Origin of the sequence: Rudaea sp. 3F27F6, from assembly GCF_005503555.1 — a bacterium.
Lineage (GTDB): Bacteria > Pseudomonadota > Gammaproteobacteria > Xanthomonadales > Rhodanobacteraceae > Rudaea.
In genome coordinates, this window is record NZ_SCNG01000008.1 from 1 (window position 1) to 115,343 (window position 115,343).

The 115,343-nt window shown below is 60.7% G+C and carries 63 protein-coding genes and 3 pseudogenes (1 of these 66 running past the window's edge); 18 read left to right on the plus strand and 48 right to left on the minus strand.

The window, feature by feature from the left end; translation table 11 throughout:
- On the minus strand, window positions 1-548 hold a 548-nt coding region (locus tag FFS30_RS22405; RefSeq protein ID WP_212742555.1), incomplete at its 3' end, for a hypothetical protein.
- Window positions 549-1,327: 779 nt separating this feature from the next.
- Between FFS30_RS22405 and FFS30_RS22410 the strand changes: the two genes are divergently transcribed.
- From FFS30_RS22410 to FFS30_RS22420, 3 genes are all read left to right on the plus strand, one after another.
- On the plus strand, window positions 1,328-3,127 hold the full coding sequence (locus FFS30_RS22410; protein ID WP_137915436.1) for a GGDEF domain-containing phosphodiesterase: 1,800 nt from the start codon (window positions 1,328-1,330) through the stop codon (window positions 3,125-3,127).
- A gap of 535 nt (window positions 3,128-3,662) precedes the next feature.
- A complete protein-coding gene (locus tag FFS30_RS22415) occupies window positions 3,663-6,389 on the plus strand; it encodes a serine/threonine-protein kinase (protein ID WP_249352597.1) in 2,727 nt (908 codons plus the stop codon).
- 686 nt (window positions 6,390-7,075) lie between these two features.
- Window positions 7,076-8,368: a lipase family protein gene (locus tag FFS30_RS22420; protein ID WP_212742556.1), complete on the plus strand. Its 1,293-nt coding sequence runs from the start codon at window positions 7,076-7,078 to the stop codon at window positions 8,366-8,368.
- A gap of 200 nt (window positions 8,369-8,568) precedes the next feature.
- Here FFS30_RS22420 and FFS30_RS23990 read toward each other — a convergent pair whose 3' ends face one another.
- Complete coding sequence (locus FFS30_RS23990; RefSeq protein ID WP_171014800.1) at window positions 8,569-8,802, minus strand: hypothetical protein; 234 nt, start codon at window positions 8,800-8,802, stop codon at window positions 8,569-8,571.
- An 89-nt stretch (window positions 8,803-8,891) separates the two neighbouring features.
- On the minus strand, window positions 8,892-10,961 hold the full coding sequence (locus FFS30_RS22425) for a hypothetical protein (protein WP_137915439.1): 2,070 nt from the start codon (window positions 10,959-10,961) through the stop codon (window positions 8,892-8,894).
- An 885-nt stretch (window positions 10,962-11,846) separates the two neighbouring features.
- Here FFS30_RS22425 and FFS30_RS22430 point away from each other — a divergent pair.
- The 5 genes and pseudogenes from FFS30_RS22430 to FFS30_RS22450 form a co-directional block, all read left to right on the plus strand.
- Window positions 11,847-12,620 (plus strand): annotated as a pseudogene (locus FFS30_RS22430) (tyrosine-type recombinase/integrase); the annotation flags it as partial.
- A gap of 437 nt (window positions 12,621-13,057) precedes the next feature.
- The gene (locus FFS30_RS22435; protein WP_137915440.1) at window positions 13,058-14,590 is read left to right on the plus strand and encodes a PPC domain-containing protein; all 1,533 of its coding nucleotides are present in this window, start codon (window positions 13,058-13,060) and stop codon (window positions 14,588-14,590) included.
- Window positions 14,591-15,915: 1,325 nt separating this feature from the next.
- The gene (locus tag FFS30_RS22440) at window positions 15,916-16,671 is read left to right on the plus strand and encodes a class I SAM-dependent methyltransferase (protein ID WP_137915441.1); all 756 of its coding nucleotides are present in this window, start codon (window positions 15,916-15,918) and stop codon (window positions 16,669-16,671) included.
- A 98-nt stretch (window positions 16,672-16,769) separates the two neighbouring features.
- Window positions 16,770-17,876 carry a GNAT family N-acetyltransferase gene (locus tag FFS30_RS22445; RefSeq protein WP_137915442.1) on the plus strand — a complete coding sequence of 369 codons (1,107 nt, stop codon included), beginning with the start codon at window positions 16,770-16,772 and terminating at the stop codon, window positions 17,874-17,876.
- 13 nt (window positions 17,877-17,889) lie between these two features.
- The gene (locus tag FFS30_RS22450) at window positions 17,890-19,257 is read left to right on the plus strand and encodes an FAD-binding oxidoreductase (RefSeq protein WP_171014801.1); all 1,368 of its coding nucleotides are present in this window, start codon (window positions 17,890-17,892) and stop codon (window positions 19,255-19,257) included.
- A 186-nt stretch (window positions 19,258-19,443) separates the two neighbouring features.
- On the opposite strand, the gene FFS30_RS22455 is transcribed toward FFS30_RS22450, so the two are convergent.
- A complete protein-coding gene (locus tag FFS30_RS22455; protein WP_137915444.1) occupies window positions 19,444-20,646 on the minus strand; it encodes a hypothetical protein in 1,203 nt (400 codons plus the stop codon).
- Window positions 20,647-21,641: 995 nt separating this feature from the next.
- Here FFS30_RS22455 and FFS30_RS23995 point away from each other — a divergent pair.
- Together FFS30_RS23995 and FFS30_RS22465 are read left to right on the plus strand one after the other, a co-directional pair.
- Window positions 21,642-22,175 carry an ECF-type sigma factor gene (locus tag FFS30_RS23995; protein WP_171014802.1) on the plus strand — a complete coding sequence of 178 codons (534 nt, stop codon included), beginning with the start codon at window positions 21,642-21,644 and terminating at the stop codon, window positions 22,173-22,175.
- 6 nt (window positions 22,176-22,181) lie between these two features.
- On the plus strand, window positions 22,182-25,190 hold the full coding sequence (locus FFS30_RS22465) for a serine/threonine-protein kinase (protein ID WP_137915446.1): 3,009 nt from the start codon (window positions 22,182-22,184) through the stop codon (window positions 25,188-25,190).
- Between the two features lie 401 nt (window positions 25,191-25,591).
- Here the strand turns inward: FFS30_RS22465 and FFS30_RS22470 are convergent, their stop codons facing one another.
- A complete protein-coding gene (locus tag FFS30_RS22470; protein WP_137915447.1) occupies window positions 25,592-25,837 on the minus strand; it encodes a hypothetical protein in 246 nt (81 codons plus the stop codon).
- Between the two features lie 74 nt (window positions 25,838-25,911).
- Here FFS30_RS22470 and FFS30_RS22475 point away from each other — a divergent pair, with 74 nt between their 5' ends.
- The 6 genes from FFS30_RS22475 to FFS30_RS22500 all read left to right on the plus strand — a co-directional run bounded on the left by FFS30_RS22475 (window position 25,912) and on the right by FFS30_RS22500 (window position 33,454).
- A complete protein-coding gene (locus tag FFS30_RS22475; protein WP_137915448.1) occupies window positions 25,912-28,314 on the plus strand; it encodes a membrane-bound PQQ-dependent dehydrogenase, glucose/quinate/shikimate family in 2,403 nt (800 codons plus the stop codon).
- A 44-nt stretch (window positions 28,315-28,358) separates the two neighbouring features.
- On the plus strand, window positions 28,359-29,570 hold the full coding sequence (locus tag FFS30_RS22480) for a DUF3089 domain-containing protein (RefSeq protein WP_137915449.1): 1,212 nt from the start codon (window positions 28,359-28,361) through the stop codon (window positions 29,568-29,570).
- A gap of 125 nt (window positions 29,571-29,695) precedes the next feature.
- Complete coding sequence (locus FFS30_RS22485) at window positions 29,696-30,319, plus strand: paraquat-inducible protein A (RefSeq protein ID WP_137915450.1); 624 nt, start codon at window positions 29,696-29,698, stop codon at window positions 30,317-30,319.
- The gene (locus FFS30_RS22490) at window positions 30,316-30,942 is read left to right on the plus strand and encodes a paraquat-inducible protein A (RefSeq protein ID WP_137915451.1); all 627 of its coding nucleotides are present in this window, start codon (window positions 30,316-30,318) and stop codon (window positions 30,940-30,942) included. The genes FFS30_RS22485 and FFS30_RS22490 overlap by 4 nt, the downstream gene beginning before the upstream one ends.
- A 152-nt stretch (window positions 30,943-31,094) precedes the next feature.
- Window positions 31,095-32,756, plus strand: coding sequence for an MlaD family protein (locus FFS30_RS22495; protein WP_137915452.1), 1,662 nt, complete (start codon window positions 31,095-31,097; stop codon window positions 32,754-32,756).
- A 62-nt stretch (window positions 32,757-32,818) separates the two neighbouring features.
- Window positions 32,819-33,454, plus strand: coding sequence for a PqiC family protein (locus FFS30_RS22500; RefSeq protein WP_137915453.1), 636 nt, complete (start codon window positions 32,819-32,821; stop codon window positions 33,452-33,454).
- 129 nt (window positions 33,455-33,583) lie between these two features.
- Here FFS30_RS22500 and FFS30_RS22505 read toward each other — a convergent pair whose 3' ends face one another.
- The 40 genes and pseudogenes from FFS30_RS22505 to FFS30_RS22700 all read right to left on the minus strand — a co-directional run bounded on the left by FFS30_RS22505 (window position 33,584) and on the right by FFS30_RS22700 (window position 108,017).
- A complete protein-coding gene (locus tag FFS30_RS22505; RefSeq protein WP_212742557.1) occupies window positions 33,584-35,104 on the minus strand; it encodes an efflux transporter outer membrane subunit in 1,521 nt (506 codons plus the stop codon).
- Window positions 35,101-37,191, minus strand: coding sequence for an FUSC family protein (locus FFS30_RS22510; protein WP_171014803.1), 2,091 nt, complete (start codon window positions 37,189-37,191; stop codon window positions 35,101-35,103). The genes FFS30_RS22505 and FFS30_RS22510 overlap by 4 nt, the downstream gene beginning before the upstream one ends.
- 1 nt (window position 37,192) lies before the next feature.
- Complete coding sequence (mdtN, locus tag FFS30_RS22515; RefSeq protein ID WP_137915455.1) at window positions 37,193-38,260, minus strand: multidrug transporter subunit MdtN; 1,068 nt, start codon at window positions 38,258-38,260, stop codon at window positions 37,193-37,195.
- A gap of 15 nt (window positions 38,261-38,275) precedes the next feature.
- On the minus strand, window positions 38,276-38,578 hold the full coding sequence (locus FFS30_RS22520) for a YtcA family lipoprotein (RefSeq protein ID WP_212742558.1): 303 nt from the start codon (window positions 38,576-38,578) through the stop codon (window positions 38,276-38,278).
- Between the two features lie 112 nt (window positions 38,579-38,690).
- Window positions 38,691-40,217, minus strand: coding sequence for a CoA transferase (locus FFS30_RS22525; protein WP_137915456.1), 1,527 nt, complete (start codon window positions 40,215-40,217; stop codon window positions 38,691-38,693).
- Between the two features lie 76 nt (window positions 40,218-40,293).
- Complete coding sequence (locus FFS30_RS22530) at window positions 40,294-41,226, minus strand: 3-hydroxyacyl-CoA dehydrogenase (RefSeq protein ID WP_137915457.1); 933 nt, start codon at window positions 41,224-41,226, stop codon at window positions 40,294-40,296.
- Between the two features lie 22 nt (window positions 41,227-41,248).
- Window positions 41,249-42,193 (minus strand): 3-hydroxyacyl-CoA dehydrogenase NAD-binding domain-containing protein, encoded by a 945-nt coding sequence (locus tag FFS30_RS22535; protein ID WP_137915458.1) that lies wholly within the window; start codon window positions 42,191-42,193, stop codon window positions 41,249-41,251.
- A 257-nt stretch (window positions 42,194-42,450) separates the two neighbouring features.
- Window positions 42,451-42,852: a cytochrome o ubiquinol oxidase subunit IV gene (cyoD, locus tag FFS30_RS22540; protein WP_137915459.1), complete on the minus strand. Its 402-nt coding sequence runs from the start codon at window positions 42,850-42,852 to the stop codon at window positions 42,451-42,453.
- On the minus strand, window positions 42,849-43,478 hold the full coding sequence (locus FFS30_RS22545) for a cytochrome c oxidase subunit 3 (protein ID WP_137915460.1): 630 nt from the start codon (window positions 43,476-43,478) through the stop codon (window positions 42,849-42,851). The genes cyoD and FFS30_RS22545 overlap by 4 nt, the downstream gene beginning before the upstream one ends.
- On the minus strand, window positions 43,475-45,481 hold the full coding sequence (gene cyoB, locus FFS30_RS22550; protein ID WP_137915461.1) for a cytochrome o ubiquinol oxidase subunit I: 2,007 nt from the start codon (window positions 45,479-45,481) through the stop codon (window positions 43,475-43,477). Before cyoB ends, FFS30_RS22545 begins: the two co-directional genes overlap by 4 nt.
- A gap of 17 nt (window positions 45,482-45,498) precedes the next feature.
- Window positions 45,499-46,473, minus strand: a complete 975-nt coding sequence (gene cyoA, locus FFS30_RS22555; RefSeq protein WP_212742559.1) for a ubiquinol oxidase subunit II — start codon at window positions 46,471-46,473, stop codon at window positions 45,499-45,501.
- A 45-nt stretch (window positions 46,474-46,518) separates the two neighbouring features.
- A complete protein-coding gene (locus tag FFS30_RS22560) occupies window positions 46,519-46,746 on the minus strand; it encodes a hypothetical protein (RefSeq protein ID WP_137915462.1) in 228 nt (75 codons plus the stop codon).
- A 316-nt stretch (window positions 46,747-47,062) separates the two neighbouring features.
- Window positions 47,063-47,848, minus strand: coding sequence for an MgtC/SapB family protein (locus FFS30_RS22565; RefSeq protein WP_137915463.1), 786 nt, complete (start codon window positions 47,846-47,848; stop codon window positions 47,063-47,065).
- A 95-nt stretch (window positions 47,849-47,943) separates the two neighbouring features.
- The gene (locus tag FFS30_RS22570; protein WP_137915464.1) at window positions 47,944-49,044 is read right to left on the minus strand and encodes a hypothetical protein; all 1,101 of its coding nucleotides are present in this window, start codon (window positions 49,042-49,044) and stop codon (window positions 47,944-47,946) included.
- Window positions 49,045-49,611: 567 nt separating this feature from the next.
- Window positions 49,612-49,845, minus strand: a complete 234-nt coding sequence (locus FFS30_RS22575; protein WP_137915465.1) for a hypothetical protein — start codon at window positions 49,843-49,845, stop codon at window positions 49,612-49,614.
- Window positions 49,846-50,140: 295 nt separating this feature from the next.
- The gene (locus tag FFS30_RS22580; RefSeq protein WP_137915466.1) at window positions 50,141-50,569 is read right to left on the minus strand and encodes a hypothetical protein; all 429 of its coding nucleotides are present in this window, start codon (window positions 50,567-50,569) and stop codon (window positions 50,141-50,143) included.
- Between the two features lie 116 nt (window positions 50,570-50,685).
- A complete protein-coding gene (locus FFS30_RS22585; RefSeq protein WP_137915467.1) occupies window positions 50,686-51,291 on the minus strand; it encodes a hypothetical protein in 606 nt (201 codons plus the stop codon).
- A gap of 53 nt (window positions 51,292-51,344) precedes the next feature.
- Window positions 51,345-51,572 (minus strand): annotated as a pseudogene (locus tag FFS30_RS22590) (transposase); the annotation flags it as partial.
- A gap of 58 nt (window positions 51,573-51,630) precedes the next feature.
- Window positions 51,631-52,659 (minus strand): 2-ketoarginine methyltransferase, encoded by a 1,029-nt coding sequence (locus FFS30_RS22595; protein WP_137915469.1) that lies wholly within the window; start codon window positions 52,657-52,659, stop codon window positions 51,631-51,633.
- 105 nt (window positions 52,660-52,764) lie between these two features.
- Window positions 52,765-52,923: pseudogene (locus FFS30_RS22600) on the minus strand (transposase); the annotation flags it as partial.
- Window positions 52,924-53,002: 79 nt separating this feature from the next.
- Complete coding sequence (locus FFS30_RS22605) at window positions 53,003-54,013, minus strand: aminotransferase class I/II-fold pyridoxal phosphate-dependent enzyme (protein WP_171014805.1); 1,011 nt, start codon at window positions 54,011-54,013, stop codon at window positions 53,003-53,005.
- A 43-nt stretch (window positions 54,014-54,056) separates the two neighbouring features.
- Entirely contained in the window at window positions 54,057-55,301 is a 1,245-nt protein-coding gene (locus FFS30_RS22610; protein ID WP_137915472.1) for an ABC transporter permease, read from the minus strand.
- Between the two features lie 18 nt (window positions 55,302-55,319).
- Window positions 55,320-56,558, minus strand: a complete 1,239-nt coding sequence (locus tag FFS30_RS22615) for an ABC transporter permease (RefSeq protein ID WP_137915473.1) — start codon at window positions 56,556-56,558, stop codon at window positions 55,320-55,322.
- A complete protein-coding gene (locus FFS30_RS22620) occupies window positions 56,555-57,277 on the minus strand; it encodes an ABC transporter ATP-binding protein (protein WP_283235245.1) in 723 nt (240 codons plus the stop codon). Before FFS30_RS22620 ends, FFS30_RS22615 begins: the two co-directional genes overlap by 4 nt.
- Window positions 57,278-57,287: 10 nt before the next feature.
- Window positions 57,288-58,523, minus strand: coding sequence for an efflux RND transporter periplasmic adaptor subunit (locus FFS30_RS22625; protein ID WP_171014807.1), 1,236 nt, complete (start codon window positions 58,521-58,523; stop codon window positions 57,288-57,290).
- 127 nt (window positions 58,524-58,650) lie between these two features.
- Complete coding sequence (locus FFS30_RS22630; RefSeq protein ID WP_137915475.1) at window positions 58,651-59,655, minus strand: TauD/TfdA family dioxygenase; 1,005 nt, start codon at window positions 59,653-59,655, stop codon at window positions 58,651-58,653.
- Entirely contained in the window at window positions 59,648-71,323 is an 11,676-nt protein-coding gene (locus FFS30_RS22635; protein WP_137915476.1) for a non-ribosomal peptide synthetase, read from the minus strand. The genes FFS30_RS22630 and FFS30_RS22635 overlap by 8 nt, the downstream gene beginning before the upstream one ends.
- 84 nt (window positions 71,324-71,407) lie before the next feature.
- The gene (locus tag FFS30_RS22640) at window positions 71,408-72,028 is read right to left on the minus strand and encodes a DUF6817 domain-containing protein (RefSeq protein WP_137915477.1); all 621 of its coding nucleotides are present in this window, start codon (window positions 72,026-72,028) and stop codon (window positions 71,408-71,410) included.
- Between the two features lie 55 nt (window positions 72,029-72,083).
- Window positions 72,084-73,259 (minus strand): cation:proton antiporter, encoded by a 1,176-nt coding sequence (locus FFS30_RS22645; RefSeq protein WP_137915478.1) that lies wholly within the window; start codon window positions 73,257-73,259, stop codon window positions 72,084-72,086.
- 69 nt (window positions 73,260-73,328) lie between these two features.
- On the minus strand, window positions 73,329-74,111 hold the full coding sequence (locus tag FFS30_RS22650; RefSeq protein ID WP_137915479.1) for an alpha/beta fold hydrolase: 783 nt from the start codon (window positions 74,109-74,111) through the stop codon (window positions 73,329-73,331).
- Complete coding sequence (locus FFS30_RS22655; RefSeq protein ID WP_137915480.1) at window positions 74,111-91,690, minus strand: non-ribosomal peptide synthase/polyketide synthase; 17,580 nt, start codon at window positions 91,688-91,690, stop codon at window positions 74,111-74,113. The genes FFS30_RS22650 and FFS30_RS22655 overlap by 1 nt, the downstream gene beginning before the upstream one ends.
- A 4-nt stretch (window positions 91,691-91,694) precedes the next feature.
- Complete coding sequence (locus FFS30_RS22660; RefSeq protein ID WP_137915481.1) at window positions 91,695-98,180, minus strand: non-ribosomal peptide synthetase; 6,486 nt, start codon at window positions 98,178-98,180, stop codon at window positions 91,695-91,697.
- Between the two features lie 10 nt (window positions 98,181-98,190).
- Window positions 98,191-99,063 carry a 2OG-Fe dioxygenase family protein gene (locus FFS30_RS22665; protein WP_137915482.1) on the minus strand — a complete coding sequence of 291 codons (873 nt, stop codon included), beginning with the start codon at window positions 99,061-99,063 and terminating at the stop codon, window positions 98,191-98,193.
- Window positions 99,064-99,065: 2 nt separating this feature from the next.
- Window positions 99,066-100,838 carry a cyclic peptide export ABC transporter gene (locus FFS30_RS22670; RefSeq protein ID WP_137915483.1) on the minus strand — a complete coding sequence of 591 codons (1,773 nt, stop codon included), beginning with the start codon at window positions 100,836-100,838 and terminating at the stop codon, window positions 99,066-99,068.
- 7 nt (window positions 100,839-100,845) lie between these two features.
- Entirely contained in the window at window positions 100,846-103,323 is a 2,478-nt protein-coding gene (locus FFS30_RS22675) for a penicillin acylase family protein (RefSeq protein ID WP_137915484.1), read from the minus strand.
- Between the two features lie 236 nt (window positions 103,324-103,559).
- Window positions 103,560-104,477, minus strand: coding sequence for a chlorinating enzyme (locus FFS30_RS22680; RefSeq protein ID WP_137915485.1), 918 nt, complete (start codon window positions 104,475-104,477; stop codon window positions 103,560-103,562).
- Window positions 104,478-104,531: 54 nt separating this feature from the next.
- Complete coding sequence (locus tag FFS30_RS22685; RefSeq protein WP_137915486.1) at window positions 104,532-104,789, minus strand: acyl carrier protein; 258 nt, start codon at window positions 104,787-104,789, stop codon at window positions 104,532-104,534.
- Window positions 104,790-104,821: 32 nt separating this feature from the next.
- The gene (locus FFS30_RS22690; protein WP_212742560.1) at window positions 104,822-106,351 is read right to left on the minus strand and encodes an amino acid adenylation domain-containing protein; all 1,530 of its coding nucleotides are present in this window, start codon (window positions 106,349-106,351) and stop codon (window positions 104,822-104,824) included.
- Window positions 106,341-107,180: an alpha/beta hydrolase gene (locus FFS30_RS22695; RefSeq protein WP_171014808.1), complete on the minus strand. Its 840-nt coding sequence runs from the start codon at window positions 107,178-107,180 to the stop codon at window positions 106,341-106,343. Before FFS30_RS22695 ends, FFS30_RS22690 begins: the two co-directional genes overlap by 11 nt.
- 141 nt (window positions 107,181-107,321) lie before the next feature.
- The gene (locus FFS30_RS22700) at window positions 107,322-108,017 is read right to left on the minus strand and encodes a 4'-phosphopantetheinyl transferase superfamily protein (protein WP_137915488.1); all 696 of its coding nucleotides are present in this window, start codon (window positions 108,015-108,017) and stop codon (window positions 107,322-107,324) included.
- A gap of 759 nt (window positions 108,018-108,776) precedes the next feature.
- On the opposite strand from FFS30_RS22700, the gene FFS30_RS22705 reads away from it, so the two are divergent.
- Complete coding sequence (locus FFS30_RS22705; protein WP_137915489.1) at window positions 108,777-110,051, plus strand: metallophosphoesterase; 1,275 nt, start codon at window positions 108,777-108,779, stop codon at window positions 110,049-110,051.
- A gap of 305 nt (window positions 110,052-110,356) precedes the next feature.
- Window positions 110,357-111,223, plus strand: a complete 867-nt coding sequence (locus tag FFS30_RS22710) for a patatin-like phospholipase family protein (protein ID WP_137915490.1) — start codon at window positions 110,357-110,359, stop codon at window positions 111,221-111,223.
- Window positions 111,224-111,626: 403 nt separating this feature from the next.
- Here FFS30_RS22710 and FFS30_RS22720 read toward each other — a convergent pair whose 3' ends face one another.
- The 3 genes from FFS30_RS22720 to FFS30_RS22730 all read right to left on the minus strand — a co-directional run.
- Window positions 111,627-112,019, minus strand: a complete 393-nt coding sequence (locus FFS30_RS22720; protein WP_137915491.1) for a hypothetical protein — start codon at window positions 112,017-112,019, stop codon at window positions 111,627-111,629.
- A gap of 219 nt (window positions 112,020-112,238) precedes the next feature.
- Window positions 112,239-113,030, minus strand: a complete 792-nt coding sequence (locus tag FFS30_RS22725) for a helix-turn-helix transcriptional regulator (protein WP_137915492.1) — start codon at window positions 113,028-113,030, stop codon at window positions 112,239-112,241.
- A gap of 12 nt (window positions 113,031-113,042) precedes the next feature.
- Window positions 113,043-115,343, minus strand: the 3' portion of a protein-coding gene (locus FFS30_RS22730; protein WP_137915493.1) for a tetratricopeptide repeat protein. Its footprint extends 696 nt past the window's final position; only the last 2,301 of its 2,997 coding nucleotides appear in the window; the start codon falls outside the window, past its right edge — the gene reads right to left on this strand; its stop codon occupies window positions 113,043-113,045.

The window sequence follows — 115,343 nt, forward strand, 5'->3', positions numbered from 1 at the left end:
GCCCAACCGCTCGTCAACGTCGGCGTCGCGCTGCTGTCGGTCACCGTGGTCGTGGTCGGCGCATTGCAGGTCGCGCCGGTGACGAGGCCGTTGCCGCAGGTGCCGGCCACCACCGTGCCCGCGCCGTTCGTCCCGGTCGAGCCCTGCATGATCTGGTTCGCCGACGAGTCGACATTGAACGACATCACGTCGGTGCCGTTGCGCCCGCGGTGACTGAGCTGCCAGCCGACCTGCTCGCCTTGAACGACACAGACGTTCTGGTAGAGCCGTCCGGCGAATACCGCATTGAGTTCGGCAAACTGCCTGCCTTCGCGGGCGACCACATTCAAAAACCGCGTCGTCCACATTTCTACCAGGTTGCCGGTCGTGCCCAACGGCGGCGGTGGAGTGCAACTACCGCCGGCGAGCCCCGTGCTTGATGGCGTGGTCGCCGCTGACGACCAACCCGGAAGCAGGGAGTCATCCACTTGCATATAGCAACCACTCGCAGGCGCCGGCGCAGTCAGCACCGGCTGCTCGAAACCCAAGTCGAGGAAGCTACGCTGCACTTGAGCAAACGTCGCGGGCGTTGCCAACAGCAACGCGACGCCAAAGACTGCGGTGACATGCGACTTTAATGCCTTTGCAATCGATGGACGCTGTGTCGGCCGAGACGAATAGCCCGACGCCGCGTCGCAGCACTTTCTCACCATGGCGATCTGGGCCATTTACCGTGCCTTTCTTCGTGCATGTAAGCCAAATACGAAAAAGAGCCGGTCAAACCTTCTTTCTCCCGCACCTTAGGGGCTTAACTTGCCGGAAAACTCGCTATCAATTGGGTCCGGTTTGGGCGATTCAGCTCATGGGCTTATTTCCCCCAAAACAATTGCATGTCTCAATGAAGGTTTGAGCAACGAATTGTCGTACTTGAACAAAAGAGTGCGTACCACCGTCATGAAGGCTCGATTTCATGTATGGCAAAGGAGTGATGGCTATAGTTCCACACACGGACCGCTTCCGCGTATGGCAGGGGCGAATGGAGCCAAACCAGAGAACTGAGCGCCCGGCGATTACAGAAAACCGAAGTGATGTAACCCAATTCGCCCTGATCATTCTCGCTCCGCTGCATCAAATATCACAGCACGAATCTCCGCCTGGCCGCGGCCTTCCCGATTTTTGCTGAATTTGCCTTCGACATCTCAGCGACACCGTTCCGTTGTCGTAGGCCACGAGCGATCCACCGCACCGGCCGCTGGCTCCGACTGCAAATTTTTGCGTGGCTATGCCGTCGATGTGAAGCAGATAAAAAAATCTCGAAGAGATTCGCGTACATGACTTTTTGAGGCGGATGATGAAAGTCAGCTCGCAAACATTCTCCGATTGGTTGGACAGCAAAGGATTTACCGGCGAAAAACGAATTCGCGAAATAGCCGCGTCGGCATTGCTATTCATCGGCGGTGGCGGTGGATTGGCGTCGACCTACATGCCGGGGCTGCCAGCAAGCTACGACGTCTCAATGGTTCGAGCCCTGGCAGTGATCACGCTTTTTCTGTCAGCCGTTCAATTCTGGATAGGTCGTCGATGGCCGAGCTGGCGACACCACATCTTCGAAGGTTTCGCGATTCTTCTTATCGGTGCGGCGATCTATGCCACCGGTGGCGGTGACGTGTCTGTTGCAACCGCGATGGCGTCCTTTCTCGTCATTCTCGACGCGACAATGTTTCTGTCTACGAGAGCCATGTTAGTACACGTTGCTGCGCTTATCTGCGTGAACGTATTAGCGCTGAACCTTGTATCGAATGTGACGCCGGCTTCCATATTCTTCGTCGGCACGGTTTTGGCTGGCTCCGCACTGATTTCCTTTCGGCTGATCAGAACACGTGAATCTGTCGAGGTGGATTTTCTCACTGGTCTCGTCAACCAGCGTGGTTTCGAGCGCATGCTGGGCGAATTGCTCGAGAAGAAGCTAAACAGCCGTGCCACCTCGCTGGTGGTCTTGCTGCGGCTTAATGTGATCAATAGCGGCAGCTATGGCGCTCATGTGCTTTCCGATCATGCCTTGCAGATGGCCGCTCAGCACTACCAGGCGCGGCTTCCCCCTCGTTCAGTATTCGCGCATTTCGGCGCAGGCCGTTTCGCGATCTACTGGATGAGCGAGTCGTTCAGCGAATGTGAACGCATTGCTGCTCGGTTTGTTCAGAACAATGATACCGAGCCGAACGCGTTTGCAGGGCTTGCCCTTGCCGAGTCGGGTGATGATGTGTCGATACTTTCAAGCCGTGCCGTTACTGCTTTAACGCTTGCCAAACGACGGGGTCTAGGGTATCTCGCACGCCATCCTGGCAGCTACAAGGGTCAAGTACAGATTCGCGAGGCCATAGCAGCGAATCAGTTCTTTCTCCAATTTCAACCGATCGTCAGTCTCAAAGACGATCACCTTCCTCTTGGCGCAGAGGCGCTTGTGCGCTGGAGACATCCGAACCAGGGTGTGATCGGCCCCGATCGTTTTATCTCGGACACCGAGCTAACTGGGGCGATAGTCGAGCTGGGCCAGTGGGTGTTGGCAGAAGCATGCTGCGAGGCGGCGAAATGGCCCCGCACCGGGGAGCAGCTTCCTTATGTGAGCGTCAATGCATCAGGTAGAGAATTGCGCGAAACCGCCTATGTGGATGGAGTGGTACGTGCGCTGGCTTCTTCTGGTTTGGAGGGGCACCGGCTTATCCTCGAATTCATCGAGACCGACTACGACGACAACGCGCCTGTCGTCGCCAGGAATCTTATGCAATTGCGTCGGCTCGGCGTCCGAGTGGCAATCGACGATTTCGGCAGCGGCTACTCAAATTTCTCTCGCCTAGGCCACCTGGACGCGGAGATCCTCAAAATTGACAAATCTTTCGTTGCACAAGTCGCAGACGATGGCACCGCCACGCCTATAGCGACCGCTGTCGTCACGATGTCGCGCATACTAGGCTTGATGACAATCGCGGAGGGGGTGGAAACAGTCGAACAGGCAACTTGGTTGCGCACGCATGGGTGTGAAGCCGCACAAGGTTATTTCTTCAGCCCTCCCGTCGGCGCCGCACAAATAGCAAGCGTCCTCGCCCGGTCCCGTATCACGCTCAGCGACACCTCGACAGTTTCTTTTTGACATCGGCTGCGGGGACGTGCGAGGCGAAAGATTATGCTGAGTAGCAAACCCATGTGGCGATAAGGGGCTACTTTGGACATAAGCTGCTTGCCGGAGCCTTGAACTACTAATCGGCAGCTTACTTAGCAATCAACACCAATATTTTCAACAGATATCTCTCATCAGTGCACTGCATAATGGAATTCCAGCTCAGACGGTTTGGGGATACCCCGAATCGGATCCCACCAGAAAGCGTAATCGCAACATGGCGGAATAGGCATTGAACCAACGCATTACCATGCTGCTGCGCGAGGCGCTCGAGCAGCCCGAAACAACGCGCGAGGACTGGATCGACGCTGCCTGCGCCGATGCCCCGCAGACTGCGGCAGAACTTCGCGAACTCCTGCGCCGCGATGCGCAACTCGGCGGCATTCTCGACCGTCCGCTCGGAACACTTGCCAGAAATCTGCAGCTTGAGGTCGATGATCCGATCCAGGAACTGGTTGGCCGGCGCATCGGCCCCTACCGCCTCACTGCCCTGCTCGGCTCGGGCGGCATGGGCGTGGTCTACCTCGCCCAGCGTGCCGACGCACCGTTCGAGCAGACCGTCGCCCTCAAGCTCGTGCGCAGCGAGAAACTCCACGGCGAAGCGCAGGCGCGTTTCGCGCGCGAACGCCGCATCCTCGCGCGTCTTTCCCATCCGCACATCGCCCGCCTGATCGACGGTGGCTTCGACGACCAAGGCCATCCCTGGCTCGCCATGGAGTATGTCGACGGCGAGCCGCTCATCCAATGGTGCAATGCGCGCAAACTCGGCATCGAAGAGCGCCTGCGCCTGCTGCTCGATCTCTGCGCAGCAGTCGAATACGCGCACAGTCATTCCGTCGTCCACCGCGACATCAAACCGAGCAACGTCCTCGTCGACCGCAGCGGCACCGTCAAGCTGTTCGACTTCGGCATCGCCAAGCAGCTCGACGAGGAACACTCGGAGACCTTCGCCACCGAAACGCGCGCGCGCCTGCTCACACCCGCCTATGCTGCCCCCGAGCAGATCCGTAGCGACAAGGCGACCACGGCGACCGACGTGCATGCACTCGGCCTGCTGCTCTACGAACTGCTCTGCGGACGCCGCGCCTACGGCAGTCATGGTGGCGCTCAATTCGACCTGTTAAGCGAGATTCTCGAACGTGACGCGCCGGCAATGGGCGCTCGGCTGCATTCCGCCGAGCCTCCTGCCGCGGCCGACATCGCCGCCGAGCGCGGCCTCAACGAGCGCGCCTTGCAGCGCCTGCTGCGCGGCGATCTGCAGGCCATCGTCGCCAAGGCGCTGCGCAAGGAGCCGCAGTCACGCTACCGCACCGTCGCCGAGTTCGGCGACGATTTGCGCCGCTACCTCGACGGTGAACCGGTGCTCGCAGTGGAAGGCGCGCGCACTTACCGCCTGCGCAAATTCGTCGCCCAGCACCGCCTCCCCGTCGGCCTCGCCGCGGTCGCGTTCCTGTGTCTGCTCACGGCGCTGATCGGGATGACCTGGCTTGGCTACAAGCTGCGCCTGCAGGCCGAGCGTGCGGACCAGCAGTCACGCACCGCCGTCGCAACGCGCGATTTCCTTCTCGACCTGTTCAAGGCTGCGTCTCCCGAACGCACGCTCGGTAAGGTTCCCGATGCGGTCGAACTCGTCGACATCGGTACGCGACGCGCGGAAAGTCAGCTCGATACGCAGCCCGAACTGCAAGCACAACTGCTCAGCACGCTCGGCAACGTCTACATCAATCTCGGCAAATACGATACGGCCCTGGCGACGTTGCAGAAAGCCCGCGGCATCTCGGCAATCGCATCGGGAGATACCTCCGAGGCAACGATGCAGTTGGATGTCGATATCGCAAGAGCGAGCAATTTCAAAGGAGACAATTTCGACCAGGCCCTGGCTTTGCTCGATCGCGTCATTACCTTGCAGCGCCAGCTACCGCCGGAACAACGTTCTCTACTCGTACTCGCCTTGACCAATCGTGGCGGAATCGAAGGGCAGATGAATCATTACGACCAAGCGGAGGTCTCCCTTCGCGAAGCGGTCGATCTCGCGCGCAAGGAGGCCGACCAACCTCAACTCGTCGACACCTTGCAAGCCTTGGCGCTGACGTTGGCGTTTCACGGGCAAATCAATAAAGCAATACCGTTACTGCGCGAGGCTCTGTCGATCGTCGCAAAAACTTTGCCAGCGGAAAGTCCTGAAAAAGCCAACCTACAGGGACAACTCGCGGAATATCTGGCCGCCAATGGCGAGCTTGCCGAGGCCGAAACGCAACTACGCCAAATCGTTGAGTCCCACAAACGCACCTTGGGCGAAAATCATCCGGACTACATCAACATTCTCAACGTATTGGTCAGCGTGCTGATGGACGAGCAAAAATACGACGAAGCGGAATCGCTGTCTCAAAAAGTTCTCGTGCTCGGCGAGCGCTTCGACAAAAACGGCGATTTCGTCGCCGGAAGCCTGCAATCCCTCGGAATCATCAAGAATCGGCAAGGCGATCCAGCCGCTGCGCTCCCCTATGCCGAACGCGCGCGCAAAATTTATGCTGCGAAGTACGGTGAGGACAATACATTTACGCTGTCTGCAGCGACCACTCTTTCCGATATTCAATTGAAAATTGGCGAGTACGCGAAAGCGGAAGCCGCCGCACGTGATGTGCTTGCACGTGCCGAACGTCTGAATGTACCGCAAACGGCTTCATTCGCATCCCTCATGCTCGCGCAGAGTTTGCGTTTCCAAGGACGGCCCTTGGAAGCGATTCCTTATCTGGAGCATGCAATCGCCGGCGTGAAGGCCGCTGCCGGCGACAAGGCCCCGGCCTTGCTTCCCGTGCATATCGAACTAGCGAAGATTGAACGAGACAGCGGCCAACTCGATCAGGCGCGCGAACAAGCTGCTGCTGCTTTGGCGTTCGCTCCCGCCTCCGTGCCGGCCAGCGACAGCCGCATTCTTCAGGCTCGTGCCGTAATCGCGCAGTTAGAGTATTTACAGGGGGGCTGCAACGACACTGCACTGGCCGATCTGGAAGCGCTGCGGAAACAACTCGAACAAGATACTCCGAAAGCTGGAGGCGCCATCGCCGGCGCCGCGCTGATGACGAACTTGTGCAAACGACAAGCGAAGGGTCCGTCGACGACTGATCCGCAAAATGACGCCGACATTCATAGCCACGCCAAAGAAATTCTGCAGAATGCCACAGCCGACCCGTTCTATCGGAAATTGGCAACACAAGAACTCGGCGCGAAGTGAGGCGAGACCGATATGCATTTCGCTCGCAGGTCCCTACCCCGGTCACAGCGCACAAAGCGACATCCATCAGCCGGTTAGCGTCGAGGACGACAAGGCGCCGATACTTGTGAAGAAATCGCCGTCCAGTTGGCGACCGCCCCGACGTTCTCGACGTTATGAAGGTTTTTGGCGCCGTCCTTCGTACTCTCTCCTATGCGGCAACGGGAAGGAAGCCCGGCTCGACCCGCAGACTCCCCTGAGCTGCGGGTCGATTTTTTTAAGCTACGTTGGAGGGTAGCAATCTGCACGGTTGTGCGCCGAATCAGATGGAGAAGGTTTGAGATGCTTGCTTACAAGCACATTCGGCGCGCTGTTCCCCAACCAAAAGTAAGCAACTGCAATGTATGCGAATGCCGCACTTGCTTCCGCGTGTTTCGTCGCCCAATCGAAATGCCTAACCTAGCGCCAGCGGCCTGGCGCTATTTACCGTCTGCTGCGTACGCAAATGCGTTAACTATTTCACGGCCCTATAGTCGCGCATCGATGTAGGCCCGTCGCCGACGAGTACGAGTCGAGTTCACGCACGAGATTTGAACAAATCAACTGAGATGCACAAGCGATTTCCTTGCATGGACTGCGCTCCTGGTGCGCCCACAGGTAGCGCAGTTGGGGAGTGGGCGCTCTTACCAATCATGAAGGCAGTTCAAGTGAACTCGAAGATAAGAGTATCCGCGGCCGTCCTAGCCGTTGCAGTAGCAAGCGCTTTTGCCGGTTCTCCCACAACCGCCGTCGCGGGACCCGTAAGCGATCCGTTCTATACCTACACCGGAACAGCGCCGCTAGAATCCATTCCATTGGGCACCGTACTGAACAGCCGCACCGTGCTTTACCACGCGGAGGGTATTGCCACTCCGGTTACCGCTCAGCAGTATTTGTATCGAACGAACAATGCCCGTATGGATGCCGTTGCCAATGCGACTACGGTCATTCAAAGCCCAGCCGGCAACGGCAACGCGATCTCCTATCAGTCCGCATACGACTCGTTGAACCCGCTCGACGCGCCGTCGCATGTCATCGCCGGAAATGTGTCGTTGGGCGGCATCATCTATTCTGGCGAGACTCTTTTGCTCGCACCGATATTGCTGGCCGGTTACGACATCATCGTGCCGGATACCGAGGGGCCAACGGCCGACCTGGCTGCCGGTCCCGAGTACGGGATGACGACGCTCGATTCCCTGCGTGCCGTGCTCAACTCACCGTCGAGTGGGTTGAACTCGGCCACCAAGGTCGCACTGATGGGGTGTTCGGGCGGCGCCTTCGGTACGGACTGGGCCGCACAGTTGGCACCAACTTATGCGCCGGATGTAAACGCGCATCTCGTCGGCGCGGCGATGTGCGATGTCTTCGCCAATCCTGCACATAGCCTGGAGTATGCGAACGGTAGCCTCTTCTGGAGTGGTGCCACCTTTTCGGCGTTGATCGGAGCCTCGCGCGCGTATGGCTACGACATCACGCCTTATCTCAATGTCGTGGGATTGGCCGCCTATGCAGCGGTCAAGGATCAATCCATTGCCGTCAGCATCCCTCTTCTTGCCGGGACGCGGCATCAAACCTTGTTCAAGTGGCAGTACGCCGACCTCAAGAACGTTCCTTTTTATGCGGACTTGGCCAACAAGATCAATGCGGGGCTCGCCGGGGCACCGACGATTCCAGTGTTTATCTCGCAAGGCACGATAGGAGCCACCATGGGCACCTTCAGCAGCGAACCCGGCGACGGTGTAACGATCGCCGGTGACACGCGCACGCTTGCACGGCAGTTCTGTGCAAGCGGAACAGCAGTCCAATATTCCGAATTCCCCCTCGACCACGTAGGAACTGCCGCGCCATGGTTGCTCGGAGGACTCCCGTGGATTTACGACCGTTTCGCAGAGAACCCGGCTCCGAACAATTGTGCGCAGATCGCACCGGGCGATCCTCTCGTGCCGGTGACGGCGAACTGATACCGATGAGGACGAAGACGTGCCCCGAAGTTTCTTCGAGGCGCGTTCTCGACTCCCCGCCCGTTCACAACCTGATTTGATCGAACAGGTTTCTTGAGAAAGAGCAGTTCCATGTGTGGTCGACGCACAACCCCATCAATTCCTCCCCAAAAAAACGAGTCAAGTCCGAGCGGAACGACCGCGTGATCGTGCAAGTGGCGTCATCGAGCCACCTTGCTCAGATCAAGTTTGGCGCTCCCGGCATCGAATCCGTCACAGACGCGTGACAAGTGAGTGATCTGCAGCGGCTTGCCCTGCTTCTTCATCGTAGCGGGCATAGTTTTGATCCCTTTGAACACCTTGCACAGCCTATCCCAAGGCAGCAGAACAGACGAAATCCATCCAGAGCTCGCCATCTTGCGCACGGAAGCGGTGAAACTGATCAGACTGCACATTGCTCGAGTGGATTCAAAAGCCACTTTTTAAGAGTGATCGGACCATCGGCTCCGGTGTGCGCTGGGGCGGATGGTCACGATCGCGTCGCTCAGGGCGCTGTCACCGCAACCTGGATTTGGCACGTCGCGCCAGCAGCCAGACTGCCGCCGCTCAATGACACCGAACCTGGATTCCCATTCGTTGCGGCCACCGAACCACTACATTGGGCGCTGGCTGGCGTGGAAGCAACCGTCATCCCGGTAGGAAAAGTATCAGTAAAGGCGATTCCGGTGAGTGCAATCGCACCTGCCTGCGTGTTTGCGATCGTGATCGTCAGCGTCGAGGTTCCGCCACTCGCGATCGGGTTCGGATTGAATGCCTTGCTCATGGTGACATTGGGCGGAGTGCTCACCGCTGTGGTCGTTGTGCTTGCATCACATGCCTCGCCAGTGGCGCTTGTACAGCTCGTATCGCCACCACCCGACAGATTCACCGTGTTGGTGCCACCCGACGCGCCCACCGCGTTCAATGCAACGTTGATCGGTACCGTGATCGTGTAAGTCCCGTTCCCCAGATTCGTCGACAGAGTACACCCCGTCAGGTTCCCGCCCGAGCTCGGGCAATTGCTCAGTGTTGCTCCGGCACCCGTGACCGTCGGCGTACCAGAGAGTGTGATGCCCGTCGGTAGCACATCGCTGATCGTGATCGGCGCCGTCGTCGGGCCCTGTGCGATCGTCACCACAATCGAGTATGTCTGGCCTGTCGCACCAACCACCAACGGATTCGCGGATGCGTTCTTCGTTGTCGTCACGATCGGCTTATTGGCATTGGTCAGCACGCAATCGATCGCGTCACCTGCGTTGGGCGTTACTGTCCAGGCGTTTGGGGAGCCGCCGGGTGTGAAGGCAATCCCGTTGCGCGTGCATGAAATGGATTGCACGTAATTGCCAAGAGTCGTTGTGCCGGAAGCAGTTTCCGTGATGGTATAAAGTGTTCCGGCTGCAGTCGATATAAAACCCGTGGTTCCCGTATTGGCCGTAACCGTGCTTCCGGTTCCACTGGTCGTTGTCACACTGCCAGTTGCCGGAGCGAGCACGGTGGCGCCGTTTTTTATTTGTACCGTGAATTGATCTGAGTTAGCCACGCGATTAACAATGGCTTTCGTCAGCCGCATGACCGGCGGAGCGACCCACAGGCCACCGCCTGATACAACATCAAGCCCTCCGTTAGCGCCTCCATCGGTGGTACGGGGAAACGTCGTAGGGTCGGTCAATACTTGCGTGCCTGAGCCGGTCACGTCATTGGCGAATAACGAGAAGCCGCACACAGTTTGACCTGCCGCAATACCAAGGTTGGCGAACGTGAACAAAGTGCCAGCGATGCCTTGGGATTGCGGGGTGACGGGGCGCAAATTAGCATCGGTTGTATCCATCTGGAACAAGTAGTACGCGCCGGGGATCGTGGCCGAAAGAGTGCCCCAGTTCGACAAAGACTGTAGCGGCCCATAGGTGGTTACGCTACACGATCCGCCAGAGCCCAGCAGTGCGGCGATTTTCGATGAGTCCCCTGTACCACGGTCTATGACTGGGAAACCATCGATGGTCAATCGAGCGGATTGCGCTGTATACGGCGCAATAAAGAAGTCAATACGTTCGATGTTGTTGTTGTTCGGCGTAGTACTGTTGTTGAACGTGTTATCCGAGCCGACATTGATCAAACCCGCCAACAATACGGCCTCAAATGATGTGTACTGCGATGGACCGACATTGATAGTATTGGAAGTAACGCTCGTTGTTTGCTCCCATAGTTCCAATCGCGTCGAAAACGTTTGATTAGTGGGAGGGTTGGTGGGATCGGCGCGACTAATGACGACGTTGCTGTATGGGGCGGAGAGTGTCCAGGCCGAACCCGCTGCTGTGAATCCAGTCAGCTTGATGTCATTTCCCTGGCCAAAGTTGACCGTGTAAGGGATTCCTGCGGGAGTTACGTTACCCTGGGCGCTGGTCGTCGTTATGCTCGTTTGCACACCTGGCGTTGAGCTGGTGATAGCTCCAGTCATCGCATTTTGCGCATACGCTTGAGACACACAGCCCAACAGAGTCGCTGCAGCAAAGCTCCACTTCGTGAAGGGCTTTCCTGCTTTATGAGCGGGATGCCAGGTTGGCGTTTTCATGTTCATTGTCGTCTAGAGAAAGTCTGTCTGATTGCGGAGCAGTGAACCCACAAACCTTCTGGAGATTGAGCGCATCGCGCTCGGGCCGGTTCGACCATCACTAGAAAGTCCCCTTGTTACGGAGACCTATTACGAAAAATAGGCTTAAGAACCTTCTCTGCCGTTCGTTCCTTGACGGTGCTTTCCGGCGGGAATGACGGCAGCGGCGACGCCGTTAGCAAGCACGACATGCGTCCATGGAAGGGTGACGGCCAAGGCACGCGGCGGGAGCGTATCGTCGGGCAACGGCAGCGGGGTGCGAATAGCACCCATGATGGTGACCATACAGTGATCGTGCTGTCCTGAAGTGGAGGTATGCAACTGATCTACAGGAGGAGAATCTCCTCATACCGAGCGTTGCTTTCATCATCAAGGGCCCCCGCTTCGCACGGAATTAGTGTATTCGCGTATTGCTCGTCGTCGGTTTCCAGAACTCGAATTTGCGCTAGCGACTGTAAGTAATCTGTCACTCTTCAAGGGCAGCAAAGTCACTGCTGAGTCTCCGCTATTTGCCGCGCAGCCAAGCCGGCAAGGATCGGGATCGACAAAGCAGAGATGAAGGGTTTGGGTACGTCTCTACGTACTTCCGGGGGAACTGCAAGCCCCGCGAGCAAAGTGTGACGCCGGTCTCACGAGATCTGCGCTCCCACAAGTGAGGCATCGCTGTGAAGCGCGGCCAGTTCACGTGCAGGAGGTATACGAAACAGAATTCGGATGAGCGGGATCTTCCGTGGATCCCGCTCTACTTTGGCGAGTCCGATTAGCGGAACGAAATTTCTTCCGACTGCACTCCGTCTCTGCAACACCCCCGCACAAAACCATTGTGTTTTCTGATGAGCAAAAACGTGGTCGTACTGGGCCGGCTGGCATCGAGCGCGCTTTGGGATTGAATTGACGTTGCCGACCAGCGAAGCGGTCGTCATGCAGTTCGTCGTCGACCATGTCGCCCGTCGCGGCAAGGTGGGTTTGAAATGGGAGTTGCCACCGGCGGTCGACCAAGCGCTCGTGGCCGCCAAGCTAAAATCCAAGCTCGGTCCGTGGAAGCTGGCTAGCGTCGTGCATCGGGTCGCCGTGCTGTCGACCGCACATCGGTTAAAACGGCTGACGAATCCGTGCGAAGAACCGGCCGTGCGGACCGTGCTCGGGCGTGCGCGTCGGGCCTCCGTCAAACGGGGTGAGCGACCGGCGAAGACAACGGCGATCACGAAAGCCGAACTCGAGGCGATGCTCGCGACGTGTGATAGTTCGTTAAAGGGGATCCGGGATCGTGCCCTGCTCTGCTTTGGCTTCGCCAGCGGCGGCCGCCGGCGCAGCGAGATTGCGGCTGCCGATATGCGCGATCTGCGGCGGACGGGGCCTCAGGCCTTCATTTATCGGCTTGAGCACAGCAAGACGCAGCAGGCTGGCCCCACGGCGAACTCCACACCAGACAAGCCGGTTTTGGACCGAGCAGCCGATGCGCTTGTGGAGTGGCTGGAGGCTTCAGGTATCAATGACGGGGCGATTTTTCGGCGGCTGTGGAAACAACGTGTTGGCCCTGCCCTGTCCCCCGCCGCCGTGGGTGCGATCGTGCAGCGGCGCGCGAAGCTCGCGGGGTTGGAGGGGGAGTTTGGGGGGCATACCCTAGGCTGAAGTGACTGTCGATCGACGCAAGCGAATGACGCATCTCAACAAGACGCGATCAAATTCAATGAAGGTTTGATTGGCGGTTTTTCGTACTGTCTATTCCGACGTACAAAGTAATTTCTTTGTCTGTCGCGCACTCCCTCTGAACAGATAAATTTTGTTGCGGGGAATGCGGACGAAGCAGGCAGTTGGGTACTGCGGTCTGGTGCGCTTCGTCGGGGAAATTGCATGGGCATTCTGGATCGAACGCGCCGGATGCGGCGGCGGTGTGGATGGCCGGGGTAATGCGAATCTGTAAAGCCAGATGGCAGATCGCAAGGTCTGCCGGATGGTCGATCGTTCATTCCCGTTCCACACTCAAGGAGATTTCGATGAAGCGTTCGGAACTTACCCATGGCATTTGGGGGCGTTTGAAGCAGAGCCTTAGTTTGACCGCAATGATTGCAGCCACCTTCGCTGTCGGCAGCCTCGGCGCCGGCAATGCCAGTGCGCAAACCGAAGCCGGCGGCACGCAAAGTACGGCAAGCCCGAACCTGGGAGCCGTCGGCAGCGGCAATGCATACGGAAACTGGACCGACAATCCCTATCATCCTGCCTACAATCACCCTTGGCGCCATGGTGCGACACCGACCATCGACACGCTGCAAAAAATGAAGGATTGGCGCGCGAATCAGCACACGATGTCCGCCGACAGCGACGACGATGGCGGCGGCAATGAACTGAATCCCGGTAAAGCCGGCAATACCCAACCTTCCGCTTCGGTCGGACGGCTTTCGTTCGGTGGCGGCGTTAACGGGGTCGGCGTACTTAGCGGCCAGTCCAAGGTCTATCTCGTTTTCTTTGGCAGCCAGTGGGGCACGCAGACCACGGATGCAAACGGTAATCTGAACTTCTCCGGCGACTCGGCTGGCGCTGCGGTGGCGGTGCAGAAGATGTTCAAGGGCATCGGCACCAACAACGAATTATGGTCCGCGGATTTGACTCAATGGTGCGATGGCCCGAACGTCGCGAGCGGTGCGACGAGCTGCCCGTCGAACGCGAATTTCATTCCGTACCAGCAGAACGTGTTTGCCGGTGTGTGGTACGACAACGCGAGCGCCTCGCCGTCGAGTGCAACCGCCGCCCAGCTCGGCAACGAGGCGGTCGCAGCGGCGGCGCATTTCGGCAACACGACCGCGGCATCGAATCGCTACACGTACTACATTATCCTCTCGCCGCACGGCACCAATCCGGATAACTATCAAAGTCCGACGAACGGCTATTGCGCCTGGCACGATTACACCGCCGATGCAGGTGTGTCATCGCCTTACGGGGAACTTGCCTTCAGCAACCAGCCCTACAATGTAGATCTAGGTGCCAATTGCGGCACTAACTTCATCAACACCGGTTCTGCGGGCACCCTGGACGGCTATACGATGACCTTGGGCCATGAGTGGCACGAGATGATGTCCGACCAGTACCCCGCGGGCGGTTGGACGAATCACTCCACGAATAGAACATACCAAGGGCAGGAAAATTCGGACGAGTGCGCATGGATCGCGCCGGGTAGCGCAGGTGGCGCGGCCAACATCACGTTCGCCACCGGCACGTTCGCCGAACAGGCAAGCTGGTCGAACGATACGGGCAATTGCGCGATCTCCCACGTGGTCGTCAATCACAGTGGCGGCGGCACGGGCGGCAGCACGACGATTGCGAGCAACTTGTCGGCCTCCAAAGGCAACTGGACCTCGACCTACACCTATGTGATCCCCTCGGGCCAAACCGGCACGATCAGCATTGCCGGCGGAACAGGCGACGCGGATCTCTACGTGAAGCTGGGCTCCGCGCCGACGACGACGAGTTATACCTGCCGTCCCTACCTGTCCGGCAACAACGAGAGCTGTGCAAACCTCGCGGCTGGCACCTACTACATCAAGGTGAACGCGTACGCGACGTTCTCGGGTGTCACTCTGACCGGATCGACTCCATAAGTGGTACCTTCTATGGCAAGGGCCGCGCAATGCGGCCCTTGTCTCTTATCCCACCCTGCCCGCCTCCTCCCAAAGCCAGACCTGCAGCAAATCGTTGTATGAGTGCAGAGCTGATAGCTCAGTAGCGCTCTGTGACCTATACAAGGGTCTGCTTGATAGTCCTGCTTGCCCTGGATGGTGCACCGGGTGTTCTCCAGTGGCGTCTCCGCCCCGCAGATGTAAATCTTTCGACCATAAAGCTTGAGCCCCTGGTGGCGGAACGTCGATCCCACCTGACAGATGAGATAACACTCTCAATGCGGCGCTCGTATCGCTAACGCCTTCATCTGGATTAGGGGTTGTCAAACCCCACGAGTCGCATATTGCGCTCCACGCAAGAGCGGCTCAACAAGCAGCTGCGAGCCGGCGCCTCTCCGCTTCGAGGCCAGAGCGCTAACCAGCCCAAAAACTACTCAAGTACGGCCCAAAGTAGACCTATCCCGTAGGGCGCTGAAGCAGATCGCGAACATGCACTGGCGCTTTCCACCGACGAGCTGAACTCAGAAGTCGCTCCGGCCCATCTGACAAAGATTGGGTTGTCGGTGATGGCGCCGAACAAGCTACGGCGAAGCTGCGAATTTCCCCATCGAATCAATGCGGAGCGCACAAGGCAGTTAGCTTGCCAAGCGGCCCACAACGCTAGGTACGAATTGAGCGCCAAAGCAATTTGCCAACTCAACCACGTAATTGGAAAATTTTAACGAAAACAAAATTTGATAATCGAATATGTGATTAACTTGTTACGCACAAATTTCTTATTTCGTTTTTCAAAAAATCGTCATTGCCAGAAGTTATTCTTCTGCCCCACCGAACCACAAATATTTTGCGAACGATAAATTGATATATTTTTCATTGCAATTTACCTATGTCCAATCCGAATAAAGTTAACGTGATTAGCTTGACGTTTACAGAATTAATATCTTTACATTCTGATTAGTCACTCACGGTAGCGCGGAAAAAATTTAAGTAGGTTCCGCTTCTGTCCGGAATGTATCCCCAATCGCACCAGACCAAAGCGCCCCGTGCGCAGCGCATGGGGCCTCGAAGAGGAATGCTTCGTGGAGCCTTCAACTTATCCCGTCCTTGATCACTTTCATGGCCGAGCCGATCAACACCCACGCCCCTGCCATCATCGCTCGACATGCCGATCGATGAGCTTCGAAGGTTAGCGACAAATCGGCGACGTCCTCCCTATCCGGATTTCCCAATGCATCGCCCCCGGTCGGCGCGTCATTTGCACGGCGACCGGAGTCGAATCCCCATCAACGCGATTTGAGACCTGCGCCATGACAAATGAATCCGCCGCCCAGTTCGAGGAACTAGCGGACTTGTACGAAGACATGTCCATCTGGCCATTCCGTCGTTGCATCGAGACGCCAAGTGTTCTCGAAACGATCGGCGATGTAGCCGGGCTCGACGTAGTGGATTTCGGCTGCGGCGCGGGAACGTATGCGCGCCTGTTGAAGCGTGCCGGCGCGCGTCGCGTGGTCGGCTTCGATCTGGCCGAGGGAATGCTGCACAGCGCGCGCCGCCGCGCAGCCGAGGAAGGGCTGGATGTCGAATTCGTTTCAAACTTGGACGCGCAGCTGAAGGGTAGCTTCGATCTGACCCTCGGTGTGTACGTATTGCCCTATGCGCAATCGCAAGCGGATTTGGACAGCATGTGCTCGCAGATGCTCGCTCCATTGCGGCCAGGCGGGCGCCTGGTCACTCTGCCCATTCACCCCGCCTACGAACCGGAACCTACGTACTATGAGCCGTACGGGTTCCGCATGACTGCCGATCGGTTCGAGGGTGCACACGAAGACGGCGCCCGCATCAAACTCGATCTTTTCTTTCAGCAACGCTACGACGCCAGTGTCTATGCGCAGTACTGGGGCCGTGATGCCATCGAATCAGCGCTGCGTGCGGGCGGCGCCGATTCGATTGAATGGCGCCAACCTCGTGCTCATCGGGTCAATGGCGATCCGCCGCCGTTGGCTGAACTCGACGCCTATGTTCGCAAGCCCCATGCCGCCATCGTGGTGTGCCGGCGTGCATAACGTCACATCCGATTCGAGCCGCTTCAACCACCATTGCCGAATGCGCCGATGATCCGGCGGCACCTGCAATTGGGCAACCGGGACCTGTGGAGAACGACATGGCCCTCACTATCGAGACGGTCGACACACTAGATCGCATAGACCGGCGTACCTATGAAGCATTCCACGCCGTAAACGGCGCGCCGGTGTTTTACGATTGGCGAATGTTGCTCGCTGCCGAGCGCTCTCCGCTGTTGCCCGCCGAAAGAACCTTCTATTTGTGCGCACGAGATGGCGGCAATCTCGTCGGATTCCTGCCCGCCTACCTCCAACGTCTCTCTGTAGTGGACCCGCTCGGACTGTTGGCGAGGACGGCCGGCGTACACGATACGGGTGGCGAGTTCGGATTGTTCAGCCACATGATGCATTGCTGGGAAACCACAATTCCCTGTCTCGGTCGGAGCGATGTACGCGAACAGTTGATCGCTCAATTGCGAAATCTGGGCAATCGCGTAGGGGCATCGTATGCCGGCCTGCTGAATGTCGGCGACGTCGCGCTGTTGTCAGGATTGACCGAGTCAGGTCTCACCGTTCGGCCGATGGTGGACCGCTATGTGCTCGACCTGAGCCGGTTCGACGATTTCGATCATCTCGTGCGCGAACTTCCCAGCGACGGCCGACACGAGATGAACCGGCAACTGCGCAAGTTTGCGGCCAGCGGCGCAACCGGCCGGGTGCTTGCGCCGCCTTACGGAGATGTATTGGAGCGTCAATGCCAGCTGTGTTTCGAAACTACCGCACGCAAGGGCACGCCGCATTACTTTCCCGCCGAGCCGCTGGTGAGGTTCGTTCGCCACTGCGGCGACGTAGTGCGCCTGGTCGTCATCGAATTGGAAGGTCACCTGGTCGGTGGAGGTATCTGTTATGAGCAAGGCGACACCTTCCATGTGTGGTCAGCCGGAGTGACCTATGACCAATCCGAATTCAGTCCCTACACGATCTTCTTCGCAACGGCCTATCGCTATGCCTTCGAGCGAGGTCTGCGCCATGTCGAGGGCGGACGCCTGAACGAGCGGATCAAGCTGCGCCTGGGACTCGCGCCCGTGACGCTGTATTCCGCGCTCGTGCGAATCCCGTCATCTCGTCGCGGTGAGGTCAATTCAAGAACGGAAAGGCGCAGCGATGAATGCGCCGAGATGGGGTGGGACAAAGCACTCGTCGACTGACAGGAGCCGCTTCATGTCTTCTCAGACAGCAACCATCAATGCGGATGATTTTCGTACCTTCCCGCGGCGTTTAGAGGGCAAGGCGCGCTCGCGCCACCACGCCGAATATGCCGGCTGGCACGCCAGCGCCTGTTGGAACGGACGCCACTTCGATCGATTTCCCGAGTACATCGTACGCGCTCAGTCTTTGACCGATGTTGCCAGCACGATTGACTTTGCGCGAAGCCACCGCCTTTCCATCAGCGTGCGCGGCAACGGCCACAGCTATGCGGGCTGTTTCATGCGCGACTCGGGCATCTTGCTCGATCTGTCGGCGTTGAAGCAGATCGAGATCGATGTGGCCGGACGTAGCGCCAGCGTGCAACCGGGGGTGACCAGCCGGCTACTCAGTGCCGCGCTTGCGCCCCACGGACTCGCGTTTCCGACCGGGCACGGCGGCGACGTCGGGATCAGCGGATTTCTGCTCGGCGGCGGACTTGGAATCAATTTCCACGCCTGGGGCAACATGAGCACGTTCAGCGTGTACGCGGTCGATGTGATGCTGGCCGACGGTCGGCTGGTGCATGCCGACGCAGAAGAAAATCCGGATCTGTTCTGGGCCGCGCGAGGTGCCGGCCCGCTTTCCTTCTTCGTGGTGGTCAAGTTCCATCTCCGCTGCTATTCGCTGCCGGTCTTCATCACCTCAAATACGTACAGCACGTCGCTCGACCGGCTGCCGGAATTGCTTTCCGAAACAGAAAGGATTGGCCCCGAGGCGTCATTGCAGGTCATGGTAGCCGTGGTCTCGGGAAGCAATGGGCACGGAGTGGTGCTCAATACCCTCGCCTTCGCCGAGGACTCGGGGAAGGCGGAGCAGTTGCACGCATCCCTGATTTATCGTCTGCCGCAAGGCCTGGTTGACGTTGTCTCCGAGAACGCAGCGGCGAGCTTCGAATCCCTCTACAACAGCACTGAGGCGATGCTGGTATCGCGGCGCTATCGTACCGACAATGTGTTGACTGACCGCGGCGCAGATTCAGCCAAGATACTTGCTTCTCATCTTCCGCGGCAGCCGTCGGCTGCTACGGTCTCGCTTTTTATCTGGCGCGGTGATCCCGTGCTGCCTGAGGCGGCATTCTCAGCGCATGGCCGATTTTTCCTGTCCACCTATGCGCAGTGGAACGAGGAGCAGGACGACGAACTCAATCGTCGATGGCTTAACGCCCTGTATGACGATCTGGCCGGCGTATCAACGGCAAGCTACATTAACGAGTTCGATCTGGAAAAACGCTCGGAGTCTGTCAGCCGTTGTTTCGCGCCAAGCAACTGGTCGAAGCTCATGGAGCTTCGACACCGCTTCGATCCCGATGGAGTGTTCCACGATACGCGCATGCATCGCTGATTCGGCTATGACGAATTGAGCTTGTGAGGATCGCAACGACGAAAGAAAATACGGCCCGAAGCTCCAGAGGAGACTACGGGCCGCAAACAATAACCCAACCAGCTACTTCATTCTGCGAAAGTCAGACCGGATGACGGCCCGAACCTTCAGAAAGATGGATCAGCCACTGAAAGCTCCTGCGCTTCGTCAGTTCGATTCAGTGAATTGGATGTATCCCGCCGTCGTCGCAGTGGGCGCAGCCGCAGTACAAGGGCCCAGGGTCAGGTTGTTGTATTCCCCGGTCTCGCCCTTGCTCAAACATGTCGGCGTGTTGAGGGTCCCGTCGCTGACCTTGACCTGCACGGTGAGAGACGATCCCGAATTGAACGTTGCTTGAGGAGAACCGGCGTCCAATCCGAATATATTGAACTCCGTCTGGTTCCACGTCGCGCCAATGTCGGCAGTGTTGCCATTCTGAGTTACCGCCTTTGCGGTTGTACCATAGGTAAAGGTCACTGCGTCATTGCCGCTGATCGAGGCGGAGCCTGACAACACCACCTTGCCGAGATCGGCATATGCAACATTGCTGGCGGCTACACCAGCACTGTTCTTGGCGCATCCGATGTACTGGTTGCCGCCGAAGGTGTAGGCGCCGACGCTTGCTGCATTGGCCCATCCATTTGGGCAATTGTATACATAGGTTTGAGTACCGAAACAGAAACCAAAGAAGTTGAAGCCACTACACTGCGTTGTGGCAGGAATATAAATCCAGTTTTGAATATACGCCTGAGCTCCCACAACACCTGTATCGAGGCCGGAAACTCCAGACGCATCGTAGTTGGAGCCATAAATAAACTGTTCCCAGGTATAGCAGCTGGGATAACCCAAGCTTGAACAAAAAGTCGATGTGCCAGGACTCAGATTCGTATTGATCTGCAGGGAATAGTCGCCGGTACTCGCCGAAGTCACGCCCGTAACTGTCGGAAAACTGCCGGTCGCAGATTGGGTCAGGCCCGACGTCTGCGCCATATAGTCAGTTCCGTTACCTGTCGTTCCCGCAACGCTGCCCACCCCTGTCGATGTTCCTGCAGTGCTTTCGTCGGATTGCACAGCGCTACCAGCCGCCCCTTGCCTAGGCAATTGTGAAGGCCTAATCGCCGGCACGGGTACGCAGGGCTCCGCTTCCCAAGTCATCTCTGGATAAGTCGCATGAAAGCAGCCCTCCTCCAGCGGCGGGAATGCTTTGAGGTTTTCATGCCATGCGTGCAGCGCTTCGGACGTTGGACTCACGGCGACACCATGATAAGCCTCCGTCGCACCAGCCGGCGTCAGTGCAAACAGACTCATTGAACTGATGGCACATGCAACGGTGAGCACGCAGCGTTTCCTGGACTTCGCATTCGACTTCATGCATCTCTCTCCTAGAGTAAGTGTGATAAGACACGCCACTTCCTCGCGCGGCGCGCAGCAACCACGACATCGGCAGACCCCGAACACGCACGATCCCGCGTCGAAAAAATTCGACGCGCGACCGATAACCCGAAACACGAGGGTTATGTACGCTAAACGGCTGACGAAACCTTCAGGGAAATCGGACGACTCGATTTCTTATCATTTCACCTCGGCAAGTGCATGCACGGCGCCTCGGCTCAGATCGAAAGTGCTTAGACTGAGAATGAGGAGATTTGGATCATGCCCAAGGAACGCTTTAGCCAGATTTTGCTCAAGGTAAGCAGGGGGGAACTTCTGAACTCGGTCTGTCGACGGCAGGCTGTGGCTCATATTCGTGACCACATGCGGCACTTCGAGTGACGTATTTGCCGGGCGCTACATTAGAACCGTTCTTCGGTCCACTACACCCCGCAACCGCGGAGCGCTGAGTTGCCACTGACCGTAGCGGTCATTGAACTGGCGGGGCAGTACAGCAGGTAGGCAAATGGAAAAACGGCGTCGGACGCCACGCGTCCGCTTGGTTCAAGCCAGGCGAAATCCCGCCTGCCATCTCAAGCGATTGAAATCAAAAACAAATTTCTCACAACTCGCGAAATTCGTCGCAAAACCGCTTGTGCCCTGTCTTCAGGGATGTATATCGCGATATGCGGGGAGGTGTGGACGCAGAGAGCTTTCGCCCCTGCGGCTACAGTCGAACGGCTGCAGACCTGGGTTTCCAGGCAGCCACAACAGCTCTGTGGAAGTACAGACGCGCCTCTGCGGCAACATTTTTCAAGTTGCACAAGCAAAATTGCGTTGCGCCTGCATTGCCAATTTCATCACAATTGCATACAGTCAATTCGGCCGGTCAAACGGCCGTTACAGATGAAATCCGCGCGAATCGCGACGAAGCAGGCGGACATCGTCCGGTACGCCAAGGCAGTGGGGATCTCGCAGAACTTCCATCTGGGCTTATGACTCAACTCCAAACCGATGCTGCACTACCCGGCCCGGCCGCGCAGATGCTGTTCAACCAGGTCTACGCGGACCTGCGCAAACGCGCGCGCACGCTGCTCGCGAGTCATCAGACCAGCTCGCTCAATACCACCGCACTCGTTCACGAGGCCTATCTGAAGTTCGGCCGCTCGCCGCAGTCTCCGAGCAGCGCCCTGCACTTCTTCAACGCCGCATCGGTCGCAATGCGCCAGGTCATCATCGATCATGCACGCTATCTGAGCGCTCACAAGCGCAGCGCAGATGCAGTCGTCACCTTGGACGGCCATTTGAACGAAGAAGGCGCGATGAACGTCTCCGAGACGATGCGCCTGAGCGACGCGCTCGAAGCGCTGCGCGCCGGCGATGCGCGCCTCGCGCAAATCGTCGATCTGCATTTCTTTGCCGGCTTAGGCTTTGCCGAAATCGCCAAACTCCTCGACGTATCGCTGAGCACGGTCGAACGCGACTGGCGCACCGCGCGCGCGCTGCTCTATCGCGACATGGCGGAGTAGCTTTTCTTGAACCGCGAGATCGCAGCCCTGCTGCACGAGGTGCTCAGCCAGCCTGAGACCTCGCGGGAGGACTGGATCGCCGCGGCCTGTGCCGACACGCCGCAAACCGCCGCCGAACTGCGCGAACTTCTGCGCCGCGACGCGCAGGGCGGAGGCATCCTCGATCGGCCTCTGGGCGTGCTCGCCAAAGGCCTGCAACTCAATGTCGACGATCCCGCGCAGGAACTGATCGGGCGGCGTATCGGCCCGTATCGGCTTACCGCCCTGCTCGGCTCGGGCGGCATGGGCGTGGTCTATCTCGCCGAGCGAGCCGACGCGCCGTTCGAACAGACCGTCGCCCTCAAGCTCGTGCGCAGCGAGAAGCTGCATGGCGAAGCACAGGCGCGTTTCGCACGCGAACGCCGCATCCTCGCGTGCCTTTCTCATCCGCATATCGCCCGCCTGATCGACGGCGGATTCGACGAGCAAGGCCATCCCTGGCTGGCGATGGAATACGTTGACGGCGAACCGCTCATCAACTGGTGCAACGCGCGCAAGCTCGGCATCGAGGAGCGCCTGCATCTTCTGCTCGATCTCTGCGATGCAGTCGAGTACGCGCATCAGCACGCCGTAGTCCATCGCGACATCAAGCCGAGCAACGTCCTCATCGACCGCAGCGGCACGGCCAAATTGTTCGACTTCGGTATCGCCAAACAACTCGACGAAGAACATTCCGATACCTTCGCCACCGAGACGCGCGCACGCCTGCTCACGCCCGCTTATGCCGCGCCCGAGCAGATCCATGGCGACAAGGTTACGACCGCGACCGACGTACATGCGCTCGGCCTGTTCCTATATGAACTGCTCTGTGGACGACGCGCCTACGGCAGCCAGAGCAGTGCGCAGTTCGACCTGCTGCGCGAAATTCTCGAACGCGACGCCCCGGCGATGAGCATGCGGCTGCTTGCCGCCGAACCCCCCGTGGCCGCCGATATCGCCGCCGAGCGCGGCCTCAACGAACGCATGCTGCAGCGCGTGCTGCGCGGCGATCTGCAGGCCATCGTCGCCAAAGCACTGCGCAAGGAGCCGCGCGCACGCTACCGCACCGTCGCCGAGTTCGGCGACGACCTACGCCGCTATCTCGATGGCGAACCGGTGCTCGCCGTTGAAGGTGCACGCACCTATCGTCTGCACAAATTCGTTGCCCAGCACCGCGTTGCCGTGAGCCTCGCCGCGATCGCTTTTTTGTGCCTACTGACGGCGCTCATCGGCATGACCTGGCTCGGCCACGAGCTTCGCCTGAAGGCGGAGCGCGCAGACCAGCAGTCGCGCACGGCCGTCGCCACGCGCGACTTCCTACTCGACCTGTTCAAGGCTGCGTCTCCCGAACGCACACTCGGCAAGATTCCCGATGCGGTCGAACTCGTCGATATCGGCGCGCGGCGCGCGGCAAGCCAGCTCGACGCGCAGCCGGAACTGCAGGCGCAATTGCTCGGCACGCTCGGCAACGTCTACGTCAACCTCGGCAAATACGACACGGCGCTGGCTACGCTCGAGAAAGCGCGCGGCATATCCGCGATCGCATCCGGCGATGATTCCGCGGCGACGATGCAACTGGACATCGACATCGCCTATGCGACCTACATGGCGCACAAGAACTCCGATCAGATACGCCCGCTGCTCGATCACGTTATCGCCGTGCAGCGGCAATTGCCCGTCGGGCAACGCACCCTGCTCGTGCCGGCATTGACGAAACTCGGCCTAGTTGAACTCGACCGCGCCCAATATGCGTCGGCCGAGAAAGCGCTGCGCGAAGCGATCGATCTCGCACGCTCGCAAGGCAACGCCGGGGAACGTCGGCTCATGGATGCGCTACTGGCCCTGTCCAATGCTTTCGGCCTGACTCAGCAGTCGTCAAAGACCGTGCCGCTGCTGCGTGAAGCGACAGCGATCGCCGACAGAACGCTGCCTGCGGGCGACCCCGATAGGAACAATTTGCAGGTCAATCTTGCCGCCATGCTTGCGCTCAACGGTCAGCCCGCCGAAGCTGAGAAGTTGCTGCGCGACGCCGTCGAGACACAGAAGCGCATCCTCGGCGAACAGCATCCGCAATATCTCGTCAGTCTGGTCACGCTCGCAGACATACTGATGCGTGAGCGTAAACTCGACGAGTCGGAAACCTTGTTCAAAAAAACGCTTGCACTCGCAGAGAACCTCGACAAAACCGGTGACGTCACCATCCTGAGTCTGCGCCGGTTGGCGCTCGTAAAACAGCAACTAGGCGATCCGGCCGCCGCTTTGCCGTATGCCGAACGCGCGCTCGAAGCGGCGAAAGGAAAATACGGCGAGGACAATGCGAACACGCTTGATGCCGGCTCGACGCTCGTCGATATTCGCTTCCGCCTTGGTGAGTACGCGCAAGCGGAAGCCATGGCGCACGGCATTCTCGCTCGTACCGAGCGTTTGAATATGGCGATCATGACGTCGACCACGTCGATTCGGCTCGGGCAGACGCTGCGCATGGATGGACGGCCCGCGGAGGGGATGCCTTATTTGCGCCGTGCCCTCGACACACTCAACGCGAGCCGCGGCGAACGCAATCTCGACTCGCTCACCGCCCTTCTCGAACTGGCGAAGGCGCAACGCGATGCGAGCAATTTCGATGCGGCGCGCGAGCAGGCGCAAAAAGCGCTGAGATTCGCGCCTGATCCTCTGCCGGCCGACGACAGCCGCATTCTCCAGGCACGCGCCGTGATTGCACAGTTGGACTATCTGCAGGGACGCTGCAGCGAGACTTCGTTGTCCGACCTGGAAACCTTGCGCAAACGCATTGAACGCGACACGCCGAAAGCGACGGCAGCGATCGCCGGCGTGGCGTTGACGGCGAGCTTGTGCAAGCGGCAAATGCAGGGGCATGCGGCGGCCGATGCAGAGAACGAGGCAGCGATCCGCGCCTACGCCAAAGACATTCTGCAAACCGCCATTGTCGATCCGTTCTCGCGCAAATTGGCGAAGCAGGAACTTGGCACGAAATAAAGCGCAGTGGCGCGGATCGCGTGACGGCGAGTGCTCCGTGTACAGCGCTGCCATTCGATTTGCCGGCTCACCCCGGGTCGGATAAATGAAGGGATTGCCGGCCCTTTTACGTACTCACTACTTGATCCGGTTTTCCGAACAGCGAACTCGGATCAGCAAATTGCAGGCGCGGCGGCAATCCACATCTTTTCGGAGGAAAGAAATCGACCGATCGATCCGATACCGGCGCGACTCGAAGGCAGTACGAGAACGCCACCTTCTGGCAATGGACGCGTCGAAGCGAAGACATGCAACCCGAGGGACTCGTCGACGTAAGTAAGCGCGCTTGGGCAATCGGATTTCTCGTCCACGTCGCCATGACTCGCAAAGCGTGGGAAGAACTCGTTGAGATACGGTACGACCTACCCCTCATGGAAAGGAATCCACGCATGCGCGAGCGTCGTCTCATCGACATTCTTCTGCAGGCTTACCGGCTCGCGCGCACGCAAGGCAAAAAAAAGACGGCCCAATTCAATACATACCGACTCACCAGCCCCGAAGAACGCAGAGCGACCGGAAAAGTCGCGATCAAGAATGAAGTTCTCGTGAGTTGCGGCCCGAACCATTTCGGCAATCCGATGATCACGATCTCGTTGACGGATGAGCATTAACGGTCCATCGAAGTTCGCGCAGTACCCGCAAGACACCGGCAATAGCCGTACTCACTATGGAGAGGAATCCGATGACATCCGTCGCAAGAATCAAATTGCCGCCTTGGAGCAGGCTCATCGCGCTCCTGATTGCCGCTTCGGGTCTCGTCCTGTTTCTCGGCGGCGGCTATCTCATTGCACTCGGCGGCAGTTGGGCGCCGGCCGTCATCGCTGCGCTCATGCTCGCCAGCGGTGTGCTGCTTTTGCGCGGCAAACGCAGCGGCGTGCTGGTTTATCTCGCCGTCTTCATCGTTTCCCTGATCGTCACCCTGATCGAATCGGGCGACCGCTTCTGGGGCTGGGTGCCGCGCATGGGCTACGTCACCGGCCTCGGCTTTTTCGTCGCGCTGATGCTGCCCTTCCTCTACGGCGAAGGCAAACGCAATCTCGGCCGCGGGCTCGCATTCGCCTGCATCGCCTTCGCGGGCGCCGCTTTCGTCGGCGCCTTCTTTCCGCACTATAGTGAAATCTTGGCCGACGCACCCTCGTCCCCACTCGTCGCCGGCGGTTCCGCGGTCGAGCGCGCGGCGCAAAAGGACAGCGAGTGGAAGGCCTACGGCCGCGACGACGACGCCACGCGCTACTCGCCACTCAAACAGATCACCACGCAGAACGTCGGCCAGCTCAAAGTCGCCTGGACCTATCGGACCGGCGATACGCCTGCCGGCAAATTCGCCGCGGAAACCACGCCGATCATGGTCGGCGACGGGCTCTATCTGTGCACGGCGATGAACAACATGGTCAAGCTCGATCCGAAAACCGGCAAGGAGCTGTGGCGGTTCAATGTGGGCCTCAAGCACGAGAGCCTTCCCTACACCGCGGCGTGCCGCGGCGTCACCCACTACGTCTCCAAGATATCCAATGAAACCGATGCCTGCCACGAGCGCATCGTCGAAGCCACGCTCGATATGCGCCTCATCGCCGTGGACGCGAAGAGCGGTCAGCCGTGCCAGGGCTTCGGCACGAACGGCCAGGTCGATCTCGGCCTCGGTATGGGTAAATGGGTGCCAGGCCAGCTCGCGGTGACCTCGGCGCCGCCGATCGTCAACGGCACCATCGTCGTCAATCATCAGGTGCTCGACAATCAGCGCCGCTGGGCTCCATCGGGCGTGATCCGCGGTTATGACGCGGAGACCGGCGCGTTCAAATGGGCCTGGGACGTCAATCATCCCGGCAACCTCTGGCACGAAATCCCCGGCCCCGGGCAGGAATACAGCCGCGGCACGCCGAACTCGTGGGCGACGATGACCGGCGACGACTCGCTCAACATGGTCTACGTGCCCACCGGCAATTCCGCCGCAGACTACTATTCGAAGACACGCACCGACTCGGAGAACCGCGTCGCGTCCGCCATCGTCGCGCTCGACGCAGGCACCGGTGAAGAGAAGTGGGTGTTCCAGAACGCGCACATCGACGCATGGGACTACGACATGGGTTCGCAGCCGACCCTGTTCGAGTATCCCGGTGCGGGCGGCGAAAAAATTCCTGCGATGATCATCTCGACCAAGCGCGGCCAGAATTTCATCGTCGACCGCCGCGACGGCAAGCCGCTGTTGCCGGTCGAAGAGCGCCCGGCCCCGGCCGGCAATGTGCCGGAAAATCCGCGTGCGCCGACGCAACCGTGGTCGCCCGGCATGCCGCGCTTCGGCTTTCCCGATCTCAAAGAATCGACGATGTGGGGCATGACGCCGTTTGACCAGTTGTATTGCCGAATCAAATTCCGCCAGGCGCACTACGTCGGCGAATTCACCCCGCCAATGGCACCGCCGCAACCGTGGATCGTCTTCCCCGGCTACAACGGCGGCACCGATTGGGGCAGCGTCGCTTACGACCCGGCGCGCGGCATTCTTGTCGGCAACTGGAACGCAACGCCGATGTACGAGCGCCTACTCACGCGCGCCGAAGCTGAGGCGATTCCGCTGTACTCGATCGACAATCCCAAATACAAACCCGGCGCCGGCGGCGCCGAAGGTCCCGGCGCGATGGAAGACACGCCCTATGCCGTCGATGTCGCGCCGTTCATGGTTCCCGGATTGAACACACTATGCACCGAACCGCCGTACGGCATGATCACCGCGGTCGACATGCACACGAAAAAGGTGATTTGGCAGCACCCGCTCGGCACTGCGCGCGCGAACGGCCCGTTCGGCATTCCGACCTATATGCCGATAAACGTCGGCACGCCGAACAACGGCGGCCCTGCCCTCACCGCCGGCAACCTCGTCTTCGTCGCCGCAGCGACCGACAACCTGATCCGCGCACTCGACATCGCCACGGGCAAAGAACTCTGGAGCGACGTGCTTCCGGCCGGCGGCCAGGCCTCGCCGATGACCTATTCGGTCGACGGCAAGCAGTTCGTCGTGCAGATGGCCGGCGGCCATCACTTCATGATGACGCCCGCGGGCGACTACGTCGTCGCCTACAGCCTGCCGTAGCCGAAGTCGATGACAACCACCCGAACGACGACCGAGAATCGAGCATGAACCGCGTCTGCGCCACGTCTCTGCTTCTGGCCCTGCTTCTGTGCGACCGCGCCTTTGCCGGCGTGGCGGCGGACGCGCCCGACTATGCGCTGCAGAACCACTGGCTATGCAAGCCCGGGCGAATCGACGCCTGCGCGATCGACGTCAACGCAACGACGATCTCGCCGCGCGGCGCGAGTACGGTGGACGCCTTCGTGCGTCCGTCCGCGGAGAAACCGATCGACTGCTTCTACGTCTACCCGACTGTATCGATGCAGGACGCCGATCTGAGCGATCTCGTCCAGGAAAGCGCGCAGTTCAGCCGCGTGCGCACGCAGTTCGCGCGCTACGCCAATGTCTGCCGCTTGTTCGCGCCGATGTATCGGCAAGTCACGCTGAAAACGATGGCGCAGCATGCCGTCGATCTGAAGACATTCGACCCGAATGCCGAACTCGCCGCGGCGCCGCAATACAAGACTGCCTACGCCGATATCCTCGCGGCGTGGAAGTACTACCTCGCCCACGACAACCACGGGCGCGGCGTCATCCTCATCGGCCACAGCCAGGGCGCGTTCCTTCTGCGCGATCTCATCAAGGCGGAAATCGAAGGGCGCGACGCACAGAAGAACCTGGTGTCGGCGCATCTCGCCGGTGTCGTCATCGCCGTGTCCAAGACCGATGCGGCGAGGAACGAATTCAAGACGCTCAAGTCCTGCACGGACGGCGCGCAGACCAACTGCTTCATCTCGTTCTCCACGTTCGCCGAGAGCGATCCACCGCCGACATGGAGCAAAGCATTCGGTGTCAGCAAGGTGAGCGGTGCGGTCAACAATTGCAGCAATCCCGCCGCGTTGTCGGGCGATAGCGGCCGGCTGCTGCCGTACGTCGACGCAAGTCGGAACATCGAAGCCAGCGAGGCCGCGATCAAATGGACGAAAACCGGTGCCACCGTAGCCACGCCGCTCGTCGCACTGCCCGACTTTCTCAAAGCCGAGTGCGTCAGCCGCGACGACGGCGCCGGCTATCTCGCGATCCGCTTCGCCAATGCAAGCGCGCAGGCCGATGTGCGCGAACGCTACCTGCCCGGCCACGTCTACGTCGGCCCGGTCCTGCTTTCCAACTGGGGACTGCACGATGCGGACATGGAGCTGACCATGGGCAATCTCGTCAAGCTCGCCGCGCTGCAGGCGGTGAGCTGGCAGAAGTCGCACACAACGTCGGCGCAGTAGCGGCCACGAAGCACGACGGGCGTATCCCGCGCAGTGCGCAACGCCGATGAAGGGATGTGCGACGATTTTGCGTATTCGAATACACCGAGACAAAAACCGGACCATCTTTCACCACGTGCCGATGCATGACCCACCCAGCAGCCTTCGTCTTCTGCGAACACTGCGATTCGATCTACCGGCGGCACGAACTGCAGCGTGACGAAGTCGCGCGCTGCGGACGCTGCTGCGCCGTGCTCTATCGCGGCAGTCGGGTCGACATCGACTACCTGCTCGCGCTGACTCTGACCGCGGCGATCGTCTTCGTCATCGCCAACGCCTCGCCGGTCATCCGCATCGCGGTCAGCGGCTTGCACAATCAAGCGAATCTGCTGCAGTCGATCGTCGCGCTGTCGCATGGGTCGGCATTGGCCGTCGGCGTGGTCGCTGCAGTGACCTTGTTCGTCGTGCCGCTGCTGCAAATCATCCTGCTCGGCTGGGTGCTGCTGTTCGCACGCGCGCACCGGCGTGCGCCGGGCTTCGTCTTTGCGATGCGCGTGCTGCACCGAATCCGACCGTGGAGCATGACCGAGGTCTTCCTGCTCGGCGTCCTCGTCGCGATCGTCAAACTCTCGGGCTTGCTCCACGTCATCGCCGGGCCTGGCGCCTGGGCGACCGTCGTGCTGACCGTGCTGATCGCGGTGATCGCCCGGCACGATATCCGCAGTCTCTGGGACCGGCTGCCCGGCGATCCGACGGGTCTGCACTCATGAACCTCGCGCCGCGCGCACGCGATCTCGGCCTAACCTGCTGCCATACCTGCGGACAGGCGAGTTCCTCGACCACGGCACACTGCCCGCGCTGCCGTTCGCGCCTGCATGCGCGCAAGCCCGATTCACTCGCCCGCACCTGGGCGTTTCTGCTCGCCGCGCTGATTCTCTATATCCCTGCGAACACTCTGCCGGTGATGTACACGAGCATGCTCGGCCGCGGTGAATCGAGCACGATCCTGCACGGCGTGGTCGAGTTCTGGAAAGCCGGCTCGTGGGATATCGCCTTGCTGATTTTTATCGCGAGCGTCGCGGTGCCGTCGACCAAGTTTCTCGCGCTCGGCACGCTGCTCGTGACCGCCCAGCGGCGCAGCACCTGGGCGCAGCCGCAGCGCGCGCGCCTATACCGTTTCGTCGAGTTGATCGGCTACTGGTCGATGCTCGACGTGGTCGTCGTCGCTCTGGTCTCGGCACTCGTGCAGTTCCAACTGCTCGGCACCGCGGAGCCGCGGCTCGGCATTGTCTTTTTCGGCCTCGTCGTCGTGCTGACCATGTTCGCCGCGATGAGCTTCGATCCACGCCTGATCTGGGACAGTGATGACGACAAGAACCTACCTCGAAATTGATGCCGTTCGTGTTGAGCGTAGCGGAGCGCAGCTCCGCGAAGTCGAAACACCAAGATCGATGTGTCCTCCAAGCTCTTCGACTTCGGCGCTTCGCGCCTTCGCTTGCCTCGAACGAAGCCGAGGAGTTTTGCCATAAGTTTAAGTAGACCCTCATGAGCGAACCCAAGCATCTGGAAAACACCGAGACCATGCCGCCCGTAATCGGGCGCCGACGCTGGAGCGCTGGCCTGATCTGGCTCGTGCCGATCGTCGCCGCGCTGATCGGCATCGGTATGGTGATTCACAACCGCCAATCCGAAGGGCCGGCGATCGAAATCTCGTTCCTCACCGCGGAGGGCCTCGAAGCGGGCAAGACCCAGGTCAAGTACAAGGACGTCGTCATCGGCCTGGTCGATTCGATCCGCCTCGCCGACGACCGCAGCCAGATCGTCGCGCGCGTGCAGCTCGACAAGACCGCGGCCACGTTCGCCACGGCCGATTCGCGCTACTGGGTGGTGCGCCCACGCTTCGGCACGAGCGGCGTGTCGGGCATCGGCACCCTGCTTTCGGGCGCCTATATCGGCGCCGACACCGGCGTGTCGAAAGACGCGCAGAAACGCTTCGTCGGGCTCGAACGGCCGCCTGCGGTCATTCACGGTTCGCCGGGCAAGCGCTTCACCCTGCACGCCGCCGACATGGGCTCGCTCGACGTCGGCTCGCCCGTGTATTACCGGCGCATCCAGGTCGGGCGCGTGATTTCTTACGATCTCGACAAAGACGGCAAACAAATGCGCATCGAGCTGTTCGTCGATGCACCGTACGACCAATACGTCAGCGTGTCCGCGCGCTTCTGGAATGCGAGCGGCGTCGATCTGAATCTCGACGCTAACGGACTCAAGCTGAGTACGCAGTCGCTCGCCACCGTGGTCGCCGGCGGCATTGCGTTCCAGACTCCGCCGGGCCCGCGCGACGCGACGCCGGCCGCCGAGGGCGCGGAGTTCAGCCTGTTTGACGATCTGCAGGCGGCGATGGCGCCGCCCGACGGCGAACCGGACTATCTGCAGATGCGCTTCGAGCAGTCGCTGCGCGGGCTCAGCGTCGGGGCGCAGGTCGATTTCCGCGGCATCGTCGTCGGCCGCGTCGTCTCGATCGATCTCGACTATGAAGCGGACAAACAACGCTTCCCGATGATGGTCGGCGCGGTGATCTATCCACAGCGCTTCGGCCGCGCCGGCGAAAAGATTGCGCAGATCGGACATGCGCAGAGCGACAAGAACCTGCGCCTCGCGACGTTCGTCAAACCGCTCGTCGCGCGCGGCCTGCGCGCGCAAGCGCGCGTCGGCAATCTGCTGACCGGACAGCTCTATGTCGCGCTCGACTTCGTCGCCAATGCGCCCGAAGTCGCGTTCGATGCCGCCGCACGCCCGGTCGAGCTGCCGACCGCGCCGGGCAGCATCGACCAGTTGCAAGAACAACTGACCGGACTCGTCGCAAAGATCGACAAGATTCCATTCGAGTCGATCGGCAAGCATCTCGACAGCACAGTCGCCCAGCTCGATCAGACTCTGCGCCAGGTCAACGAAACCACCCTGCCGCAGTTCAGCGCGACACTGGCCGGCGCGCAGGGCACCCTCGGCAGCGCAAAGCAGGCGATCGCTGCCGACGCGCCGTTGCAGCAGAACCTTGCGCAGACGCTCGCCGAGATCCAGCGCGCGGCACGTTCGCTGCGCGTGCTCGGCGACTATCTCGGCGTGCATCCGGAAACCCTGTTGCGCGGCAAGCCCACCGATCCGCCACCGTCGGCGACGAAGCCACCGAGCGAGGACAAGCCATGATCGGCCTTATGCAATCTCGCAAAGTCGGAATGTTGAATCACGAAGAACACGGAGGGGAAGTAATGAAGCCGTTGCGCCCTGCTTTTTCGTTTTCGCCGTGTTCTCCACGCCTCGCGCTGTGCGCTTTGATCTTGCTGCTCAGCGCATGCGGCGCTTCGGCACCGACGCGCTATCACACCCTGCTCGATACTCCGTCCGGTGCACAGGCATCGATCTCGGCGAAATTCTTTATCGACGTGCTGCCGGTCAGTATTCCCGCGCAAGTGGACCGGCCGCAGCTCGTCGTGCGTGACGGCGGCGGCGTGCTGCCGCTCGAACAGGAGCGCTGGATCGCGCCGCTTGCCGACGAGGCGCGTGCGGCCTTGTCCGCCGACCTGTCACGAGAACTCGGTGCGACTGATATCGCCGGCCAGCCGCGTCCGGTCGGTGCGCGTGTATTGACGATTCGCGTCGACCTGCGCCGTTTCGAATCGGTGCCCGGTGCCTATGCCGCGGTCGACGCCGTGTGGAGCCTCAATACCGACGGCGCCACCTCTTCGCCGCTGGTCTGCACCGCGAGTGCGCACGAAAGCACCGGACAGGGCTACGACGAACTCGTGCGCGCGCACCGGCGCGCACTCGCGAACCTCGCGGGCCGCACTGCGTCTGCTGCACAGGCATATATGTCGGGTCGGAAGGACGGCTGCACGTCCGGCTGATTTTCGCCAGTTCTGCGCCGTTCCCGAGTATGCCTCGCTACATGTCCGTGCGAGCCGGCGCAACGCGCAAGCGAGCTCACCGCCGACCGATATCGCCGCTAGGCTCCCTTCGCACCGAGCGCGGATTCCTTACGGCTTACCGCTTTCCGCAGTCTCTTTGCGCGGCACTTCGGGCAAGTCGTAGCCGCCGCCGAGCGCCTTGATCAGCGAGATCTCCGCGGCAAGGCGCTTGCCCTGCGTATCGGCAAGCTGGGCCTGTTCGCTCAACAGCGGCACTTGCGCTTCAAGCGCGGCGACGCGCGAGACCAGGCCACGCTCTCTGTGCGCGTCCGCATCGGCGGCACCGATGCGCACTTGCTCGTACTTCGCCTGTTCGAGCCGCGCCTGCTCTTCCATGCCCTGCATATTCGTCGCGGCGACGGCGACATCGCGCACCGCATTGAGCACGGCCTGGTTGTACTGCTCGATCAGGGTATTGCTCGTCGTGCGCGCCTTGCGCAGATTGGCGTTGAGCTGGCCGCCGTCGAACAGCGGCAGGGTCAGGCCGGGCACGAGGCGGAACTGGCGGCTGTCGATATGCAGCACGTCGTCGATGCGGATCGAGTTGAAGCCGAGCAGAGCCTTGATGTCGAAGCTCGGATAGAACGCCGCGCGCGCGGCATCGATCTGATTGAACGACGACTCCACGTACCAGCGCAGCACGACAAGGTCGGGCCGGTGCGAGAGCAGCGCATACGACAGTGTCGCAGGCAATTGCGGCTGCGGTTGCGGCAATGGTTTCGCTTCGATCGTTGGCAGGTCATCGGCACCGGCGCCGACGAGCGCACGCAGCACTTCGCGGAAATTGGTCACCTGTGTTTGTGCGAGCGACAACAACTGTTCGATCTGCAGAAGCTGCTCGCTCGCCTTGGCGACCACGGTCTCGGTGATCAGTCCGCGCTGCTTTCTCGCCTTCATCGCGGCGACGGATTCCGTTGCGATATCGCGCGTGCGTTCGAGCAGGGCGATCTTGCGCAGCGTGGTCTGCATATTGAAATAGGTCTGCGCGATCGCGGTGGCGAGTTCGAGTTCCACCGCGGCCGCTTCGGCCAGCTGCGCGTTCTGTGCGCCGACGGTGGCGTCGACGGCTGAGCGCTGCAGACCCCAGAGATCGAATACGTAGCTGCCGGCGATGCCTGCCGAGGAAACCCTGCCGCTGCGAGCGCCCGAGTTGTAGCCACCGTCGTCGAGCCCCGGCACCGGATCGGTGATCGAGAACGGGCCGACGTTGCCGTCGGCCTTCGACCATTGCTGATACACGCGCCCGAATGCCGCGGCCTTGAACTGCGTCGCCGCGTGCGCGCGTTGCACATCAGCGCGCGCCTGCTCGACGCGATCGCGCGCGACGCGCACACTCGGCGAGTCGGCGAGGCCGCGTTCGATCAGCGCGTTCAACTGGGCGTCGCCGTAGCGTGTCCACCAGCGCGCCGCCGGCCAGCCGTCTCGGGCGAGGCGGATGTCCTTGGCGAGGTTGATGCGTTCCGGTGCGATCAGCGGTTTCGGCGCGCTGTCCTCGCGAATCCAGGCGCATGCGGTGAGACTCGCAAGCAGCGCGAGCAGCACACAGGAACGCAGGCGCAGCGGCATGGCCTTGAAGGAGAAGCCGTTCATGTGAATGCGACATTCCTCTGAGTTTCGCCTGCTTCCGTTTGTGCTGACGTCAGCACATAGTCGACGCGCTCGACCAAGCGGCGCAGACTCCGGCGCGCCGCCGCGTACGCGTCGTCCGTCGTCGCGATCGGCAGCGTCCGCCAAGCGGTGTCGAGTTCATCGGGCGGCGGCGCATAGAACACGTCGCCCGACGCGGCCAGGCCGTCGGCGTAGCGCTGCAGACGGTCGGCGATCTGTATCTGCGCCGCGGCCACTGCGCCCTGCTGCGCCGGCTGCATGCGCCCGGCATGGGCATCGAGCGTGCCGCGCAGCGCGCCGGCTTCGATAAGGATTTCACGCGAGTCGGCGAGCAGATTCTGCAGACGCAGCGTCGCTCCCTCGTTCTCGCCGTCGTTCTGTTGCCAGTTCGGTTCGAGCGCGACGCGCGACAGCGTTTCCTCGCAGTTGCCGAGCGCAGCCCAGGCCTGCGATGACACGGCCGAGGCCGCCAGCGGCGCGGATTCGGACGACTCGCGGATCAGGCGCGCGATGCTCTTGAGTAGGCCCGCGATCTGCTGCGCAAGCGGCTTGCCCTCCGACTCGGGCCAGAGCACGGTGTGAATCGTGTAGGACACGGCGATGCCGATGCCGATACCGACCAGGCGGTCGCGGATGCCGGTAAGGTCGCTGCTCGCGGAGAAGTCACCAAGGATCGCGAGCGAAAACGTGAACATGATCTGCATGCCGGCATAGCTGATGCGTTCGGAACCGGCCGACAAATAAGCCGAGATCGCGAGCACCGGCAGCGAGATCAGCAACAGGCCGACGATGCTGTCGAGCTCCGGGATCACGAACACGGTGAGGAACAAGGCCAGACCGCCGCCGATCAGCGCGCCGATCACGCGCAGTTGAATCTTGCGGCTCGACGCGCCGAGCGAAGGTTGCGCGACGATCAGACAGGTCATCATCACCGTGTGGATGCCGTTCCAGTCCACACCGACGTAGAAGAGATAGCACAGCATCATCGCGAGCAGGGTTTTCAGCGCGAATTGTGTGTAGACCGGATTCGTGCCCGCGTCGGCCGCAAGCAGGCCGCCCTTCGCTTCGGCCGCGGCCGGCGCGGCTTCCGCGCTGCCGTCGGCAAGCGCGCGCAGTGTATGCCACGTCACCGCGATCGGAGAATGGATGGTGTCGGCGCCCTCTTCCGGCGCGGCCAGGCCGTCGAGGTCGAAGCGCGTTTCCGTGCGGATGCCCTCGTCGAGCCGACCGACGGCGGCGCGCAGCGCGTCGATCGAGGCGGCCGCGGGTTGCCTGTCAGCGGCTTGCAGATGCAGGGCCTGTTCGCGCAGCGAGGACAGCGCCGCGGCAAGCGCAAGATGCCGCCCACGGTCGCCTTGAAAGGCTTTGTCGCGCATCCAGGCAAAGCGCAGCAGCTTCTGCACTGCGAGCACGCCGCGCGGCAGGTCGTCGCGGTCGAGCGCGGGCGCGTCGCTGTGTTCGCCCGCCGCGCGCGCAAGTGCGCCGTCGACCTGCATCAATTGACGATGCGCTTCGGCCTTCAACTGCAATAGCGGTTCGGCCGGCAGAAACAGCGAATTGATCAGCAGGCAGACCATCAACGGATAGATCGCCGCGACCCACGCCCAAAGGATCGCGCGCACCACGAGTTCGGCGATCGGAATCAGATCGAAGTAGCCCTGCACCGCGGTGATGACGAGGGCGACGATGTAGAACATCGGCCCGAGCTTGGACGCTCGCATCAGGAACAGGCAGCCGAACAGCAGCATCGCCACGGTCACGATGCGCCAGGCCGGATAGCCGAAGGTGAATTTCGCCAGCAGCAGCGTGGCGCCGACCGCTAAGGTGATGCCGAGAAACATCAGCAGGCCGACCAGCCGGGTCATGACGATATTGGCCTGGGTGGCGAAGAACACGATGAACAGCGACACCGCGAGGAACGGCACCTGCAGCGCCTGCGACACCACAATCACGATCGCGCACGAGAGCAGGCAGCGCAGCGCGATGTTCCAGCGTCCCGGATAGGCGCGCAGCTCGGTCGCGAGAAATCGCGCCGGTGCCGCCGAGCCGCTCGCTGCTGCCGCGCTCATGTCAGTGCTTGGCCTGCGCGGCCGAATCATTCGCCTGCGTCTCGCCGCGATGCAGGATCGCCACGGCCGAGGCGCCGAGGCGGAACAGCGACTCGTCGGGTTTCTCCACGCGGATCTTCACCGGGAAGCGCTGTGAGACGTGCACCCAGTTGATCGACTTGGCCACGCGCGGCAGACCGTCGAGCCAGGTACCGCCGTCGCTCGGAGTGACGCCGTAGCCGACCGAGTCGACCGTGCCTTCGAAGCGTTTGCTGCTGTCGCTCAGCAAGTACACGGTGCAGCGCGTGCCGGGCAGAATGTCCTTCAGATCGGTCTCGCGGAAATTGGCGACGACGAACCATTCGTCGGTCGCGATCAAGGTGAACACCGCTTTCGCCGGCGATGCGTACTGTCCCACCTGGGTATCGAGCGAAACGATGCGTCCGTCGAACGGTGCGCGCACGGTCGCGTATTCGAGGCGCAGTTCGGCCTCGACCACCTGCGCTTCGGCCGCGGCCTTCTGCGCGACCAGGGCATCGACGCCGCTGACCGCGGCCGCGGCCTGCTGCGACTGCAACAGCAGCGCATCGAGCTGGGCCTGGGTGGCGCGCTGCGCCGTGCGTGCCTTGTCCACGTCCTCGGGCGAAGCGTAGCCCTGACCGAGCAGCGGCTCGACGCGACGCAGAGTGTCGGCGGCCTGCTTGGCATTGGCGCGCGCCGCCGCGACCGAGGCGGTCACCGACTGCGCGTTGAACTGCTGCGCGTTGACCGTGCGCTGAGTCAATTCAATCTGCTTTTCCAGCGCGTCGAGCTGCGCCTTGGCCTGCGCGAGCGTGGCCTGGAACGGACGCTGGTCGAGGCGGAACAGCAGATCGCCCTTCTTCACTTTCTGATTGTCGTGCACCGGCATCTCGACGATGCGCCCCGGCACCTCGGGCACGACGTTGATCTTGTCGGCGAAGGCATAGGCGTCGTCGGTCTTCGGCGAACTGTCCATCATGCGCAAGGCGACGACGAGCAGGACGATCGCGATCAGCGCGATCGCCAGCGCGGGCAGCTTGCTTTTCTTGGGAGCGGCGGGCGTGGTCATGGGGTCCGTTCCGGGTCAATGATGGAAAACGAGCAGCCAGATCAGCACGGCGAAGATCGCCGTCAGGCCCGGGTAGCTGAGCGGCAGCGGCTCGAGCAGAGCCACGCGTTTCTTCGCGCTGAGAACGAGATGCACGACGACCGTGGCGATCACGCCGCCGGCCATGCAGAACAGCCAGTCGGGAAAGGCAGCGCCGAACAGCACAATCGATGGCGCCATGCGACAGCCGGACAGCGCCAGCGCAGCCAGCATGGCCAGAAGGCCGCGCCGCAGCGGCCGCGTGCCGCGCGCGCGCCGCGGCTGCTCAGAACGCATCATGGTTCCCCGCCGACTTGCATCGTAGCGCTCCCTATGCCTGGCGGACCTGTGCAGCCCGCTGCGTGCCGCCTCAATGATCATCCTGTTTGACCGCCCTGCGCAATCCCGGCGGTCATCGCGGCAGCCATTCGGCCTTCGACGAACCTCGCGGCACCAGCACGGTCTTTCCGAAACCCCACGGCGTCTTCGACATCTGCACTTGGTCGGTGATGCCTTGATAAGTGCCGAGCGGCGTCTCCGCGACGAAGGTATCGGGTGCGACATAGGTGTGTTCTTCGCTCGAACCGGCGGTCTCGGCGGCGTACTGCTTGTCGAAGATGCCGAGGGCAAGCTGCCAGAGCACGGTGCGCGTCAGTGAGACGACGACGCGGTAGCTGCCGCCTTCGACCGCGCGGCGGCGCAGCGCCGCGAGCACGCCGAGCGTGCCGAGCCAGCCGACCACGTAGTCGCAGATCGGCACGATCGGCGGCTGCCTCGGCCGGCTCGGCGTGCCTTCGATCGCGAACAATCCGGCGACCGCGGCGCCGATCTCGTCGAAGCCCGGGCGGTTCGACCATGGCCCATGCTCGCCGTGCAGGACCACGCTGACGTGCACAAGACCGGGGTGCTTCGCCGCGAGCGTTTCCGCATCGAGACCGTGGTGGTTGAGAAAACCGGGTCGCTTGTTGGCGAAGAACACGTCGGCAGTCTTGAGCAGCGCGTCGAACTGCTTGCGGTCCTCGGCCGCATCCCCGAGCACGGTCGAGCGCATGCCGACCTGGGTGGTCCAGTAGAAGCCTTCGATCTCGGTGTCGTTCGGACGCCAGATGTTGAGCACGTCGGCGCCGTAGAGGGCGAGATCGCGGCCGATCGCCGCGCCGGCGATGACATGGCCGTGCCCCAGCGCGCGGATGCCGTCGAGCGGGGCTTTCGCGCCTTTGGCGAACGGCATCGGATCGGATTCGCCGATTTTCTCGAGGCGGATCAGCGGCAGCTTCGACAGCACTTCGCTGTACTGCGCTTCTTTGCGGAACTCCGCGTTCGTGCGCACCATGCCGAGCACGAGGCCCTGCTCGGCCGCGGCATTCTCCAGGTCGAGCGCGTTCCATTGCAGGATCGCGTTGCGCACCGATTCGGTGCTGTCGCTGCAACGCAGGAAATTGAGCGCACGATGGCGCAGCGCCGGATAGAAATTCAGCGGCAGCACATGGCGGCCGTCGCGCGTTTCGTGGAACAGCGGCATTTTCATAAATGGGTTGTATTCGTCCGCGCCCATGGCGGGCGGACGGCCGTTGATCAGCTCCCACTTGCCCTCGAAGAAACAGCAGAAGCGGCGCAGCGCCTTGCGCACGTCGACGTGCACGTCTTGTGCGATGCCGGTGCGCTCCTTGAACAGTGCGGCCGCGGCGACGGTCTTGGCGGCGAGGCCGATCGCCGACATGGTGCCGAAGCGGATCGGGCTCGACAGGATCGGATCAGCGCCGAAGAAGCTCAGCTTGCCGCCGAGATCGGCGAGGCTCATGCCGACGTCGCCGAGCACGTCGTCGACGCCGCGATGCAGATCGAACTTCGCGCTCGTTTCCGGATTGGCGAGTTTCTTCTGCAGCGTTTCCGACAGCAGGTCCTTCGATACTTCTTTTTGCGCAGGGGTCTTGCTCATTGCGAATTCCTTGGTCGATCCGGCGGGCGGATGAAAACGGCCATGCCGCGTACGCGTCGCGCGCAGCGATGCGCGGCTACGCGCCCGACGGCATTTCCACGTAGACGATGCCGGTCAAATTTCCCTGCGCCGCGAGCAGGGTCTTGAACTCGGAGCCGTCGAGCTTCGCGCTGTAGAGCGAACCGGCAAGATCGGTAATGAACATGCGCCTGTTGCGCAGATCGAGCGACAGCCCGATCGCTTCCATCAGATGAGTGACGAGAATCTCCGGCTGCGCCCTGCTCCCCGCGGCCGCATCCATCGGCGCACGGTTGACCGTATTGCCGCGCGGCGGGTCGCCGCGATCGGTCCAGTACAGCATGCGCTGGGTCAGATCGAGATCGAGGTCGATCGGTTCGGGCAACTGGTCGAACAGCAGTTCGATGTCGGTACGCGAGGACGGCGACTCGCCGTGCGGCATCGCGATGTTTGCGCGGAAGATTCGGCCCTGGCCGGCGTCGTCGTCGCCCTTCTGCGTCCAGTAGAACTGGCCGCGTTCCTGATCGACGGCGATGCCGACGCACCAGTTGCGCGCGTCGAGCCGATCGCGGTCGCCGGAACCCGTCTGCACGAGCGTCTCGATCTCCGTTCCGTCGGGATTGCAACGCATCACGCGCATGCCTTCACGATCCGACCAATAAAGTTTCCGGCTCGCAGATTCGAAGATCAGCTGCTTCGGCGTAAAGGTGCCGCCTGGCGGTACGATGACGGTGATATCGCGGCCGTCGAAATCGGATCGATAGATGGAGCCGTCGTTGGCCTTGGGATTCGCTCCCATGTTTGTCCAGTAGAGATGGCCGTGCAGCGGATCGACAGTCAGGCCGTCGGGCAGCTTGCGCCCTTCTTCGACAATCGTCTTCAGGTCAGAGCCGTCCGGATTCGCCGAAAGAATCCGCCCGCCGCCGAGATCGAGGAAGAACAGGCGCCCCGTCGTGTGCGCCGTTTGCTTGTCGACAAAGTCCCAGGTCATATGCCAGCCTCCTTCGTCGCGATCAGCACAGTCCGTTCTTTTCACGCAGAGCGAGCAGGCCAATCAGCACCTGATTCTCATCGGCGGTCAGTTCGGCCACGGAGCGGCCCTTCGCTTGGGTCAACACTCCGTCGACGACGGTCTGTCTGAGCGTATCGTCGACCTGCGGATCGCCGAGCGCCTTCATGAGGCCGGCAAGCGGTCCCATCAGATGCTCCATGAAATGACGGATGCCACCGGGGCCGCCGCCGAGATGCCATTGCAGGCTCTGGCCCATGCAGCCCCAGCGCAGGCCGGGGCCGTAGCTGACCGCGGCATCGCAGTCTTCGACGCTGAGCACGCCCTGCTGCACGAGGTACAGCATCTCTTTGTACAGCGCGGCCTGCAGACGATTGGCAACGTGACCCGCCAATGCCTTGTGCAGCCGGATCGCTTTCTTGCCGACGGCGTCGTAGAACTGCATCGCCTGTTCGATCGTCTGCTCCGATGTCTTCGCGCCGCCGACGACTTCGACGAGTGGAATGATGTGCGGCGGATTGAATGGATGGCCGATCACGCAACGTTCCGGGTTGGCGCACTCGGCCTGGATCACGTCCATCGTCAAGCCCGACGAACTCGATGCGAGGATCGCCTTCTTCGGCGTGTACGCGTCGATCTGGGCGAAGAATTTGGCCTTGAAGTCGGGGCGCTCGGGGCCGTTCTCCTGCACGAAGTCGGCGTCTTTGAGCCCTGCCTGCAAGTCGGAGGAAAATTTCAGCCGGTCGCGGCTGGCACCGGCCGACAGCCCGATCTGTTCGAGGATCGGCCACTCCTTTTCGACGTATTGGCGCAACGCGTTTTCCGCGTTCGGTGCGGGATCGATCGCAGTGACGTCGAAGCCACGGGCCAGATAGAAAGCCGCCCAGCTCGAACCGATCACTCCCGTACCGACGACGGCGATGCGCTGCACCGATTCAGAAAAAGACATGGTTATTCTCCTCGCTTACTTGTTGCTTGATATTCTTCGCGTGTACGCCATGCCGCGCGGGCATTCGCCCGAACAGGCCGGACACAGCACGACGCGGCTCGTGATGAGCCGCAAACGACCTTCCACATAGGTACGTAAAACGATCGCGCGAACCTTCGGCGTTTCCGCGCGGCGGGCATTCGCGCACAGATACCGTTCAGATGATCGCCCTCGCGCGGGGTCGACTCGCGCGCGGCATGCGTTCGCACGCCGCCAAATCAGCGCTGCTGATGCAGATCCATCACGCGCTCTATTGGCATCATGTTGTTATTGAGATGCGACATGATCCAAAGCGAGCCGCTGACGACGATCGCGACGATAAGAACGCCGAACGCCAGCGCGAGGATATTGTTCGTGTTGTCCGGTCCGGTGTTGAGATGCAGGAAGAAAACCAGATGGATGCCCATCTGCGCGACCGCGAGCACGCCGAGCGCAACCGGAATGCCGGGCTTCCACAGAAACGTGTCGTGGATGATCAGGAACGATGCCGCGGTCAGCAGCAGGGAAACGACAAGGCCGATCAGATAGCCGCGCACGCCGGCGGAAACGCCGCTGTCCTCGGCCAGTTCGTCGCCCGGCGCAAGGTCGCCCTGCCATTCGGTGTTTTTATCCGCGCTCATCCGGCGACTCCCATGAGATAGACGATGGTGAAAATGGCGACCCAGACGATATCGAGCGCGTGCCAGAAAAGGCTGAAACACATGAAGCGCCGGATCAGCATTTCGTTGAAGCCTTTGAACCAGAACTGCGCCATCATCGTGCCGAGCCAGAGCCCGCCGGCGACGATGTGCGCGCCGTGACAGCCGACCAGAGTGAAGAACGCCGAGAGGAAAGCGCTGCGCTGCGGTCCGTTGCCGGCCTCGATCAGTTCGTGGAACTCGCGCACTTCGAGCGCGAAGAACGCAAGCCCGAGCAGGCCGGTGGCGAGCAACCAGAACTGCGTCCAGATGCGGTTGCGCACCGACACGGCGAGCGCGGCCATGCCGCAGGTGAAGCTCGACAGCAGCAGGCAGACCGTCTCCACGGCGACATTGCCGAGATCGAATAGCTCGCGCGCGCCTAGGCCGCCGGCCGTCGCGTTCTTGAGCGCGGCGTACGCGGCGAAGAAGCCCGAGAACATAATGAAGTCGGACAGCAGGAAAACCCAGAAGCCGTAGCCGACAACGATGCGCTTGGGCGCCGGCCCATTGCCGCCGTGATGCGCGGCAAGACGCTGCGGATCGTCCGCGATGGCGACGGCGCTCATGCGCGGGCCTCCGTATCGACGAGGCTCTGGCGTATCGCGCGGCGCTGTTCGTCATAGGCGGCGACTTCGGCCGCAGGCACTTCGTATTCGTCCTCGTCGCGCCAGGCGAACACGACGAAGCCGGCGAACGCACCGACCAGACCGAGAATCGCCAGCCACCAGATATGCCAGATCATGGCGAAGCCGAGCACGACGGCGAAGAACGCGGTGAAGAATCCGGTCGGGCTGTTGTGCGGCAGGTGAATCGGCTCATAGACCGGCTTGTCGGCAAGCCGCCGCGCACGCAGCGCCGCCTGCTTGATACCCCAATAGGCTTCTTCGCCGCGCACGTCGGGCAGCACGCTGAAGTTAAACGAGGGCGGCGGCGAGGTCGTGATCCATTCGAGCGAGCGGCCGTCCCAGGGATCGCCGGTGGTGTCGGCCAGCGCTTCGCGCCGGCGGATGCTGACGGCCAACTGGATGACGAGGCAGACGATGCCGAAGAAGATCAGCACCGTGCCGAACATCGCCACGACGAGCCACGGCTGCCACGCGGGATTGTCGTAGTGCTGCATGCGCCGCGTCATGCCCATAAGCCCGAGGCCGTAGAGCGGCATGAAGGCGATGTAGAAACCAATACACCAGAACCAGAACGAGGCCTTGCCCCAACCTTCGTGCAGCCTGAAACCGAACGCTTTCGGAAACCAGTACATATAGCCCGCAAGCGCGCCGAAGACGACGCCGCCGATGACGACGTTATGGAAATGCGCGATCAGGAACAGGCTGTTGTGCAGAAGGAAATCGTTCGGCGGAATCGCCAGCATCACGCCGGTCATGCCGCCGATCACAAAGGTGATCATAAAGCCGATCGTCCACAGCACCGGCGCGGTGAAGCGCACGCGCCCGCCGTACATGGTGAACATCCAGTTGAACACCTTCACTCCGGTCGGCACTGAGATGATCATGGTCATGATGCCGAAGAACGCATTGACGTCGGCGCCGCCGCCCATAGTGAAGAAGTGGTGCAACCAGACCATAAACGACAGCACGCAGATCACCATGGTCGCCGCGATCATCGAGCGGTAGCCGAACAAGGGCTTGCCCGAGAACGTCGAGATCACCTCGGAGAACACACCGAACGCGGGCAGAATGAGGATATATACCTCGGGATGCCCCCATGCCCAGATCAAGTTGACGTACATCATCGCGTTGCCGCCGGCATCGTTGGTAAAAAAATGAAAGCCGAGGTAACGGTCGAGCAGGAGCATCGCGAACGTCGCGGTGAGAATCGGGAACGCGGCGACGATCAGCAGGTTCGACGCGAGTGCGGTCCAGCAGAAGATCGGCATGCGCGTCAGGGTCATGCCCGGTGCGCGCATCTTGAAGATCGTCGCGACCAGGTTGATGCCGCTCATCAACGTGCCGACGCCCGAGATCTGCAATGCCCACAGGTGGTAGTCGACGCCGACATCGGGCGAGAACTGCAGCTCCGACAGCGGCGGATAAGCCAGCCAGCCGGCGCGCGAATAGACGCCGACGCCGAGCGAAATATTGATCAGCGCCATACCGGCTGCGGTGATCCAGAAACTCACCGAGTTCAAAGTCGGATAGGCCACGTCGCGCGCGCCGATCTGCAGCGGCACGACGTAGTTCATCAGCCCGACCATGAACGGCATGGCAGTGAAGAAGATCATGATCGTGCCGTGTGCCGAAAAGATCTGGTTGAAGTGATCCGGCGCGAGGTAGCCCGCATCGGCGCCACCGACCGCGAGCGCCTGATGAGTACGCATCATGATCGCGTCGGCGAAACCGCGCAGTAACATGACCAGGCCGAGCAGAAAATACATGACGCCCACGCGCTTGTGATCGACGCTGGTGATCCACTCTTTCCAAAGATAGGTCCAGTGGCCCTTCACGGTGATCCACGCGAGCACCGCGCCGATCCCGAGCAAGACGACGAGCACTGTGATCAGCGCGATCGGTTCGTCGGTCGGAATCGCCGCCCAGGTCAGCTTGCCCAGCATCTCGGTCTCCTTGTCTTTCAATGCATATGCGCGGACGCGGCGGTTTCGCCGTTGCCCGCTTGCGCCTTCATGGCCGGCAGCGTGTGCGACTGCATGAGGATGTGCTGGAACAGATTCGACTCCACCGCACCGAAATATCGAGGCTGCTTTTCCACGCCCGGCTGCAACAGCGTCCGATAGGCGGCCGCATCGAGCCTGTCGCCTGCGCCGCGCCGGCCATCGATCCAGGCGGCGTAGTCGGCGTCGGCGAGCGCGCGCAGTTTGAAGCGCATCTCCGGAAAGCCCTCGCCGCTGAACTGCGCGGAGAGACCGTCGAACACGCCCGGCGCATGAGCGAGCAGATTCAATTGCGATTCCATGCCGGCCATCGTGTAGATCTGGCTGCCGAGCTGCGGCACGAAGAAGCTGTTCATCACCGTCGCCGAGGTCAGGTGGAAATGCAGCGGCGTCTGCGCCGGCACGACGAGTTCGTTGACCGTCGCGATGCCCTGGTCGGGATAGATGAACAACCACTTCCAGTCGAGCGACACGACCTGGATTTCGACCGGCGGCTTCTTCGATTCGATCCGCGCCCACGGATCGAGGTCGTGCGAGCCGACCCAGGCGATGCCGCCGAGAAACATGACGACAAGCGCGGGAATCGACCAGACGATGAACTCAATGCGGCCCGAGTAGACCCAATCCGGCATGTACTTCGCGCGCGGATTCGAGGCGCGGAACCACCAGGCGAATGCGAGCGTCAGCACGATCACCGGCACGACAACGAACAGCATGATGACGAACGAGTTGAGCAGGATACTGCGCTCGGCGTCGCCGATCGGACCTTTCGGATCGAGCACGCCGCCGCTGCACGCGGTGAGCAACAGCGGCGCAACGCCGAAAGCGCGGCTGCGCAGCAAAGGATGGCGCGGGCGCTGCGGTGAAGCGGTTGCGTTCGCCGCGGCGGCTGGGCTGCCCGCAGGAGCGACGGCCTGCAAAATGCTCTCAGACACCGAAGACCTCCTTGTCCGCATTTCTGTCGTTGCCGCCAAGACGGTTCACGTTGGCTGGCCACCACTCTCGGAACGTGTGCGCTGCGCCGAATCTGCGCGTGCCGAATCGACCCAATTGAGCAGTACGGCCATGCGATCGGCATCGGTCTTGGTCATGCTCTCCAGCCAAAGGCCGTTGAGCCTCGCGATGAAATGGGATTCCGTGTCGAGGATCAGCCACGAGCGCTGCATATCCCGCACGGATTCGTACTGAAAGACCTGGTAGCGACTCATTCCGGCACCCCATCGCGAAGACGCGTTCCTTGTTCCTGGTCTCGGGAATTCGTGAGGACTCCCAATGCTTATCGCTTGCTACAAAACCGGCCCGGTTTTGACGGACCGCAAGCGAAGTCAATGCAAGACGGCACACCTCGGCAATTCCGGACAAACTGCCCGTGACGTCGAACTCGTCCGACTTTTCTATACGTACGTAAAAATGCCGCCGAACCCTTCAAGCGCGATCCTCGCGACGGAATCGGCGTGTGTCGCCATGCTCGGGCAGGCTCGGCCGTGATCGCTCACGGCGGTCCGTATGCAGATGCCACGCGGCTTATGCGCGGTGGGTCTGATTGATCGAGAAGCTCTCGACGTGCGGTAGGTTCGGCAGTTCGCCGGTGGTGCGCGAAATGAGCTGCGCGCGCGTCATCGAATCGGCCATGACCAGAAAACGGAATTGGTATGCATCGTCCTGGTAGCTCACGGAGAGACTGTCACCGAGCATCGTCAGCCCGTGCTGCTGTAGGAAACTGCGCACGACCTCTTCGTTTGGCCGATGCCCCTGGCGGTAGTGCAGAGACACCTCCAGAGCAATCTGCACCGGAAACAGCCGCTCGATGCGCGGCACGTACACCATGCAGACGATGAAGATCGCCACCACACAGACAGCCGCGAGAAGGTGGCCGAGCCCGACGAGAATGCCAATCGCGGCCGAGGACCAGACCGAAGCGGCGGTCGTGAGCCCGCGGATATTCGTACCGCTCTTGACGATGATGCCCGCGCCTAGAAAGCCGATGCCAGTGAGAATGCTGCCGGTGAAACTCGTCGGCGGCCCGGACACTGCAGTAAGTGCGCAGGAAGCCGTACAGACCAGGCAATAGACTTGCGTGCCCGCGGCGCGGCCGTGGGAATAACGTTCGTATCCGAGCAGCCAACCTAGGCCGAGCGCAACTAGCACGCGCAGCAGGACGTCTATATCCGGAAGAAAAGGAATCGTCATTTCTTCGGTCATTAAACCGTATTCCTCGGCGAAAACACGTGCATGCCGGCCGGAGCAGGACGCACTGCAAGCAGTAGGCACGGAACCGTTAGATAACGAAAACGGAACCGGCATTTGCATCTATGCCAAGGAGTTGCTGCAAATCGCCGCTTTCTGGACCGGACCGAGAATCCGTCGATTCTCAGTCCGGCCCAAGATCTGAACTCACACTTTCATCAGTTCGACTGAGTGAACTGAATGTAAGGCGACGAACCACCCGCAGCAGTGCAGGCGCCCAAGGTCAAGTTGTTTTGTTCGTAAGTTTCGCCAGCTCCGGTCGGACCCGTGCAGGTCGGAGCGCGGGTGGTGCCGTCATTGACCTCCACTTTCACCGTAAGCGACGAACCCTTGTTAAACGAGACCACGGGGGACGTGCTGCCGTTGCCGAACACGTTGAATTCGGATTTATTCCAGGTAGATCCTATATCGAGCGTACTACCTTTCTGGCTGACGGACTTTACGGTCGTGCCATAAGTGAACGTGACCACGTCGTTGCCGCTCGTCGATGCCGAACCCGACAGCTTCGCTTTTGCCAAATCAGATAAAGCGACGGTACTCACGGTTACCGCGGCACTGTTCTTGACGCAGCCGCCGCCGGCAACGGAACGCGTCCAACCGCTCGGGCATCTTTTCGGCAGTGGGAATATCCAATTCTGTATGAATATCGCAGCCGGGCCTGGTGTAACGTTGGGACCTGCCGAAGCGTAGATAAATTGCTGCCACGTCGTGCAATTGGAGATGCTGTAGCCCTTGCACAAAGCCGCCGGGCCGGCGCTATTGTTGGTATTGATCTGCAGCGTATATGCGTCCGTGCTCGCAGATGTTACGCCCGTCACCGTGGGGAAGCTGCCGGTTGTCGACCCGAATGTACCGGAAGTCTTCGCAGCGTAGTCGTAACCGTTGCCGACGGTCTGGAACACTGCGCCGTCTGCGGCACTCACCACGTCGCTTGTCTCCGAGTTCGTACCGGCCGCTACCGTGGCGCTACCTTTTCCAATCTGTGCGGGCGGTATCGACTCATACGTTGGTGGGGGCAGACATTCTTCTTGTTCCCAGACTAGGCTCGGATAATTTGCGTGAAAGCAGCCTTCTTCCATCGGCGGGAATGCTTTGAGGTTTTCATGCCATGCGTGCAGTGCCTCAGACGTTGGACCCACGGCGACACCGTGATAGGCCTCCGCCGCGCCGGCCGGCGTCAGTGCAAACAGACTCATTGAACCGATGGCGCATGCAACGGTGAGCACACAACGTTTCGCGAACTTCGCATTCGACTTCATGCATCTCTCTCCTAGAGTAAGTGCGATAAGACACGCCACTTCCCCGCGCGGCGCGCAGCAACCACGACATCGACAGACCCCGAACACGCACGATCCCGCGTCGAAAAAAAATCGGCGCACGACCGATAACCCAAAATATGTGGGTTATGTACGCTAAACGGCCGACAAAGCCTTCACGGAAATCGGACGGCACGATTTCTTGTTACTTTCGCGAAATAAGCAGGCACCGCATACGGCTACGCGCTGCGCATAGCTTCTCGTCAGCCGGAGATCGAATCTCATGCGGCCGTCAGCTCGAAAACTCAGCCGTGGCGAAAAGCTCGTAAGACGTGACGGGTTCACGCACGTTTCTACGTAATTGATACTTGCTGCAGAGGATGCGGCGAATCGCAACGCGATGCCCTCCCGGATCTGCGTTACGAAAGTATCGCTGTGAAGCGACGCGATAAAGAGGTGCACGAAAGGGATATCGTACGAAACGGACTTCGGATGGGCGGGACCTTCCCCTAGGGTCCCGCCCGATTTCAATGCACGTGAGCGAAAGAGCCGGGCAGCCACGATCAATTGTTACGACGCGCGCGAGGAAAAATCCGGATCGCGAACGCGATCCGGATTGGATTGCAGCAATCCGTTCGAGCGCGCTGCGCGCATCCCGGCTACGCTTAGGCCGGCGTGGCAATCAATGAGCCGCTCCCTCGGGCAGCGCAAACGCAGGATGTAATCACCGCGGTCGGGCGATTGACGTGCGCCGCCCGCGGCGATGAGCACGAAATGGCATCCCATTATTTCGTCGACCTTCAACTGATCAATGAGGTCACTGAACCGGCCTCAGATGATCGGTTCAACCGATTTTTTCAATGGAATCGGTCGATAACTGCCCCTCTCTATCCACGATAACGCACCCTAATCAGCGCTCTCACGACCGTTCGGACGGGCATCTGACAACGCCAGCCAGATCCTGATCACACCAGGGAATTCTCAACCCTACAAACGATAAACAGCGCCCGTTATAGCTCTACGGCCAGTCATCAAGGTTTAGGTTTGTTCCCGCCAATCAGTCGCATCCCGTCGAAGCAATCGTTTGGGCCCAGATAGGCTAGAGCAATGGGAACAAACCGACACTATTGCGCTTTGGAAATGGCATGTTTCTCTTGTCTAGCCAAGTGAGGACAAAGTGCTCGCGAGTACGCGGCCAGCCGAGAGCATAGGCGTTTAAGTGAGTAAAGCAGATGGTCATGTCGTACAACGGCAGACACTGCCCTGTCGGGTTGACCGGTCGAAGATGCACCGGGCGCCCGCAGTCCGGCAAATCACACTTATGAGGGGTCGGATCAATCGGCACCTGGGCCAAAAGTTGGCTGAGGCTGGTATCGAGATGCTCAGCACATACGCCAAATTCCTGCTCTAGCTTTCCCGATTTTTCAGAAGATTTTACAACAACTTCATACTTTGTAAACGCGCCGCAGATTGTTCCATCGTTGCGTTTCGCGCAGCAGGTCGAAATGAAATTGGTTGTCGTCGTCATCCTGTCGTTCCTATTCTTCTTCAACTGGTGGATGAAGATTGAGCGCTTCCGCATGAGTGTCAGCTTCGGTCGCCGTCCCTAGTTGCCTGGGCGAGCTCCGCCAGCACGAGAGCGACTCAGCGCATGCAAATCCCGTTTTTGCAACGCGTGTTAGGCGAGGCTTTGACGAATGCCGCCCACGCCATCTCGGCTTGCGGCGCAAGCCGAAAACCGTGCGCGAACGCCAGCGGCCAAAAGAAATGCGAGTAAGAGCAGCCGCTACCTACCGGAAATTCAGAGCTCTCATCACACGCCGCGAACGTCACGGATAGATCCTTCGCATCGCGGATATTTTCGAATTCGTACAGCTCACTCGTGTAGCGCACATCCAGATCCGAACGCGCATTCGTAATTAGCGTATCGCGCAAAATGAGAAGCTCCTGCTGGCCGAACATCACCACCGTGACACGGCAATCGCGGCGCACCAGCCAGTTAATAATCGCCTTGAGCCAACACAACTCCAGCTCGTTGATTTCCTGGGCCTCGTCAATGATGAAGAACAAATGCCCGCGCGGGGCGGCGTACGCATAGAGCGCTCGTAAAGTCTGGTCACGCTTATGGCAATACGGCTCGAGCGCCCGCCACCCGAAAGGTTTGCCATCGCCCGCCAGTGCCACACATCGGTTTAGTGCCCGCAGAAGCTGCTCATAAGTGACCTTGTACCTCGCCAACGCCTCCTTCATTGGCTCCCAGCCCAGGTACTTCTGAATCAATTCCCTCAAGCGGGTGTAGAGGGCGAGATCGCGGCCAATCGCAGCCGTGCGTTCTCCTGTTCCAGGTCCTTCAATCGCTTGGCTTGATCGACCTTCAAGCCGCCGTATTCCTTGCACCAACGAAAGTAGCTTTGCTCGGTCACGCCGAGCTGGCGAGCAATATCGGCAACGGTGCGTCCCTGCGCCGAGAGCACTTCGGCCTCGCGCAGCTTGTGGATGATCTCTTCGGCGTTAAAGCGTTTCTTGGGCATGGTCCAAATCTCCTCGTTCTCAGTTTAAGAACTTTCGATCTGGACTAGGTGTTCCAAGTCAGGTCAAGGCCGTCAACAAATACCCCACCTCCAGGCCTGTCGAGTCGACGTTCAGGCTCGTGGTGTCCTTTGCGGTGACCGCGTATCCCGCATCGTGAAAGATGCTTTCCCATTCACTCGGGGTCAGCAATTTCTGGTTCGTGAAGTAGTGCAGGAGGTAGTACGGGTTGTAGTAAGCCTTGGCGAGGCCGTGCTGCATGATCCCGGGTGTCGCGATCTGATCGTCGACCTCGATCACCGCGATGGCCGATTTCGGGCAGCTCTTGCGAATGGTCGAGAGAAAACGGACCACCTCTTCCCTGCCGCGCTGACCCATGATTTCGTGCAAGACGAAACCGAGGATGAACAGGTCGGGCTTGTTCTCAGAAGGCCTGGTGACCCACTCCGCCGCGTCCGCACAAATGATCTCCACTCGATCACTCATGTTGCGGGATGCAATGTATTCCCGAGCGACCAAGCAGCTGCTTTCATTGGGCTCGATGCCGATGGTCTTGATCCCGGCGAAGTATTCACAGAACTCGATGAGGTACATGCCGTTACCGCAGCCCATGTCGCAGATGGTCGCGGGGGGAGAACTCATTTTTTGAATCAACTTCTTGGTGAGTGGAAAAGCGTCGTAGTGGCTGATTCCACAACTTCCCACTCCAACACTGACGATCTCTCTTCGAGCCACTCCGGAGCCGGACTTCAATTTGTCTCCGATCTCGAGAAAGGTGCCACCGTAGCCGCCGACGAGCATCGTGTACCAGGCTCGAAACTGCTCCAGATCCTTGCCCCTTTCGCTCAGCTCGAAAAGCTCATCTTCCTGAGCCAAGATGTTCTCGTTGACGAGATACATCAGGAATCCGTAGACCCGCGCCTTGTCGAGCCCGATCTCGTCAGAAATTCCATTAACGCAGGATTTCCTGGAGCGCAATACATCGTAGATTCCACTCGAGAAGAGATGGTGGATGCTGCTTGCCAGGACGAACTGTCGGATGGGCTGGATTCCCTCGACCAGCTTCGATTCGAAATCGCTCGTGATCATATTTTGTGTACCTCAGAATTGTTGCGGCATTGATTGGTAGGCCGACTCCACTCGGGGTCTGTCGAATGAACTGTGTAACTGCATTTCATTAGAGCGCACCTAACGGGACAGGCGAACCTGGCGCTTGGGCACCAACTGCGGTTTGAACGTGCCGTCGCGATCGCGTGGCGTATCAGTCTGCAGATCGCCAATCGAACTCTGCACGATCTTTCGGCTCTTGCCGTTGCGCGGATTGACACCAGACTTCTGATGGCGCTCATGGCCGAATCGCCTTCGATAAAGCCATCTGTGTGCTCCTCGCGGCTTCGCCGTAGTTTCTCGGGGAGCAAATACGCAGTTCAAATTACAGACTCTCCACTCGGGGCCCACGCAAGTGGTTCCCGGCTTCAAACGCGTTGTGAATCTTTGCGATCGCGGAGATCAGCCGATCGTTCTGGCTCTCGAGGCCGATGGAAACTCGTAGATAGTCCGGCAACCCGAGCGGCCCGGCATCCTTGACCAGGATGTTTTCCTCCTGAAGTCGTTCTTGATAGGAACGACCATTTGTCTTGATCAGGAGGAAATTCGTTTCGGTGTTTCTGATACCGATGCCGATGGCTTCGAGCTCTCGAAACACCCGGTTCCTTTCCTTCACGTCGGCACAGGCGCGTTCCATGAAGAAAGCCTCGTTCTTGAGGGCGCTTTCGATGAGCGCCAACGATACGGTGCCCAATGCACAGTAGCCTCCCAACTTTCGCAGCCCGCCGATCTCGTGCTTGGGCCCCACCACGACTCCCAGCCTGAATCCGGCCAGTCCATAAGCCTTCGACAGGGAATGATAGGTGAGCTGATTCTTCTCCAACGGCGACAGGTTCTTCCGTTGTGAGTAGTGCCGGTAAGTGCGGTCAAGAAACAGGATTCCACATGCGTTGCGAATTTCTTCGAGATCGCGCTGAGACGCCGAAATGCCCGTCGGGTTGGATGGATTGGCGATCAGCACCACATCCGACTTGCAGAACTTCTTGATGTCGTTCCGATCGATGGTGAAATCGTCGGGACGCAATGTAATGGCCAAAGTGTTGTCCGCGAACAGCTTGAGCCGCTGCCAATACCCATCGAAGCCGGGCTTCATGTAAATGAAGCGCATGTGCCTGAAATGGCGCGCCATCCGATCGACGCAATCATCGACTCCGTTCGTGAAGAGAACGCACTCGGGTTCTACGCCGTAGAAGTTCGCCGCGAACGCCGTGACTTGTTGCTCGTACCCGATCGGATATCGGGAACTCGCGGCCAACGCGTCTTGAATGTCGTCGAGCAGAAATCGCGGCATCTCGTGCGGAGATTCATTCAGGTGATGCCGGGAAGCTGAATTCATGAACGTCATCATTTTTCTTCTCCAACACTTTGATCTTCGCGAGTCATTCGTAGCGCAACGATTCGATCGGATTCAGGCGCGCTGCTTTTCGCGCCGGTATCACGCCGAACGTCAGGCCGACGAGACTGCAGAAAATCATTCCGTAAAAAGCCCAGGCCAACGGTACGGTGGCCTTGAGCGAGGTGATCAACGCCAAAACATTTCCGAGACCGAAGCCGATCGCGATGCCAATCACGCCACCGATATTGCAGAGCACCGCCGCTTCGAGCAGAAACTGTCGCAGCACGTCTTTGCGCTTGGCGCCGAGCGCCATGCGGATGCCGATTTCCCGGGTCCGCTCGGTCACGGACACCAACATGATGTTCATGATCCCGACACCGGCGACCAGCAACGAGACGGTGCCGATGACGAACGCGCCGAGCTTGAGCCCGACGGTGATCTTCTTGAAATTCTCGATGGCGCTCTGATTGGTGAAGTAATAGAAATTGTCGTCGTCGTGCGGCTTCAAATGACGCAGGCGTCGCAGGGTCATTCGCGCTTCTTCGATTGCATCCAGCAGCACTTCCGGACTCCTGGCGTGCAACGTGACATTGACCGAGCGCGGCACACCTTGGGAGTCGTCGTTGCCGTAGACGCTGGTGAACGCCGATATCGGAATTAGCGCCATGGCCTCGAAGCGGCTGCTGAACGCCGACACCTTTTTCGTGAAGACGCCGATGACTTCGTACTTCTGCCCATCCAACAGAATTTTCTTTCCGATCGGATCGAGGTACGGGAAGAGTTCATTCGCGAGCGCGTGGCCCAGCACCACGACTTTTCGTCCCGCCATCAGGTCGACGCGGGAAAGATTGCGACCCGACTCGATCGCATGCGCGTTGACTTCGGGATATTCCGGCGTCCCGCCGCAGATGAACACGCTGGCCTCCGCGGAGCTTCCATTGTAGGAAGCGCTCCTGCCGTCCTCCCAGAGTTCGATGCCGACGGCGTCGATCAGCTTGGCGTTCTCACGAATGGCGCGGGCTTCGGATTGCGTGACGGCGGGCCAGTATTTGGAGGCAGCCAACTGCTCTTCGCTCGCGAAACCCTTTGGCAATCTTTGCAGCCGGAACGTTTGCGCTCCGAAAACCGTTATCTCCGACTCGATGGATCTCTGAATCGCGGCAACGGCAGTCATTACCGCGATAATCGAGGCAACGCCCAGGATGACGCCAACCAACGTCAGCGATGAGCGCAGCTTGTTGTCACGGATCGCATTCAGCGCCATGAACAAGGTCTCACTAATTTGCATTAGTCAGCTCCGCGAAGTTCATTCGTAACGCAACGCCTCGATTGGATTCAAATATGCGCCCTGTATAGCAGGCAGCAACCCAGAGCAGACGCCGACCAGAGTGGCGATGAACAAGGAACTGAGAAAAATTCCCGGCGACAAACTGACGGGCATGGTGGGTTCGTCGGCCAGTTGGGCAATTCCCCAGGAAAACCCTACGCCGATCAATCCACCGAACAAACAGATCAATGCCGACTCGAACAGGAACTGCAGCAATATGCTGCGCCGCTTCGCGCCGATGGATTTGCGGATGCCGATTTCCCTGGTGCGTTCCTTCACCGAGACGAACATGATGTTCATCACGCCGACTCCGCCAACGAACAGCGCGATGCCCGTGATGAGCGATCCCACCAGTACGACGACGCCGATCGTGTTGTTGTACGACGTGAGGAGCGAGTCCAACGTGCTGATGGAAAAGTCATCCGGCTGACCGGGACGCAGGCCTCGAATCCTGCGCATCGCATCGGTCACTTCGTACTGAAAATCGTCAATCGATTCGAGTGAGGGCGCCTTGACGGCGATGTCGACGTTCGCGCGACCGGACGGATTGCCGAACACTTTCTCGAACGTGGTGATCGGGATGTATATCTGACGGTCGAAGTCCGGACCGTCGAAGAAGCCGTTGGTCCGCTTGCCCATGACGCCGATGACACGGAAATTCCTTTCGCCAATCTGAAAGGTTTTGCCGAGGGGCTCGAGGTTTCCGAACAACCCTTCAGCCACGGTGGCGCCCAGCACCGTGACGTCGAACTTGTTCTGCTCGTCGAACGGCAGGAGAAAACGTCCGCGCTCCGGTATCAGATCGGAGAGCTGGCTCTCTTTGTCCGTCGTGCCGATGACCGTGATTCCGGTCATCTTGCTGGCGAAAAAACGGGCGGATTGATCGATGCTGATACTCGGCACCACGATGGCCCTGCCCTCGAGACGAGTCGCCAGAGCGCGGCTCTGATGCAGGTCAAGATTTCGCCGGGTCCGATATTGCGCGCCGGAACTCAGATCGACCCAGGGAGTTCTGGACACGTAAAGAACATCGGCGCCGCCAGAAGCGAACGACTGCCGGAATACGTTCTGCATGGTGTTGGCCGCGATCATCGTCGTGGTGACGGCCACGATGCCGATGATGACGCCCAACGCGGTCAACGCACCGCGCGACTTGTTGGCGATGACCGCGCTCCATGCAATCCTGGCGGCCTCGGCGATGTCGATTTGTACCTTCACGATAGTGTTCGCCTGCGGTCGCTTTCGATCAATCCGTCCTTCAGGCGCACCACGCGCTGAGCGTGCGCTGCGATGTCCTCTTCGTGGGTAACGACGACGATGGTGTTTCCCTGGCGGTGCAGGGTATCGAACAGCGCCATGATTTCTTCGCTGGTCGTGCTGTCCAGATTTCCGGTCGGCTCATCCGCCAAAATCAGTGACGGCTTGCACACGAGAGCGCGTGCAATCGCCACGCGTTGCCGCTGACCGCCGGATAGTTCGTTCGGCTTGTGCTTCATCCGGTCGCGAAGACCGACTGACTCGATCGCGCCTTCCGCGAGAACCCGTCGCTCCGCTTTGGACACTCCCTTGTAGATCAGCGGCAGTTCGACATTCTTGAAGACGGAAATTCGCGGCACGAGATTGAAGGTCTGGAATACGAAGCCGATCTTCCTGTTGCGGATTTCAGCCAGCGCATCGTCGTTCAACTTGCCCACCATCTGCCCGTCTAGCTGGTAGGTACCCGACGTCGGCACATCCAGGCAGCCGATCATGTTCATGAGCGTGGATTTTCCCGAGCCCGACGAACCCATGATGGCGACGTACTCGTTGTTGCTGACGCGCAGCGAAACACCGCGCAGCGCCTGAACGGTCTCATCGCCCAGTTGATATGACTTGGTCACGTTGTCGATCTGCAGCAGCGCCTGCTGCGCATCTACCATGTTGGCGTCCGTAGTCATCTGCGTGGTTTCAGGAGCCGGCCACTGGGCCTTTCTTGGCGACCTCGACGGTATCGCCGTCATTCAAGTCACGAGTGATCGCGCGGTAACTTCCCGAAACCACGTTCTCACCTTCTTTCAACCCGTCGAGAATCTCGATTCGATCCTCGTTCTGGATGCCGACCTTCACCTGACGAGCGACGGCCTTGCCGTTTTCCACGACATACACGAGCTGCACATAGCCATCCGTATCGACGATGGGCTTGCTACTCGAGGATTCGCTGTCGATCCGCCGCCATTTCGCCACCGGCCGCAAGGTCACCGATTGAATCGGCACGCTCAACGCGGACTGCCGCGTATCCGTCAGAATGTTGGCGTTGACCGTCATTCCCGGTCGCACCTGACCACCGCCCTCGGTAATCGCCACCTTCACGCGGAATTCCGTCTTCTGCAGTACTTCGCCTGGATCCGCCGTGCGCGCGCTGGACGCGACTTCCGCCACGCGACCCACGATCGCGGCTCCTGGAAGCGCGTCGACCGAGAGCGTGGCGGGCTGGCCAATCTTCACCTTCATGATGCTGTTCTCGTCGACGTTCACCGTGGCTTCCATCTGGCCCAGGTCGGCGACGATCATGATGACGTCTTCCTGGAACTGGGAACCGATCACGATCTCCCCCGCCTCTCGCTTCAACACACTGACGGTGCCGGACATAGGCGAAAAGATGCGCGTCAGGGCCTGGTCGTACCTGGCTTGCTCGAGCTCACCCTCCGCCTTTTTGATTTGCTCCACGGCAGACGAATAGCGGGCCGCTGCCACTTCGTAAGCGCTCGTAGCGGTATCCACTCTATCGCGGGATTCCAACTGCCGCGCGAACACAAGCTTGACGCGTTCGAGTTGACTCTCGGCGAGCTTCTTGTTAGCCAGAGCGAGCCTGGCTTCATCCTGGGCGGATTTCACTAACGCTTCCTGGCTCGCCAGACTGGCCGCTTGTCGCGTGCCGTCCAGTTCGACCAGCAGTTGCCCCTTCTTCACCTGATCGCCTTCCTTGACGTGCAAACGCGTGATCTTCGCGCTGATGTCGGCGCTGATCTTCACTTGAATGGATGACTGGATCTTTCCCGTCGCACGAACCCTCTGCTCGATGGTTGCCCGTTGAGCCAGCTCCACCTGAACCGGAAGTGCATCCTCTTTGTTGATGCTTTTCCTCAACACAAGCAGGCTCAGGCCGACGATCAGGACAACCGCAGCGATGACTAGCTTCTTCACGGTGAGCACATCGGTAATTGGGAGAAATTGTTCATGGCGAAGACTCTGATTTCGGTTGACATGGGATCAGTCGAGGATGTTGAGAGCGGGCGAGAGCCCAAGGGGTTGCGCGGCGCGTCCTATGAGTTCATGGCCGGGTCTCCACGCTATCGGCATCGATGGAACGCGCCATGCCCACCAGCACTTGCCGATCGCCGACGAACGAATCGCGGCCATGCGAATAGAGCATGTTGTCCAGCAGCAATAGATCGTTTCGCTGCCAGTCGAAGCGTATGGCGTGACGCTGGTAGATGTTCCGGATGAGCACCAGGTCCGAAGTCGCGATGGGCGCGCCGTCTCCGTAGTAGGTGTTGCGCGGCAAATCCGCTTCGTCCACCGTGGCGAGCAGATTCCTCTGCAGTTCTTCATCCAGGTTGGACACGTGGAACAAATCCGCCTGGTTGAACCAGACCTGCGCGCCGGTGACCGGATGGCGGATGCTGGCCTGATTGATTTGCCGGGTACGCAGCCGATTGCCGTCCAGCCACTCATGGCTGATCTGGTTGGCCTGACAGAACCGCTCGACCTCATGGCGCTCCTCGGTCTGAAAGACGTCGTTCCAGTGAACGTCGATATCGGAATAGTTGCGGACGTACATCACGCCATCCCGTTCGAAGCGATCGCGAATCGCATCCGGAATCTGCTGGTACACGAGTTCACTGTTGCAGATCGGCGTTGCGCCACCCTGCTCCGACGGTACGGTGCACAGGAAACCGAGGCGCATCGCCCAACGATTGCCGTAGGCATTTTCGTTGTGCTGGGGAATCTGCAGCGAAGGATGGTATTCCGTGGCCGTGTAGACGTTTCCTCGCAATTGCGTTCTGGGCGTCGACCGGTACACGTATTCCAGGAGCTCCGCGCCGAACAACGTTGCGAGCGCGACTCCGAATTGCTGGCTGCCGGCGAATTTCAGTCCGCGGATCAAGAGCGCGCCGTTGGCTTGCAGCAATCGCTCCACATGCTCGTGGTTTTCCGTCGCCCACTCGGCCACCCGGGCGGAACCCTGATCGACGTGGAGCAGCAAGCGTGTGCCCTGAATCGAATCCAGATCGTCAACGGACACGTCGGATAAGTCGGTGATCGTTTTAGTCATGGACTTCTTCCGCATGAACTTTTTCGGCAAATACCTTTATATGTGTCTTCTCAACCGGGTTGCCGAGCTGTCGCAATCGAGCCAGGAAGTCGGTGCGGAGCTCGCTCATCCGCTCCGCGCTGAAATGTCGGCGATCGAATTCGATGCTGCCGTCGATGCCGTCGCCATCGTCGCCGGAAATCGCCAATTTGACGGCGTAGGCGAATCGATCGGATGCGTAACGAACCTTGAGCTCGCCTATCTCGTGCTCGCCCGACTTGCCGGATCCGGTCTTCGCGTTGTGGAAATTCACGTAGTTGAATGCCGCGTAGGTCATCGACTCGACATCGATGAGCTTGCGCACGCGGTCGGCGGGAAACAGGGAATGCGCGTCCATGGTTAGCAGTTTTCGCGCGGTCGCGGCGATTGCTTCGGCGTCGCTCTGATGCGCCGACAACCGAGTGCAGATGGGCAGCAGACTCCAGAACAAGCCGATCGCTCCCAGCGGATCGCTGAGGCGTGGAGAACGACCGCTGCACACGACGTCCACGGTAACCGTGTCGACCGTCAACAGATTCCCGAGCGCCCGTTGGTAGGCCAGCAGCAACAGAGTTTTCAACGTCACGCCCTGCTGTTCTGCGTGGTGCTTGAGCCCGCTGACCAGTGCGGCGTCGACGTGCAGACCCAGCGTGTTGCTCGCGCTCGCATCCGTCGCGATCGAATCCAGCGCGGGCATTGGCTGGTAGTCCGTTATGAGTTCACGCCAGGCCTGTTGGTGATCCGCGAAGGTTTGCGCTTCCCGTTCCAACGCGACGTGTTCCTTGAACACGTTCCCAGACGCGGGTGTGCGCAGCGTCGCTCGTTCCTGATCCGACTCCTGGTACAGCGCCATCAGCTCGTTGCGCAGTTCCACCAGCGCCCAACCGTCGATGATCGCGTGGTGCGTGGAGATGAACAGGCCATGGTTCCGCTTGCCATAGACGAGCAACGTGAACCGGATGCCCGTCTCGCCCAGCACGAACGGCCGGTCCTGCGCGATCAGGTTCGCGACCGCCTTCTCTTGCGCCGCGGAGTTCAGCTCCGACAGATCGACCACCGCAAGGTGGAAGTCGACGCCCTTCAGCACCACCTGAATATGCTCGCCGCTTTCCATGCGATGGAATCGGGTGCGCAGTACGGGATGCTTGTAGAGCAGATGGCGCAATGCGGCTTCCAGGTGCGCTGGTTCCAGCACGATGCCGTCGATGTCGTAGATGACACGCGGCTGATAGACCGCCTGTTCCAGACCGTGCGTACCGTGTTGTTCCAACATGCGCTGCTGCATGGCCGTAACGGGGTAGCAATCTTCCACGGTCTCATCCATGAAAGGCGATGCATCGAATGCACCCGTCAACAAGTGCAGAGGCACCGGCTCGACGAGCACACGCGATCCGCGTTGAATTGCGGCCAGCTCGGCAATGGTCTGATGGAAAAAGATATCTTTCACATCGAGCACGATACCCACGGCTTGCGCCCGCTTCACGATCTGCACGACCCGGATCGAATCACCACCCACGGCGAAGAAGTTGTCTCGAATGCCAATTTTTTCGACCCCCAGCACGTCTTGCCAGACTGCGCAGAGCTGCGTCTCCATCGGCGTCATCGGCGCGACGTACTCCGCGCGTGCCACACGCGTTTCCGCCATCGAAAGCAACGCGCGCCGATCGATCTTGCCGTTCTCGGTCAGCGGAATACGCTCGAGCACGACGAAGATCGAAGGCACCATGTACGGCGGCAAGACCGAGAGCAGATGTTTGCGCAATGAGTTGGGCAAATGCTCGTCGTCCCGATTCGGCAAGACGTAGGCGACCAATCGCTGTTCGCCACCGCGATCACCAACAAGCAGCACCACGCACTCCTTCACGTGACTGCTGTTGAGCAGCTCATGCTCGATTTCGCCCAGCTCGATGCGGAAACCCCGCAACTTGGCCTGATGATCGATGCGGCCGAGGTATTCCAGTTCACCGGCGGTGGTCCAGCGCACCAGGTCGCCGGTGCGATAGAGGCGCTGCCCCGCTCCGCCGAAGGGGCTGTCGATGAAGCGCTCGCGGTTGAGTTCCGGACGATTCAAGTAGCCTCGCGACACTCCGCCACCGCCCACGAACAGTTCGCCGGGCACGCCGATGGGTTGCAACGACATCGCCTCGTTGCACACATGGCAGAGCAGGTCGCGCAACGGCACACCGATGACGCTCGAAGGTTTGCCCACGTCAGTAGTCCGAATCCGTCGATAGGTGACGTGCACTGTCGTTTCGGTGATGCCGTACATGTTGATGAGCTGTGGCTGCTCATCTCCGTAACGCGTGAGCCACGGCCGCAGTCGCGGCGGATCCAGCGCTTCCCCGCCGAAGACGACATAGCGCAGGTGATCCAGTTCGCCCGCCTGCTGAGCCTCCTTGATGAGCAGATAGAAAGCCGAAGGCGTCTGATTTAGCACCGTCACCCGTTGTTCTTTCAGCAGCCGATGGAAATCGGGCGCGGAACGGGAGATTGCATAGGGCACGACGACGAGACGCCCGCCGTACAACAGCGCGCCCCAGATTTCCCAGACGGAGAAATCGAATGCATAGGAATGGAACAGGGTCCAGCAATCGTTGTGATCGAAGCTGAAATGCTCGGCACTGCTGTCGAACAGGCGTACGACGTGGCCGTGCTCGACCACGACGCCCTTGGGCTTGCCGGTGGAACCGGAGGTGTAGATCACGTACGCCGCATGCGCGCTCGTGACCGCGGTATCCTGGAGGTCCATCGCCGAACACCGGGCAATGCCTTCTGCGTGCCCGGACGCGTCCAAGTGCAGTACTTGCGCAGTGGTGGACGGCAACCGGGACTGGAGATCCTGGTGCGTGATGATCCAGGTGACGCCGGAGTCATCGAGCATGTGCCGTGTGCGGGCAGCAGGATTGTACGTATCCATCGGCACATACGCGGCGCCGGCCTTGAGGACCGCGAGGATGCTGACGACCATGTCCACCGAGCGCTCGACGAAGAGACCGACGAAGTCGCCCGTCCGCACACCGGACGTCCGCAAGTAGTTTGCCAGCCGGTTTGCGCGTTCGTTCAGTTCGCGATAACTCAGCCGAATGCCTTCGTGAATCAGCGCGACGTTGTCTGGCCAGCGCGCCACTTGCTGCTGGAAGAGCCGATGCAGGCAAACTACCGGCGCCGCCCCGGTCACCGCCCGCGCCGCTTGCGCGGCGAAGAAACGCTGGTCGCTTTCCGTCACCACGGACAGCTGGCCAAGCGGTTTTTCCGGGGCCGCGACCACCGCCTCGAGCAGGAGCACATAGTGCTGCGCCAGGCTGGCAACCGTTTCGGCGTCGAAGATATCGGTGCTGTAACTCCACTCGACTTCATGGCCGTCGACGCCCGGCCCAACCTGCACCGACAACTCGAACTTCGCCAGCGATTGCTCGCGCGCGACTCCCGAGACCTGAACTCCAGGCAAGGACAGATCGGTCTGCATCTGGTTTTGCAGCGAGAACAGGATCTGGAACAGCGGCGAGTGATTGAAGTTGCGCTCCGGACAGAAACGATCGACCAGCATCTCGAACGGCACATCCTGGTGTTCGAAAGCCTCCAGCACCGTGACCCGGGACGCCTCCAGGAATTCGGCGAACGACTGTTCCGTGTTTAACCGGCTGCGCAACACCAGGTTGTTGACGAAGAAACCGATCAGCGGAGCCAGCTCCTTGCGAGTGCGACCCGCGATGGGCGTGCCGACCACGATGTCGTTCTCGCGACTCCAGCGTCCCAGCAGCACGGCGAACGCGGCGTGCAGCACCATGAAGAGAGTGGCGGCCTGTGTCTGGCCCAATTCATTCAGTTGTTGCACCAGCGCCGAATCGAGCGGCACCGTGAGCGCCTTGCCGACGAAGCTCGGCTGCAGCGCACGCGGCCGATCCAGGATCAGGCCATGCACGGGCGGAATGCCGGCGAGCTGCTTTTGCCAGTAGTTCAACTGTTCTTCGAGGTAGTCGCCTCGAATGTGCGAACGCTGCCAAGCGGCGAAGTCGGCGTACTGGATTGCGAGTGGCGGAAGCGGACTCGATTGACCCTGGACGAACGCCGCGTACAACTGGACGAGCTCTTCCATGAGCACGCTCATGGACCAGCCGTCGGAAGCGATGTGATGCATGTTGAACAGCAGCACATGAGTCTTGGCGTTCAGGGCGATGAGGCTGACGCGCACCATCAGGTCCTGGTCGAGGCGGAAAGGCGTGAGGGCATCCATCTCGGCAAGACGCAGAACTTCCGCCTCTCGTTCTTCTTCCGGCAGTCCAGACAGATCGAAGCGCGCCAGCGGCAGCATGTCGACCGGCAAGATCCGTTGGCTCGCTTCCCCGGTCGCCGAGGTGGCGTAGATCGTGCGCAACACTTCATGTCGTCGCACGATCTCGCTGAAAGCCGCGTGCAAGGCGTCGACCTGCAGCTCGCCCTCCAATCTCAGCGCGATCGGCATGTTGTATTGCGCGCTGCTCTGCGTCAGCTGATCGATGAACCACAGTCGCTGCTGCGCAAAGGACAACGCCAAAGGCTGGCCATCGCGAACCACGGTGCTCACGACGGGAAGCGCCGCCAATCTTTCTTTCGTCGCGATCAGACCGGCCTGTGCGGCCAGTCCGGAATATTCGAACAACTCGCGTACCGACAAGTCGATGGAAAAACGTTCCTGGATCGCAAATGCCAGGCGCACGGCACTCAGGGAGCTGCCACCCAACGCGAAGAAATTGTCACGACGGCCGACGCACGGGACGCTCAATAGTCCGATCCAGAGTGTCGACAGTGCGGTTTCGATGTCGCCCTGCGGCGCTTCGTGGACGGGCGCCACGCGGCCGCTGGCCCCGAGTGCCGGCAACGCAGGGTCATGCGCGCCGTGAGCAGGATCCAGCGCGAGCCGCTGTGCGCGTGTGCCGACCGCCGACACCGGCAAGCGCTGAATCGGGCACTCCGGCTCCGCGACCAGTGCGGCCAACAGCTGCGCAAACGCGTCCGCCATATGGGCGATGGTCTGCGCGCCGAACAGTTCCGTGCAGTACTCCCAACTGGCCCTGAGGCCATCCGGACCGTCCTGCAACGCCAGCGTCAGGTCGAACTTCGCGCTGTGTTGTTCCGCCTCGAGCACCTGCATGCTCAAACCAGGCAGTTCCAGTTTCGACTGATCCTGGTCGCTTTGCAGCGTGAACATGATCTGGAACAGCGGGCTGTGGCTGAAGCTGCGTTCCGGCTGCAGTTTTTCCACCAGCATTTCGAATGGAATGTGCTGGTGTTCGAAAGCCGCCAGCGCCATGAGCTTATTTCGTTGCAGCAGCGTGGCGAAAGAAGGATCGCCGGACAGATCGCTGCGCAGCACCAGCGTATTGACGAAAAAGCCGATCGACGACGCGAACTCGGGTTGTGCCCGATTTGCGATGGCCGTTCCCATGACGATGTCGGTCTCGCCGCTGTACCGCGCGAGCAGCGTCGCGAAGGCCGTCTGCAGGGTCATGAACAGCGTCGTGCCCTGAGCGACGCTCAATGCGTGCAGTCGCTCATTCAGAGATTTGTCGAACTGCTGATCGTGCATCGCCCCGGCAAAACGTTGCACGGCCGGCCGCGGCAAGTCGGTGGGTACCCGATGCACTTGCGGCAGAGCCGCCAACTGCCGCAGCCAGTAGTTCAACTGCCGGTCCAGCACTTTTCCTTGCAGCCAGCCCCGTTGCCACTGAGCAAAGTCTGCGTATTGCACCGGCGGGGATGGCAGCGCCATCGGCTGTCCATCCTTGAATGCTCGATACAGCGTCACGAACTCGTTGATAAGTACATTCTGGGACCAGCCGTCGGAAGCGATGTGATGCATCGTGAGTAGCAACACGTGTTCTTCGGAGCCCAAAACGAGCACCGCAAGCCGGAGCATGGCGTCCTGCCGCAAATCGAACGGCTTGTTGGCTTCCGCTTCTGCCAGCTCGCGCACTCGCCGGGCTCGTGACGCGCTCGCGATGTCGCGCAGATCCGTGGTCGAGAACGGAATGGACCCCGGCTCACGGATGCGCTGGCAGGGCTCGCCGGACTCCGAAATGGCGTAAACCGTTCGCAACACTTCATGTCGGGCGACAATCGCATCCAGCGCTTTCTTCAGCGCTTCGACATCCAACTGGCCCGTCAACTGCAATGCCAGCGGCATGTTGTATTGCGTGCCGCTCGGCACGAGCTGGTCGATGAGCCACAAACGCTGCTGTGCGAATGACAACGCCAGCGGCCGGCCATCGCGCGCCGCTTTTTCAATCCGCGGTAGTTCGACTCGCCGATCTTTTGTGGCGATGAGTTCCGCCTGCGCGGCGAGCTCCGCGTGCTCGAACAACTCGCGGAATGTCAGCTCGATGCCGAAGTGTTCCCGGATCGCGAACTCCAGGCGCACGGCGCTCAGGGAGCTGCCGCCCAGCGCGAAGAAATGGTGGCGACGGCCGACAACAGGAACACTCAACACGTCTTGCCAGAGTGCCGCCAGCCGCATCTCGAACTCGCCCCTCGGAGCTTCGTATGCGGGGCCTTCCGCTTCAATTTCCTTCTCGACCTGCGCGTCGATCTTTCCGAGGTACTCGAGCTTGCCGCCGGGCAGCCAGCGTGCCCGATCGCCGGATCGGAGCAGCGACACCCCGGGATCATCCGAAAACGGATGCCGTACGAGACGCTGCGCCAGTTCCGGGGAGTTCGAACCGCGTTGCGTGAGCCCGGTGCCCGCGATGTACAACTCTCCCGGAACGCCGATGGGCAGCAATTGCCGGTCTCGATCCAGCACGTAGAGTCGGGTATCCGCGATTGTCCTCGCCTCTGCCTCTGACCCTGACAACTCGTGGATGAATGCGTCTTCTGGATGCTCTGCCGGAGCGCCAGCGAATTCTTCCAGCAACCGGTGCCGTGTCCGCGCGGAGACGAGTGGCAACGAATGGATCGGCCTGTTCGGCTCCGCCACGATGCCGGCCAGCAACTCGACGAAGGCCTCGGCCAGGCTCGCGATGGTCGTCGCGTGAAACAGCTCGGTGCAGTACTCCCAATTCATCCGCACGCCGTCATCGGTTTCGCGCAGCGCCAGCGTCAGATCGAACTTGGCCGTGTGCTGTTCCTGCTCCAGGGCCTGCATGCTCAAGCCGGGCAACGTCGGCGCGCCCTGCTCGCCCGTCTGCAGCGTGAACATGATCTGGAACAAAGGGCTCTGATGGAAACTGCGCTCGGGCTGCAGCTTGTCGACCAGCATCTCGAACGGGATGTGTTGGTGTTCGTAGGCCTCTAGCGCCGTTTTCCTGGTCCGCTGCAGGAGATCGCTGAACGACGGGTTGCCCGACAGATCGCTGCGCAACACCAACGTGTTCACGAAGAATCCGATGAGGGGCGATAACTCCGCCTGCGTGCGGTTTGCGATGGGCGTGCCCATCACGATGTCGGTCTCACCACTGCAGCGCGCCAGAAGTGCGGCGAATGCCGCCTGCAGCGTCATGAACAGCGTCGTGCCTCTTTCCAGGCTCAGTTTCCGCAGACGCTGGCCCAGGGTCTGGTCCAGGCGCTGCGAATGCAGCGCGCCCGCGAAGCGTTGCACCGCCGAGCGGGGGAAATCAAGGTGCAGGCCGTGCACGGCTGGCAGACCATTCAGTTGAGTCAGCCAGTAGTCCAGTTGCTGCGTCAGCACTTCACCTTGCAGCCACCGGCGTTGCCAGTGGGCGAAGTCCGCATACTGGATCGGCAAAGCCGGCAGAGGTTGATCGGCACATCTCGAAAACGCGTCGTACAGCGTGGCGAATTCCGTCGTCAACACGCCTGTCGACCAGCCATCCGAGGCGACGTGGTGCATGTTGAACAGCAGCACGTGTTCCTGCTCGGACAATGCCAGCAGGCTCGCTCTCAACATCAGGTCGTTGCCGAGATCGAATGGCCGCGTGGCATCGGCTGCCGCCAGCGCGTGCACGCGTTCTTCTCGCGCAGCCACGTCGAGGTGCATTAGATCGATCACCGTCACCGGTATCGAAGAGGCAGCCTGCACGACGACGAAGACCTCGCCATCGTCACGAGTGCGAAAGACGCTGCGCAAGACTTCATGCCGCGCGACGATCGTATCCAGCGCACGCTGCAATGCTTCCCGATTCAGGAGACCGCGCAGCCGGAAGGCGAACGGCATGTTGTACTGACTACTGCCCGCCAGCCTGTCTATGAGCCACAGGCGCTGCTGCGCGAACGACAAGGGCAGCACCGACTCCCGCGACACGCGCGGAATCCGCACGATCGAGCCCCTGGTTGCCGAGTCGATCAAGCCCGCCAGTGCTCGAATCGTCGGATGAGAAAAGACGTCGGCAATCTTCAGACTCACCGCGAACTCTTGATTGACTGTGCCGATCAGGCGCGTGACCAGGAGGGAATTTCCGCCCAGTTCGAAGAACGATGCCGTTACGGCGTCACACGGGACCTCGAGTAAATCGCTCCACAGTGCGGCCAGGCGACGCTCGGTCGCGCTCTCTGGCGGCACCTTCACCTGCACCGAGCCAACCCCGGGTTCCGGCAAGCGGCGCCTGTCCACTTTTCCGTTGGCGGACAGCGGCAGCTCCTCCAGCAGGACGATGCTGGAAGGCACCATGTAGTCAGGCAGCTCTTGACGGAGCGCGTCTCGCAACTGCGCCGCCAACTGCTCGTGATCGGATTCCGCGGTGGGCACGACATACGCCGCGAGGCGCTTTCCACCATCGCTGTCTTCATGTGCAACCAGGACGGCCTGAGCTACCCGGGAATCGCTGCGCAGGTGGTGCTCGATTTCCTGCAGTTCGACGCGGAATCCACGGATCTTCACCTGGTCGTCGCACCGCCCCAGGAACTCGAGCGTGCCCTCGGGCAACCAGCGCACCAGGTCGCCGCTCCGGTAGAGACGGTCGGCATGCCCGTCGCCGAACGGGTTGCTGATGAATTTTTCGGCAGTGAGATCGGACCGATTCAGGTAGCCCTTCGCCAGCCTCTGCCCGCCGATGTGCAGCTCGCCGCTGACACCCACGGGCACCAGCTCCCGCGCCGGGTTGAGCACGTACAACACGGTGTTGTCCATCGGACTGCCGATGGGAATGGTTCTCCCCGGACGGTCGAGTTGCGCCGTGACGTCGAATATCGCGCAACCGACGGTCGCCTCGGTGGGTCCGTAGTGATTGAAGATCTGGCTGCGCGGAAAGCGCGATTGCAGTTCACGCGCGAGTTCCGGCGGGAAGCTGGCGCCGCCGATGACGAATACGTGAGCCGAGGCCATGCTGGTGGTGGGCGGTAGCAAATTCAGCAACGCCTGCGCATGCAGCGGCGTCATGCGCAGCAGGTAGCTCTCCTGCGCGGAAGCCAGGCGCGTCGCCAACGCATCCAGTTCTCCTTGCGGCGGCATAAACTCGACACAACCTCCCGCGAGCAGAGGCAGAAACAGACTGGGCACGGTGATGTCGAACGCGTGCGAAGTCACCACCAGCGAACCGGCGAGTCCACGTGTGTAGTAACAACCGAGGGCGTAACCGCAGTACTCAGCCAGGCTGGAGTGCGCGATCTCGACACCCTTGGGCACGCCCGTCGAGCCCGAGGTGTAGATGATGTAGGCGCTGTCGTCAGGACTAACTTCCGTGCCGTGCGCACCGGGATTGCAGTCCGGATATTCCGCGAACCATGTCTCGGCCAGAACATCGTCCAGCTCGAGCACGTCGATTCCGGACACGGGTACCTTGGCACGTAGCGCGGACTGCGCCACCACGAGCTCGATGCCCGCGTCTTCAATCATGACCGCCAGCCGTTTCGGGGTGCTGTTCGGATCGAACGGAACATAGGCGGCGCGGCATTTCCAAATTGCCAGCAGCGCCACCATCAGCTCTGGCGAGCGTGTGGCGTGCACTCCGACCACGACGCCCGGCTCGACGCCCGCCTCGACGAGGCAATGCGCCAGGCGGTTGGCTTTTCGATTGAGCTCGGCATGACTCAGCACCGCGTCTCCGCACCGTACGGCGGCAGCGTTCGGCGTCCGTGTTGCCTGGTCTTCGAAGCGCCTCGGCACGATGCAGTCGTGCGAATCGCCTGCGATTTTTCCATTCCACTCGACCGCGAGCTGGTCTCGCTCCGCGCTGCCGAGCATTGGAAGATTCAGGATCGGCGTGTCCGGTGCCGCGACCATGCTTCGCAACAGCGTGCCCAGATGCCTGGACATGCGTTCGATCGTGGCGGGCGTGAACAGCGCGGAACAATAGGTCCAGGTTGCCTGTAATCCGTCCGGAAACTCTTCCATGCCCAGGTGAATGTCGTACTTGGCCGCGACATACCCGGTGTCGACCTGGGAGAGGGTCAACTTAGGCAAGCGCAGTTCGCTCTGCTCGTTGTTCTGGAGCACGAACATGATCTGGTACAACGCTCCATGTCGGGCGCTGCGCTCGGGACGCAGCCGATCGACCAGTAGTTCGAAGGGAATGTGCTGGTGATCGTACGCCTGAAGCGCCATTTGCTTGTTCTTCTGCAACAGCGCGCTGAAGCACGGGTTGCCGGACAAGTCGCTGCGCAGAATCAGCGTGTTCACGAAGAAGCCGATCAACGGTGACAGCTCGGCCTGGGTGCGATTGGCGATGGGCATTCCCATCACGATGTCGGTTTCGTTGCTGTAGCGGGACAGCAGCACCGCGAACGCCGTCTGCAATGTCATGAACAGCGTCGTGCCTTGCGCCAGGCTCAGTGCCTTGAGCTGATCGCTCAAGGTCCGGTCGAGGACATGCACGTGGCTGCTTCCTTCGAAGCTCTGCGCGGCCGGTCGTGGGAAATCCAGCGGCAGACTGTGCGCCTGGGGTAAGTCCGCGAGTTGGTGCTCCCAGAAATCGAGGTGCTGCTCGAGTACGTCGCCCTGCAGCCAGTTTCGTTGCCACCAGGCGAAATCGCCGTACTGCACTGGCAGCGGCTGCAACGGATCCGTCACGCCGTTCGAATACGCGTCGTACGAGGTCACGAATTCTTGCGTCAGCACGCCCATCGACCAGCCGTCCGAAGCGATGTGATGCATCGTGAACAACAGGACGTGCTCGTGCCCGGCCAGTACCACCAGGCTCGCGCGCAGCATCAGGTCGCGTCGCAAATCGAACGGCTTCTTCGCCTCGGCAAGCGCCAATGAGCGCACGTGCTCCTCACGCTCCGCGGCGTCCAGGTGCGAAAGATCGACGACGGCGATGGTCACCGGCATCGCATCCATCGTTCGAACGCCCGCCTCGCCATCGTCCAGCGTGTAGTACACGCTGCGCAGGATTTCGTGACGCGCGACGATTTGATCCAGCGCCCGTTGCAACGCATCCCGATTAAGCTGTCCCGTCAGGCGCAAGGCATACGGCATGTTGTACTGGGTACTCACGCCGCCATCCAGCTGATCGATGAACCACAGTCGCTGCTGCGCGAATGACAGCACCGGCGCGACATCGGCGGGGCGAGCGCGCAGCTGCGAAACCTTCGCTTTCTTTCGCGCCTCGACGAAGTCGATGATGTCTTGTTTGTTGGACTTGATGAGCGACTTGACGTCTTCGCTCAGCGCTTGCCAGTTGCCTTCGATGAGCAATTTGTCTTGCGACACGCCGAGCTTGACCCCTTGCCTGATGAGGGATCGCAGCAGATCTTTTATTTCCGCCGTGCTTTGCACCATGTCTCTTCCTTTTCAGGCAGCTGGGGCTGCCTCCGGCAATCGTTCTTGTGCGCTCTTCGTTCCGGCGCTATTGGCCGTCTCGTCTCACAGCCTCTGCAGGACCCAGAACAATGGCTGAAAGGCGGAGTACTGCCACCGCGATATCCGATGACTGGCGAAAACCGGCGCCAATTCGGCGTTGCAGGCCGCGCTCAGGTGCTGCCTGAGATGCATCCACTTCCGACCCAGCTTGGTCAGCACGAATTTTCCGAGAAACCCGAGGTCCAGACACTGATCCAATGTATTCGCGTATTCGATGTGCAAGAGGGCAACCCACTCGTGCTGTGCAATAGGCGTGCGTCTGGCAGCTTCACGGAACCGGATGCTCTGGGGGGCTCCGCTTTCGAACATGCTGATGCGGCGAATGGAACAAAACAGATAAACCAATCGCTCGGCCTCTTCGCCAATCAAGGCACGAACCTCGTGCCGGTCATCCATGGTCAACGCATTGCGCTTGAAGCCGTCGGTGCCATACATGCTGTGGAACAGCCCGGCATAACATACCGGCTCGGGCAATCCCCAACGGCGCAGCAAACGGTAGGTTCCTTCCAAATGTGCGAGAAAGTGCCGCCCGGAGTGGAGCAGTTTGTCGGCGCCCAACCCCATCAGATACCGCCGGCAAGACTCGAATTTTTCATCGGTCGAGTGATGTGCTGTCTCGCTCATGCGATCTCTCCAATTTTCGCGAATTCCATGTGCATGCTGACTGCCGGAAGGCCAACTACGCTGTCTGGCTTTTCGTCAGCCACTGCCTCAGCAGCAATGGCGTGATGACCGTGGTCACCATGCCAACCACCAACAGCGCGGAATACAGCCCCTGATCGACCAGGCCGGCGTGATAGGCGATGCTGGCCACCACCAACTCCATCACGCCGCGCGCATTCATGATGGCGGCCACACCGAGCGCTTCCTGATGCGGCAGGCTTTTCATCCGCGCCATCACGTAACCGCCCAGTAGTTTGGATGCGATCGCGACCAGCACCAGGCCCACCACCAGCGACGCGTTATCCAACGCACCCAGCTTAAACTGGATTCCCTGATAAGCAAGGAACAATGGTCCAAACAGGCTGACGGTGATGACTTCGCAGGTGCGCTCCAACTTCTCGAAGTGCGCATCGCTGATCAGGTCGCGCGTGATCATCAGTGCGGCGAAAAACACGCCAATCACAAAGTGAAATCCAAGTAGCGCGCTGAGCGCGCCGAATGCGAACGTGAACAGCAGCGTCGCGATCAACACGGTATCGGGGTATTTCGAGTTGATCTTGCGAGCCGCGCGCAGTGCACTCAAACGCAAGCATGCGAAGTGACAGATCCCGACGAATGCGAGGAGCGCCCCCAACTTGGCCATCGAAATGCCCGCGGCTGGCAACCAACTCCCGACCGATGGCGTGGCCAGCGAGAGCACGACGCCGAGCACCATCAGCACGATGACATCGGACAACAGCGCACTCGCGATCGCCAATCTCGCGATGCTCGTGTCGAGCATGCCGAAGCTGCTCAAGATGCGCAGTGCGACCGGCAATGCCGTAACCGACAGACACAAGGTCACGACGAGCCCCGGGATCAACGCCATCCCCGTCAGCCAGGCGAACGCACCTGCCACGGCGGTCGAAATGGCGAACCCCACCAGCAGGGCAAACGAACTCTTGCCGCGAAAGACATCGAGCACGTGGTGCATGCGCATTTCGAGCCCGGCGGCAACCACGACGAAAAGCACGGACAAGTCGGAGATCGCGGCAAACGTCGGGCCGGCTTGCATCCAGTTCAGCACGGACGGCCCGAGCAGTATGCCCGCCAACATGTGACCAACCAGGGCGGGTTGACGCAGCCGCTCGGCCACCCAGCCTAACAGATGGGCGCCGATGAGCATCAAACACAAACCTTCGATAGGCGTCATGGGGAATTCGAAACCGTTCTGGTTGATCGTTCTGGAATGCGAAACCGTTTGCCGAGGGACGAGTTCATGTCAGCCAGCCGCTTCCCAAAGATCCCTGGCTACACGCCCGGTCGGCAAACCGCCGAGGATCTTGCCGACTCTTTCGAGAACCAGCTGCTGCTGCGAATGAATGAAGAAGTGGTCGCCGGAGAATTCCGTGAACTCGATGTCCCCGGATTCGAAGTTGGCACGCCATGCCTGGACCTCCGCCTCTGGAACATCCGTGTCGAGTCGCCCGCGGAAAATGGAGGCCGCCGATTTCAGCTTGATATCGGCGCGGTACTGGTGGGTCTCGTTCACCTTGAAGTCGGCGCGCAGGATTGGCACGAACAGGCTCATCAATTCCTTGTTGGTGAGCATCTCTTCGGGCGTGCCGTTGATGGAGCGCAACTCTTCGATGAACTCGTCGTACGGAAGATCGTGGGTGTTCGGGTGCACGCGCGGCAAATGCGGAGCGCGTCGGCCGGAGAGGATGATGTGCCGCAAGCCATCGATGCCGCGTCGCTGCAACTCCCTGGCCAGCTCGAAGCAGACCAGGGATCCGAAGCTGTGCCCGAAAAAGACAAACGGCAAATCGCGGAAGCCACGCAGCTCGTCGATGAGCCGCGCGACGATCTCGGCCATCGACTCGAGCGGCTTCTCGGCGACGCGGCTGCCGCGGCCAGGCAATTGCACCGCTACGACATCGACGCCCGCGAACGCATTTCCCCATGGTTTGAACACGCCGGCACTGCCACCGGCGTAGGGAAAGCAGAACAAGCGCAGCTTTGCCTGCGGATCGCGATTGAATCGCATGAACCACGGACTCTGCATCACAACTCCCAGACGCCGGCGGACGATTGTGTGTTGGTCGAATTGCCGCTGGCGCCATCCAGACCACGCGTCAACTCGCTCTCCGCATCGATGTATGCGCTCAGCTCGAATACGGTTTGCAGGTTGAAGATCTCTCGCAACGGGATTTCCATGTTGAACTGCTGACGCAACGCCGAAACCATGCGCGTCGCCAGCAGCGAATGACCGCCCAACTCGAAGAAGTTGTCGCGAATACCGACGCGATCCAGTTTCAGCAGCTCTTGCCAGACCGCGCAGATCCGGATCTCGGTGGGAGTGCCGGGCGCCACGTAGTTCTCACTGCCGTGCGCGGCGCCGACCGCCGGAAGTGCCTTGAGATTCCGCTTTCCATTCGGCAACAGCGGAATGACATCCAGCACGACGAACGCCGACGGCACCATGAACTCGGGAAGCTGGCTGCGAAGGTGGGCGCGCCATTCACTCGCCAACCCTGGCCGCTCGTCCGCCACGACGTACGCCACCAGTTGGGCAGGCTCATCACGAGCAATCACGATGACGTCTTTCACCGCGGCGTGACGACGCAACACAGCCTCGACTTCACCCGTTTCCACTCGGAATCCACGCACCTTGACCTGGTGGTCGATTCGGCCCACGTATTCCAGTTCACCATCCCGGCTCCAGCGCACGAGGTCTCCCGTCCGGTACAGACGCTCCGCGACGCCATCCGGGAACGTGTGCTGAATGAAGCGCTCGGCGGTCAGCTCCGGTCTGTTGAAGTACCCCGCTCCGACGCCGGGTCCGCCGATATGCAGTTCGCCCACCTCGCCAATAGCCGCCAACTGGCGGCTGGCATTCAACACGTACACGCGTACGTGCCGCGTTGCGTGTCCGATGGGCACGTTCAGATAGCCATCCATGGATTGATGGACATCGAACAAACTGGCGGTGACCGTGCACTCCGTCGGACCGTAGGTGTTGAGCACTCGCACCCTGGGTGACACGACGGATTGCCATTGGCGCACGGCGGTCTTCGACATCGCCTCGCCACCGATGATCAGCAGGCGGACATCGCTTTCGTTCAATGCCTCCAGTCCCGCCGGGCTGTAGCACAGCTGGTGCCAGAACGCAGTAGATAGACTCGCCACGGAGATTCGATGCTCGCGCATGAACTGGCAGAAAGCCCGGGGCCCCACGAGGAGCTCCTCGTTTCTCAGCACGAGGCAGCCGCCCGTGAGCAACGAATTGCAGAAATCGTCCATGAACATGTCGAAAGACAGCGTCGAGAACTGCAGCACCCGATCGTCCGCGTTCACTCCGTAGTCCTGTCGCGACACCTCGCAATACACGACGACATTGGCGTGCGTGATCAGCACACCTTTGGGCTCGCCCGTCGAGCCGGAGGTGTAGATCATGTACGCGGTGTTGCTGGAAGTGAGACCGCGGGCGCGCGGCTGCGGATTCTCCCGCGAACTCCGCGTCACGGCCTCGGGCGGTGCATCCAGGAACAGCAGCAGCGCGCCCGAGTCGCGCAGCTTTTCTTCCATGAACTTCTGCGTCAGCAGGCAACGCACGCCCGAATCCTTCAGCATGAAGGCGAGGCGCTGCCATGGGTAGTTTGAATCCAGGGGCACGTACCCGCCGCCGGCTTTCATCACCGCCATGATGGCGACGATGGCGTCGAGTGAACGCTCGACGCTGATGCCGACGAGTACGTCCGGGCCGACTCCCTGCTCCGCCAGATGGTGCGCCCATTGATTCGCGCGCTGGTTCAGCTCGCCATACGTCAGGGACTTCTGGCCATCGGTCACCGCCAGCGCGTCCGGGTGGGCGCGAACCAGCTCTTCGAACACTTCGTGGACACAACGATCCGACGCGTGGGCCGGGACCTGCCCGCACCACGTCGTCAACATCAGTTCCTGTTGCTTCGCCGTCAGCAGCGGCACGTGGCCCAAAGGCTGTTCCGGCCGGGCCACGACCGCACGCAGCAGCAGTTCGAAGCTCTCCGCCAGACGGGCGATCGTGTCGGGCTCGAACAGATCGACGCAGTATTCCCAGCTGCTCAGCAGCCCATCCGCGGTCGTGTCGATGGTCAGGCTCAGATCGAACTTGGCAACCTGATAACCGGTGTCCACGGTTTCGACGCGCAATCCCGGCAGAGCGAGCTCGGCATCGACGTTCTCCTGCAACGCGAACATCACCTGGAACACCGGGCTGTGGCTCAGGCTTCGTTCGGGCTGCAAAGCCGACACCAGCATTTCGAAAGGCACATCCTGGTGTTCATAGGCGTCCAGGGCGACTTTCCGGGTTTGCTCAAGCAATGCCGCGAACGATTTCTCCAGCGTCACTTCGTTGCGCAGGACCAGCGTGTTGACGAACAAACCGATGGCGGACGCCAACGCGGGATGCGCGCGGTTGGCGATGGGTGTGCCGATGAGGATGTCGGTCTCGTTGCCGTAACGCGCCAGCAGTGAGGCAAACGCCGCTTGCAACGTCATGAACAACGTCGTGCCATGCACCTGACTCAGCGCCTGCAACTGCGTGCTCAGCGCCTGGTCGATCGGGCGTCGATGCGTTGCGCCGGCGAAGCTCTGCGAAGCCGGTCGCGGCTTGTCCAGCGGCAGGCTATGCAGGGAGGGAATGCCCGCCAACTGTCGCGTCCAGTACGCGACTTGCCGCTCGAGCGTTTCACCTTGCAGCCAGCCGTGCTGCCAGTGCGCGAAATCGGCGTATTGCACGGAGAGCGGCGGCAACGGGTTCTCACCACCGCGGGCGAATGCACCGTAGAGCTTAACGAACTCGTCGATGAGTACGCCCATCGACGTGCCGTCGGAAGCGATGTGGTGCATCGTCAGCAGCAACACGTGCTCCGTGTCGCTCAACCTCACGATGCTGGCGCGGAGCATCTGACCCGTGCGCAGATCGAAGGGCTTTAATGCCTCCGCCGCCACCAGCGCACACACCCGGTCTTCGGTCGAACTACCCGCCGTCAGCACATGGATGTGCACCGGGGCCGGTTCATGGATGAACTGGCAAGGCTCGCCGCTTTCGGTGAGCTGATAGCTCGTGCGCAAGATCTCGTGCCGGCCAACGATCGCGTCCAGCGTTGCCTGGAGCGCGTCGAAATCCAGGTGGCCGTGCAGACGGATCGCAAGCGGCATGTTGTATTCGCTGCTGCTGTGATCCATTTGATCGATGAACCACAAGCGCTGCTGCGCGAATGACAGGGGCAGTGGCCACTGGTCGCGCGGCAACAGCTCGATGGCCGGCTGCCGCATCTGCTTTTCTTTCGCCGCGATCACGAGCGCCTGGGCGCGCAGTTGGGCGTTTTCGAACAGCTCACGCAGGGTTACCTGGACGCCGAATTTTTCCTGGATGGCGAACTCGAGCCGCACAACGGTCAGCGAGTTGCCACCCAACGCGAAGAAGCTGTCCAGCGCGCCGATCCGGGGACGCTCCAGCAATTCTTGCCAGATGGCAGCGAGCGCTCGTTCGGTCGGAGTCTCTGGCGCCACGTATGCCAACGTCTCCAGCCAATGAGGCTCCGGCAACCGTTGGACATCGACCTGGCCATCCGGCAGCCGCGGCAACGCCGGGAGCATCTTGAATCCGGCTGGCACCATCGCGTCCGGCAGATGGTCCTGCAGATACCGACGCAGGACCTGGAGCGCATCCAGTTCGCGTTCGGGCATGTGCTCCGGCACCAGCCAGGCGACCAGACGTGCGCTGTCTTCGTCGCCGCTCCGGAGCACGCAGGTCTCGCGCATTCCTGGCCAGGCATTCAGCTGCCGGCGCACCTGCGCCAGTCCGAAGGTTTGCCCGCGAATGCACACGCGGTCGCGCACTCGCCCGAGCAACTCCAGGCGCCCATCAACCAACCACCGCGCCAGTTCCCCGGTGCGATTGAGGCGGCCGTCCGGTTCCTTGGAATACAGCTCACCGGTTACGCCGAGCGGCAGGTGACGCAGCTTCGCGTCCAGGACGTACACCGGCCTTTCGTGAAGACCCGCCAACAAAGCCTCGGTGTCGCCATCCGCGTCGGCGACATCGGGGCGCGTTGCACTCGTCAGGCGCCGCGCGCCTGCCTGCGCTTCCTCGATGCCCGTCAACATCGGCAACTGCGACACGGTCTTGCCTCGAGCGTTGGCAATGCCGCTCAGAATCTCCCGGAAGTGCCCGAGCAGGTTGACGAGCGTCGCGGACGCGTATTGATCCGCGCGGTAGGTCAGGCGGAAGGACAGTTCGTCCAGCAACTGCGCGCTCAACGTGAGCCCGTAGTTAGTCTGCTCGTCACCTTGCATCGCCTCGACGCGCAGGTCTTGCTCGGCGCCCGGCATTTCAGGCGCCGGCAGATTGTTGAAGGCCAACAGTGTTTCGAAAAGCGCCTGGCCACGCGAAAGGTGGCTCAAACCCTGAATTTCCAGCAGTGGCAGATACGCGAACGCCTCGCGCTCGACGCTGTCGCGATGCAGGTTCTGCAACCACGTCACGACCTCCACATCCGCCGCGAAATCCATGCGCACCGGCAGCGTATTGATGAACAAGCCGACCATGTGCTCGACCTGCGGCAAGGTCGCCGGACGACCCGAGATGGTTTCCCCGAACAGGATGCTGTCGCGGCCGCTGTAGCGATGGACGAGATAGCCCCAGGCACCCTGGATCAGGACATGCATGGTGACTTGGTTGCTCTTCGCGAATTCCTGCAATTGCCGCGTCAGCTCGACACCGAAGTTCAGGCGCTGCTCGTCGTACTCCGCCATGGTCGAGTCGGAGACGCCGGCGATACCCAGCTCCGTGGAGCTGCGGATGTCGCCGACACGCTGTTGCCAGTACTGCCAGGCAGCCGCGCGCTCCTGACGCGCAAGCCAGGCGACGTAGGTCGAATACGGAACGGGCGCGCGCAACTCCGCCGCGCGCTTCTGCAAGAGAGCCTGATAGACGCGCATCAGCTCATCGAACAACACCATCTGCGACCAGGCATCCATGAGCGCGTGGTGATAGGAAACCAGCAGCCGGGTACGCGTGTCGGTCAGGCGCATGGCCGCCAGGCGCAACAACGGCGCCTGGGTGAGATCGAAGCCCTGCTTCTTGTCCGCTCGACAGTACTGCAGGAAATTTTCGGTCTGCTGCTCGACATCGAGGTCGCGCCAATCGAACGCCTGCCAGTTCACGCTCGCATGCGCGCGCACCAACTGGACGAGCCGATCGCCAATGAAGATCGTGCGGAAGATGTCATGCCGCTCGACGATCTGTTGCCAGGCGCTGCGGAAGACATCCTGGTCGAGCACTCCCACCAGGGACAGATCGAGCTGCGTTACGTAAGCGCCGCCCGCGACGAGCTCGTGGAAGATCAGGCCCTGTTGCATCGCCGTGGAAGCGTAGAGCTGCTGCAGATCCGGATACGTCCGCTGCCATTCCCGCAATTGCGGCAGCGTGACCTGCGCCAGCGGGAAATCGCTGGGCGTGTAGTGAACGTCCCGCGTTTCGCGACAGTGCGCGATGATCTCCAGCAACGCCGACCGGATCTCATCCACCAACACCTGCATGTGCGCGGTGTCGTGCTCCAGGCCATTGAAGCCCATGGCGAACGACAGGCGGCCGGTGCTGATCAACGCCGTAATCTCCGCAGCGTGCTCACGCCGGCGACGCGGACTCACTGCATGCCCTGCAAATTCCGTGGCGAAAGCGATGCCATCCGCCTCGGATTGATCGAACTGCCCCAGGTAGTTGAACAGGATGTCGTTGCGAGGCGTCGATGGCGCCAAGGCATCCGCCCTCGCCAGATGCCGCAACAAACCGTAACCGATGCCTTTCGCGGGCACGGCACGCACCTGTTCCTTGACGTGCATGACGAGGTCACCCACGGACGACGTCGTCGGTGCCCGCAGTGCGAGCGGGTACAGACTGGTCAGCCAACCCACCGTCTCGCTGTGATCAATGCCATTGCTCAAAGGTTCGCGGCCATGACCTTCCACGCTGAACAGCAGCGTCGACACGTCGCCCCAGCGCTGGAACCCGCGCAGGACGGCTGCCAACAGCAGCTCTGGCGTTTCCGTGCGGTACGCGCGATGGCAGGCCTTCAACAGCGCATCGGTGTCTTCCGCATCGAGCTCGAACGAAACGACGCGCGTCGCCGCATTGCTCTGGTCGACGGCTCCAGCGGCGGCGACCGGCAGCGGCGAACCCGCCAACTGCTCCTGCCAATAGCCCAATTCGCTCCGGACGCTTTCACTCCGGGCGTGCTGCTCGAGAAAGCTGCCCCACTCCTGCAGTGAGGACCGCTTCTTCGCCAGCGCCACCTCGCCGCGTCCCTGGCGCAATTGCCGATAACCCTGCTCCAAATCCGACAGCAGCACACGCCAGGAAATACCATCGATGATCAGGTGATGCGCGATCAACAACAGGCGACGGAATCCGGCCCCCCCCTCGAACATCACCGCCCGGAACAACGGCCCATCGCTCAGTGACAAGCTGGCCTGCATGCGCTCGCCGATGCGCGCGATTTCCGCGCGCCACTCCGCCTCGCTCACGCCTCGCAAATCCTCGAATGCGATCGATGCCCGCACCATCGCCGAATCGAAATCGCGATACTCGCCGTGCCAGACGCCGTCCCGCTGCGTGAAGCGCAGGCGCAGGGCGTCATGGCGCTGATAAAGCGCGGTCACCCACGAGGCCAACTGCTCCTCGTTCAGCGAATCCGTCACCTTCAGGAGCACTGACTGGTTGTAATGATGGCGATCGATGGCGTCATCACTGCCCAGGAACCAGCGCTGGATCGGCAACAACTTCTGGACACCCGTGACCGCTTTCTGCGATTGAATGACTCCCTGGCCCTGCCGCGCGTGCGGCGCCAGTTCACGAATAGTCTGGTGCTGGATCAATTGCTGGACGGTCACCAGGATGCCTTGCGACGTGCAGCGAGCGATCAGGCGAATCGCGAGGATCGAGTCTCCACCGAGGCTGAAGAAATTGTCCGTGACGCCCACTCGATCCAGGCCCAGCACGGATTGCCAGATCGCGCACAGTTCCTCTTCCAGCAGGCTTTGTGGCGCGACGTAGTCGGCCAGCAGCGCGCCATCCATCTCGGGATCCGGCAGCGCCTTGCGATCGATTTTCCCGTTGGGCGTCAGTGGCAACGCGGCCAGCGTCACGATGGCGGATGGCACCATGATTTCCGGCAGATGCTGTCGCAGGTACGCCTTCAGCACATCCGATGTGATCGATGCCTTCAGCACGACATACGCAATCAGTTGTTTGGGCTCGCCGCGCGCGATCACCACGACCTGTGCGATTGCCGCATGCGAAGACAACGTGCTCTCGATCTCGCCCAGCTCGATGCGATGACCGCGGATCTTCACCTGATGGTCGATGCGCCCCACGTAGTGCAATCGACCATCGGCCGAGCGACGCACTGAATCTCCCGTCCGGTAAACGCGTCCACCGTGTTCCGGCATTTCGCCCGCGAATGGATTGGCGAGGAATCGTTCCTGGGTCAACGCTTCGCGCTCGAAGTAGCCACGCGCCACGCCGTCGCCGGCGATCAGCAATTCGCCGACCGCGCCCGTCGGCGTGAGCTGCTGTCGACCGTTGACGACGTAGAGCTGGGTATTCGCCAGCGGCTCGCCCAGGTGCACATCTCCGCCCGAAACTTCCGCGACGGACGACCAGATTGTGGTCTCGGTCGGGCCGTACATGTTGAAGATCTGGCCCGGCACCACGGCCTCGAGCGCGTTCGCGAGCTCGGTGGGCAGAGCTTCGCCGCCAACCAGCAATTGCCGCAACCCACCGAGCGCCTGCCGCCCGCCTTCGTCGATGACGAGTTCGCGCGCATAGGAAGGCGTGCATTGCATATGGGTGACGCGATGCCGCTGAATCAACTCGAACGGCGAAGCCGATTTCTTCAGTCGCTTCGCCAGCAAGCGCTGCTGCGCGCTATGTTGGCGCAGGCTCGACTGCATCCGCTTCAACAGCGGCAGATGCGCGACGACGTTGGTATGCTCGACACCGAAATCAATCAGGCACGCGACTTCATCGATGCCCAGCCGTCGGAGTTCTTGCGCCCGTCGGCAACAGGATTCGACGGTGCCGAACAATCCGCTGCGCGCGAAATGATGCTCAAAGCCCAGCGCCAGAAGCTCATCGACATCGGTGCGGACATCGAGACCTGCCTGTTCCGCCAAAGGCTTGAGCAAATCCAATGACTGGCGGAAGTAATTCTTCAGCGGCTGCTCGACGACCCGCTTGACCGACTCGGCATCTTCTCCGACGAAGGTATGCAGCATCAGCGCGATGCGGCCCGCGTCGAAGCCTGCGTCCGCGCGTGCCTGCCGATAGATCCTGATCTTCTCGCTGAGCGCTTCTTCGCTTTGCCCCAGCATGTGCGTCAACACATTGGCGCCGATGGAACCGGCATAGCGGAAAGTTTCCGGACTGCCGCCCGCCGTGATCCAGATCGGCAATGCGGCCTGGATCGGCTTCGGATGCAGATGCACCGTCACCGGCTTTCCGACGCCGTTGGTGCGCTCGATGCCCTCTCCGCGCCAGAAGCGACACAAAGTGTCGATTCCTTCTTTCATCACCTCGTAGCGTTTCGCGTAGTTCTGCGGAGCGAAGACGAAATCATTGGGGTGCCATCCCGAAGCGATGGAGAGCTCCACGCGACCGCCGGAAATGTTGTCGACCATCGACCACTCTTCCGCGACCCGGATCGGATCGTGCAGCGGCAGCACGACGCTGCCGGAGCGGATCGGAACATTGCGGGTGACCGCGGCGATAGCGGCGGCGGCGATCGACGGATTCGGGAAGGGATCACCGAAGTTGGCGAAATGCCGCTCGGGCACCCACACGCCGGCGAGACCGTGGCTGTCGGTAAACCGCGCTCCATCCAGCAGCAGTTGGTACTTGTCGGTGGCGCGACTGTCTTCGGCCGCGAAATAGAACAAACTGAAATCGATCTCGCCGATCTCCGCGACCGGCATCGGACGTTCCGCCTGCAACACCACATGGTGGCCACGCGACAGTGTCCAGAACAACTCGAGTACCGAAATATCGAAACTGATGCTGGTGACTGCCAGCCACGTCTGCGCAGCGGCAGACACCCCCAGACGCTGATCGAGCCCCGTGAAGAAATTGATCACGTTGCGGTGTTCGATCATGACTCCCTTCGGCTTGCCGGTGGAGCCCGAGGTGTAGATCAGATAGGCCAGATTCGCCGGGCCGAGTGTGGGCACCGCGGGAGCTTCGCTGGCCGGCAGTGCCGACAGATTGGCCCAGAGAGCCGGGTCGTCCAGGCACAACGTCTGGCATTGCGCTGGAACGGAGAACATCGGCACGACGTCGCTCTGCGTGAGCAGCCACGAAGCGCCCGAATCGTGCAGCATATAGTGTAGGCGTTCGAGCGGATAGCCAGGATCGAGCGGCACGTACGCGGCGCCGGCCTTGAGTGTGGCCAGCAACGCAACGAGCATTTCCGGCGAACGCTCGATGCACACTCCAATTCGGTCCTCCGCCTGCTGGCCGCGATCGCGCAGGTACTGCGCCAGCTGATTGGCGCGCTCGTCGAGCTCACGGTAGCTCAGGCCGCCGGTCTCACTACTCACGGCAGGCGCGTCGGGCGTGCGCCGCACTTGCAACTCGAATGCTTCATGCACGAGTTGCGCGCACGGATAATCGCAGGCGCTGTCGTTCCAGGTTCGCAGCAGGGTCCGGCGCTCGGCGGCGCCCAGCAAGGCGAGTTCGTCAATCGGTGTCTCCGGCGCCGCGGCGATTGCCTGCAGCAACACCTCGAAGTTCTCCGACAGGCGCAGGATCGTTTCGCGTTCGAACAGATCCGTGCAGTACTCCCAATCGATCCGCAGGCCGTTCTCGTGTTCTGCCACGCTCAGGCTGAGATCGTATTTCGCGATGCCACGGTCGTAGTCGAGTGTCCGCACGCTCAGATCCGGCAGCGCCAACTCGACAGCGTCATTGTTCTGGACCGTGAACATGACCTGGAACAACGGCGTGTGGCTGATCGTTCGTTCGGGGCGCAGCGCGTCCACCAGCATCTCGAACGGGAGATGCTGGTGTTCGTATGCGCCCAGCACCATTTCCCTGACGCGCGCGAGCAACGCCGTGAACCCGGGATTGCCGGACAGGTCGTTGCGCAACACCAGTGTGTTCAGGAAGAAGCCGATCATGGGCGCGAGCTCGGCGCCTGGCCGATTCGCGACGGGAGTGCCGATGACGATGTCCGACTCGCCGCTGTAGCGCCCCAGCAGTACCGAGAACGCCGCCTGCATGAGCATGAAGAGCGTGCAGTCTTGGCGACGACTGAGCCCCAGCAAACTTTCGCTGAGATTTTTGTCGAGCGATTGACTGACCAGCGCCCCCGCCACGCTTTGTTTCTCGGGTCGCTTCTTGTCGAGCGGAAAACTGTGCACCACCGGCAGGCCGGCGAGCTGCCGCGTCCAATACGCCAGCATTCGCTGCACGTTGTCGCCGCTGAGTTGCTGCCGCTGCCATTGCGCGAAATCCGCGTACTGGACGGGCAATGCCGGTAACGTCGACGAAGCGGCCCCGCTATGCGCGGCATAGAGCGTCATGAACTCGCGCGCGAGCACCGCCAGCGACCAACCGTCACCCGCGATGTGATGCAGATTCAGCAAGAGCACGTGATGGCTCTCGTCGAAGCGAACCAGGGTCGCTCTGAGCATCGGGTCGCGAGACAGATCGAAGACCTTCCCGCCATCCGCGAGGGCCAGCTCGTGCAAACGTTGCTCTTGCTCTTCGCGCGCGAGCTGGGTCAACTCGATCACACCGATTTCAAGCGGGCGCGCTGCCTCGATGATCTGCACGCCTTCGCCATTCGCATCGTTGGCGTAGACCGTGCGGAGAATTTCGTGTCGCGCGACGACCGCGCTCAATGCCTGCGTCAGCGCGTTCCGATCCAGCGCGCCGAGCAGACGCAACGCCATGGGAATGTTGTACTGGCTGCGAAACTCGTCATTGCCTCGATCCAATTGATCGATGACCCACAAGCGTCGCTGCGCGAACGACAGCGGCAAGGGGCCCCCGTCGCGCGGCGTCGGCACCACGCTCTGCAAGGTGCCGCGCGGCGCCCGCTCGATGGCGGCAGCCAGCTCGCGGATCGTGGGATGCTCGAAGATCGACCGCAGCGCCAGTTCGGCACCCGTCTTGGAACGCAACTCGGCAACGACCCGGGCCGCCAGCAGTGAGTGGCCTCCCAGCTCGAAGAAGTTGTCGTGACGACCGACGCGCACAACCCCCAGCAGTTGCTGCCAGATTTCCGCCATCGCGACTTCGTCGCTGGTGTGCGGCGCTTCGTATTCACGTCGATCCAGAGCATCGCTGTCCGGCATCGGCAGCGCCTTGCGATCCAGCTTGCCATTCGAGGTCAAAGCGAAGGCATCGAGCATCACGAACGCGCCGGGCACCATGTAGTCCGGCAACTGCGTTCTCAGCTCCGACCGCAGAACTTCCGTGGACACGTGCGCGCCGGCGACTGGCGTGAAATAGGCCACCAACCGCTTGTCACCCGGCACGTCTTCGCGCGCCAGCACCGCGACTTCGCGCACACCGGCGCACGCAGCGAGCTTGGCTTCGATCTCGCCCAGTTCGATGCGAAAGCCGCGGATCTTGACCTGAAAATCGTTGCGTCCCAGGTATTCGATGTTTCCGTCCGGCAGCCAGCGCGCGAGGTCCCCGGTCTTGTACATGCGCGCGGCCGACACATCCGAAAACGGATCCTTCAGGAAACGCGCCGCGGTCAATTCCGCGCGATTCAGATAGCCACGCGCTACACCGACACCGCCAATGTAGAGTTCTCCCGTGACGCCGATGGGCACCGGAGCGCCCTGCTGGTCCAGGATGTACATCTTCGTGTTTGCGATCGGGCGACCGATGATCGGCGCTTCACCTGCCTCGGGCAGAGCGCACTCGGTGGCATAGACCGTGGCTTCCGTCGGACCGTATGCGTTGATGAAGCGAATCGACCGCGACGCCCGCAATGTTTTCCACATCGCGCCGTTGATGGCTTCGCCGGCGACCACCACCAATTTCAAGGCGGTATCGTCGCCCTCCTCGAGAAGCCCAGCTTTGAGCAGGGTATCGAGCTGCATCGGCGTGCAATCGAATGCTTCGATGCGGTGCTGACGGATGTAGCGCAAGAACAGATTCGCATCGAGGCGCGCGGCTTGAGGAATGACGACGACCGTTCGTCCGGACAAGAGCTGGACCAAGCCCTGTACGGAGACGTCGAAAGTGATGGGCGCGTTTTGTGCGACCCGCGCGTTCGATGGCAGGTCGTGGAAAATCGTCTTTTCCATGCTTGCCCACAAGTTGATGACCGACGCGTGCTCGACCATCACGCCTTTCGGTTGCCCGGTGGAGCCCGATGTGTAGATCACGTACGCGAGATGCCGCGACGTAACCCCGAAGCCCCGGGCCGCCGGATTTTGCGTGGAGTATGCTTCGAGCTCTTCGGGTGCTCCATCCAGCATCAAGGTGGGCAAAGCATCGCTGCGCACGCGATCGTGTAGTGCCCGCTGCGTCAGCAGGACCTTGGGCGCACTGTCGGCGAGCATGAAGGCCAGTCGCTCGGGAGGATGGGCCGGATCGAGCGGAACGTAGCCGGCCCCGGACTTCAATATGCCCAACAACCCGACGATCATGTCCAGACTACGTTCGACGCAGATGGCCACGCGGTCATCGGGTCGCACGCCTTGCCCAACCAAGTAGTGCGCCAGCCGGTTCGCGCGCTCGTTGAGCTCGGCATAGCTGAGTGATTGCGACTCGAAGACTACCGCGGTGACATCCGGGTTGGCGGCGACGCAGGCTTCGAATTGCTCGTGGATGAACGAGTCGCTCGGCTTTTCCGCCGGGACGTCATTGAAATCCACGAGCACGCGACGTTGCTCCGCTTGCGTCAGCAGCGGCAGCGTGGCGACACGTGTGGCATCGTTCGCCGTCATGCCCTCGAGCAACGTCAGGAAATGCGCCGCGAAGCGCTCGACGGTTGCGCGATCGAACAAGTCGCAGGCGTACTCCAGCTCGCCGGTGAGCCCCGTGTTGTCATCGCTCAGCAACAACGACAAGTCGAAATGCGCCGTGGTGTGCGGCGCCGCGAGGGGAGTCAACGTCAGACCGGGCAACGCCAAACCGCCTTGCAAGGCAAGCTCGCTGTCCGGCGTGTTGTCCATCGCGAGCATGGCCTGGAACAGCGGGCTGTAGCTCAGGCTGCGCACCGGGTGCAACGCTTCCACGACCTGATCGAACGGAAGTTCCTGGTGACTGAATGCCGCGAGGGCGCTCGCCTTCACCTGTGCCAGCAAGTCGCGAACGCTCGGGTTGTCGTCCAGGCGCACGCGCAGTGCGAGCGTGTTGACGAAGAATCCGATCACGCTCTCCATTTCGCGGCGCTGACGGTTGGCCACCGGAGTGCCGATGACCACATCCTGTTGGCCGCTCAGTCGCGCCAGCAACACCGACCACCCCGCCATCAACGTCATGAACAGCGTCACTCCCTGACGCTGTGACAATGCCCGCAGGCGGGCGGTGAGCTCCGGCGAGATGTCCACCCGCACCATACCACCCTGGTAGCCAGGCATCGACGGACGTGCACGATCGGTCGGCAGCGCGAGCAACGGCGGCGCGCCGCGCAGATGTCCGCGCCAGAAATCGATCTGTCGCTCGAGTTCCTCGCCCTGCAACCACTGGCGCTGCCATGCCGCGTAATCGGCGTATTGAAATTCCAGCGCCGGCAGCGGGTCCGCCTTGCCCGTGCTGAACGCGGCATACAGCGTCGCCACTTCACGCACCATCACGCCCACCGACCAGCCGTCGCTGACGAGGTGATGCTGGGAGAACAGGAGGACGTGTTCCTCCTGCGACAGACGCAACAGGCGTCCGCGGATGAGCGGGCCCGTCGCCAGATCGAATGGCGCGCTCGCCGAATCGGCGGCTTCCGCCGCGACGGTTCGTTCACGCTCCGCGTGCGCGAGATGACTCAGATCTTTTTCGGTCAGGGCGAAACCGACATCCGCCGGCGCCATCACCTGGTGCGGCACTCCGTCCACGGTGACGAAGCGCACGCGCAGTCCTTCCTGTCGCGCCATCATGCGGTCGAGCGCGGCCTGCAGCACGCTTCGATCGAGCTTGCCCGTCAGGCGCAGTGCCGCTGGCATGTGATAGGCGGCACTCGCCACCGGATCCATCTGCGCGATGAACCACAGGCGTTGCTGGGCGAACGACAGCGGCAGTGGCCGACCATCGCGCGGCGCGGGCGTGAGCGGCGGTAGTGAGGACTGCCCTCCCTTCCCCGCGATGTGCTGCGCCATCACGTCCAGTTCCGCGTGCTCAAACAACTCGCGTAGTGGCACTTCGAAGCCCAGTCGATCCTCGATAAGGAACGCCAGCTGCACGGTGAGCAGCGAATGCCCACCCATCTGGAAGAAGTGATCGTGACGCCCCACTGCTTCGGCACCGAGCAGCTTTTGCCAGATGGCCGCGAGGACTTCCTCGATCTCGCCTCGCGGGGCTTCGAATTGCCGGCGCACCAGCGCGTTGTCTTCGGGAGCGGGCAAAGCGTGGCGATCCAGTTTGCCGTTGGGTGTCAGAGGGAACGCGTCGAGCACGACGAACGCGCTCGGCACCATGTAGTCCGGCAATTGCGCGGCCAACTCCTCGCGCAAGTTCGATGCCGACAGGATCGCGCCGGCCTTGGCCGATAAATAGGCAATGAGACGCTTGTTGCCCTGGGCGTCCTCGCTCGCCAGCACGGCGGCTTCGCCGACACCCGCGCACTTCGCCAGCGTGGCTTCGATCTCGCCCAGCTCCACGCGGAAACCGCGGATCTTCACCTGGAAATCGTTGCGACTGACGAACTCGAGGTTGCCGTCCGGCAGCCAGCGCACGATGTCGCCGGTCTTGTACATGCGCGCACCCGGAACATCCGAGAACGGATCTTCGAGGAAGCGCTCGGCAGTCAACTCCGGACGGTTGAGGAAGCCACGCGCGATGCCCACACCCGCAGCGTACAGCTCTCCGGGGACGCCGATCGGCGTGAGAACGCGCTGGCTGTTCAACACGTACGCCTTCATGTTCGCGATCGGACGGCCAATCGGCACGCCGTCGCCGTTCGAGGCGGCCCGCCCCTTGTTGCAGTCGAACATCGTGCACGCGACCGACGTCTCCGTCGGGCCGTATTCGTTGAAGACGATGGCGTTGGGTAGAACGCGCTCGCGGAATTTCTGCAGCCCTCTCCAGGTCAGCAGTTCGCCGCCCATCGCCAATACATGCGGGGTCAGGCTAGGCGATTCGGAAGTCATCTCGACCAGCGCCTCGAGGTGCGCGGGCGCGATGCTGAACAACCAGGGAGTGGACTGCCGGCAGTACTCATGCAGCTGCGTCAGGCAGTGATGGTTTTCATCCGGCAGCAGCACCAGTTGCTTGCCGCACAGGAGCGGCGTGATCAACGTGGTGATGGACGAATCGAAATTGAATGGCGTGGTCACCACGGCACCCGCCGTGCCTTCCGGCAGGTAGTGCTGCAACGCGTGGTGAAAGTAATTGAGCACGCCCTGGTGCAGGGCCGCGACGCCCTTAGGCATGCCGGTCGAACCCGATGTATAGATCAAATATATAAGGTGTCCTGGCGCGAGCCCTCGGCGCCGGGCATCCGGGTTCGTCGTCGGCTGGGCGGCCAGTTCGCCTTCCGCGGCATCCAAGGCCAGGGTCGGTATCGAATGGGACGGCAGTCGCTCCCGTACTGCTTGCTGAATCAGCAGCATCTTCGGCGCGCTGTCCGCCAGCACGTATGCGAGCCGTTCGCGCGGATAGGTCGGGTCCAGCGGCACGTAGACGCCGCCCGCCTTCAGCACCCCGAGAATTCCCACCATCATGTCCAGCGATCGTTCGAGGCAGATCGCCACGCACACATCCGGGCCCACGCCCTGCGAAATCAGGTAATGCGCCAGCCGGTTCGCACGCGCGTTGAGTTCGGCGTAGCTTAGCGACTGGTTTTCGTACGTCGCCGCGATCGCATCCGGCCGTGCCGCGACTTGGGCCTCGAATTGTTCATGGACGAACGCGTCATCCGGGAGGACCAGCGCGGTATCGTTGAAGTCCACGAGCAGTTGCCGTTCCTGCTCCGCGGTGAGCAGCGGCAGCGCCGCCACGTGGGCGTCATCGCTCGCGACCATGCCCTCGATCAGGGTGACGAAATGACCGGCGAAGCGTTCCACCGTCGCGCGCTCGAACAGGTCGCTGGCGTACTCGATCTCGCCCGAATAGCCCTCTTCGCCATCGCTTAGCGCGAGGGACACGTCGAAATGCGCGGATGCGCGCGGCACGTCCAACGGGGTTAGGTTCACGCCCGGCAACGTCATCGTGCGTTCCACCGCCACCTTGTCGAAGATGAACACGGACTGGAACAGCGGGCTGTAGCTCAGGCTGCGTGCTGGTTGCACCGCTTCGACGACCTGATCGAAGGGCAGCTCCTGATGCCCGAACGCCGCGAGCGCGGTGCCCTTCACCTGTGCCAGCAACTCACGCACGCTCGGATTGCCTTCCAGCCGCACGCGCAGTGCCAGCGTGTTGACGAAGAATCCGATGAGGCCTTCCACTTCCCGTCGCTGGCGATTCGCCACGGGCGTGCCGATGACCACCTCGTTCTGATCGCTCAACCTCGCCATCAGTACCGACCACGTCGCCAGCAGCATCATGAAGTCGGTGACACCATGGCGCTGCGCCAACGAGCGCACGCGGGCACTGAGTTCCTTCGAAATCCGGATCGGTACCTGCGCGCCGGAATAGCTAGGCATCGCGGGGCGCGCACGATCGACCGGGAGTGTGAGCAACGCCGGTGCACCGGTCAAATGCTCGCGCCAGAACTCGAGCTGACGCTGCAGCTCCTCACCCTTCAGCCAATCACGCTGCCAGGCGGCGTAGTCGGCGTACTGGATTTCCAATGCAGGCAGTGAATCCGACGCGCCCTGGCTGAAGGCTCCATACAGCGCGACCACTTCCCGCACCAACACACCGATCGACCAACCGTCACTGATGAGATGGTGTTGGGTGACGAGCAGCACGTGCTCGTCTTCCGCCAACCGCAGCAAGCGTCCACGGATCAGAGGTCCTGCCGCGAGATCGAACGAGGCACGCGACTCTTCGACACACTCCGCCTTCACCGCTTGCTCGCGCAGGTCCTCTGCGAGATGCGTCAAGTTGGTTTCGATCAGGGCAAAGCCGACCCCGTCCGGCGCGATCACCTGGTGTGGTACTCCGTCGAGCAGGACGAAGCGCGTACGCAGACCTTCCTGACGTGCCATCAATCGATCGAGCGCAGCGCGCAACGCCGCGCGATCCAGCCGTCCGGTCAAACGCAGCGCCGCCGGAATGTGATACGCCCCGCTCGCCGCGGAATCGAGTTGCGCGATGAACCACAAGCGTTGCTGGGCAAAGGACAACGGCAACGGGCGATTGCGATCCACCCGGGGAATAACATTGCGCGCGTTTCCACCGCCGCGCGTGCCCGCCTCTCTCTCGATTTTTTTCCGTAGCGCTGCTCGCAGCAGTCCTTCGCGCGTGGGTAGTTGGGCGGACACGACTTCAATCCTCGAGGTAGGCGAGAAGGTCTTTGTCAGACATGGAGGCGAACTCGGCCTGCATTTCTTCGACCTCTTTTTCGCTAAACAGGTTTGCTTGCGCGTTGACGATCAACTCGCTCATGGACATCAGGCTCGCGGCGCCGAACAGCGCCTCCAACGGCAGCCGGATCTGGAATTTCTCCAGGATGCGAACCGACAAGGTGATCGCCAGAAGCGAGTGACCACCGAGTGCGCTGAAATTGTCGCGGCGGCTAACGCGTGGAATGCGCAGCAGCTCTCGCCAGATTTCCGCCAGCGCTTCCTCGATGTGACCTTCGGGCGGCTCGTATTCGATGCCTGCAAAGGAGTCGCCTTCCGGCGCCGGCAACGCCTTGCGATCGAGCTTGCCGTTGGGCGTCAACGGAAAGGCATCGAGCACGACGAACGCGCTCGGCAGCATGTAGTCCGGCAAGTGCAAGGCGAGATGCGCCCGCAACTGCGCGGCGGAACAGACGGTCTCGTCATGACAGGTCAGATACGCCACAAGGCGCTTGTCGCCAGGGACATCCTCACGCAGCAGCACCAGCGCTTCGCGCACACTCGGGTGCGCTGCCAGCTTGGCTTCGATTTCGCCCAGTTCGATCCGGAAACCGCGCAGTTTGATTTGGGAGTCGCGACGACCCAGGAACTCCAATGAGCCGTCCGGCAACCAACGCACCAGGTCGCCGGTTTTGTACATGCGCGCGCCCACTTCATTGGCGAATGGATCCTTCAAAAAACGCTCGGCGCTGAGTTCGTCACGGTTGAGGTAGCCCCGCGCCACACCGCCACCCGCCACGAAAAGTTCGCCTGTAACGCCGACCGGAACCGGCTGCAGGGTGGGCGTCAACACATAAAGACGGGTGTCCGCAATACCTCGGCCGATTGGCACGGTAGTGGCGTTGACGAACCCTTCAGACGTCACCGAATACCAGGCACAAAACGTTGTGGTTTCGGTAGGGCCATAGCCATTCAGCAGCCGTCCTGGCATGCCCTGCTCGACGACGTTGGCAACCGCGCGCGGGGATGCAACGTCACCACCAAACAGCATCGTTCCCAACGCCGCGAAACAATCCGCTTTGCTCTGCGCGTGATGATTGAAGAGCGCGGCCGTAATGAACATCACATTGATGCTGTCTTGGTGAATTTGCGCCGCCAGCCGCTCGGCATGCACGAGCGTGTCTTTCTCGACCACGACCAGACGACCACCATTGAGCAAAGCGCCCCAGATTTCGAAGGTCACCGCATCGAATGAAGTATTGGATGCTTGCGCCATGACCGTGTTGCTGTCGAGCTGCACGTAGTCTCGCGAGGTGACCAGGCGCACCACGCTGTGGTGCTCGACCATCACGCCCTTGGGCTCACCGGTCGAGCCCGAGGTGTAGATGACATACGCCAAGTGGGAGTCATTCAGGTCGGGAGACTTGACCGGATCGTGCGCGGGCTGCGACTTCAGAGCCTCGCGATCGGACGGCGCGTCCAACACCAGCGTCGGCAGCGCATGCGTGCCCACTCGCTCCGTCAGCGAAAGTTGCGTCAGCAACGCCACAGGAGCGCTGTCGGACAGCATGTGCCGGATGCGATCCTGCGGATAGTTAGGGTCCAGCGGCACATAGCAGCCACCAGCCTTCAGCACGGCCAGCAGGCTGATCACCATGTCCACGCCCTGCCCGAAGCATACAGCGACCCGGTCGTCGGGCTTCACACCCAGCGACCCCAGGTAGTGCGCCAACTGGTTCGCGCGCGCATTGAGCGTGGCGTAGTCCAGCACTTCACCTCGATGCACCAGCGCCACGGATTCGGGGCGCGTGCGAACCTGCGCCTCGAACAGCTCGTGCACGAGCGCGGTTCGTATGTAGTCGGAGGTGGCATCGTTGAAGTCCGCGAGCAGTTGCTGTCGCTCACCCGGAGGCAGGATGTCCAAGGTCAGAGCGTCTTCGCTGTTCTCGTCTTCCAGCGCACGGGCCACGTTCTCGATCGCGGAACGGAAATAGCCAGTGATGCGTTCCGCGTCCAGTCCCTCAGCGCAAATCGCGCCCAGCGTGAATTCATCGCCGTAGTCATCCACTTGCACCGCGACGGGATAGTTGGCCGACTCTTCCGTGCGCAACACCCGCACGCCCGCGACCGTCAGCGGCAGCGATTCACCATGTTCCTGCGGCGCGCTGTGCCGATAGTTCAGCAGCGACGTGAACAACGGCAAAGGGGACGGCACGCCACTGCACTGCAAAGCCAGACTCAGCGGAGCCCGTTCGTGGGCTAACAACGATGCCAGTTGGTCCTGGCATTTCAGCACCGCATTCCTGACCGGGAGCCGCGCCAACGAAATACGCACCGGCAATGTGTTGATCAGCAAGCCTATGGCGTGCGCGAGACCTGCATCGCCCTGCAGACGACCGGACAGCACGGTTCCGAAAACCACGTCAGTGCGCCCGGTGCAACGCGCCAGCACCAGCGCCCAGGCGGTATGAAACAAGGCCGATGAGGGAACCCCGAGACGGCGAGCGCAATCCCGGATGCGCTGGGACCATGCTGGAGAAACCCGACACTGCGCGGTCGTGCTCGTCGAGCCTGTCACCCGGAGGTTCAATACGCCAAACGGCGCAGTGGGTTCTTCGATATCCGTCAGAGCCTGGCGAAAGTAGACCTCGTGCAACTCGAGCGGCGTATTGCGTACATGCGCCACGATGTTCCGAAACGGAACGCTGGCTGGCAGGAGTTCTTCCGTGCCGTTCATCAGGCTCTGCACCTCCGCCATGATCAGCGCCAGAGATTCGTGATCGCAGGCGATGTGGTGAGCCGCGAGCTCGAGTACCCACGCGCCGGACGTGCGCTCCTGGTGGAAACGCGCGCCGATCAACGGCGCATGCCGCACATCCAAGTGGAACCGGTGCGGCACGATCCGACCCGACCGATCTCTCGGCGCGTCCATCGCAGCCATTTCGGTTGCGACCAGCGTGACCTGCCGGAGCACGACCTGCACGGGCTGGGATAGTCCTTCCCACAACACGACAGTACGCAGAGCGTCGTGCCTCGCGATCACGCGGTTCAACGCCGCCAGGAAATCATCCAGTCGATCCCTGCGGTCGAACTCCAGGACCGTTCGCAAGACGTACGCGTCGTGCTCCGCATGCATCAGGTGATGGAACAGCATGCCTTCCTGCAAAGGCAGCAGTGGATAGATGTCCTGGATGATGGCCGCGCCTTCGGGAATGGCGGTGGTAATGACCTCGATGTCCTGAAACGCCAGATTCGCGAGCGGCAGCATCTCCGGCAGGATGACCTGCGCGCCGAGCGGGATGCGGCTCGCCGGAACGTCGGACGACTCGCTCGAGCTGGAAATGGGAACGAGCGCCGCGGCGCAGTCGAGCAGCAAGGGAGTCATGAACACGGTTCTGGCTTCCGCTCTGAACCCGCGCGCGCGCAGCAACTCCGCCAGCCGCATCGCCAGCATCGAGTGTCCGCCGAGCTCGAAGAAGTGATCGTGGCGACCGACTCGTTCGATGCCGAGCAGCGGTTGCCAGATCTCCGCCAGTACCACTTCGGCTTCCGTCCGCGGCGCTTCGTACTCGCGACGCACCACGGCGGATCCATCGGGCGCGGGCAATGCCTTGCGATCGAGCTTGCCGTTGGGCGTTTGCGGCAAGGCGTCCAGCACGACGAACGCGCTCGGCACCATGTACTCGGGCAGTCGCGTAGTCAGCTGTTGACGCAGGTCCGCGACCGACAGGCTGGCGCCCTCGCCGGCCACTAGATAGGCCACCAGCCGCTTGTCGCCCGGCACGTCTTCGCGCGTCAGTACCGCGACTTCGCTCACACCGGGGCACGCCGCCAGGCGCGATTCGATTTCACCGAGCTCGATGCGGAATCCATGGATCTTGACCTGGAAATCGTTGCGTCCCAGGTATTCGATGTTTCCGTCCGGCAGCCAGCGCGCGAGGTCGCCGGTCCTGTACATGCGCGCGCCCGTCTCGCCGACGAACGGATCCTTCAGGAAGCGTTCTCGCGTCAACTGCTCGCGATTGAGATACCCGCGCGCAACGCCCCCGCCGCCGATATGGAGCTCTCCGATCGACCCCAGCGGCAGCGGATCACCTTTGCCATCCAGGATGTAGATCCGGGTGTTTGCGATCGGGCGGCCGATGATCGGCGATTCACCTGCCTCGGGCAGAGCGCACTCGGTGGCATAGACCGTGGCTTCCGTCGGACCGTATGCGTTGATGAAGCGAATCGACCGCGACGCCCGCAATGTTTTCCACATAGCGCCATTGATGGCTTCGCCGGCGACGACCACCAATTTCAAGGCGGTATCGTCGCCCTCCTCGAGAAGCCCGGCTTTGAGCAGGGTATCGAGCTGCATCGGCGTGCAATCGAATGCTTCGATGCGGTGCTGACGCGCGTAGCGCAAGAACAGATTCGCATCGAGGCGCGCGGTTTGAGGAATGACGACGACCGTTCGCCCGGACAAGAGCTGGACCAAGCCTTGTACGGAGACGTCGAAAGTGATGGGCGCGTTTTGCGCGACTCGCGCGTTCGATGGCAGGTCGTGGAAAATCGTCTTTTCCATGCTTGCCCACAAGTTGATGACCGACGCGTGCTCGACCATCACGCCTTTCGGTTGCCCGGTGGAGCCCGATGTGTAGATCACGTACGCGAGATGCCGCGACGTAACCCCGAGGCCCCGGGCCGCCGGATTTTGCGTGGAGTATGCTTCGAGCTCTTCGGGTGCTCCATCCAGCATCAAGGTGGGCAAAGCGTCGCTGCGCACGCGATCGTGTAGTGCCCGCTGCGTCAGCAGGACCTTGGGCGCGCTGTCGGCGAGCATGAAGGCCAGTCGCTCGCGAGGATGGGCCGGATCGAGCGGAACGTAGCCGGCCCCGGACTTCAATATGCCCAACAGCCCGACGATCATGTCCAGACCACGTTCGACGCAGATGGCCACGCGGTCATCGGGTCGCACGCCCTGCGCAACCAAGTAGTGCGCCAGCCGGTTCGCGCGCTCGTTGAGCTCGGCATAGCTGAGTGATTGCGACTCGAAGACCACCGCGACGGCCTGCGGCCGCGCCGCGGCCTGCAGTTCGAACAACTCGCAAATAAGCGAGTCTTTTGGATATTCGCTCGCCGTCGAATTGAACGTGGTCAGCAGCATCGCGCGTTCTTCCTCGGGAAGAACGTCGGGCAACGCGAGCGCCTTGTCGGGATTCGACGTCACCAGGTTCAACAAATGAACCAGTCGGCTGCCGAGAAGCCTCGCGTCCGACTCGGAGAAATAGGCCCGGTTGCAGTCGAGCTTGATCTCGATCGAACTACCGCATTCCCACGCCGTCACCAACAAGGGCGTGCTTTCGTGGTTATGGCTGACGTAGACCAGCTTGGACAGGTTTCCGTCGAACTCGACATCGTCTTCGAAATTCAGATAGCTGAATCCGATGTCGTAAATCTTCTGCGCTCCTCCGGAAAGACCGAGCTCGCGGACGATGTCGCCGATGGGATATCTCTGATGACGGAAGTTCGCCTTCTGTTTTTCGGCGACGTGCCGGGCTACCTCCGAAAAGCGCTGACCCGAATTCACCGACAAACGCATCGGGCTGACGCTGGTGAAGACGCTGATGGCTTTCTTTTGCGCTTCCCCACGCCGATTGTGAATGGGCAATCCGACCACCAGATCCGACTGATCGTGAGCGAGTCCCATGCTCGACGCCAGGACGGTCAGCAGCACGTGCGGGACGCCGACGCCGATATCCGTCGCCGCTTGCCGCAAGCGACCCAGCTCTTCCGCGCCGAGGGTTACGACATGACGCACGCTGCTGAGGACCATCTGCGCGGTGCCGGCGCTGGTGCGCGGGGACAGGAGCCGCTCCGGCAAGGCTTTGAGCTCACCGCGCCAGTAGTCGCGGTCACGCGCATACCGTTCGCTGGCCTGGTAACTCTCGTCACTCGCCACGATGTCACGCCAGCACAAGACGCTTTGATCCTGCGCCCCTTGCTTGTAGTGAGCCGCCAGCGCATGCGCCAGATTGATGAATCCCCAGCCGTCGCACATCAGGTGATGCGCGATGACCACGTACCAGTATTCAGACTCACTCAGCTTGAGAAGCAACGCCTCGAACAACTCCGTATCTTCGAAGGGCATCCGCGCTTCGAACAGGCGAGTGACTTTCTCCCCGGCTGCTTCGGCAGGCGTGGGCTGATCCGACAGATCGATGATGGGCAGCTCGAGCGTGCGCTCGTCTTCGCCCACGATGCGCTGATGGGTGCCATTCTCCGAAGAGACGATGCGAATTCCGAACGCATCGTGCGCACGAACCAGCATCGCGTGCGCGTGCTGCACTCGGGCCGCGTTAACCGCGCTCAGCTTCAGGTAGCCGCCGATGTTGTAGATAGGCGCGCCGGGGTGACAGATCTGATCGAAATAGATGTCACGCTGAGTCAGCGTCAGCGGGAATTCCGGGGCGACGGCGGCGTTCATTGTTGGGAGATCAGATCAACGTGACGTCGAAGCCGATCGTCGACCGATACCCGCTCCTGGTCTTGTCGATCGCGGTGATGGGCGTGACCTCGTGCCAGAGCTCGGTTCCGAGATCCGCCTGGAAGATGCCCTGCCCGGCCTGCAGTTCGACCTGCAGCAGCTTCGTGCGCTTGTCCCTTCCGTAGATGACGCTTTTCCCGCCGCTAATGTTGTTTCTCTCGACGACCAGAGCGGAAACGATGAACTCCACGCCGTCCTGATGAATGCCCTCGGGCGAGTTCGTCACGAGCTGCTGCGGATGGCAGTAGACAACTGTGTTGTGAACACTGACGTTGAGCTTCTGGATCGAGTGCTTGGTCTCCCGGACCATTTCCGCGACGCCGACCAGCAGCGCGCGCAGATTGCTGTCGAACAGCTCCCCCGGGAGCTCCTTGAACTTTCTTCGCGACTGCCTGTAGTCGATTTCCCCATCGGAAGCAATCAGCGCCTTCGTCTGCGAAACGAGGCTGCTAGGAATGCGCTCGATGTTCCATTTCCCGTTCCAATGCATCGAGTATTCGGACATGCACCGCTTCCGGGTGGGCACCAGCGCCTCGAGCCGCGATTTGTCGCTCGACGAAAGGTCTGGAAAGACCGTGTAGAGCTCCGGGTTCTGTATGACGCCGGTGTAGATGTCGTACCAGGTGTCATTCGAAACGCGCGCCAGCGACTCCCGCGGAATGACTTCCTTGATAACGGATATCTTGTTCTGCTGCAGCAGGTACGAGTCCCATTCGAACTCCGAGTACGCTTCGCGCATCTGGTGCTGAAACGCATCCACGTTCACGCCGTACTGGCCTACGTTCAATACCGTGATGGGTGTGTCGAGTCTTTCGAGCAACATGGCTAGTCCTTGAAGATTCCTGGTCTTCGGCGTAAAGAGCGCGGGTCAGCATCTGAGCTCCAGCACGCCTCCTTCATGGAGTCGCTGCTCAGGTGGACCACCTTGTCGAGCGGTCGCGGAGCGGGCATCTCCCGCGCCACACCGCTTTCCATCACGTAGATGCGATCGGCCACATCGAAGTAGCGGTCATCGTGACTGATGACCACCACCGCCTTGTTCCTAGATTTCAGGTACGGCAGCACGTCGTGATAGAAAGCCTTCTTGAATTCCGGGTCCTGATCCGCCGCCCACTCGTCGAATAGATAGATCGACTTGTCTTCCAGGAGCGCGACCACTAGGGCGAGCCGCTTGCGCTGTCCGTCGGAGAGAGAGAGCGTCGAGATGCGGCCATTCGTCAGGGTGAGCTTGTGGTCGAGCTGCATCCACTCGAGATATTTCTGGATCGTTGCCTCATTCGCGTGCTTTGCCGCGCCGAACAGCCGATCGAACAGATAGAAATCCGCGGATATCAGCGACAACTGATTCCGGTACGTCGCGATCCATTCCCGGTCTATCAGTTGTTGACCCAGGCTCAGGGTTCCCGCTTCGGGGAAATAGTGAGCGGTGATGAGCTTGCCGACGGTGGATTTTCCCGAACCGTTGCCGCCCACGATAAAGGTGGTCTCACCCCTGTGGATCTCGAAGCTGATCGGGCCCACGGCGAAGCCGCCTCGTTCTCCGTCAACCTCATACCGATACGACACGTGCCGCAGGTGCAGCGTTTGCCACGGCGGCAGCACCTGCACCGTCTGCGCGATCTCCTCGTGCGGCATCTCGGAGAACAGTTTGTCCACGGTCTTCAAGGAAACATTGGCCGACACAAGGTCCGGAATCGCGCTGAGGACGACGCTGATCGGAGCGCTGATGTAGAGCAGCACCATGATGGCTCCGGTCAATTCTTCCGCGGAGACGGAATAGCGGTTCACGAAAATGAACGCCGAGAACCCGATGACGAAGAAGCTGATCATGTCGCCGTAGTTCATGGCGGATCGCAGGATGGTCAGCCCGCGCTTGTTGGCCCTGCGCACCTCGTCTTCGGAACGCAGCAGCACTTCGTTCATGTAGTCGTGGCGCTTTTCCGCGCACAACTTCAACTCTTTCACGCCCTGGATGTTCCCCCGGATCCCTTCGTGCAACACGTCGATCTTGTGGCGCGCGCGACGGAAGAAACGACTCCCGAGCAGCAGCGGAATCTGGAAAGTGATCGCGCCGAAGACGATCGCCTTGCAGACGAACCAGAACAAATTCGTATTGAGGTACATCAGGAACAGGAGCATGCCGAGCGCGGTGACTCCGCCGATCAGCAGATCCGGCAGATGTTGGGCGCCCTGAATCACCGTCTTCACATCGGTGGTGATGGAGGCGATCAGGCGCGGACTACCTACCCTCTCCAGCTTTTCGAGCGGCGCGCGCAGGATCGTGTCGTAGTACTTCCGACGCAGTTGCGAGGTGGCATCGATGGCCACCCACGAAAGCAACAGCTGCGAGTAGGTTCGCGCCACGATGATCACGATGCACGAGAGGAAGAACAGGGCCGCGAATCGAAAATGACTGACCTCGAAGGAGAAGAACCAGATATTGCCCTGGTTCAGCGCTGGAAAGTCGCCACTGGTCTCGAGGCTGCTCATGACGAGCGGAATCAGCAACGCGTAACCAATGCCCGCCAGGATCCCGAGCAGCAACGACAGCACCACCTTGAGTGGTGCCTCGTCGATCAGGATGTTGAATAGTTTCACGCGCGTCCTAGTTAGCAGCGGCGGTGGGCTTCAGGATGAGCGTGTGGCTGGTCGTCGAAGCTGATGGCCAAGCCTCGTATTTTCCCGCCGCGAACTTCTCCAACATGTCGTCGTAGTGCTCGCTCATGACATTCCCCGACTGCCCCGTTGAATTCATCATCCAGTGCTGTCCTGGTGCCGACGTCGAACCGAGTCGCATGATTTGCCGGAATGCGGGTCCGCTCATTTGCACGTACCCGTCTTTTTCGCTGTAGCTGAAACCGGAAAGATTGACGGTGTTCGGCGAGCCGGCCGCGGGCGCGCGGCGTTCGAAGAGGAAATCGAGCCCCTTCACATCACTGAATGGCGTGTGGCGGAAGATGGCTTTGTGCGCGCTGCTCCAATGCCAGTCATCCATGTCCGAGCCCAGCAGGCGAGTCAGCTCCCGCGCGGCTTCGGACAGAGCTTCGAGTTTGATGGTCTCGCAGGACTCGTGCTCCGGTGTGTCCCGGCGGTCACACCAATCGAACTCCGTATCGTGAAGCGCTCGCCGGACGGACTTGGGTTCCATGTCCGCGACGATCTGATTCATCCGGCGCTGCAGACGGACATTCCCCCAGAAGCCTTTCAGCTTTTCAGAGAACAAGTCCGACCGCAGATGACGCATCGAAGAATAGAAGATGGTCGCCGCGATGCTTTCCGAACTGGCATTGCCATCCCACTTGCGCAGGTACTCCAGCATTCGCGCCGTCTCGTCATTGTCGGGTTTCACGGCGGCGAACTCGGACAACATCGCTTTCGCTTCCAGATCGAGCGTGTCCATCTGGAAGACTTCGTGATCCTCGATCGAAAGCGGTTGTCCGCTGGCGATCTTCTCCTGGATGAGTTGCTCGATGCGTTGCGCGCGCTCGGGCTGGGCGAAGTCGCCCGAAACGAAATAGGGATAGTCGGCGGCCATCATGCGGTTGTTAGCCGAAACGATGTAGCCGGACTCCGGATTGAAACTCCGCGGCATCTGTTCGTCGGGGATGAAACCCCGCCAACCAGCGGACTCGTCCCAGGCCGGCACGGGCGTCATGCCCTCGCCGCGGCCGCGCAGCGGGATCTTTCCGACGCCGAGGTATCCGATGTTTTGCTGGTCGTCGATGTACAGCAGATTGAGCGCTGGCGAGAGCAGGCTCCGCATGGCGGTGCCCACTGCTTTCGAGTCACCGGCGTAGTTCAGCTGGAAAAAGCTTTCGTACGAGGTGTCCTGCGCGGAGTCGCCCACCCACCCGAGTGACAACGGTTGTTCGGAAACACCCGTGACATCCGAGATGACCGGCCCCTTGTCCGTGCGACGCACTAGGATCTTCACGGGCGCCAGGGTTTCGCGCAGTACGGCCGGGAAATCCGCTTTCACCTGAATCGTTTCGACATGGCTGTCGAACTTTTTCCAGGCATTTCCGCGGCGATACAGAGTGCTGTCCTCCGCGTTCACTTCCTCGAAATACAGATCCATGGTGTCGGCCATCATGTTGGTCGCACCCCAGGCAACGTGCTCATTCCGACCGAGCATGATCACGGGCAGACCGACCAGGCTCATGCCGGACGCGCGCAAGCGCGCGCCGTGAATTTCCACCGCGTACCACAACGAGGGCATGTCGAGCCCCAGGTGCGGGTCATTGGCGATCGTGGCGAGACCGTTCGGCGAAAATTTCGCCGCGACGACCCAGGCGTTGCTGCCAATCTGCTTGCCGCCCACGCGCCAGCGGGTTTCGGCTTCGGTGAAGACTTCGCCGAGCGCCGCCATCTGTGTCTGGCGAAATGGCGTGGCTGCCACGCCGCTCTCCGGCGGCGATTCGTGCCGGCCAAACAATGTTTCGTACTGCTTGACCGGCAGGTTTTGCGCCACGAGATATCGATTGAGGTCCTGCTGATAGTTACCCGACAAACTGAGCGCGAATAGTTTGACCACCGCCAGCGAATCCGCGACGCGCCATTGCTCGGGTTTGATGCCGAGCAAGCGGAACTCGACGGGCAAAGGATGCCCTTCCGACAACCACGCGTTGACACCCGCGGCATATGCCAACAATGACTGCCGACCGGGTTCAGTCAGTGCGGCGACTGAGAGCTCGGCATTGCGGTAGAGGCCCAGGGTGCGCATATAAATGTCCATCCGGACCGCGCTCTTGCCGAACACCTCGGCCAACTTGCCCTGCGCCATTCGCCTCTGCCGCTCCATCTGCCACAGGCGATCCTGCGCATGCACGTAGCCCATGGCAAAGAAGGCGTCACGATCGTTGTCGACCGTGATGGAAGGCACACCGCTTTCATCGCGGGCGATGCGCACTTCGGAGTGGACTCCAGTCAACAGCCGGCTGCCTTGCGATTCCGGCAGCGTTGCCGCGAGCGAACGGTGAACTTGATAGAGCCCGAACGAGACCGGGACGATCACGATCGCCGTGAACGAATACAACACTGCGTGGGATCGAAAGATCCGATAAAGACGCTGAACGAGATTCATCGACAGGCCCTGCTCCCCCGTGCCGCTTTCCCTTTCCAACTTGCTCGATGGCAGCCTGCAAAGAAGGCGACCTCATCCTTTTGGCTCCGCACGTCGCGGACATGCTGTGCGTCGGAAGCCCCTGACCACACAAATACGTGTGTGTGGCGACGCGGCACGTCGCCGCCGCGGGAGGGAAGAGATCGATCTGCGCTTCACGCAGACCGGATCTTTCCCAAACGCATGAGCCTCGCCGACTACAGCTGGGCGAACTTGAGGCCGCGACGATTCTGCTTTACCACCCGGTTGTGGGAAGAAGGGTCATCGCCGGAGACCACGACCACCCCGAAGTTATCGAGAGAGATGCGGCTGCCGTACTCTTCCACGTGGTCGGAATCCGGGTAGACGTGCACTGAAGCAGGAACGTAGCGGGCAGCGAAGCCCAGGCGGGTTTTGTCCGTCGTGGAATTCGGGTGGGACGCGTGCATGCACGTCGACCAGAAGATCACGAACTGACCCGCGCGCATCTGCATCGACGCTGCCTTCGACTCATCCGGACGCCAATCCGGATCTTTCTGAAGATTACGGTAGTCGTAGCCGAAGAAGCCTCGCTTGATGCCGTCCTTCTCGAGCTTGTTGACGTTCTCCGGCTCGTACTTCATGCCCTTGGACTCGTCGTAGAACATCTCTTCATGAGTGCCGGGCATGAAGCGCAGGCAGCCCATCTCTTCGGAGGCGTCGGTCAACGCCGTCCAAACGGTGATCGCGCCACCGAACCGATCATTCTGCGGCCAGATGATCTGGGGTTTGCCCGAGGCATGCGCGAACGTGTCGGCCTGGTGCCAATCAGTTCCTTCGTCACCCGGGTACTTGGGGAACAGTTCGGAGCGCCAGCAAATCAAATCGGGGCCGAGGATGTCGGTCACCTTGTCGACGATTTCGCGGCGCATGATGTGCTCGCTCAAATCATTGACATCCAAGTGGCGGTCGTAGCCCGCGATAACGCTCTTGTTGTCCAGTTCGTAGGCGGCATGCGATCGATCGAACAGTTCCGCGCGAATGCGCTTGTACGTGGCCTTGATCTCGTCTGCGTCATACAGATCGAATGGGCCGACAAAACCGTTCGCTCTAAAGCTCGCCTGTTGTTCCTGCGTCAAACCAAATTTTTTGTTCATGTGAATCCGCTACCTCCGTGCAATTGCGGGCCAATACTTCCGTTGAGTTTAAAATCAGCCAACCGCGGCGACTTTGACCGCGGACTTGGCTTCGATATAGGCCACGACCCATCCGTCTATCATCGGATTGGCCATGAGGTGCGAAGACGGAACACTCACGCCCAACTTCTCCTCGATTTGTAGCTGCATGTCGATCACGGTGAGTGACGACATGCCCGCCTCGAAGAAATCCTGGTCGCCAGGCAGATTCTGCAAGCTTGGTTTGGATTGAATCACGCCTAGGACAATGCTGCGTACATCGGCATCCAACATTTTTCTCTCCTAAAACGATTTGCATTCATTTGCTAGTTAGGTGCATCAGCCATTGAAACAGCGGACTCCCTGATGCGTTGTCGATCGATCTTGCCGTTCATGTTGATCGGCAGATTGGTACTCAAACGAATCAAGTCGGGAACCATGTAGGCCGGCACCTCCTCGGCCAGTGCCCGCTTCACTTCGGCCACCGTGGTCGCGCCTTCCGCATCCAGCAACAAGTCGGCAATCAAGTGCTGATCACCGTTGTCGAATTTCTCCACCGTCACGGCGGCGTCCACCACGTGATCCAATTTCAGCAAGGCGGCCTGCACTTCTTCCAGAGCCACCCGGTAGCCGCGAATCTTCATCTGATGGTCGCGGCGCCCTCGGAATTCGATTTCATCGTTCGCGTTGCGAAGTACCAGATCGCCGGTGCGGTAGATCAAGCCGTCTGCGATGGACGGATTGCGGAAGAAAGCAGTGCTGAGTCCGTCATCGTTTAGATAGCCCAGCGCCACACCTGAGCCGGAGGCGTACAGCTCGCCGATCTCACCGTTCGTGACCGGCTGCAGCGCCTCATCGAGGATGTGCACCTGGGTTCCGGATATCGTGGTGCCGATGGGCACGCACTCGGTCGGGCGATTGGCCGTCGTCATGCGGTGGCAGCAGGTGAACGTGGTGTTCTCCGTCGGTCCGTAGCCGTTGATGAGCACCAGCTCTGGCATTGCATCCAGGACCTTGTTGACCACTTTCGGGTAGAGAACATCACCGCCCGCCAACAGAACCTTGATTCCTTTCAGCGAGGTCAGGAAGCGAGTGGCTATCAAATGGAACAGCGCGGCGGTCAACCAGAGGATCGTTATCCGCTGTTCACGGATTTCCCTGGCAAACAGACTGGGGTCGAACGTCGCGCCGGAGTACAACACGAGCGTGCCGCCATTCAGCAGCGCGCCCCAGATCTCGAAGGTGGATGCGTCGAACGAGAGCGGCGCGAATTGCAGGATGCTGTCGTGTTCCGAAACTTCGATGTAGTTGGATTGCTTCACTAGGCGAATGACAGCGCGATGGGGAACCACAACTCCCTTCGGCTGACCCGTCGAACCCGACGTGAACATCACGTAGCAAGGATCGTCAGGCTCCCCTTCGACCTCGAGGTTGTCGGAATTCTCCGCGGAGAAAAGATCCGCCGAGCGGCTGTCGACGATGTGTCTGCCCAGCGCCAGCGATTCATGGATCTCGTGATCCGCGATCACCACGCTGACTCGAGCGGCATTCAAGCACTTCGAGTTGCGGGCCACGGGATTGTTGCCGTCCAGGGGCAGATAGGTGCCACCGCACTTGAGGACGGCCAGAATCGCGACCACTTGCTCCGGAGAACGCGACATCATCACGGCAACCACGTCGCCCCGAGCGACTGCGCACGCGGACAAGTGATGTGCGACCTGATTGGCGCGAGCGTTGAGCTCCGCATACGTGAGCGCGACGCTGGCGCATCTCAGGGCAACGGCCTGCGGGCGCTTAGAAGCCTCGGCTTCGAATATGCGCGAGATCGACGCGTGCTGATTGTTCTTATGCGACACCTTCGTACGCTCCGGTCAAGAAATCGCGAGTGACCCCCATGACTCGGGTGGCGTCACGCAACAATTCGTAATGATCTCCTTCGGGCTCGATGACGATCGAAGAGTTCTTCATGTGTTTCTGGATTTGCATCGAGCTGTGAATGTTGGTTTGCAAATCTCGCTCACAGGCGATCAGGAGCGTGCGGTTATTGACCGTCGATGCAAGCTCCTGAAAGTTCGTGGAGCGATACGACAGGTAGTTGAGCGCGTAGCGCTGAAAGAAATGAGCTTGGGAAAACGGCAACTTGATGCCTTCGGGGACCTGGCGCGCGCTCAACAGTTTGTGTTGGTCCGGCAAGCGCTCGAGAATGAACTGAGCCGTTTTCCGGTCTTTCGAAGCCATCGGCAGCAGGCTGTCGATGTCGCGACCGAACTGCGTGACGCAAGCCGATTGACTCAGCAAGGCATAGTCGCCGCTGACCAGCACCAACGCGTCGAATCGATCCGGGTTGACGTTCACCGCGGCCAAGGCAATCCCGGCGCCCGAGCAATAGCCCACGATGTGGGCCTGCTCGACTTCGCAGGCATCCAGAATGGCAAATAGGTCGGCGACATGGCGCTCGACCGTGAGCTCCTTCTGACTCACCGGATGTTCCGCCGGTGCGAGGATCAATCTCGCCTCCCAGCAGATCACGCGGAAGAAATCCTTGAAGCGATCGATGAATGGCTGCGCGAGGTCGAGCTTGAGACCGAACGGAATGATAAACAGGAGAGCCGGCTTCGCAGACGAAAAATCACTGCAGGAGTAGCGTATTTGTACGCCATCGCGGGTTGTCGTCAGGCATTCCAAGATCGCATTCCCTTATTCTAGTTAGAGAATCGTTTCCCGTGCGCTTCTATGAGCAATTGATTCCTACAATACCAGTGACTTTGCGATGCAACTGTGACTGTCTTGCCAATTAAGTTACTATAACCCCTGATCACGAATCAATCAACGCGCTGCGCGGACGACCAAGCTCGTATGAACGCGTTGATTTGCGAACGCGAAACGACCGCTAAACGAATCACGAATCCAGTCGAGCGATCCGGTTGAAGCTGGGCTCACTCGCCAACGATCTCCTTCAACGATCACACGCACCGAAGTGAAGTCGAGCCACTCTTTTGCGAACTGGTATTGGCACTTGTAGAACGACTCCTTGGCGCTGAACAACAAGGCAGCCATCCGATGGCGTTGCTCGTCGGGCAATTGCACGAGCCAGGCGCGTTCCTCCGCGGTGAACAGATGCGGCCACAAATTGGCAGTAACGCACGACTCGTGCTCTGCGTCGATGCCGATGCCGGCGAACTCGTCGGTGCGACCAACCACCGCCGCACAGAATCCGTTCACGTGGGTAATGCTTCCGACAATGCCTTCAGGCCAGATTGGTGCCCGGCTCTGATCCGCCAACAGCGAGAATCCGACGATTCCGAGTTTTGAGAGCGCGTGCCGCGCGCACCAGCGGCCAGTGGCGAACTCCCGAACTCTGTCTGGTACGGCGGAAGCGATCAGTGCTCGTTCCGTCACGGTCAAGGTCGCATCGGAGACCGTTGTCGTCGACTCGACCGCGGCGACCCCGGCCGGCAACAATGGAGAGAATTGCGGCGCGGACTGCCGAGACGAAGCTTGCATGGAGGAACGATCGTCCATTGCGGATAGCGTGACTACTCGGAAACCAAGGTAGGCGCTGAAGAATGGTTTTATCGTATCAGACGAAGGGACCGCGTGTACTTCAGCTCGGCGCGAATCGACTCCTTGATCCACTTCTTGATCGTGTTGCGCGATAGCGTGGTTCGGCGCGCGATCTCGCTGATCGGGTCTTCTCCCGAAAACACATCCAGCGTACTTTGGCGTACATGCTCATGGTGATCACCTCAAATGCTTCACTCCTCCTGCTAGGTGAGCAACACCAGCTACACACTTGCCATGCAGGCGACACCGGTGGTGACGATCGTCGAAGAGATGGCGAATATGTGCAATTTACTACAACGCAAATCGATATTTTCCTACACGATTTCTCGAACCAATTGGCAGATTAGTTAAAAAAATTTGGGCATATTCGCCCCGTTATCATTGATGCGCAACTGCGGTTTAGGAGCGGCGGCATCTTTGCCCTTAGGGAAAAGGGCCACAAAGATTTAAGGAAAGAACCTTGCCCGTCGTGCAGTGCAACAACTTGCTGCTTACAGAACTCCCTTGTTTTGAAGTCGGACTATCTTCAGCGGTAGTTCGGGGACCTATTTTCAGGTCGAGTAATGTCTGAACTAAGCAAGTATCGACGCAACCAGCTGCCGTCATGCTCGGCGGCAACCAGCCTTTCATTGCGCATGTAATTCGCAGCGTGGAGTCCAGCCGAAGACGATAGGCGTTAATCATGCGCAGCGCCTCACCTGACAGAGGAATGAAGCCATGTCCAAGCCCAAGCAGAGTCATCAGTTCGGTAAACCACGTCCATCCGGCGACGGCAATTTTCATACTCACGTGGAAACGCCTCAGGAGGTCCGGGACACTCACTTTCGTCCACTGCCACCACCGACGGGCAGCCCACCCTTCCAACTCGATATCGCATCGTTGCTCAAGCCCGCCCAACTGGCGGACATCGTCAGTGCCCGCAAGCTCACGTTCCACATCAATGCAGACTTGGGGGGCATCAATTTCGCGGTGCCGCAGCAACTCGTGGCCACTGGCATGGAAGCCGATTTCAAAACGGGCGCTAGGCCGTCAGATAACCCCGCGTTCCTGTACATACTCGGCGACTGCGTCTATTTCAACGGTCAGCCCGATCAATATCGTGCCCAGTTCTTCCAACCCTACGAACATTACCAGGCGCCCATCTTCGCAGTCCCCGGCAACCACGATGGCGAAAATATGCCATCGGGAAGTACTCTCGATGGCTTTGTGAGATTCTTCTGTTCGGACTCGCCTAAGCTTCTGCCTGAAGCGGGTGATACCGGTCGCACGACAATGACCCAGCCGAACGTGTACTGGACTCTGCGGACGCCGATGGTCAATTTCCTTGGACTCTATTCGAACGTTCCTGAGGGAGGCGACGTGCGCTCACCCCAGAAGGAATGGCTCGTTAGTCAATTGAAATCCCTGCCCACCAATGTGCCACTGCTGTTGACGCTCCACCATCCGATCTACTCCGCCGATATCTTCCACTCGGGCAGCACCCATATGAAACAACTGCTTGAGACAGCGTTCGAGGAAGCAGGCAGACACGCAGACATGGTCCTCGCCGGGCATGTCCACGACATGCAACGCATCAGTAAACACATGCCTGACGGAACCACGATTCCCTACCTCGTCACAGGAGCCGGCGGCTATCACAACCTGCATGCCATCGCTAAGGTCGATGGCCAGAAACTGATCGCGCCCACGACTTTTCAGGACAAGCAGGGCGAAGAGGTGACGCTCGAGCGCTACTGCGATGATCATTTCGGCTTCCTGCGACTGGAAGTCACGGACCAACTCATCATCGGCCGTTACTACACCGTACCCAGACCGCAGGATCCCTATAGCAAAGGCAACACGCTGATCGACTACTTTGAGTACGACTGGAAGGCACATAGGTATGTCCCAAACGCCTTGAGTGCACCCGGAGCCCCCTCAGCTTCGGCAGCCAAAAATTCGTCGCGGAAGAACACAGCAACACGAAAAGCCGCCAAGAAACGGCGTGTCTGAGCACGGCGCCCGATTCTTCGTGCGAGCGTCATCGCCGCTTAACGAACTTTGCCACGAAAGTATCGAGAAACGTCACCTGACCTGAAGCCTGCGCGGTCTCCGACTGAAATTCCTTCAGTCGCAAACTGTGATTGCATCCATTTTCGAATTTCCACATCTATTCCTGGAACTGACAAGAGGACTGCCGGCATGTCCCTTCTCAAAGGCCCTACCCTTGCGATGTCTGGCGGTGGATTTCGCTCCACGCTGTTTCAGATCGGAGCGCTCGCGCGCCTCAATGAATTTGGGCTTCTGCCGAAGCTCGCATGCCTCTAAGCGTATCGGGCGGTTCCATCGCGAATGGCTACCTCGCTGCACAATGGTCGAAGCTTCAATTCAACGGGACCGTGACGGTGAACCTCAAAGATCAATTCACTGTGCCGCTCATTGCCTTCTGCTCGAAGTCTATCGATGTTCCAAGCGTCTTAACTGGCTTCATCAACCCCTTCAAGCATGTAAGCGACGAACTTGTCGGAGCGTTACAGGAGCACCTGTTCGGCGAAAAGACGCTGCAGGATCTTCCTGACTCAAAGCCGGGATCGGTGCCACGGTTCGTATTCAACGCGACGAGCATGCAATCGGATGTTCGTTTCTGGTTTTCCAAAGAAGATGCTGGGGACTACCGCATCGGAATTACGAAGTCGCCTCAGATATCGTTGGCGAGCGCTGTGGCCGCGTCGAGTGCCTTCCCTCCCTTCTTCGCGCCGCTCGCGATTGATCTTCGTGGCATGCAGTTCGACTCTGCGAAGGATCAAAGCGGCGTAAAGGATATCTCCGACCTCTTGGGCGACGCGGACTTCCACACCACGGCACTGCTTGCCGATGGCGGAACGTACGACAACATGGCGCTTGAAGCGGTACGGAACAACTACGACGCGGTGTGGGCAAGTGACGCTGGCTCGTCGTTTGAACCGTCGGTAGATGTTGCCCGTGACTGGATCCGCGAAATGATGCGCATCATCGATCTCATGATGCGTGCCGATGAATCAGAACGTCGCCGTGTTTTGATCGACAAATTCCAAGCGGTGAAGAACGGCATCGATGTGGGTGTCACTGGCGCCTATTGGGGCCCGTTGACTCAGGATATGACCGACCAACGCAGGAGTGCTGAACAACTCCTTTGGGTGTCTTAGCAACCCCGGCAGGCATCGGAAAGACGGCGTCAAGCTTCTTCAAGAGGAATGCATCTACCAGAAAGCGCACCACCTTTCTGTCGTAGGCGGTGTCGGTCGCCGCGTACTGCTAGCGATTTCTGTTCACCCAAGATTCCGCGACTCGCACCCCAGCAGGCGATCCATCGAGTCGCAGCGCGTAAATGTAGGCGCCTGTCCAACTCCGATGAAACCGAAGCCAACCATCCTCGAAGTAGATGAACCATTTATCTTCCATCTGCTTGGACACGAAGCCATGCATCAGTTGCTTCGCCTCGGCGTCCGTGAACCACGCCTCGAACCCAAGCGACTCCCGCTCGATAGGCTGCAGGAGGTGCTTCCACGATGCACCAATAGCACGCATGTTCTGCCCCCAACAACTGACCTAGGCCACGCCGCGAGGCGGCATCGGTTTGAATGAATTGCTAGATTGCCTGCGATGATCTGCGATCTCCAAAAGCACATAGCCAGCTGCCAGGATCAAGCCCATGATGTCTGCATACCATTGCCCGTACTGAAAATATCCACGAGGGGCTCCTCCGTAAACTCCTGAGAATGCCTGACCCTGTTCGAACAAATAGCTACCGACCGCGTACCCGGCTGCAAACAAAACAAAGATACAGAGCAGCATGATTTGCTGCGCGCGGTCACTTGAAGGGTGTTTTCCCAGATTCCGAAATACGCCGAAAAGAAGCAGAGAAAGCATTAGAGGTAGACCAAGGCCGGCAAGGGCGTGTTCGACAATTGCTCGCCACTCATACCCGAGCAGCGAGGTCACCCACTCCCGCACAACGGAGCCCTTTGCTGCGCGAAGATATAGCGCGCAACAGAGAAACAGAAAGGTGGCTAGAAAGGGGCGACAAATTCTCACAGGCAACCCTGGCGCTTGAGCTAAACGACCTCTGTCACATACCGCATGATAGCGTGAGAGCTAGCCACAACAGCCCGCTTGAGCGAATAGTTATCGTCCTTCGTGCGGCATCGTGAACGATGACAATCAGCGCCTTACCACTTCGAACGGGCAGCGAATCACCCGCGCTTCTCCGAGTCGCGCTGTCTGACGGCGATCGATTTGGTGAGCGAGGTCGAGGAAAGCCTTTGCGCGAACGGCTGATTCTGCGGCGAGTAGATCATCGATCAAACTCTCTCGCCAAGGTGTTTGTGTCTGCTCCATGACTACCAGCCAGCAGTGCGCACCGATCGTGTCCGTGGTGACGTACGGGGAAAACTTTAGCGCCGGGACAAAGAACTCGGTAGCCGGCGCTCGGAACGAGTTCTGGCCGAGCGCGGCGCGCAAGTCGATACATTGAACATCGGTTGGATCCTGGAGCAGCAACAGCAACAGACTGTCTGCCGGAACGCGCATGGCCAAGCGAAACGCTGTCCCAAGTGCTAGCACTTCGCCCACGCGATCATTCGGTCGTTGTTGCCATGCGATGCCCCGCATGCCGTCGTTCTCGCGTTCGATGCGCAGTGCGCCAGAATCCAACTCCGACGCGCGCAAGAGCAGCGTCCAGCCACTCCGCTCGGGCTGTGCGTGAGTCTCAAATCGTCCCAAAGATGGATTCAGAAAGGCCACGGCGTCGACACCGAATATCTCGCACAGGGGACGGAAGTGTTCGTCCGGAACTGCCTCGGCCGTCATGCCGCCGCTACCCGTTTTCCAACTGGACACGGTGGAACGCGCGACACCGAGCATCTGCGCCAGCTGGGAATCGTTCGTGACATCAGGATTGCGACGCGACGCGTAAAGAATTTTCAGTTTCTCGCCCAAATAAGGTATTTTCATTGTGAATCTTCCTCATTGCTTCCCATACATTGCCGATGACCCGCCATAGCAAACGGTATACGCGCAGATGTGCTCGAGGGCGGTTCGAATCATATGGTGTACAGGATCTGCACTTGTCGCGCGACTCCAGCGCTCGTCGATCAGCGCCGTCAGACCGGCATCAATCCAGGCGTTTCGGGCCGAAACACTGGAAAATAGCGCGCGGAGTGCTGCGTTTCCTTTGTCGGCGTCCAGTAAGTGGTTTCGCAATTCGTCCTTGACAGCTGATACCAGGGGCCAACCGAGAGCAATGCGTGCGCAGACATCCGTGTGCTGCCCCTGCGCGCCGCGCGTCAGCACGTGTTCCATTTCGCTGCGATAGACCACTCGGACTGCCTGGCAAAACGGCTCCGGCCATTCGCCGCTTAGCAATTCCGACTTGGCGCGACGCAACGCTACGGAAGACTCGGTGCGATGAAGACGGTGATGTAGATACAGCGTGGTGAGCAAGGGCATGTAGAAATCATGGACCGGTGCAACACAGGCAACGACTGTCGCTACGGAACAGGTTTGCCAGAGGGGAACCAAGCCCAGCGCATCGCCCCAACGCGCCTTGCCGACCAATCCCGCAAGGCAGGACGAAACGATAATTTCTTCATACTTGGCACCGATCGCCGTGCCTTCATAAGTGCTCATCGAACGGTTCGTCTGAGCATCCAAAAGAAGGGTGCCATGGCGTCCTTGGGCGGTGCCGCCAACGTCGCCGTGACAACCAATTAGCAGGAGGCGCGCTGCGGAACGGTGAGGCAGTTCATCGAGCGGGGCCTGCTCGACCGTGCCTTTGCAGGCAAGCACGACTTCGGCAAGTTGTGCTTCCGCGCGAACAAACGGAATAGGCTGTGCCGTGCTCCAGGCCACGTCGTAAGCCAACAACGCACTGCTAGCCGTAGGGTCAGAGCGTTCCCTTCGGCGCAGTCGAACGAACGCCGGAAGTCCGCAGTAGTAGAAGGCTGGAAAGTCCTCGTTCGCACTTTCGAGCGGGATAGAGTGATGCATCGGGGCAGTTACCACGTGGAGCGACGTGAACGCCGTGGGGCAGACGTGCAGTCGAGTAAGTGCATAGCACAAGGGTTGCCAGAATGCAGCATTGATCGACCCGCGCAATTCCGCCAACGATTGACTCGGCGCGGCTTGCCCGACTCCACGATCGCCAGTGCCGCCACCCCGCATTCCGGAGCCCAATCGGCGGGAGGCATGGCCGGCAGCACCCGCCAGATCCCCAAAACCTGGCAACGGCATCAACACACTTCGCCCATCCGATCGCTGCACCAGTGCAGCACTCGGCGCGTTTGGAGCGCGCCCTAAGCTCAGGGTTAATACCAATATTTCGTCCGGCTGCAACCAGTCACTGATATGGGGCAACTGCGCATAGATGTCATGAAAAGACAATGCTGCGAACGAGGCGTCGACTGTCGATAGATCGATGCGTGCGTTCCGGAAGCGAGCAATCGCGTTGCGCTCTCGTTCCAGAAGCACCGATGTCACTTGTGTTTCCTCGATGCCTCGATGGCGCTCGCTCCAAGCCGCCGCGAGTTGCGAACGCAGGTGATTGAGCGCGTCCCGCGCTGCAATGAATTCTCGCCGCTGCGCCTGAATCGCGGGTACTGCCATGCTTGTGTCCTGCAAGCAGTCGGCCGCGCTCGACCAGGCGTGGATTCCATGCAAAGGGGCGACCGCCTGCAGCAGCATCGACGGACGATTCAACGCGGCGATCTTGCTCCACCAATCGTGGAACGCAAGAAAATCGTCCAACGCGATCTCATCCGTATCGAAGGACAAGAGTTGCGCTTCTTCGCATAGGACCGAACTCGCGGCGGGCATGGCGTCCAGCGCGCGCAATGCCAATTCCCGATCCTCCCAGGCGCAATCTAGCGACGCGATGGTCTCACCCACACAGACCGCGAGTCGCGACGCAAGACGAAACAAGATACGTCCGAATGATGCAACCTCGCCCAGCATCGGCAGAAGCTTCACCGCGAAAGGTAGGCCACGTTGCGGTGTATCTTGTAACCACCAGATCGACAGTTGATTGTCGAGCGAGCGCAGCGTCTCGGGATGTACAAGACCGTGACGTCGTATCAACGTCTCCACGGCGTGCCGAGCGAGGCTCTCGGCGCGGTCCAGTTCTCGAAGTCGTTTCAGCGTTACCGCCAAGTTATGCTCGGCTGTCAGGGTTCGGTGGTGTTCCGGTCCGACGAGCGCACGAAATTTCTCAAGACAGTCTTCTTCTAAACGTTTTGCGGTTGCGAAGTCCTCTCGCTCAAAATACACATT

Bases quoted from the DNA above. Each gene is read 5' to 3' on its own strand.
- FFS30_RS22410 (WP_137915436.1), top strand. From the start codon at position 1,328: ATGATGAAAGTCAGCTCGCAAACATTCTCCGATTGGTTGGACAGCAAA.
- FFS30_RS22415 (WP_249352597.1), top strand. From the start codon at position 3,663: ATGGGCGTGGTCTACCTCGCCCAGCGTGCCGACGCACCGTTCGAGCAG.
- FFS30_RS23990 (WP_171014800.1), bottom strand. From the start codon at position 8,802: ATGTGCAGTCTGATCAGTTTCACCGCTTCCGTGCGCAAGATGGCGAGC.
- FFS30_RS22425 (WP_137915439.1), bottom strand. From the start codon at position 10,961: ATGAACATGAAAACGCCAACCTGGCATCCCGCTCATAAAGCAGGAAAG.
- FFS30_RS22435 (WP_137915440.1), top strand. From the start codon at position 13,058: ATGATTGCAGCCACCTTCGCTGTCGGCAGCCTCGGCGCCGGCAATGCC.
- FFS30_RS22440 (WP_137915441.1), top strand. From the start codon at position 15,916: ATGACAAATGAATCCGCCGCCCAGTTCGAGGAACTAGCGGACTTGTAC.
- FFS30_RS22445 (WP_137915442.1), top strand. From the start codon at position 16,770: ATGGCCCTCACTATCGAGACGGTCGACACACTAGATCGCATAGACCGG.
- FFS30_RS22450 (WP_171014801.1), top strand. From the start codon at position 17,890: ATGTCTTCTCAGACAGCAACCATCAATGCGGATGATTTTCGTACCTTC.
- FFS30_RS22455 (WP_137915444.1), bottom strand. From the start codon at position 20,646: ATGAAGTCGAATGCGAAGTCCAGGAAACGCTGCGTGCTCACCGTTGCA.
- FFS30_RS23995 (WP_171014802.1), top strand. From the start codon at position 21,642: ATGACTCAACTCCAAACCGATGCTGCACTACCCGGCCCGGCCGCGCAG.
- FFS30_RS22470 (WP_137915447.1), bottom strand. From the start codon at position 25,837: ATGCTCATCCGTCAACGAGATCGTGATCATCGGATTGCCGAAATGGTT.
- FFS30_RS22475 (WP_137915448.1), top strand. From the start codon at position 25,912: ATGACATCCGTCGCAAGAATCAAATTGCCGCCTTGGAGCAGGCTCATC.
- FFS30_RS22480 (WP_137915449.1), top strand. From the start codon at position 28,359: ATGAACCGCGTCTGCGCCACGTCTCTGCTTCTGGCCCTGCTTCTGTGC.
- FFS30_RS22485 (WP_137915450.1), top strand. From the start codon at position 29,696: ATGACCCACCCAGCAGCCTTCGTCTTCTGCGAACACTGCGATTCGATC.
- FFS30_RS22490 (WP_137915451.1), top strand. From the start codon at position 30,316: ATGAACCTCGCGCCGCGCGCACGCGATCTCGGCCTAACCTGCTGCCAT.
- FFS30_RS22495 (WP_137915452.1), top strand. From the start codon at position 31,095: ATGAGCGAACCCAAGCATCTGGAAAACACCGAGACCATGCCGCCCGTA.
- FFS30_RS22500 (WP_137915453.1), top strand. From the start codon at position 32,819: ATGAAGCCGTTGCGCCCTGCTTTTTCGTTTTCGCCGTGTTCTCCACGC.
- FFS30_RS22505 (WP_212742557.1), bottom strand. From the start codon at position 35,104: ATGAACGGCTTCTCCTTCAAGGCCATGCCGCTGCGCCTGCGTTCCTGT.
- FFS30_RS22510 (WP_171014803.1), bottom strand. From the start codon at position 37,191: ATGAGCGCGGCAGCAGCGAGCGGCTCGGCGGCACCGGCGCGATTTCTC.
- mdtN (WP_137915455.1), bottom strand. From the start codon at position 38,260: ATGACCACGCCCGCCGCTCCCAAGAAAAGCAAGCTGCCCGCGCTGGCG.
- FFS30_RS22520 (WP_212742558.1), bottom strand. From the start codon at position 38,578: ATGATGCGTTCTGAGCAGCCGCGGCGCGCGCGCGGCACGCGGCCGCTG.
- FFS30_RS22525 (WP_137915456.1), bottom strand. From the start codon at position 40,217: ATGAGCAAGACCCCTGCGCAAAAAGAAGTATCGAAGGACCTGCTGTCG.
- FFS30_RS22530 (WP_137915457.1), bottom strand. From the start codon at position 41,226: ATGACCTGGGACTTTGTCGACAAGCAAACGGCGCACACGACGGGGCGC.
- FFS30_RS22535 (WP_137915458.1), bottom strand. From the start codon at position 42,193: ATGTCTTTTTCTGAATCGGTGCAGCGCATCGCCGTCGTCGGTACGGGA.
- cyoD (WP_137915459.1), bottom strand. From the start codon at position 42,852: ATGAGCGCGGATAAAAACACCGAATGGCAGGGCGACCTTGCGCCGGGC.
- FFS30_RS22545 (WP_137915460.1), bottom strand. From the start codon at position 43,478: ATGAGCGCCGTCGCCATCGCGGACGATCCGCAGCGTCTTGCCGCGCAT.
- cyoB (WP_137915461.1), bottom strand. From the start codon at position 45,481: ATGCTGGGCAAGCTGACCTGGGCGGCGATTCCGACCGACGAACCGATC.
- FFS30_RS22560 (WP_137915462.1), bottom strand. From the start codon at position 46,746: ATGAGTCGCTACCAGGTCTTTCAGTACGAATCCGTGCGGGATATGCAG.
- FFS30_RS22565 (WP_137915463.1), bottom strand. From the start codon at position 47,848: ATGCAAATGCCGGTTCCGTTTTCGTTATCTAACGGTTCCGTGCCTACT.
- FFS30_RS22570 (WP_137915464.1), bottom strand. From the start codon at position 49,044: ATGAAGTCGAATGCGAAGTTCGCGAAACGTTGTGTGCTCACCGTTGCA.
- FFS30_RS22580 (WP_137915466.1), bottom strand. From the start codon at position 50,569: ATGACGACGACAACCAATTTCATTTCGACCTGCTGCGCGAAACGCAAC.
- FFS30_RS22585 (WP_137915467.1), bottom strand. From the start codon at position 51,291: ATGAAGGAGGCGTTGGCGAGGTACAAGGTCACTTATGAGCAGCTTCTG.
- FFS30_RS22595 (WP_137915469.1), bottom strand. From the start codon at position 52,659: ATGATCACGAGCGATTTCGAATCGAAGCTGGTCGAGGGAATCCAGCCC.
- FFS30_RS22605 (WP_171014805.1), bottom strand. From the start codon at position 54,013: ATGAATTCAGCTTCCCGGCATCACCTGAATGAATCTCCGCACGAGATG.
- FFS30_RS22610 (WP_137915472.1), bottom strand. From the start codon at position 55,301: ATGCAAATTAGTGAGACCTTGTTCATGGCGCTGAATGCGATCCGTGAC.
- FFS30_RS22620 (WP_283235245.1), bottom strand. From the start codon at position 57,277: ATGACTACGGACGCCAACATGGTAGATGCGCAGCAGGCGCTGCTGCAG.
- FFS30_RS22630 (WP_137915475.1), bottom strand. From the start codon at position 59,655: ATGACTAAAACGATCACCGACTTATCCGACGTGTCCGTTGACGATCTG.
- FFS30_RS22635 (WP_137915476.1), bottom strand. From the start codon at position 71,323: ATGGTGCAAAGCACGGCGGAAATAAAAGATCTGCTGCGATCCCTCATC.
- FFS30_RS22640 (WP_137915477.1), bottom strand. From the start codon at position 72,028: ATGAGCGAGACAGCACATCACTCGACCGATGAAAAATTCGAGTCTTGC.
- FFS30_RS22645 (WP_137915478.1), bottom strand. From the start codon at position 73,259: ATGACGCCTATCGAAGGTTTGTGTTTGATGCTCATCGGCGCCCATCTG.
- FFS30_RS22650 (WP_137915479.1), bottom strand. From the start codon at position 74,111: ATGCAGAGTCCGTGGTTCATGCGATTCAATCGCGATCCGCAGGCAAAG.
- FFS30_RS22660 (WP_137915481.1), bottom strand. From the start codon at position 98,180: ATGAACGCCGCCGTCGCCCCGGAATTCCCGCTGACGCTGACTCAGCGT.
- FFS30_RS22665 (WP_137915482.1), bottom strand. From the start codon at position 99,063: ATGTTGCTCGAAAGACTCGACACACCCATCACGGTATTGAACGTAGGC.
- FFS30_RS22675 (WP_137915484.1), bottom strand. From the start codon at position 103,323: ATGAATCTCGTTCAGCGTCTTTATCGGATCTTTCGATCCCACGCAGTG.
- FFS30_RS22680 (WP_137915485.1), bottom strand. From the start codon at position 104,477: ATGAACAAAAAATTTGGTTTGACGCAGGAACAACAGGCGAGCTTTAGA.
- FFS30_RS22685 (WP_137915486.1), bottom strand. From the start codon at position 104,789: ATGTTGGATGCCGATGTACGCAGCATTGTCCTAGGCGTGATTCAATCC.
- FFS30_RS22700 (WP_137915488.1), bottom strand. From the start codon at position 108,017: ATGGACGATCGTTCCTCCATGCAAGCTTCGTCTCGGCAGTCCGCGCCG.
- FFS30_RS22705 (WP_137915489.1), top strand. From the start codon at position 108,777: ATGTCCAAGCCCAAGCAGAGTCATCAGTTCGGTAAACCACGTCCATCC.
- FFS30_RS22710 (WP_137915490.1), top strand. From the start codon at position 110,357: ATGCCTCTAAGCGTATCGGGCGGTTCCATCGCGAATGGCTACCTCGCT.
- FFS30_RS22725 (WP_137915492.1), bottom strand. From the start codon at position 113,030: ATGAAAATACCTTATTTGGGCGAGAAACTGAAAATTCTTTACGCGTCG.